Below are 109,709 nucleotides of genomic sequence, written 5' to 3' on the forward strand. Positions count from 1 at the left end.
TGTCCCTGCGGGTCGCCCCTGGCGAGGTGCTCGCCATCGTCGGCGAGTCCGGCAGCGGCAAGACGGTCACGGCCAAGACCATCCTCGGCCTGCTGCCGGAGACCGCCACGGCCTCCGGCGCCGTGATCCTGCGCAGCAAGGACGGCCAGAGCGAGGCGGACGTCATCAGCCTGAGCAAGCGGCAGCTCCGCGAGGTGCGCGGCACGGACGTGGCCATGGTGTTCCAGGAGCCGTCCACCGCGCTCAACCCGGTGTATCCGGTCGGCTGGCAGATCGCGGAGGGCCTGCGCGCCCACAGCAAGATCTCGAAGAAGGCCGCACAGGCGCAGGCGGTCGAGATCCTGCAACGGGTCGGTATCCCGGAGCCGGAGAAGCGGGTCAAGTACTACCCGCACCAGTTCTCCGGCGGCCAGAAGCAGCGCATCGTGATCGCAATGGCGCTCGTTCTGAACCCCGGTCTGATCGTGGCGGACGAGCCGACGACGGCACTGGATGTGACCGTGCAGGCCGAGATCCTCGACCTGCTTCGACGCTGCCGCGACGAGTTCGGCGCCGCCATCGTGCTCATCACGCACAACATGGGCGTCGTCGCCGACCTTGCCGACCGCGTGGCCGTGATGTACCAGGGCAAGCTGGTCGAGGAGGCGGACGCCCGCGCGCTGTTCGCCTCCCCGCAGGCGGATTACACCAAGAGGCTGCTCGCCTCCGTTCCGAAGATCGGGCAGGGACTCTCGTCCACGCAGGACAGGGCTGCGGCGCGGGGCGCCGACTGGGACGACGCTGTTCCCGTTGTGAAGGCGGAGGGGCTGCGCATCCAGTATCCCGGCAGGCTCGGTCGCCCTGGTTTCGTGGCGGTGGACGGCGTCGACTTCGAGATCCGCGCAGGCGAGGTGCTCGGCCTGGTCGGGGAGAGCGGGTCGGGCAAGACCACGATCGGCCGCGCCATCGGCGGGCTCAACCGGGTCACCGGCGGCTCGTTGCGGGTGCTCGGCCACGAGATGAACGGGGTGAAGGAGCGGCAGTTCAAGCCGGTCCGCAGCGACATCGGGTTCGTGTTCCAGGACCCGGCGTCGAGCTTCAACCCGTTGCTGACCATCGCGGACTGCGTGGCGGAGCCGCTCGTCGTGCACGGGCGCGCGTCCAGCCCGGCGGATGCGCGGGGCAGGGTGGACGACCTGCTGGAAGCCGTGCAGCTCCCCAAGAGCTACGGCGACCGGTTCCCGCACGAGCTGAGCGGCGGTCAGCGCCAGCGTGCCAGCCTCGCCAGGGCGCTCGCCCTGGAGCCGACCCTGCTGATCGCCGACGAGCCGACGTCTGCTCTCGACGTCTCCGTGCAGGCGCGCGTGCTCGAGCTCTTCGCCGAATTGCAGAGGGAGTTCGGGTTCGCCGCGCTGTTCATCAGCCACGACCTGGCCGTCGTGGACATCCTGGCCGACCGGATCGCGGTGCTGCATCGCGGGAAGCTGGTCGAGGAGGGGACGGGCGCGCAGGTGCTCGGCAACCCGCAGCAGGCGTACACCCAGCGCCTGCTCGCCTCGCTCCCCGTGCCGGATCCGATCGAACAGGCCGACCGGCGGGAAGCCCTGCGCGCTTTGCGAGCGGAGAGCGCCTAGGGTCGTTGTGTGAGTTCCAACCCCGCGATCGTCGTCAGCGACCTGTCCGTCGAATACCCAGCGCGGGGCCCGAGCGCCTCCTGCGTCGCCCTCCGCGGAATCAACGTCCGCGTGGAGACGGGGGAGGTGCTCGGCGTTCTGGGTGAGACCGGTTCAGGCAAGTCGACGTTGGCGGCGATCCTGGCCGGCCGCGGCCTTCCGCTGCGCGCCTCCGAGCCCGGTCCGCGGATCAGCGGGGGAGACGCGACCGTGCTCGGCACCTCGCTGCGCAAGGCGAAGAAGCGCGATGTCGCAGAGGTCACTTTTCACGTCGGCTATCTGGCACAGGATGCGGCGAACACCCTCGAACCCTCGCTGACCATCTCAGACAACGTGGCCCTGCCGATCTTCGAGCGCGACGAGCACTACAGCAGGCGCGCCGCCGGTGAGCGGGCTGCGACCATGCTCGACACGGTGCACCTGCCGCTCAGCGTGCTGAACAAGTACCCGTACGAGTTGAGCTCAGGGCAGCGTCAGCGCGTCGCGCTCGCCCGCGCGCTGGTGCTCGGCCCGTCCGTGCTCGTCGCCGACGAGCCGACCGCCGGCATCGACGCGACGGTGCGGGACGCTGTGATCGACCTGCTCGCCCAGCTTCGCGACCACGAGGGGTTCTCTGCCGTGCTGGTCAGCCACGATCTGTCCGTGCTCCGCAGGGCGAGCGACAACACCATCGTGCTGCAGGGCGGCCGCGTCGTCGGCTACGGGCCGATCGAGGACGTGCTGGCCGACCCGCAGCATCCCTTCGTCGACGGGCTCGCGAAGGCACTGAAACCACCGCAGCGTCGCACCGAGCGACGCCCGAGACGTTCGGAGAAGAACCGATGACCGCCGACAACACCGCTGCTCCCGCCGCCGTGCGGCAGCACAGAGCCGTCCTCGCCGTCGAGGCGGAGGCTCTGCCAGCAGACGAACGGCCGGAGCCGGGCCCCATCGCCATCATGCCGACAGAGGAGCAGACCTTCGTCGACGCCGTGCACGCCGGCGGAGGCGCGGTCGCAGAGCTCTCAGACGCGACGCGTGGCCTGGTCTGGCTGACCTACCGGGATGCGCGCGGGCTCGCGGAGACGCTGGAAACGCATCCGCAGATCGGCTGGGTGCAGTTGCCGTACGCCGGGGTCGACGCGTTCGCCGACATCCTCGCCGCCGAGGACAGGCCTGGCCTCATCTGGACGAGTGCGAAGGGCGCCTATGCGCAGCCGGTCGCCGAGCATGCCCTCGCCCTCACGCTGGCAATGCTGCGCGTCCTGCCGAAGCGCGTCGTCGCACGCTCCTGGGCCGCCGAGCAGGAGGGCCGCTCGCTGTATGGGCTGCGGGTGGTGATCGTCGGCGCCGGAGGGATCGCGCTGGAGCTGATGAAGCTGCTCGAACCGTTCGGGACGGAGATCACGATCGTCCGCCGCTCCACCGACCCCGTCGCCGGCGCGAGCCGCACCGTGACGGCCGACCGTCTGGCCGAAGTGCTTCCCGACGCCGACGTCGTGGTGATCGCCGCCGCTCTCACCGGAGGCACACGCCACCTGTTCGGTGCGCCGGAGTTCGCGGCGATGAAGGACACCGCATACCTGGTCAACATCGCTCGCGGCGGCCTTGTCGACAGCGACGCCCTCGTGGCCGCCCTCGCCTCCGGCGCGATCGCGGGCGCCGGGATCGACGTGACCGACCCAGAGCCGCTGCCGGATGGGCACCCGCTCTGGGACGAGCCCAACTGCCTCATCACGCCGCACCAGGCGGACACGCCGGAGATGACGGCGCCGCTGCTGGCCGAGCGCATCCGCCTCAATGTGCACGCGTTCCTCGAAGACGGCCGGTTCGTCGGGGTGGTCGATCCGTCGGAAGGCTACTGACGAACCATGCGTCAGCGAGCGACGCGCGCGGGCGTCCCGGCCGATTTTTGCTGGCCGCGGATTCCTTGCTAGAGTAGCTACGCTGATTCAAGCATTCCTCGATAGCTCAATTGGCAGAGCAGCCGGCTGTTAACCGGCAGGTTCTTGGTTCGAGTCCAAGTCGGGGAGCGTTGAACCCCCGAACTTCCCCGGAAGTTCGGGGGTTTCCTCGTTAACCGGAGCGCATATGTCGCGGCGGGCATACACGGCGTGCTGCCGTGTACTCCCGGGGGAGTAGCCGTGAACCTCCCTGCGGCGGTCGTCGCGTTCAGCGCCGCTCGTTAGCATGGACGGATGGCCTGGAGCGCGGATGAGCAAGCACGGCTCGCGCGCGCCGAACGCGGCTGGACCAACCGTCCCCGGCCCCCTGCTGCCCGCTGGTTCCCCGTCGTGGTCGCCGCCCTCATCCAGGTGCCCGGCCTCGTCATCGCCATCCACGACGCCAGACGGGATGCGCTCTCGCTGGCGTTCGTGCTCGTCGCCTTCGCGTCGTCCTTCGTCCTCCTCGCGGCCAGGAAGCATCCCGGTGTCGTCGTCGCGGTGATCGGGGCTCTCTGCGCGCCCGCCATCGCCGTCAGCGCCGGTCCGCCGTTCGCGGCCGTGCCGCTCGCCTTCGCCGTGGTCAGCGCCGTCGTGCGCGGGGCGCGGGTGTGGGCGTGGTGGACCCTCGCAGGGCTCGCCGTGCTCGGGCCGCTCGCGGCGTATCTGCTGAGCGTGCAGCCGACCGCGATCATCCGGCCGCTGATCGTCGCGCTCATCCTGCTGCTGCTGGTCGGCGTCGGCGAGGCGATCCGGAACCGGCGGGAGCGCTACCGCGAGCTGTCTCGGACGATCGCCGCGCGGCGGGAGTCCGCAGCGGAGGCGGAGCGGCTGCGCATCGCGAGGGAGCTGCACGACGTGCTCGCGCACTCGCTCTCTCAGATCAGCGTGCAGGCCGGTGTCGGACTGCATCTGTTCGACTCTCGGCCGGACAAGGCCAGGGAGAGCCTGGAGGCCATCAGGGCGACCAGCGGGCAAGCGCTGGAGGAGGTCAGGGGAGTGCTCGGCTTCCTGCGCTCGGAGGGCGACGGGGCCGCCAGGGCGCCGGAGCCGGACATCGACCGGATCCCTGTGCTGGTGGAGACCTACCGGCGTGCAGGGCTCGAGGTGCGGTACGAGAACACGCTCACCACCGTCCCGGCGCCGGCGATCCAGCTCGCGGTGTACCGGATCGTGCAGGAGTCGCTGACGAACATCGGCAGGCACGCGCAGGCGACGCACGTCTGGATCGCACTCGGCCAGGACGACCGCGAGTACGTCGTCTCCGTCATCGATGACGGTCGCGGCCTGCCGGACGACGACGACCTCGGCGGCGGGATGCTCGGGATGCGCGAGCGCGCCGAGCTGCTCGGTGGCAGGTTCGAGGCGGTCTCCGAGGAGGCGGGGGGAGTCACCGTGACCGCCCGCATCCCGATCAGGACGGCGGGCGCCGCGTGATCCGGGTGCTGCTGTGATCCGGGTGCTGCTGGCCGACGACCAGCACCTCGTGCGCGCCGGCTTCCGGGCACTGCTGGAGGCCGAGGACGGCATCGACGTTGTCGGCGAGGCCGCGACCGGCCGAGACGCCGTCGCCCTGGCGAAGCTGCAGCGGCCGGACGTGGTGCTCATGGACATCCGGATGCCGGACGGCGACGGGCTGTGGGCCACGGAGGAGATCGTCCGCGACCCCGAGCTGGCAGACACGCACATCGTGATCGTGACCACCTTCGAGCTCGACGAGTACGTCGCCCAGGCGATCACGGCGGGCGCGAGCGGATTCCTGGTGAAGGACACCGAGCCGGTCGACCTCATCCGGGCGGTGCGCGTCGCTGCCGCAGGGGACGCGCTGCTGTCGCCTGGCGTCACCAAACGGCTCCTCGAACGCGTGGCAGGCGGGCTGCGGCCGGCGCCGCCGAGCACGGCCCTCGACGCGCTCACCGAACGGGAGCGCGAGGTGCTCGCGCTCGTCGGCCAGGGGCTGAGCAACGGCGAGATCGGCGAACGGCTCTACCTCAGCCCGCTCACCGCGAAGACGCACGTCTCCCGCATCATGCAGAAACTGGATGCGCGCGACAGGGTGCACCTGGTGGTGCTCGCCTACGAGAGCGGGCTCGTGCAGCCGGGGTGGCAGTAGCAGGACTGCCGCGCATCGTTCGTCCCACGGGAGTACGGACATTCACTCCGCCGGGCCGATTCGCTTCAGGCCGCATCCGGCGAGGCTGATGGGGACGGTTCGCATCCGACGCGGACCGCAGTCACGATTGGAATCATCATGCTCAGCACCATCGCCGCGACCACCGTCGCCGCCCACTGGGTCGGCCCGTGGGCGGGAGGGTTCGGCTTCCTGTTCCTCCTCATCCCGCTGTTCTGGATCGCTGTCTTCGTCCTGATCTTCGTGTTCGCGGGTCGCCGCTGGCGCCGGGCCGCCGCTGCGGGCTACGGCCCTGGATACGGCCGAGGCTGGGGAGGTGCCGCCGGCTCGCGTTCGGCCGAGGCCACCCTCGCAGAGCGCTTCGCACAGGGCGACATCGACGAGGTCGAGTACCGCGCACGGCTCGAAGTGCTCCGCGCCAACCGTCCCGCCGGGCAGTAGCGCAGGCCGGACCGGCGACGGCGGCACGAAAAGCGCGGGGGCGCGCGGACGGATATGATCGTCCGGGCCGAAGACCCCCGTCACGGCCGGAAGGATTGGCCATGAACGCTCTGTCAACGGCAGACGCCAGGAGCCTCGTGCTCGTGCTCGCCATCGCCGGAGCCGCGCTCCTCGTCGCCGCCGTCGTCTTCCTCGTGCTGTGGTTGCGCTCCCGCCGTTCGCACGCGCGGCTGAGTGGCCGGCGCGAGGAGAGCGAGCGGGACCGCATCGACAGGGAACTGGAGCTGGCCGAGCAGGCCGGCCGGTTCCGCATCGTGCGCGAACTCGGCGACGTGGCCATCCAGTCGGTCTCCCGCCTGGCGTCGCAGGCAGAGGGCGTCCGCTACGCCGCCGTCTCCGATCCGGAGGCCGCGGCACGCGCAGTCCCGGCGCTGGAGACCTCCGCACGGGATGCGCTCGGCGATCTGCGGCGCATCCAGACCGTCGTCCGCGACGGCGAGAGCGCTGCGATGCCGCAGCCCAGCCTGCACTCGGCCCGCGACCTGTTCCGGGTGATGCGGGACGCCGGGCTCGACGTCACGTTCACCGAGTCCGGCGACCGCTTCGAGCTCCGACAGGGCGCGGAGCTCGCGGTGTTCCGCATCCTGCAGTCCAGCCTGGAGAACGCACTCAAGCACGGCGGTCCTGGCACAGCGGTCGCGATCGGCTTCACCTGGACGGGCGACGGACTGCAGGTCAGCGTCGACGACGACGGCATCCGCTCTGCTGCGCGCAGGATGGGGCTCGCCGGGGAGGCGGTCGACCAGGCGACGCAGTACACGATCGACGAGGACCTGCGCGCCCTCACCGAGACGTACGACGGGGCAGGGCTCACCGGGATGCGCGAACGTGCTGCGCTGTTCGGCGGGGTGCTGAACGCATCCACTGTTCCCGGCGTCGGGTTCTCTCTGTCCGTGGTGTTCCCTGCGCTGAAGTTCCACAACGGAGTGCACGGGGTCGACCTGGGGCGGTGACCGCCCGGTCGACGCGACGCCCGGCGCGCCGGCTCAGTCGTCCAGGTGGTCGCGGCCAGGCAGCCAGCTGAGCCCAGGGACGCCCCAGGAGTTCTTCTTCTGCACCTTCTTCGCCGCCTTGGCGAACGGGTGGCTCAGCCTGTCGACGTAGAGCACACCGTCCAGGTGGTCGAACTCGTGCTGGAAGATGCGCGCCAGCCAGCCGTCTGCGCGAATCTCGAACGGCGTGCCGTCGAGGTCGACGGCCTCCAGGATGACGCTCTCAGCGCGGCGGAGCGGGAACCGCTCGCCGGGGAACGACAGGCAGCCCTCCGCCTCTGCGTCCTCGTCGAGCTCGCCGATACCGGTCGGACTGATCCACAGCACCGGGTTGACGGCGACGCCGCGGTGCAGCACGTCGTCGTCGTCCGTCCAGCCGAACACGAACAAGCGGAGAGGGACGCCGACCTGCGGGCCGGCCAGACCGACGCCGGGAGCGGCGTCCATCGTCTCGAACATGTCGTCGACGAGGGTGCGCAGCGCGTCGTCGAACTCCGTGACGGGAGCGGCTGGTGCGTGCAGGACAGGGTCTCCGGTGATCCGGATGGGAAGGACGGCCATTCAGCAAGAATATCGGGGGGAAACTGGATAGGGTCGTGGGGTGGGTACGGAACTGATGGATGCGCTCGACCTGGCCTATGAGCCGAGTCAGCTCCTGGGCATCCCGATCGCGCTCATCGGCGCGTGTTTCCTCTCCATCGGGGCCCAGCTCCAGCACCACGGCGTCGCCAAGGTCGAGGCCAACACGCAGGATGCGCAGTCCGGCCTCAACCTCCGTCAGCTCGGCCTGCTGCTCGCCCGCCCGTCGTGGGTCATCGGCACGGTGCTGCTCGGTCTCGCCATCGTCTTCCAGCTCGTCAGCCTGAAGCTGTCGCCGATCATCCTGGTGCAGCCGCTCGGCGTCGTCGGGCTCGTCATCACGAGCATCCTGAACGCCAGGGTCAGCGGGGTGAAGCTCAACCACCGGTCGGTGATCGCGGTGAGCCTCTGCGTGGGCGGTGTCGGTGCGTTCGTGCTGATCGCCGCGGTGTACGCCCGCGACCGGCCCGTGACGACGCAGGCGCTCGTGGAGATCCTGATCATCCTCGCCGTCGTGCTGCTCGCCTTCGGCGCCCTGTTCTACTTCCTGCGCGCCAGGTTCAAGGCGATCATCTACATCATCGGCGCCGGTGTGCTCTACGGTTTCGTCGCGACTCTCGCCAAGGTGGTCATCGACCGCATCTCCCGGCAGGAATGGGACTGGCTGCTGGTGCTCTGCATCGTGGCGCTGCTGGCGGCCGCGATCCTGGGCGCGTACTTCGTGCAGAACGCGTACTCGTCCGGGCCTCCCGATCTGGTGATCGCGGGCCTGACGGTGGTCGACCCTCTGGTCGCGGTGACCATCGGCATCGTCATCCTCGACGAGGCCGCAGGGGCGCCCTGGTGGGCCATGGTCGGCTTCGTCCTGTCCGGCGCCGTCGCCATCTACGGCGTCTTCCAGCTCGCGAAACACCACCCGCAGGCGGCCTCCGCCGCGCCGGTCGCTGCAGCGGTTGCCGACAAAACAACGGATTCCGGCTTAGACTAGGCCGTTGAATCAGCCGGTCGGGCCCCGATCGGCGAGCGAACACCGTCGCCGGATTCACCATCCCGGCCCACTAACGTAGGGATTCACCACGTGCCCGATACGAGCGGACAGCCGAGCAGTACGCCCGCCCAGCCCCCCGTTCCGGCCAAGAAGCCGCTGACCGTCGTGATCGGGGCCGACACGTTCGCCCCCGACGTCAACGGCGCGGCGCGGTTCGCCGAGCGGCTCGCAGCAGGGCTCGTCTCCCGTGGGCACGACGTCCACATCGTCGCGCCGGCGGCCAGCCGCAAGCACGGCACCTGGGTCGAGGAGCACGAGGGCCAGAAGATGACGGCGCACCGGCTGTACAGCTGGCGCTGGTACCCGCACGACTGGCTGCGGTTCGCGATCCCGTGGCGGATCAAGCAGAACAGCGCGCGCATCCTGGACGAGGTGAAGCCGGATGTCGTGCACTTCCAGTCGCACATCGTCGTCGGCCGCGGGCTCTCCCAGGAGGCGCAGAAGCGCGGCATCCGGATCATCGGCACGAACCACTTCATGCCGGAGAACATGCTGGAGTTCACGCTCCTGCCTCGGTTCATCCAGGACTACGCGATAGGCCTGGCCTGGAAGGCGGCGCGCCGCACGTTCGGTCGTGCAGAAGCGGTCACGACCCCGACGGCGAAGGCCGCTCAGTTCCTGGAGAAGTACACCGGACTGCGCAACGTGCACGCGATCTCCTGCGGCATCGACGCCCACAACTACACGCCGGACTTCACGCCGCGCACCGGCAACCGCATCCTGTTCGTCGGGCGCGTGACGGGGGAGAAGCAGATCGACGTTCTGCTGAAGGCCGTCTCGCTGCTGCCGTCCGATCTGGATGCGCAGCTCGAGATCGTCGGAGGTGGCGACCAGCTCAAGAACCTGCAGTCCCTCGCCGAACAGCTCGGCATCGCCGACCGGGTGACGTTCACCGGCTATGTGACCGACGAGGAACTGCGCCAGGCGTACACCCGCGCAACCGTGTTCGGGATGCCGTCGATCGCCGAACTGCAGTCGATCGCGACGATGGAGGCGATGGCCTCCGCGCTGCCGGTCGTCGCGGCGAACGCGATGGCGCTCCCGCACCTCGTGCACGACGGCGAGAACGGCTACCTCTTCGAGCCAGGCAACGCACAGCACCTCGCCGACCGCCTCGAGCACGTCCTCACCCTGCCGCAGGAGGAGCTCGACGTGCTCAAGAACGCGTCGCTCCGCATCGTCGCCGCGCACGACATCCAGACGACGATCAGCACCTTCGAAAGCCTGTATCGTGGTGAGCCGGTGGCCGACCCTGTGACGGAATCGGCCCCACCAGTGCCCAGCACGGACTGAACGGGCACACGGGGCGGTAGCTCAGCTGGTTAGAGCATCGGACTCATAATCCGCCGGTCACGGGTTCAAGTCCCGTCCGCCCTACCGACGCCGGGTGCGTGGCTCAGTGCCTCAGCGCATCCGCCAGCGGCAGGAAGCGCTGAGGCCGCATCCGCGCGGTCAGCCTTTCTTGAGCTCCTCCGCGAACATCACGATGATCCCGCTCGGCCCGCGGAGGTAGCTGAGCTTGTAGACGTCCTGATACGTCGCCACGCCGCGCAGCGGGTAGCAGCCGTGCTTCGCGGCGATGGCGAGGGCGGCGTCGATGTCGTCGACCGAGAAGGCGACGCGGTGCATCCCGATCTCGTTGGGGAGCGTCGGCTCGGTCTCGATCGCATCCGGGTGGAGATACTCGAACAGTTCGAGCTGGCCGCTGCCGTCCGGGGTCTGCAGCATCGCGATCTTGGCGTGGTTGCCGTCGAGGCCGACAGCGGTGTCCGCCCACTCGCCGCTGACCGTGTCGCGGCCGAGCACGGTGAGACCGAGGTCGGTGAAGAAGGAGATGGTCGCTTCGAGGTCGCGCACGGCGATCCCCACGTTCTCGAACTTGATAGCCATGCTGCATGGTATCCAGGGCGGCCGACGGTGGTCGAGAACGACGGCACCGCCGACAGCGATGAGACCGCCGAGGGCGATGAGAACGCCGTCAGGCGAACGCGAACGACAGCGCGACTCCGACGATGATGGCGACCCCGATGTAGACCAGGTTCGGGAGCTGGAACGAGTGGTCGACGACGAACCGGCCCATCTTGGTGGTGCCGGTCTGGTCGAACGCCACCGTCGCCACCTGGCTGCCGTTGGCCGGGAGCGTGTAGATGCCCATCGTCGCCGGCCACAGGCCGACCAGAAGGGCAGCAGGCAGCCCGATCGTGATGCCGATGGGCACGATGGCGTTGGTGGCGCTCGACTGGCTGGTGGTCAGCATCGCCACCGCGAACAGGGCGATGGCGAACAGCACGGCGCCGAGGAAGGCCGACGAGCCGGACACCACAGAGCCGAGCCCATCGACGATGAGCTTCTGGTTCGCCGCGACGAACGTGTTGGCCAGCCACGCGATCCCGAACAGCGCGATGGCGCCGACCATCCCGGCAGGGAACGTGGCCTGCTTCGGCACGTCAGAGGCTTTGACCTTGCAGAGCAGGAAGATCAGCGCGGCGATGACGCCCATCGTCACCTCGATGATCACCGTCACGCTAAGCCGGAGCGGACTGCCGTCGTCGTTGGTCCCGATCACCGGGCGCAGCCCCTCGAACAGCCCGAAGAACACGATCACGCCGACCCCGACGAGGAAGATGGCCGCGGACAGCACGGCCGTGCGCGGGAGCTTCTGGTCGTGGGCGTCCTCGGTGGGCGGCTGGATCTGACCGTCGGCGAGGCGCTTCTGGAACACCGGGTCGTCCTCCAGGTTCTTGCCGTGGCGCATCATGACGAGCGCGGCCACGAAGAGCCCGGCGATGGATGCGGGCCACATGATCAGCAGGAGCCCGCCGAGATCGACGCCCTGCGGTGCGAGCAGCACCACCATCGAGGCGGTCGCCGCCGACACCGGGGAGCAGAGGATGCCGACCTGGGACGCCACAGCCGACACCGACAGGGCGCGCTCGGGGCGGATCTTCTGCTGGTACGACACGTCGTAGATCACCGGGAGCAGCGGGTAGAAGATGTTGCCGGTTCCCGCTCCGACTGTGAACAGGAACGACATGGCCGGCGCGAGGAACACCACGGAGCGTGGGCGGCGCCTGATCACCTTGGCCGCGACGGACACCATCCACTCGATGCCTCCCGCTGCCTGCATGGTCGATGCGGCGGTGATGACCGTGATGACGATGAAGACCGCATCCACCGGGGCGCTGCCCGGCGCCTCTCCGAAGCCGAAGACGAGCACGGCGACGCCGACGAGCCCCCACACGCCGAGCCCGATGCCGCTGGTGCGGGTGCCCATGTAGATCGCGGCGACCACGACCACGAGCTGCGCGACGAGCACCCACACGTTGTCGTTCACGACGACGGTCCAGCGGTGACGGGCGCAGAGCCGGTCAGGATGCGGGTGGGCAGCGGTGTCTCGACGATCTGGCCGTCGATCGCTTCGACGCGCACGGCGAGCGGTGCATCCACGGGGCTGATGGCGGTGACGAAGCCGCTGCTGTCGAAGTGCAGCGACTGGAGGTTCCCGACGGCGTACCCGGTGCTGAGCTCTCCGCTGAGCAGCGCGGCGTGGAACAGCGGCTTCCGTTGGTCCTCGGCGTCGTAGTGCGGGCAGAAGCTGCCGTGAAGGAAGCCGAGGCCCTCGGGGAGCACCCGCAGCGGCGGGCCGTAGCTGTCGGTCGTTCCGCCCTCGAACCAGCAGATGCCGCCAGCGCTGCCACCGGTGAAGACGACGTTGGACGCAGGGTCGTCCCACAGCTCCCGCAGGATCATGTCGAGGCCCTGCCGTCGCCACACGTCGAGCATGTTGGCCGTGTTGCCGCCGCCCACGTGGATCACGTCGAAACCGCGGACGAACCCGGCGAGGTCCTCGACGGCGCGATGGAACAGCGGCAGGTGGTGCGGGGCGCACCGGTCGGAATCGTAGGTGGAGTAGAAGCTCACGATGTACGCGGCATCGTCTCCGGTCGCCGTGCCGAGGAACAGCACGCGAGGCCGCTCCGTGCCGGTCAACCCCAGGATGTAGTCGTGCGTCGGATCGTTCCGCCGATCCATCATGGCCCTTCCGGCCCCCGTCGCCACCACGTGCCCCACAGCCCACCTCCGTGTCACCAGCGATACGTGTGCTCAGGCTAGCGGCGCTCTCGACGGGTTGTCGAGGAGTCGGATTCGCCGGTGGGGGACCTCATCCTGGCGGTGGATGCGCGGGGAGCGGCGCGTCAATACGGTGGGACGGTGAGTTTCGCGCAGCGTCATCCGGGCGTCGTCGCAGCACTGCTGGTGTGCGCGCACGTGGTCGTCGCGCTGGCGGTGGCCTCGTGCGTGCTGCAGCTGTCGCTCGCGGTGGGCGGGGACGGGCTGTTCGGTCTGTCCAGGGTGCGGCCGGTCCCGCAGCTCGCACTCCTCGGTGCGGTGCTCCCCGTTCCGCTGGCGGCGATTGCGGCGTTCGTGCTGGCGTTCAGCCGTGCGCGGGAGCGAGCATGGGTGGCTCCGGTCGTCGGTATGGTCGCGACGGTGCTCGTCCCGGCGATCGTGCTCACATTCCTGCACGCGCCGGAGCCGATCCGCGGCGGTTGATGGTCAGCTCCCGCCGGTCAGGTCTCGCCGATCAGCTCTCGCCCGTCAGCTCGCTCACCGGCACCGTGCACGCGTCACCCTTCCACGCCTCGACTCCCTCGCGCACCGCGAACGCCGCGATCACGAGGCCGGCCACCGCATCCGCCCAGGCCCAGCCGAACAGCGCGTTGAGGGCGAGCCCCAGGAAGACCGCGGCGGAGAGGTAGCTGCAGATCAGCGTCTGCTTCGAGTCGGCGACTGCGGAGGCCGAGCCGAGCTCTCGCCCTGTGCGACGCTCGAACCAGCTGAGCAGCGGCATCACCAGGAGGCTGACCGCTGTGAGAACCAGACCGACGGGGCTGTGCGCCGCCTCGCGCATCCCGAGCAGCGACAGGGCGCTGTCGACGGTCACATACGCGGCGAGGCCGAAGAACGAGACGGCGATCACGCGCAGCGCCGTGCGCTCACGACTCTCCGGATCGGCGGCGGAGAACTGCCAGGCGACGGCCGCAGCGGACAGCACTTCGACGACGGAGTCGAGCCCGAATCCGATCAGCGCGGCGCTCGACGCCACGGTCCCCGCCGCGATGGCGACCACGGACTCGACCACGTTGTAGCCGATCGTGACCGCGACGACCCAGCGGATGCGGCGCTGCAGCGTGCGCGTGCGCGCTGGGTCGATCGGGCGGCCAGTGGATGCGGCGGTCGCGCTCACGCCGTCGCGCCCGCTTCCACGGAGACGTCCACCGCCGCGCCGGGTCCGCAGCACAGTGGCACGTCGCAGTGCTCGTCGGCGCACGGCTCGCCGTCGTCGACCGCGAGGACCACATCCACCAGGCTCGTCAGCGCCCGCGTGAGGTGCGGGTCGGCGATCTCGTAGCGGGTCGACCTGCCGCTCGGCACCGCTACCACGATGCCGCAGCCGTGCAGGCAGGCGAGATGGTTCGAGACGTTCGAGCGGGTCAGACCGAGCTCCGTGGCGAGCGCGCCCGGATGACCAGGCTGCTCGATCAGCGCGAGCAGGATGCGGGAGCGGGTGGGGTCGGCCATCGCTCGTCCGAGGCGGTTCATCACGTCGAGGCGGGAAGAAATGGTCAGCATGCACTGACCATACAGCGGACGCTGACCATTTCGCCACCCCGGAGCGGCCGACGTCGGGCCTAGGATCCGGCGCCGCCGAGGTGCCCGAGCAACGCGTCGAGGATGGGGCGCTGGCCCTTCGTGAGCTTGCTGCGCGCGAGCTCGATCGGCGTCCAGCGCGCGTCGTCGATCTCGGGGAACGACTGGATGCGCCCCGAGCGCGGCGGCCACTCCAACTCGAACGCGTTGCTCGTGACCGTCTTCGGCGCGAACGCCTCCGCCTCGGCCGCGAACACCGCGACCTTCTTGCCGGAGGAGAGCGGGAAGTCGCCGAGCGATGCGTACGCCGTGTCCGGCGCGGGAGATCCGATCTCCTCCTCGAACTCGCGTCGGGCGGCCGCGAGCTCCCCGTCGAGGTCTGTCGCCTCGACGATGCCCTTCGGAATCGACCAGGCGCCTTCGTCCTTCCTCGCCCAGAACGGCCCACCCATGTGCGCGATCCACACCTCTACCGTCGCCCGCCGACGGTAGAGCAGGATGCCGGCACTGCGCACGCCCGGCATCAGGCGGACTTCCGTTCGAGGAGTTCGCGCAGCTCGCTGACCTGCGCAGACAGGGCTTTGATCTGGCCGCGCGTGGCGGCCCTGGTGTCGATCTCGGTCTGCGCGACGCGTTCGACGATCCAGGATGCGAGGGTCGCCGTCACGATGCCCAGCATCGCGATCCCGCCGATCATCAACCCGACGGCGACCAGTCGGCCCACCTCGGTGACCGGCGTGAAATCGCCGTAGCCGACCGTCGAGATCGTCTCGAACGCCCACCAGACCGCGCGCGCGAACGTGTTGATGTGCGCCCCGGGGGCGTGGCGTTCCGCATCCAGTGCCGCCAGCGCCGCCGTGAACACCAGCAGGGCGCCCGCACCGACCACGTACACGACCACGCGGCCTCGGAACGCGGCGCCGGCGGTGCGCTGCAGCACGGAGAGGATCGTGACGAGCCGCAGCAGGCGCAGTGGTCTCAGCATCGGCAGCACGACGATCGCCAGATCGAACAGGTGCGTGTAGAACCAGCGCCAGCGATTCGGCGCCAGCCAGAGACACACGAAGTAGTCGACGAGGAACACGCCCCAGGTGAGCCAGATGACGGTCTCGGCGACGATCAGCGACGGACCGGAGAGGTCGGCGATGACCTCCCAGGCGTACGCGACGAGGAAGAGGGCGGCCGCGCCGGTGAGCGGCCATTCGGTGATGCGGTGCCAGCGTTCGAGGGTCATGGCATCACCCTAGAACCGTGACACCGTGTGACAAGCCCGCAATCCACGGCGACTAACGTGGAGGGGTGAACAGTGGCGATGCGTGGGTCGAGGGTCCGGACGGTCAGCGGTTCTGGGGCCGTTTCGGAGCGGCCGGTCTGCTCGTCCACGACAACCGGCGCGGCATCTTGCTGCAGCACAGGGCGGACTGGAGTCATTTCGGCGGAACCTGGGGGCTGCCGGGTGGCGCGCGGCACGAGGGCGAGTCCGCTGTCGACGGCGCTCTGCGCGAGGCGGCGGAGGAAGCGTCCGTGCCAGGGTATGCGGTGGCCGTGCTGTTCACGAGCGTCCTCGACCTCGGGTTCTGGTCGTACACGACCGTCGTCGCAGAAGCCGTTCGGCCGTTCGAGGCGCTGGTGGCCGACCCGGAGAGCATCGAGCTGCGCTGGGTGGAGGTGGGCGGCGTGACGGAGTTGCCGCTGCATCCAGGGTTCGCAGCCGCGTGGCCGGAGCTGCGGGCGCGCCTGGTGGGGCTGGCAGACTGAACGCCTGATGGCGCGGTCTGAGCGTCTAAAAGCGGTCTGAGCTTCTGACGGCGGCCTGCGGGCTACCCAAGCCTCAGGAGGCGATGCGTGGCCAGAGCAACGAGCCTGCGACGTCCTGGTACCCGACGGGCATGCTGACGAACGCCGCAGCGCCGGGGTAGCTCACCTGGCCGGGATAGCGAGGTGCGCCGGGGTAGTCAGGCGTTCCGCGGAAGGGGTGGCCGGTGTCGGTGAGCAGGCGGTCGCCCACGACAGTGCCGAGGTAGTGCCCGCCCGGGGTCACCACGTCGTCGTCGTTCCAGGGGAACCAGCCGATCCAGTCTCCGTCCGGGTTGAACAGGAACCGTCCTGTGTCGTCGATCCGGTACGCGATCCAGGTGCCCTGGCTGTCGTGCAGGTATGCGGTCATCGTCGATCGCCTTTCGGGTCGGCATCGTCGTTGTGTGAAGTATCCTCACCTTCCCCGTCGCTGGCAAGACGCGTCACGGAGTGTCGCACGCCGGCCGCAGAATGGATGCGTGCACCTCGTACTCGACCGGCCGTCGCCCGGCAGCGTTCTGGCGACCAGGGTCGACGCGGGCGGTGTGGTGGTCGGCGAGGAGACCATCCAGGCCGCCGCGCTGGCCGGGTTCGTCCGTGCCGAAGAGCGGGAGAGTCCACGCTGGGCGTGGAGCGACACCCGTGCCTGGTATCCGCCGCTGCTCGCCGCAGGCGTGCGCATCGAACGCTGCGACGACCTCCAGCTGAGCCACACGATCCTCCGGATGTCGTCGCTCTCGTCCGGCTCAGCGCTCGCGACGGCTCCGCTCGGGCTGTGGGACGCCCTTCCCGCCTTCGCAGAGGAGCAGCCTGCCGCTCACACTGCGCTGTTCGATCTCGACGAGCACGACCGGCAGGATGCGGCACCGTCCGCGCTCGAGGAGTTCCTTGCGCAGCGCGCAGCGGTCGACGGCAGCACGAGCCCCGGCCGACTGCGTCTGCTGCTCGCGGCCGAGTCCGCCGGGGCGCTGATCGCCGCTGAGATGCGCTTCGCCGGACTGCCGTACAGCGCAGAACGGCATGACGCGCTGCTCACTGATCTGCTCGGTCCCCGGCCGGCCGCTGGACGGCCGGCCATGCTCGACGCCCTCGCTGCGGAGCTTCGCACCGAACTGGAGAGCCCCGACCTCAACCCGGACAGTCCGCCGGAGGTGCTGCGCGCGCTCAAACGGGCCGGCCTCATGGTGACGTCGACACGCTCGTGGGAGCTCCGCGATGTCGACCACCCGGCCATCCCTCCGCTGCTGCGATACAAGAAGCTCTCCCGCCTGCTCACCGCCAACGGCTGGACCTGGCTCGACACCTGGGTGCGCGACGGCCGGTTCCATCCCGACTACGTGCCCGGCGGCGTCGTCACCGGGCGCTGGGCGACGCGCGGCGGCGGCGCGCTGCAGCTTCCGAAGCAGGTGAGGGGAGCGGTGGTCGCCGATCCTGGCTGGAAGCTGGTGGTGGCCGACGCCGCGCAGTTGGAGCCGCGCATCCTGACCGGTCTGTCCGGTGACCAGTCGATGGCGGCGGCCGGGCGGGGGAAAGACCTGTACGAGGGCATCGTCGCGTCCGGCGCAGTGGAGGAGCGGGCCCAGGCGAAGGTAGCGATGCTCGGCGCGATGTACGGCGCGACGACGGGGGAGAGCGGCAGGCTGATGCCGCGGCTGACCAGGGCGTTCCCGCAGGCGATCCGGCTCGTCGAGGAGGCCGCGCGGGCGGGGGAGCGCGGCGAGGTGGTCACGTCGCTGCTGGGCCGCAGCTCGCCACGGCCGGGCGGCTCCTGGGCGGCCACCCAGGCGGCGGCGTCCGCGCCGGAGTCGACGGATGCGGACGAGCGACGCGCCCGCAGCCAGGCGCGCGATTGGGGCAGGTTCACGCGCAACTTCGTCGTGCAGGCGAGCGCGGCGGAGTGGGCGCTGTGCTGGATGGCCGACCTGCGCAAGCGGCTCACCGTGCTCGGCGCGGACGGACCACTGCTGGAGAGTCCCCATCTGGTGTACTTCCTGCACGACGAGGTGATCGTGCACGCCCCGGCCCAGCTCGCGCAGCAGGCGGCGGATGCGGTGGTCGCCTCGGCGGCGGCGGCCGGGCGCCTGCTGTTCGGCGGATTCCCCGTCGAGTTCCCCGTGACGGCCGCCGTGGTGGACAGCTACGCCGAGGCGAAGTGAGCCGGGCGCCGCGAGACACGGAATGAAGCTGTGTCGGAGTTGGTTGTGGTGGGTGATCTGACCGAGGATGGAGACCATGACAGACACCGCCACAGCGCCAGCAGACCCCCGCGACATCCTGGCCAGGTACCGCCATCGCCGCGAGCAGGCCGTGACGGCTCCGAAGGGCAACCTGGCGCTGGTGAACACCCAGTGGATCACCGGGGACCCGGACGCCGAAGCACAGCCGGTGTGGGGCATCCCCGGGCTGTGGGCCCCGCTTCCGAAGGGTCAGTCCGGCCTGAAGGTCGTCGCGACGGCGGCCGACGGGATCGTGGTCGACGGCACGCTCGTCGACGGCGAAGCGATCGTGCGCGGAAAGGATGACGCGGCTCCGAGCGAGATCGTGTTCAGCGACACCGTGACCGGCTTCGTGATCGCCAGCGAGGACGGCGACTACGCGCTGCGGGTCTGGGACTCCAACTCGGAGGCGATCCAGGAGTTCGGCTCGATCGACGCCTTCGACTTCAACCCGGAGTGGATCATCCAGGCGCAGTTCTCACCGATCGAGGGCGGCAAGACGGTCGGCTTCGAGCACCTGAAGGACGACGGAAGCACCCGCGAGAAGGTGATCCCCGGCGAGATCACGTTCAGTAAGGACGGCGTCGAATACAACCTCGCCGCGTTCAAGGCAGGGCGCGCCCTGCAGCTCGTCTTCGCGGACAGCACCAACGGGGAGTCGACGTACTCCGTCGGCCGGTTCCTGTTCGTGGCTCCGAACCCGGACGGCACCGTGACGCTCGACTTCAACCTCGCCGTGCTGCCGCCCTGCGCGTTCAGCTACAACTTCAACTGCCCGCTGCCGCCAGCGCAGAACCGCTTCGCGGTCCCCATCGAGGCCGGCGAGAAGAACGTCCTCAACAAGGCCGGCCAGCTCCTCCACTGACCCCCGTCCCGCCACCCCGTCCCCGAAACAATCGAGTCCGGAGTTGTTCCTATCCGCCCCCGGCGTGTCGTGTGAACAACTCCGGACTCGATTGTTTCGGGGACGGGGACGGGGACGGGGTCAGCGGGTCAGGCGGGGCGGCGGCCTCTGCGGGGGCGCTCGGGGGAGCGCGCGCGCAGCAGCGCGTTCGGATGCGCGGTGAGCGTCGAGGCGACCTCGTCGAGCCACTCGATGGCGGCGCGCGCTCCCAGTTCCGCGGCGCGGTTCGCTGCGAGGATGGCGCGCGAGTCCGCGTCATGGCTGAGCTCGCGGATGCGCTCGGAGAACGCCGCACGGTAGTCGGCGACCACCGCGGGCGCGTCGGCTCCGGAGAGGGACGCGGCGATGAGCACCTGGTCCTGCATCTCATCCCAGTCCGGGCGCGCATCCACGGGCCCCGAGGTCAGCCACTCCTCGGCCGCCGCGGCGCCGTCGGCCGTGAGGGCGTAGAGCGGGAGGCCGTCGTCCGTGGTGCCCGCTGGCTGCACGAGGCCCTGGTCGACCATCCGGTCGAGCGTCGAGTACACCTGACCGGCGTTGAGCTGGCGGCGGTGCGCCGCTCGCGCCAGGAACTCGCTCTGCAGCTGCGAGCCGTATGCTGCGCCCTGGGTGAGCAGGGCGAGGAAGCCATTCTGAACCGACATACTCGGTATGCTATTCCGTTCCGCCGCCACGCCGCAGCCAAACCGTTGCAATCTTGTGACATGCGGGGTTTCTGCGGCATAATTCACAGAAGAGACCGTTACGGTCCACAATTTCACACTCTGCCGGTGAGTACCGCCGATTGGTCGTTGGGGAAGACGCATCCAATCGAACGGAGGACATCATGGCGGCACACGCAAGTCGAGGAGTGCTCTACGTGCACTCTTCCCCTGGCGCGCTCTGCCCCCACATCGAGTGGGCGGCGGGACGCGCTATCGGTCGCGCCGTGAACTTCACCTGGGAGTCGCAGCCGGTGCTGAAGGGCGCCCAGCGCACCGAGTTCTTCTGGGAAGGCCCCCAGGGCACGGGCGCGGCCATCGCCTCCGCCCTGCGCGGCTGGGAGCACCTGCGCTTCGAGGTCACGGAGGACGCGGGGCTCGGCAGCGACGGCGGCCGATGGATGCACACCCCCGACCTCGGGATCTTCTTCGCCCAGACCGACACGGCGGGCAACATGGTCGTGCCGGAGGACAGGGTCCGCTACGCCATGGAGATCGCCGGAGCCAACGCCCGCGAGCTGCACCGCGAGCTGCGACTCGCTCTCGGACAGGCCTGGGACGACGAACTCGAGCCGTTCCGGCACGCCAGCGACGAGACCAGTGTGGTCTGGCTGCACAAGGTCGGCTGACCGAGAGGGTCCGCGACAGACTCCCGCGGCGGGCCGGCCCAGGCATCATGCGCTGCCGCCCGCACGCGGTGAAACGCGAAAGGCCCCGACCGGGGTGAACCGGTCGGGGCCTTCGTGCGTGCAGCCTCGGTCCGGATCAGACCGAGCGGAACGCGACGACGGCGTTGTGGCCGCCGAAGCCGAACGAGTTGCTGATGGCCAGCAGGTCGCCGTCGCCGAGCTTGCGCGGCGAGGTGACGACATCGAGCGGGATCTCCGGGTCCTTCTCCGTGAGGTTGATCGTCGGCGGCGCGACGCGCTCGTGCAGCGACATGACCGTGAAGAACGCCTCGATCGCGCCGGCGCCGCCCAGGAGGTGACCGGTGGATGCCTTGGTCGCCGACACGGGGATGCCCTCCAGCAGGTCGCCGAACACGCGACGCAGCGCGTTGTACTCGGCGATGTCGCCCACCGGCGTGCTCGTGGCGTGCGCGTTGATGTGCGCGACGTCGGACAGCGACGCTCCAGCGCCCTCGACCGCGGCGATCATCGCGCGAGCGGCCGCCGAACCCTCTGGGTCCGGAGCGGTGATGTGGTACGCGTCGCTGGTGACAGAGCCGCCGACGAGCTCGGCGTAGATCTTCGCGCCGCGCGCCTTGGCGTGCTCCTCGGTCTCGAGCACGAGTGCCGCGGCGCCCTCTCCGAGCACGAAGCCGTCACGCGTGACGTCGTACGGTCGGGACGCGGTCGCCGGGTCGTCGTTGCGCTTTGACAGCGCCTGCATCGCGGCGAAGGACGCGATCGGCAGGGGGTGGATGGCCGCCTCGGAGCCTCCGGCGATGACGACGTCGGCGAGGCCCTGCTGCAGGTGGTCGTATGCGTTCGCGATCGACTCCGTGGAGGACGCGCACGCCGACACGACGGTGCGGATGCCTGCACGGGCGTGCAGGTCCATGCCGATCGCTGCCCCAGGGCCGTTCGGCATGAGCATTGGGACGGTCATCGGCATGACGCGGCGCGGGCCGCGCTCTCGCAGGGTGTCCCATGCGTCGATCAGGGTCCAGACGCCGCCGATGCCGGTGGCCCAGTCCACGGCGAGCCGCTCAGGCTCGACCTCGGGGGAGCCTGCGTCGGCGTACGCCTCGCGCCCGGCGATGAGGGCGAACTGGCTCGACGGGTCGAGGCGCTTGACCTCGTGGCGTTGGAGAACGGAGGCGGCGTCGACCCTCGCCTGAGCGGCGAACGTGACGGGGAGCTCCAGCTCGGAGACCCACTCCTTCTCGATGGTGCTGGCGCCGGACTCGCCGGCGAGCAGCGCCTTCCAGCTCTCAGCAGCTGTGCCACCGAGGGGCGACGCTGCGCCCACGCCGGTGACGACGATCTTCTTGGTCATAACGGCAACTCTCCGTAGATGGAACACGGCACGCGCTCATGGCGCGGCCAACCGCGGGGGACCGGACATCGGGGGTGCCGAGCCGGTCCCGACCGCGAGGGACGTTTCTCGTGCGGGGTTAGGCCTGAGCCTTGACGATGAACTCGACGGCGTCGCCGACGGTCTTGAGGTTCTTGACCTCTTCGTCCGGGATCTTGACGTCGAACTTGTCCTCGGCGTTGACCACGATGGTCATCATCGAGATGGAGTCGATGTCCAGGTCGTCGGTGAACGACTTGCCCAGCTCGACAGTGTCGGTCGCGATGCCGGTCTCGTCGTTGATGAGCTCGGCCAGGCCGGCGAGAACTTCTTCGGTGGACAATGCCATGGTGTTTTCTCCTTGAGGGGTGTCGTTTTGACCGTTGAACAGTTTAGGGCAGCACGACGACCTGTGCGCCGAACACGAGTCCTGCGCCGAAGCCGATCTGCAGCGCAAGCCCGCCGGACAGCTCAGGATGCTCCTGCAGCAGCCGGTGGGTCGCCAACGGGATGGAGGCCGCCGAGGTGTTCCCGGTCGTCTCGATGTCACGCGCGATGGCGACGGTCTCCGGCAGTTTCAGCTGCTTGGCGAACTCGTCGACGATGCGCATGTTGGCCTGGTGGGGGATGAACGCCGCGAGCTGGTCGGGGGTGACGCCCGCCGCATCCAGTGCCTGCTTGGCAACCTTCGCCATCTCCCAGACCGCCCAGCGGAAGACCGTCTGGCCCTCCTGGCGGAGCGTCGGCCACGGCTTCTCTCCGTCGCGGAACTCCACGAGGGTGCCGTCCATTCCGACGGCGTCCGCCTTCGAGCCGTCGGAGCCCCAGATGGTCTTGGAGATGCCGGGGAACTCGCTCGGGCCGATGACGACAGCGCCTGCGCCGTCGCCGAGGAGGAACGAGATGGTGCGGTCGGTCGGGTCGACGACGTCGGACAGCTTCTCGGCGCCGACGACGAGCGCGTAGTGCGCGACCCCCGTGCGGATGAGCGCATCCGCCTGGGCGACGGCGTACGCGTATCCGGCGCACGCGGCGTTCATGTCGTACGCGGCGGCAGGGTTGGCGCCGACGCGGTCGGCGAGCACGGCGGAGAGCGACGGCGTCTGCCGTGCGTTGCTGATGGTGGCGACGATCACGAGGTCGATCAGCGCTGGGTCGACGCCGGAGGCGGCGATCGCCTCCTTCGAGGCCTCGGTGGCGAGGTCGACGGTGAGCACGTCGTGGCTGGCCCTCGTCCGCGTCACGATGCCGGTGCGCTGCCTGATCCACTCGTCCGACGAGTTGATCGGGCCGACGAGTTCGTCGTTCGGCACGACGACGTCGCCGCGTGCCGCACCGATGGACAGGATGCGCGTGTACTGCGGGCCGTGGGCCTGCTGGAGCGTCGGGTGGGTCATCTGCGTCCTCCTAGGCGGCCTGGTCGATGAGGTCGAACGCGGCGGGCAGGTCGTCCGGCGTCTTGACCGCGACGCTCGGGATGCCCTTCAGACCGCGCTTGGCGAGGCCGACGAGAGCGCCGGCGGGGGCCACCTCGACGATACCGGTGACCCCGGCGGCCTGGAACGCCTCCATGCAGAGGTCCCAGCGCACGGGGGAGGACACCTGGCCGACCAGGAGCCTCAGGAACTCGGCTCCTGAGGCGACGCGCGAGCCGTCCTTGTTGGTCCACAGCGGAAGCGTCGGGTCGTTCGTCGCCAGCGTGGACGCGAACGCCTCCAGCGCGGGGACGGCCGGCGCCATGTAGCGGGTGTGGAACGCTCCGGCGACCTGCAGCGGGATGACCCTGGCGCGGGCCGACGGGTTCTCGGAGAGCGCGGCGAGTGCATCCACTGCCCCCGCGACGACGATCTGGCCGCCGCCGTTGTAGTTGGCGGGGGAGAGGCCGAGCTCGTCCAGCTTCGCCAGCAGCTCCGTCTCGTCTGCGCCGATGACCGCGCTCATTCCGGTGGCGGTCTCGGCCGCTGCGGCTGCCATGGCGGCCCCACGCTCGCGCACGAACGCGACGGCGTCCGTCTCGCTGAGGACGCCTGCGCCCGCCGCTGCTGTCAGCTCGCCGACCGAGTGCCCAGCGATGCCGCCGATGCGGTCGCGGCGTCCGTCCGCGAACAGGGCGGAGAGCGTGAGGAGCCCGGCCGAGACGATGAGGGGCTGGGCGACGGCCGTGTCGCGGATCGTGTCCGCGTCGCTCACGGTGCCGTGCGCGACGAGGTCGATGCCGACGGCGTCGGAGATGCCGGTGAGCTGGTGGCGGAACCGCGGCTCGGTGAGCCAGGGGTCGAGGAAGCCAGGGGTTTGGGAGCCCTGCCCAGGGCACACGATGACGATCACGGGTTCCAGTCTGCCAATCTTCCGCGGTGCGGATGTGTTGAACGGATACCAAGTATCCCGGAAACCTTTGTTCCGGAGTGACAAGGATCTCAGGGGCGGCGTGGGCCGTCCGGCTCGTTGATGGAGCCGACGATCAGCGCAGCCTGCAGGATGAGCGCCTCTCTGGCGCCCGTCGCATCCCAGCCGATGACCTCTGAGACGCGCTTCAGTCGGTACCGGACGGTGTTCGGGTGCACGAACAGTTCGCGGGCCGTCGCCTCCAGCGACCGGCCGTTGTCGAGGTAGCACCAGAGCGTGGTCAGCAGCTCGGTCGAGTGCGCCTGGAGCGGACGGTAGATCCGGTTGATCAGCGTCGCGCGCGCCAGCCCGTCGCCGGCGAGGGCGCGCTCCGGCAGCAGATCGTCCGCGTGCACGGGGCGCGGGCAGTTGCGCCAGGCGCGCGCGACCGCAAATCCGGCCAGCGCTGCTTTGGCGCTCTTCGACGCATCCACCAGGCTCGGCACCTCGTGGCCGAGCACCAGGTGGCCGGCGCCGAATCCAGGCTCGAGCTGCGTCGCGATCTCCAGGAAGCTGACGACAGGGGTCGCGCCGATGGCGTCGTCCGGGGTGGATGCGCTCGGCCAGGCCCGTCCGATGACGAGCACCAGCCTGCTGCCCTGCACCCCGATCAGCACGTCAGCCGACATGTGCCGCGCCGTGCGGCGCAACTGGTCGACGTCGAGGAGCTTGGGCGCCGTGCCGACGAGCACGGAGACCTCGCCGTGGCCGTGCCAGCCCAGCGCCGCGATCCTGCTCGGCAGCTCGTCGTCGTACTCGCCGGTCAGGATGCTGTCCACCACGAGCGCTTCGAGTCGTGCGTCCCAGAGACCGCGGGCCTCCGCGGCGCGCGCGTACACGTCCGCCGCTCCGAACGCGATCTCGCGGGAGTACAGCAGGATCGCCTCGCGGAGCGCTTCTCCGCCGTTCTTGACCCTGTCCTCGACGACCTCGACGGTCACCTTGATGAGCTGCAGGGTCTGCTGCAGGCTGACGCTCCGGAGCAGCTCACGAGGAGCCGCCCCGAAGACGTCGGCCGCGATCCACGGCGTCGACCGCGGATCGTCGAACCACGAGATGAACGACGAGATGCCCGCCTGCGCCACGAGGCCCACCGCCGACCGCCTGCCAGGAGGCATGTCGCGGTACCACGGCAGGGTGTCCTCGAGGCGCTTCAGCGTGGCCGTTGCGAGCTCGCCGGAGATCTTGCGCAGCCACAGGAGGGTGTCTGCCTTCGACCTCTCCGCGGCCTTCTTCGGCACAGGAGCTGACTTCTTCTGCGCAGGATCTGGCGTGTTGGGCACGGGAGCCGACGTCAGCTCTCGCCGCCGGCGCTGCCGGTGGTCCCCGCGTTCACGTCGTGCAGCAGGTACTTCTCGATCGCCCACGCCGGAGCGTTCGGGTCGACCTGCCCGCGAGCGGCAAGCAGCTCGAGGGTGCGGACGACCATCGACGGACCGTCGATCTTGAAGAACCGGCGCGCAGCGGGCCTCGTGTCGGAGAAGCCGAAGCCGTCCGCACCGAGCGTCGCGAACTCACCGGGCACGAACTGCCGGATCTGGTCGGGAACCGCGTGCATGAAGTCGGTCACAGCGACGAACGGGCCGTCCGCATCCTGCAGCTTGCGGGTGACGTACGGCACCTGCTTCTCCTGCTGCGGGTAGAGGAAGTTGTGCTCCTCCGCCGCGAGGCCGTCGCGGCGCAGCTCCGACCACGAGGTGACGGACCAGACATCGGCCGACACGCCCCAGTCCTGCGCGAGCAGGTGCTGCGCCTCGAGCGCCCACGGAACGGAGACACCGGATGCGAGCAGCTGCGCCTTCGGGCCGGACACGTCCGACACGCTCAGGCGGTGGATGCCGCGCACGATGCCGTCGACGTCGACGCCCTCCGGCTCTGCAGGGTGGACGATCGGCTCGTTGTACACCGTGAGGTAGTACATGACGTTCGGGTCCGGGTGGTTGCCGCCGTACATCCGCTCCAGACCGCTGCGGACGATGTGGCCGATCTCGTAGCCGTACGCCGGGTCGTACGAGACGACGGCCGGGTTGGTGTTCGCGAGGACGAGCGAGTGGCCGTCGGCGTGCTGCAGACCCTCGCCGGTCAGCGTGGTTCGGCCGGCGGTGGCACCGATCATGAAGCCGCGGGCCATCTGGTCTCCTGCGGCCCAGATCGCGTCTCCGGTGCGCTGGAAGCCGAACATCGAGTAGAACACGTACACCGGGATGAGGGGCTCGCCCTGGGTGGCGTACGACGTTCCGACGTTGGTGAACGCCGCGAGAGCGCCCGCCTCGTTGATGCCGACGTGGATGATCTGGCCCTGCGGGCTCTCCTTGTACGCAAGGAGCAGCTCACGGTCGACCGAGGTGTAGTGCTGGCCGTTCGGGTTGTAGATCTTCGCGTTCGGGAAGAACGCGTCCATGCCGAAGGTGCGCGCCTCGTCCGGGATGATCGGGACGATGCGGTGACCGAAGTCCTTCGCGCGCAGCAGGTCTTTCAGCAGACGCACGAACGCCATCGTGGTGGCGATCTCCTGCGTGCCGGAGCCCTTCTTCGAGATGGCGTACGCCGAGTCGTCGGGGAGGTTGAGCTGCGTGTACTTGCTGCGCCGCTCCGGCACGTAGCCGCCGAGCGCGCGGCGACGGTCGTGCAGGTACTGGATCGCCTCGTCCTCTGGGCCGGGGTTGTAGTACGGCGGAAGGTACGGGTTCTCCTCGAGCTGCGCATCCGACACCGGGATGCGCATGGCGTCGCGGAACGTCTTCAGGTTGTCGAGCGTCATCTTCTTCATCTGGTGGGTCGCGTTGCGGCCCTCGAAGCTCGGACCGAGGCCGTAGCCCTTGATGGTCTTCGCGATGATGACGGTGGGCTGGCCCTTGTGCTCGGTGGCAGCCTTGAACGCCGCGTACACCTTGCGGTAGTCGTGGCCGCCGCGCTTGAGGCCCCAGACCTGGTCGTCCGTGTAGTCCTTGACGAGTTCCAGGGTGCGCGGGTCGCGGCCGAAGAAGTTCTCGCGCACGTATGCGCCGTTCTCCGTCTTGTACGTCTGGTAGTCGCCGTCCGGGGTCTGGTTCATCAGGTTGACCAGGGCGCCGTCCGAGTCGCGGGCGAGCAGGTCGTCCCACTCGCGGCCCCAGATCACCTTGATGACGTTCCAGCCGGCTCCGCGGAAGTAGCTCTCGAGCTCCTGGATGATCTTGCCGTTGCCGCGCACAGGGCCGTCGAGGCGCTGCAGGTTGGCATTGACCACGAAGGTCAGGTTGTCGAGCTTCTCGTTCGCTGCCACCTGGAGCTGGCCGCGGCTCTCGACCTCGTCCATCTCGCCGTCGCCGAGGAACGCCCAGACGTGCTGGTCGCTCGCATCCTTGATGCCGCGGTTGGTGAGGTACTTGTTGAGCTGCGCCTGGTAGATCGCGTTGATCGGGCCGAGGCCCATCGACACGGTCGGGAACTGCCAGAACTCCGGCATGAGGCGCGGGTGCGGGTACGACGACAGGCCGCCGCCCGCGTGCGACTTCTCCTGGCGGAAGCCGTCGAGCTGGTCGGCGCTCAGGCGGCCCTCGAGGAAGGCGCGGGCGTACGGGCCGGGGGAGGCGTGGCCCTGGAAGAAGATCTGGTCTCCTCCGCCAGGGTGGTCCTGACCGCGGAAGAAGTGGTTGAAGCCGATCTCGTAGAGCGTCGCGCTGGAGGCGTAGCTCGAGAGGTGGCCGCCGACGGCGATGCCTGGGCGCTGCGCGCGGTGCACCATGACCGCCGCGTTCCAGCGGATCCAGGCGCGGTAGCGGCGCTCGACCTCCTCGTCGCCGGGGAAGTCCGGCTCGTTCTCCGGGGAGATGGTGTTGATGTAGTCCGTGGTCGGAACCATCGGAACACCGAGCTGCAGTTCTTTGGAGCGCTTGAGCAGGCTCAGCATGATCTCACGAGCGCGCTCGTGGCCATGGGCCGCAACCAGTGCGTCGAGGGATTCCTGCCATTCGGCGGTCTCCTCCGGGTCCGAATCGATGTGATTCACCGAGTACGGGTCCTGGTCGTTTACAGTCACCCTCGACCTCTTTCTTGTGTCGGATAGATGGTAGACGGAGCTGATCGCTGTCGGGTCACAACAAGGGCGATGGCACCATCTGCCAGCCTAGCCTCACTCCGCGGCTCCCGTTGACCGCTCCATTTGACTCCACGGCAAGCGGGTCTAAGCTGTGTGCTCGTGCGTGCGCGGCATTCCGATCCGCGAGCGTCGAAAGGAAACACCATGGCTCTGGAGAACGACACCCAGGCACCCGACTTCGAACTCGTCGACCAGTACGGCCAGACGGTGAGGCTCAGCGACTTCCGCGGCACGAAGGCGGTGGCGCTGGTCTTCTTCCCGCTCGCCTTTTCCGGCACCTGCACGGGCGAGCTGTGCGCGCTGCGCGACAACCTCAATCTGTTCAAGGACCACGCTGTCGAGCTGATCGGCATCTCCGTCGACTCCAAGTACACGCTGCGCGCGTGGGCGGAGCAGGAGGGATACGACTTCACCCTCCTCGCCGACTTCTGGCCGCACGGCGAGATCTCCAAGGAGTACGGCGTGTTCCTGCAGGAGAAGGGCTTCGCCAACCGGGCGACGTTCGTGATCGACGAGTCCGGCATCATCCGGGCGTCGTTCATCACTGCCCCCGGCGAGGCGCGCTCGATCGAGGCGTACAAGGCGGCGCTGGAGCTGCTCCCGCTGCACGTCGGCTAGGCTGACGGGCTGAAGGGCCTTTAGCTCAGCTGGTAGAGCGCCACGTTTACACCGTGGATGTCGTCGGTTCGATCCCGGCAGGGCCCACACGACGCGATCGTCGGTTCGATGCGAGCCCACCCACATAGCGCAAAGCACGCGCTAGGCTCCCCGCATGCCCGACGGTCCGTATCGCTGGTTCGTGTATGCCGAGATCGCCCTCGCGGTGGTCACCTTCGTCGCTCTGTGCTTCGTGGTAGCGCCGTACGGACGGCACGGCCGCTCCGGATGGGGGCCGACCGTGCCCGCGCGGGTCGGCTGGGTCGTGATGGAGAGTCCAGCATCCATCGTCTTCCTGCTGTTCTACCTGCTCGGCGACCACCGGTTCGAGCTGGTGCCTCTGCTGTTCCTCGCGCTGTGGCAGCTCCACTACGTGCAGCGTGCCTTCGTCTACCCGTTCCTGATGCGCACCGGGTCCAGGATGCCCGTGTCCGTCGTGGGGATGGCGATCCTGTTCAACCTGCTCAACGCGTGGGTGAATGCGCGGTGGATCTCGCAGTACGGCCAGTACGCGAACAGCTGGCTCGCCGACCCTCGGTTCTGGATCGGCGTGGTCGTGTTCATCGCCGGGTTCTCGCTCAACCTCGGTTCCGACCGCATCCTGCGCAGACTGCGGGGTGCGCGATCCGGCGGGTACAGCATCCCGCGCGGTGGCGGATACCGCTGGGTGTCCAGCCCGAACTACCTGGGCGAGATGGTGGAGTGGACCGGCTGGGCGATCGCGACCTGGTCGCTCGCCGGGCTGGCGTTCGCGCTGTACACGATCGCGAACCTCGCACCGCGGGCGATGGCGAACCACCGCTGGTACCTGGAGACGTTCGACGACTATCCGCCGGAGCGAAAAGCGATCATCCCCTATCTGCTCTGACGGTGGTGCCGCGTACGCTGACCGCAGACGGGGCCGGCCGGCGGTCGCCGGCTGACGGACGAACGGAGCGGAGTGGTGGCGGAGAGCGTCGAACAGTGGTGGGCGCGCCGCCAGTGGTCGAAGGGCGAGGAGACGCCGTACCCGATCGGGCGATATCGCACGGACTGGGAGCGCTACCCCATGCTGATCCGGCAGTACCACCCCGACCTCAACCACGGCATCGTGCTCAGCCAGGTGCCGCCCGCCGCCGAGGTCTACCTGCTCTGGGAGTGCGACGCGGGGCACCGCTTCGTCGCGACCCCGGAGGAACAGCGCTCGCGTCCTGGCGGAACGCGACGGAGGTCGGCGTGGTGCCCTGCCTGCGCGGAGGGTGCGGCGCCGCGCCGCATCCGGATGCCGCAGCAGGACGACGGGATGCACGTCTGCGGCCACGCACGCGACCCCCGCAGGATCGAGCACGACCCAGGTGACGACCGCTGCTTTCTGTGCCGCAGGCTCGATGGAGAGCGACTCACCCGTGAGGAGCTGGTGACGCTGGCAGCGCCGGGATCGCGGGTGGCGGTGTCGGCGGAGAACGGCACGGCGCGGACGCACTCCTGGCAGTGCGACAGGGGGCACCCGGTCTATGAGGCGAGCATCGAGCGCATCCTGAGCGGCCGCCGCTGCCCTGTCTGCCGGCACGCGGCGGCGGGGGCGGACGCTGTCGCGGTCGGGGACGCGTTCGTGAGCAGGTGGGCGCCGACTCCGGCGTCCGCTGCGGAGCCGGCACTCAAGCAGCGGATCGCCGAACGGCTCGACGTCGATCTCGGCAACAACGCTGTGCGGGTCGCCCGGCCGTTCTTCTCGCACCTGGAGGTCTGGCCGGACATCGTGATCCCCGAGCTCAGGATCGCGATCGAGTACGACACGACGGGCAGGCACGGGCTCGAGCACGTGGGTCGCAGGGAGGCGACGGACAGGAAGAAGGACAGACTGCTGCGGGCGGCCGGCTGGGAGGTGGTGCGCATCCGGTGCGGCAAACTGCAGCCGATCGGGCCGTGGGATCTGACGGCCGGTGGGGTCAGCGCTGTGCTGGTGGACCGCATCCTGGAGCGGCTGGGGGAGATCAGGGGCGAGCTGATCGTCGGTGCGTATCGCCGGTGACGACGCGGCACGGAGAACGCCCGGAAATGCACGTAATTCCGCGGAAACTCTGCACTCGTGCAAGGTCGGTGGCCATCGCTACGCTGAACCCGTACCGGCCCGACGAACGGCCGGGGGAACCGACATTAAGGAGAGGCCGATGGCTTCGACACTCAACCCCTACCTCAACTTCCGCACCTCGGCGCGCGAGGCGATGGACTTCTATCAGTCGGTCTTCGGAGGGGACGTGCAGCGGAGCACCTTCGCCGAGTTCCAGGTCAGCACAGACCCGGAGGAGAAAGACCTCATCATGCACTCGCAGCTGACGACGCCGTCCGGCTTCACGCTGATGGTGGCCGACGTGCCGAAGCACATGGACCTGGCCGAAGGCTCGAACATCTCGGTCTCGCTGAGCGGCGACGACGAGGAGGAGCTGTCCGGATACTTCGCCAAGCTGATCGAGGGCGGCACGGTGGTCGAGCCGCTGTCGAAGGCGCCGTGGGGTGACAGCTTCGGGATGGCCGTGGACAAGTTCGGCGTCTCCTGGCTGGTGAACATCGCCGGAGCGCCCCCGCAGGGCTGAATCGAGCATGAGCCTGTCGTCGGCCTCCGGTCCCGTGGTGGTGGGGGTGTATCCCGGCCAGCCGGTCGCCGTCGTCCAGGAGGCCGCCGCATTGGCGGCGCTGCTCGACAGGCCGATGGTGTGCGCGTACGTGACGCCGGACAGCTATCTCACCGAGTGGGAGCGCGCCGACCTGCGCCGGGAGGCATCGCTGCATCCGGAGGCTGTCGCCCCGGAGGACGAGCGGCTGGCGGTCGACCTCGCCGCCGCGATCACGGCGGCGCTGGCGGACGCGTCGTCGGGCGCGTCGTCCGTGTCCGACGCGGTCGCGGGCGGTGCGCGCGCGTTGCGTGGCGGCTGGGTGCTGCGGATGCTGGCCGGCGACCCGGCGAAGGCGCTCGCCAGGCTCGCGGACGAGCAGGATGCGGCCATTGTCGTGGTGGGGACGCACCAGGCCGGTTTCGGCCACGCGGTGGAGGAGTGGCTGTCCGGGTCGGTGGCTGTGCAGCTCACGCGGGCGCAGCTGCGGTCGGTGCTCGTGGTGCCGATCGGGCACGAGTCCCGGCGCACGCCGACATTGGGGTGACGGCGGGTGTCGGGGAGCGGTCTCCGTCGTCAAGCAGGGCAAAACGCAGGGCAAGATGCAGGACAGAACAGCAGGAGAAGGGGAACACATGTCAACGCTGGAGGGGCGCGATGCGTCTGCGCTGCTGGTGATCGACGTGCAGAACGGCGTCATCGACGGCGCGTACCGCCGAGACGAGGTGGTCGGCACGATCCGTTCGCTCGTCGACAGGGCGAGGAACGAAGGAGTGCCTGTGGTCTGGATCCAGCACTCGGACGACAACATCGAGTACGGCAGCGACGCCTGGCAGTACGTCCCGGAGTTGAGCCGAGCCGACGACGAGGCACTGGTGCCGAAGCACTATGCGGACGCCTTCGAGGAGACCGCGCTGGAAGAGGTGCTCGCCTCGGCCGGCGTCGGACGGATCGTGGTGACGGGCTCGCAGACCGACGAGTGCATCCGGTCGACCATCCACGGCGGGCTGACCCGCGGCTACGACGTGTCCCTTATCGGCGACGCGCACACCACGGAAGACCTCAGTGAGTGGGGAGCGCCGACGCCGGATCTCGTCGTCGCCCACACGAACCTGTACTGGGGCAACCATCGCGCGCCCGGCCGCACGGCCGAGGTGGTCGCGGCGGCCGACGTCAGGCTCGGGTGAACGTCGACACGGCGACGCGGCCTGGGGAGCGGATCGCGTCGCGCGGCGGGGTGAGCATCCATCGCTGGTCTGAGGACGACCTCCCCGTCCTGCGCCGGGCGAACACGGCAGAGATGACGGCCTTCCTCGGCGGCCCAGAGCCAGAGGAAAAGGTGCTCGACCGGCACAAACGCTACCTGCGCTACTGGCAGAACGGCGAGGCGCGGATGTTCACGATCCGGGTGGACGATGCGGCGGAACCCGTCGGTTCGGTGGGGTACTGGGAGACCGTCTGGCACGGCGAGCCTGTGTACGAAGCCGGCTGGGGTATCGCGACCGGCTATCAGGGGCGAGGGATCGCATCCCTGGCACTGGCGGCGTGCCTGGGCGACGCAGCGACGCACGGGGACCGCCGGGCCGTCCTGGCGTTTCCACGCGTCGACAACGCGGCGTCGAACGCGCTCTGCAGGGCGGTCGGCTTCGTCTGCGCGGGAGAGGAAGGATTCGAATACCCGAAAGGGCACCCGATCCGTGTGAATGCCTGGGTGTACCAGCTGCGGGATGGCGCGGGGATCGCCGGAGGGTGAGCTGCGGTCTGCCTGCGCGTGGCTGCCCGGTCAGGGTGTGAGCGCGATGCGGCTGGTGGTGGACGTGTCCGCCCAGGCGGTGGCGACGTCGGCGAGGGGGACGGCGACCGCATCCAGCTGGAACGCGCCGGAGGCGATGGTGTCGGCCAGCGCAGGCAGTGCGTCCAGGATGTCGCGCGTCGGGACAGAGCCCTGTCCGCTGCCGACGATGCGGAGGTCGGCGGCGCGGAGAGCCGCGGACGGGATGGGGGCCGTGCGGCCGGCGACGGAGCCGATCTCGATCCACGTGAGGGGGCGCGAGCTGTCCCCGCGGGCGGTGACGAGGCCGGTGATGGCTGCTGCGGCCGGCTCGCCCCAGAGGTAGTCGAGCACCACGTCCACGTCGGCCGCCGCCTGCCCGACGGCGTCCGCGATCGCGGCAGGGTCACCGGCGATGGAGACGGTGGCTGTCGCGCCGAGGGGCGCAACGGCGGAGAGTTTCGCGTCGTCGCGTCCGGCGGCCACGATCGCGTCGGCGCCGAGGAGTCCGGCCACCTGCACCGCCAGGCTTCCTGCGCTGCCCGTGGCGCCGAGGATCAAGACGCCCTGCCCGCGTTCCAACCGAATCCGGCTGCGGAGAGCCAGCCACGACGACATCGCGGGGTTCATCGCGGCGGCCACCAGGATCGGGTCTGCGTCGTCCGGCAACAGGATGCTGCGGCGGCGGTCGATCACGGTCTGCTGCGCCATCGAGCCGAGCGTGGTGTCCGGGAGGATGAAGTACCGGAGCGCGCCGGAGGCGTCTCTCCCGACGCCGTCGATGCCGGGGATCAGTGGGAGCTCGTCCGTGCTGGTGTAGTGGCTGCCGTCCGCCTGGGAGCGCACCCGAGGGTGGAGCCCTGCAGCGAGGACGTCGACCACCAGCGCGTCATCGCCGGATGCGCGCGGGGCGGGCACCTCGGCGAACGCCGGGGCGGAATCGAACGACGAGACGACTGCAGCCTTCACGGGGACCTCCACGATATGGTTGGTAACACGAAGTATTATTAGTTCGTAACGCCAACTATGTCAAGGAGGGTCTGCTCATGGCCGACGATGCGCACCGCGAGGCGGACGATGACGCCCTGATCGACGCTCTGGTGCAGTTCTCCTACCGGGCGATGGGCGTTCTCAGCAGGATCGCCGCGGAGAACGACCTGTCGCTGACCCAGCTGCGGGTGCTCGGCATCCTGCGCGACCGCCAGCTGAGGATCACGGCGATCGCCGACTATCTCGGGCTCGAGAAGTCCACGCTGTCCGGCCTGGTGGACCGCGCGGAGAAGCGCGGGCTGGTCGAGCGGACGCCGTCCGTCAGCGACCGCAGGGCGGTGGAGGTGCGGCTCACGGCGCGCGGGCAGGAACTCGGTGCGCAGCTCACGGCGCAGCTCAGGAGGGAGCTGGCGCCGTACACCTCGACGCTCGGAGCGCCGGAGCAACGGCACGTGCGCATACTGGTGGAGCGGATGCTCGGGGCAGGTCCGCAGTAGCGCGGCTGGTCCGCAGTACTCCGGGCTGAGCGGCCCGCGAGGACGGCGTGCGGGGTGCACCCAGCGTGCTCCGGAAACTGGGGGCGGCGCATCCTGGGCGACGGTGGCAGACTGCGGGCATGGGTATCGAGGAGTGGTGGAGCGATCTGTCGGGCTTCGAGCAGCAGTGGCTCATCGCGAACAACGGTGATGCGATCCCGGACGGCATCGTCGCGTCGATCGTGGAGGCGGGAGGCTCGGTCGAGATCGTCGGAGCGGAGGACGAGGCGGACGACGTTCCTCCCGGCAGCTACCTGACCGATGAGGACGTCGACTGGATCGAGGAGGTCGCGAACGCCGAAGGCGATGAGGACCTCGACGAGGAGGACGATGACCTCGACCAAGACGACGATGACGGCGTCGACGTCGACGTCGCGCTCGACGACGGGGAGGACGCCGACCTCGGCTTCGACGACGACGAGGACCTCGACGAGGAGGAGTGAGCCGCGCGCTGCCGACCGGGACGCCAGGCGGCTTCGCTTGCGTCGCATGAGCCCAGGTGTAGTTTGCGTCGCATGACAGACACCGCCGTTCTCGATTGGCTGCTCGACTCCGATCCCGCGCTGCGCTGGCAGGTCGAGCGCGACCTGCTCGGCGCGCCCCCTGAGGTGTGGGCCGTCACCAGGGCACGCGTCGCCACGGAGGGTTTCGGCGCCCGACTGCTGGCAGAACAGGATGCGGACGGGCAGTGGGCGGGCGGGGCGTACTTCCCTGGCGACATGGAGTTCGACCATCCGGACCCGCGCGACGACGGCGGCCAGCCGTACACCGCCACCACCTGGAGTCTCAACGCTCTGCGCGAGTGGGGCGTCGACGCCGCCGTCCTTGCGGGCACCGCGGAGAAGCTCGCCGCCAACAGCCGGTGGGAGTACGAGGATCTGCCGTACTGGGGCGGCGAGGTCGACTGCTGCATCAACGGCTTCACCCTCGCGAACGGCGCGTGGCTCGGCGCGGACGTGTCCGGGCTCGCGCAGTGGTTCGTCGAGCACAGAATGGCGGACGGAGGGTGGAACTGCGAATGGGTGGATGGGTCGACCAGATCGTCGTTCCACTCCACGCTCAACAGCCTGAAAGGGCTGCTCTTCTTCGAGGGCGCGACCGGTGGCAGCGACGCGCTGCGGGCGGCGAGGCATGCAGGCGAGGAGTATCTGCTGGAGCGCCACCTCCTGCATCGCCGGTCGACGGGCGAGGTGGTTGCGCCGTGGGCGACGCGATTCGGCTACCCGTTCCGCTGGCAGTACAGCGTGCTGAACGCCGCCGACTACGCGAGGGCGGCGGCGCTGCACGACGACGCTGCCCCCGATCCACGGTTGGCAGAGGCGGTGGAGTTGATCCGGGCATCCCGAACGGCGGACGGCAGGTGGCTGCAGGAGTACCGCCACCCTGGACGGGTCTGGTTCGAGGTCGATGTGCCGCCGGGGGAGCCGTCGCCGTGGCTGACTTTCCACGCCACGCGCGTTCTGGAGTGGTGGGACGCCGCGAACGCATCGGCCGGAGTGCAGGACGCAGCGGCAGACGACGCGCAAAGGTCGGAAGCGCCAGGGGATTGACGAGCGAGCCGCGGAGGGCCACGGTGAGCGGCGAACCGGATGGCGGGTCGATCCGACAGGGGCGGACGAAGAGACCGCAAGCCCGGTGTGGCGGCGGCCGTGCGAGACCGCACGGCCGCCGTCCTCGACGCCGGTGACCGCATCCCGCGCCCGACACGAACAGAACGGCCGGCACAGCGGCCGGAAGAGAGAGGGGAGCTAGTGACCGTTCAGCTCAACAAGGATGCCCTCGCGCACGCGCGCGGCCTGCTGCACAGCGGCGACGTGGTCGCGGACGAGCGCGACGACTGGAGCGAGCACGCGCCGTCTGCGGACGACGAGAACGCGTTCATCGACAAGCACGGCATGGCCGAGTTCGCGAAGTGGCATCTCGGTGAGGACACGTCGAAGACGGAGGGCACCAAGGGGCGGTACTCGTTCCCGTACGGCGACTTCCGGAAATTGCACCGCTGCGCGGTGATCTCCGGCGAAAGCAGAGCGGGGCAGTACGACCACCCGACCATCGAGAAGGCGCTGAAGGACCTGCTGGGCGGCATCGACCGCCAGCGGGACACAGGAACAGGAGCACGACGATGAGCGACGCAGTAGAGAGAGCACACGAGACCGCCTCTGCGGAGGCGCCTGACACCGCGCAGGACGACACGGACCCGGAGACGGAGGAAGGCAAACTGCTCGACGGCCGCGAGCCGTACGACGCGGACGGCGTCGTCGAGCCAGGGCACGACGCCGCGCCTGGCGCGCCGGACGACGGCGCAGGCACAGACGACATCGCTGCGGAGCCGCTCGACGACGATCAGCTCTGACCGGGATGTTCGCCGGGTTCCAGACCGACGACATCGACGTCGGGGACAGCGTCGTCCACGTTCGGCACGCCGGTGACGGCCCGGCCGTCGTCCTCCTGCACGGGCACCCGCGCACGGGGTCGACCTGGCACAGCGTGGCCCCTTCTCTGCTCGAGCGGGGGTTCACGGTGGTGGTCCCCGATCTGCCGGGCTACGGTGCATCCACAGCCCCCGCCCCGCAGCCGGATCACGCCCGCCACTCCAAGCGGGCGACGGCGGAGCGCATCCTGGCGACGATGGATGCTCTCGGCCGCGACAGATTCGCGCTGGTCGGGCACGACAGGGGCAGCTATGTGGCGTTCCGGCTCGCCCTCGACCATCCGGAACGGGTGCCCAGGTTGGCGCTACTCGACTGCATCCCGATCGTGGAGCACCTGGAGCGCATCACCCCGGAGTTCGCCACGGCGTGGTGGCACTGGTTCTTCTTCGCCCAGCCGGGCATCCCTGAGCGGGTGATCCTGGCCGATCCGGACGCCTGGTACCACGGCGATCCCCAGCGGATGGGGCAGGAGAACCACGACGAGTGGCGGCGCGCGATGCGCACCAGCAGCGTGGTGCTGGCGATGCTGGAGGACTACAGGGCCGGGCTCACTGTCGACGTGGCGCACGAGAAGGAGGACCGCCGCGCCGGCCGGCGGATCGAGCAGCCGCTGCTGGTGCTCTGGTCGGGCCGCGACGACCTGGAGGAGCTGTTCGGCGACCCGCTCGCGATCTGGCGCGACTGGGCGGACGACGTCAGCGGCGGCCCGATCGACTCCGGGCACCACATGGCGGAGGAGCGGCCAGAGGCGCTGGCTGTCGCGCTGGGGGAGTTCCTGGACCCGCTGTTCGGTGACCCGCGGCACGACGCGTGACACTCAGCCCCTACCCAGGGAACCCGCAGGGGGATACTGTGCGGGGCGTGAAGAGCAGGAACGTGACCGCATGCATCGTGGCCGCCGCGATCGTGATCGCCGCTTTCACGGGCTGTGCGAGCGCCACGTCGTCGCTGCGGCAGGCCACCACGGACGCCCGCTCGGCCGCAGAATCGGCGCAACTGGCCCTCACGCAGCAGCGGGATGACCGAAGCTTCCTGACCACAACGCAGACAGCGTTGGGGGACTCGCTCACGGAGCTCGGGGCTGCCGAGCAATCGGCCGCGGAGGTCGCGCCGTCCAGTGCCGCCGAGACGGCGCAGCAGAAGAGCGCCCTCCGAGCGATCCGTGCGGCGACGGATGCGGTGCTCGCCGCTCAACGAGCCGTGGCCGACGACGCCGGGTCCGCCGTCCCCGCCGTCCGCACCGCCGCGACGGCGCTCACACGACTCGCCGACCGGCTCGAGCGGGCGGAGAAGGCGAAGTGAAGCGGCTGCTCGGGGTGATGCTCGGAGTGCTCACCGCCATCGGGGGCTTCCTCGACATCGGGGATCTCGTGACCAACGCCGTCGTCGGCTCCCGGTTCGGCATGTCGCTGGCGTGGGTGGTGGTCGTCGGAGTCGTCGGCATCTGCCTGTTCGCGCAGATGTCCGGGCGAGTCGCCGCTGTGAGCGGGCGAGCCACATTCGAGATCATCCGGGAACGTCTCGGACCCCGGACCGGTCTGGCCAACCTCACCGCGTCGTTCTTGATCAACCTGCTGACGCTGACGGCCGAGGTCGGCGGCATCGCGCTGTCGCTGCAGCTGGCCAGCAGCATCGAGCCGACCCTGTGGATCCCGGTGGCGGCGTTCGCGGTCTGGCTCGTGGTGTGGCGGGCGAAGTTCTCGCTCCTGGAGAACGTGACGGGGCTGCTCGGGCTGACCCTCATCGTGTTCGCGGTCGCGGTGTTCCTCCTGCACCCGAACTGGGCCGTGTTGGCCGGGCAGGCCATCGTCCCGCACGTCCCTGCCAGTGAGCACGGCGCGACGTACTGGTACTACGCGATCGCCCTGTTCGGTGCGGCGATGACCCCGTACGAGGTGTTCTTCTTCTCCAGCGGCGCCGTCGAGGAGAAATGGAAGAAGAAGGACATCGCCCAGTCGCGCATCAACGTGCTGGTCGGTTTCCCGCTCGGCGGGGTGCTGTCGCTCGCCATCGCCGCGTGCGCCACCATCGTGCTGCTGCCGCGCGGGATCGACGTGACCTCGCTCGCCCAGGTGGCGCTGCCGGTGGCGGAGGCGGGAGGCAAGCTCGCCCTCGCGTTCGTGATCGTCGGCATGGTCGCCGCAACATTCGGCGCGGCTTTGGAGACGACGCTCTCCAGCGGGTACACGCTGGCGCAGTTCTTCGGCTGGTCGTGGGGCAAGTTTCGCAGGCCGGCGCAGGCGGCGCGGTTCCACATCACGATGATCGTTGCGCTGCTGATCGGCATCGGCGTGTTGGCGACAGGGGTGGATCCGGTGGCGGTCACCGAATTCTCGGTTGTGTTCTCGGCCATCGCCCTTCCACTGACGTACCTGCCGATCCTTGTGGTCGCCAACGACAAGCAGTACATGGGGACGATGGTGAACGGAAAGGTGACCAATGCGTTCGCGATGCTCTACCTCGGCATCATCCTGGTCGCATCCATCGCCGCCATCCCCTTGATGATCGTGACGGGAATGGGCGCATGACAGACGAACTCGGGCCACCGCCGGCCTACGCCGGGCAGGTGATCGACGCGGAGCTGCACCTGCTCGACAGGCAGATCCTCGACAGGGACGACGTGCCGGTGGTCGCCGTCGACGACTTGGAGCTGACCGACGTTCCGTACGACCAGCCGATCGAACCGGGCACGCCTGCCCCAGTGATCACGGCCCTGGTGAGCGGGTCCGCCCTGTGGACCAGGATGTTCGGCGGGCGGCCTCCGCGGTCGCGGCTGCACCGCATCCCCTGGTCGGACGTGGCGAAAGTGGACGTGGTGGTGTCGCTCGGTGTGCCGGGGGAGCAGCTCGACGCGACCTGGGTGGAGCGCTGGGTTCGCGACCACATCGTCGCCCGAATCCCTGGAGGCCGCCATGATCCTGAGTGACCTGCTGCAGACGCCGGTGTTCTCCGCGGACGGGGAGCGACTAGGCCGCGTGATCGACGCACGGTTCGTGGTGGACGGCGCCCCGGGGCAGCTGCTTGCGGATGCGCGGCTCGACGGCTTCGTCGTCAGCGGCCACTCCGGGTCGTCCTTCCTCGGCTACGAGCGCAACGACGAGCGGTCGCCGTGGCTGATCGCGCGATTCCTGCGCTGGCGGCACCGCGGGGCGTTCCTGGTGCGCTGGGAGGACGTGGAGCGGCTGTCACCGACGGCGATCAAATTGCGGGAGGGCTACACGCGGTACGAGCCTGGGCTGGCAGGCGCATCGGGGAAGTGAGCGCCGGGGGCACGGGTGGATGCGGGCAGCGCGTCGCGGGTGAGCCCGTCAAACGCGTGGCGGAATCGGGAGCGGGTCACCGAACGACGGCGGGGCGGCCACGAGCTGCGCTGCCTCCTCTTTCGTCACGTGATCGGGGAAGTTGTAGCGGGCGAACCTGCCCTTCGGGTCCTCGCGGGAGACCGGCATGGCGATGTTCGATCCGAGCACCGCGGCCCCGAGTGCTGAGGCGTCCTTCGCGGTCAGAGGGCGATCCCTGGCGTCGCGCAGGAGGACGCCCGCCCGCATCCCGTGTCCGTCGCCGAGCATCAGGCTCAGCGTGCGGCGCCCGAGGGATGCGCTGACCAGCAGCCGGCATTCCACGATGTCGTGGAATGCGGCGACGTGGCGGCCGCTCCTGATGCGGCCGCCCGCAATGTCGACCCAGGTCACGGGCGCCCACAGGCGGATCGAGATCACGATCAGGGCGACGACCGCAGCGGCGATCGCGATGGCCATGAGGCTGCGCACCAGCAGGGATCCGTCGTCGGGAAGAAGCAGCGCGGTCACGAGCCAGTCGAGGAACACGAACGTCGGCAGCACGGGCGAGGCGAACGCGAGCATTGGCCACCACGGCACCCGGCCGAGTCTGGTCCAGGTGCTCTGCGTTCGGCCCGTGTCCGGGCTGCTCGTCATCTCCGCCGACCAGGATGGGCTAGGGCTTGCCTTCTTCGCTGTACGAGGTCTGGCCGTCCGTGCCGTCGCCGTCTGCGTCGTCGCGTTCTGCGCCGTCGTCCGTTCGGCGGTCGGGGTCGAGGTCGGCGATCACGTCGCCGATGATGTTCGACTCGGGCGTCTGCTCGATGGCCCCGTCGTCGTCTCCGTCGAGTCCGTCGACCAGGCCGTTGGTCTGGTCGAAGCCGGGTTCGCTCTGGTCGTCGCGTGCGTCTGTCATGCGGGCCATGCAACACCGAAACGGCCGATCGGCAAGCCCCTTGCGCAGCGCAACAGCGGGCCGCGGTCAGCGCACGGCGCCGGTCACACGCGGGTGGCCGCCAGCAGGGCGATGATCTCGGCCGTCGTGCCGGACTCTCCGATGCGCGGGAAGACGTTGCTCACCACGAAGTCGTGGACCTCGGCCTTGCCATCGGACATCGCGTCGGTGGCGAGGGCGACGTTGTAGCCGTTCTCGTGCGCGTGGCGCGCGGTCGACTCGACACCGGCGCTCGTCGCGATGCCGGCGACCACGACCTGGGTGACGCCCTCGGCCTTCAGGTACGCATCCAGGTCGGTGCCGGTGAACGCGCCCCAGGTGTTCTTGGTGACGACGTGGTCGCTCTCGGCCCTGTGCAGCTCGGCGACGAACTCCATCGCGTCGGCCGGACGCTCGCCTGTCGCGCGGCGCTGCGTCTCGGTGCGGCCTGGCGCGCCGCCGGCGACGTTGACCAGCACGACGGGAAGACCGTGGGCGCGGAAGGCGTCGGCGAGCGCACCCGCGTTCGCGAAGACCTCGGCAGTGGGATGCGCGACAGGGTATGCGCGGATCGCGTTCTGCAGGTCGACGACGATCAGGGCGGTCTTCTGGTCGAGGGTGCTGATGGTCATGCTGGAGGCCTTTCTGACGGGCTTTCGAGCCTACGCCTGTCGCGAGACCGGCCAGGCCAGCAGCGCGTCAGCCCCGTTCCGAGTCTGGCTTCCCCGGACGCGCGTTCGCGTCGTCCCTGATGTCGATGCGGGCCACCCCAGGCTCCGTCTCCTCCACCGTGATGCGCGGCTTCGCGTCGGCCTCCGTTGACTTCGGGGCCGTTGTCAACTGGTCCTCGCGCTTCTCGTCGGCGGTGAGGTCGTCGGCTGGGTCTGTCGGCATGGTGATCCTGTCGTGGTGATCGCGGTGGTCGCATCGAACGGTAGGCGGGAACGTCACAGGACGCAAGGGCGACCGGCCAGCGCCGAGAGGGGACAGCGCGTGGCCGGCAGGCTCGATCTCAGGTCGGCTTCACCTCGCCGTCCGTGGCGGAGCCGTCCGTGATGTACCCGTCGGGGAACGACACAGCCCGGTGCGCGGCAAGGGGACGCAGCCCGTCCGGCAGCGGGAACGGGACCGTGTACTCGATCAGCGTGGCGCCCATGTCGCCCCAGTCGTCCTTCTTGACACGGATCGCCTCCGTCGACACCTCGGTGATGCGCACGAGCAGCCAGCGGCCGTCGTCCAGCCGCAGCTCGAAGCGGTCGGCGAGGTAGCCGATGCCCAGGGCATCCAGGTGCTCCTCGGCGTCCAGCCAGTCGACCACCTCGGTGACGCGTCGGCCGAGCAGGTCGATGGCGACGAAACCGTCGCCGTCCTGCTCCATCCAGCCGAGCAGCTCTCCGTCTCCGCGGCGGTGTTCGATCCAGTGGGAGGGGGCGGTCATCGGTGGTCCTCTTCCTGGTCGGCGATCGCAGCAAGGATACAACCAGCGCGCCGTCAGGCCGCCGCTTCGTCCGCTTCATGACGCGCGGTGCGGAACGGCGACAGCGCGAGGAATGCCGTCGCGACGAGGAACCCGGCAACGCCGACCCACAGTGCAGGGCGGTAGCCGAGCCAGGTGGCGAGCAGGCCGCCGAGCGGTGCGCCGACCACGATCATCGCGCGGTTCGCCGACCGCATCGTGGTGTTCGTGCGGCCCTGCAGCGCATCCGGAGTGACGGCCTGGCGGTAGCCCATCTCGTTCGCGTTGCTGAGACCGAGTCCGAGGCCGTAGAAGCCTTGTCCGACGGCGAGGACGACGACCACGGCCCACGTGGTGAGCGTGCCGGGGGCGAGTGCGATCACGGTCCAGCCGACGACCATGATCAGGTTGCTGGCGATCACCGCGACACCAGCGCCCCATCGACGCCCGACGCGGAGCGACACCGAGCTTCCGAGCAGCGCGGCGACACCGGCTCCCGCGAGTGCGACGCCGAGCTGGAACGCGGACAGGTGCAGCCCGAGGAGCGCGAACGACGTGAACACCGTGCCGAGGATGCTGTTGAAGAAGAACCAGGCGTGCGATCCGATCGCCATCGGCGCGAGCATCCGGTGGCGGTACACCCAGCGGAGCCCGTCGGCGATCTCCCTCCGCAGGCCGACGCGTTGAGCGACCGGTGCGCGCGCCTCGTCGACGTTGACGCGCCAGATCGCGATGGCGGAGAACAGATACGAGGCGGCATCGACCACGAGCGCGAACGCGGCGCCGACGATGGAGACGATGGCGCCGGCGACCACCGGACCAGAGGTCTGCGCGACGGCGTCGCTCTGGTCCGTGCGCGCGTGCGCTGCCACGAGCGCCGAGCGAGGCACGATGCGCGGGACGAGCGACTGCGCCGCCGCATCCCCGATCAGCGAGAGCACGCCGACGACGGCCACGATGACGAGCAGCACAGGGATGTTCAGTGCATCGGCGATGAACAGCGCCGGGATCGCGAGCAGCACGGCAGCCCTGCCCAGGTCGCTGCCGATCAGCAGCGGTCGCCGCCGTCGACGGTCGACCAGCGCTCCGACGACGAGACCGAACAGCAGGTAGGGGAGCCAGCGGGCGGCGTTCAGCAGGCCGACGTCCACCGCCGTGCCGTGAAGCTGCGCCAGGACGAGCACCTGCAGCGCGAGAACGGTGACGTAGCTGCCGAAGCCGGAGACGGTGTACGACGCCCAGTATGCGGGGAACCCGCGAATCCGGAAGACGTCGCGCCTCCCCGGGTCCGTCATGCCGCTCCTTCGCTCGATGCTCCGTCCAGGCTAGCGCGCGTATCCGGTCGCGACCGGCGCCTCGCGAGCTGGCGCCGCTGTCAGCGCCTGCACGACGTACAGCACGCCGATCAGGAGCTGCACAGCCCTGAGTGCCACGAAACCCCAGATCCAGACCCCGATAGCGACGTCCGACGGGATGCGCGAGGCCAGCAGGTCCAGCACGGTCATCGCGGCCAGTACGAGCAGCCCCCAGCGCGCGACGCCGTGCACGACGCCGGCGCGGGCGACGAAGACGGCGGCGACGATCAGCGACGCCACCCACAGTGCCGTGAGCGACAGGTTCACCACGGCGACCAGCATCGCGAGGACGGGCCCAGCCTCCGGCGTCATCGCCGCCATGGTCGAGTACCCGGACGTGGCGATGCTCGCGACACCGAACACGATCAGCGCAGCCCTGCCTGCGACGGACGGACCCGCGATGCCCGGCTCGCCGCCGATGCCCACCGCCAGGACGACGAGCGCGGCGATCAGGATCACGGCGGACAGGGTGCCGGGCAGGGGCGTGTCTTCGAACACGTAGAGCCAGGAGGTGCCGGGGAGCTGCACGAGGAAGAGCGCCTGCGTGATCAGCGGGATCACCGAGCCCAGGACGATGCCCGTTCCGCCGACGAGCAGCGTGCGACGCGATGGGTCTGCTGCTGGTTCTGTGTGTGGCACTCGTGCATCCTCTCGTCGTGGACAGCATCCACGGTCCGGCACGGGATGCGCAAGCATCGCCGGACAACATGTGTCGAACGGGTCAGTCCGCTTGGCCGGCCTCCGGCGCCGCATCCACGAGGAGCCAGCGCCGCCCCTGGTCGTCGCGTTCGCGGCGCAGCCGCAGTGTCACGCCGACGCCTGCCGGAGGGGATGCGGCGGATGCGGGCACAGCTGCGCGGGCGGCCGCCCGCCCCAGCAGCCGCTTCGCGTCCACGCCGTGGTAACCGGCCCTGAGCAGCGCGTCCGCCAGTTCGGTGCGCGTCGCGGACAGGTGGCTCTGCCAGATCGCCAGGCAGACGAGGCTGGCGACAGCGAACAGCAGGGTGGCGGCCATGCTCAGAAAGATCGCGGTGAACGCACGCGAGGTCAGCGTGATGGGGTACAGCACGAGAGTCGTCGCTGCGGCCACGACGAACAGCCCGCCCGCGACGCAGTACCCGACGAACCAGCTCTGGGCCACCGCGCCGCGGGTGTCAGGGAGCGCGATCCCGCTGGTCGGCGGCCGGATCATGCCGTGCCACCCGTCCCATCGACGCCGTCGGTCTGGCGACGGCGCCTGCGCACCGTCACGATGACCACCACCACGGCCGCGGCGGCGATCAGCAGCAGCGCCCCGACACCGCCGGCCACCCACCACAGCAGGGGAGAGGGCGCGGCGTGCGCGTCGAGGGCGGCGTAGCCGTCGAACGACGACGGCTTCCTGGCGCGCGGCTCCCGCCCAGCGGCGATGTCCGCCTTCGTCGCGGCGAGCTCTTTGGCGGTCGGGATGCCCAGCTTCTTGTCCATCAGCGGGTTCACATCCGGGTACTGCCTGGGGTCGACACGCAGCAGGTGTCCCAGGGAGATAGGGCCGTAGCCGTATCCCATCTCGGTGTCGCGCAGCAGCGGATGGTCCGTCGCGGTCGTGTTGTGGATCATCGACTGGATGATCTGGTTGGAGGTGGCTTTCGGATACTTCTGCCACACATCCGCGAGGATGCCCGCCACGATCGGCGTAGCGATCGACGTTCCCGAACCGTCCACGGAGGCGTTCCAGTCGCCGGTCGTCCTGTCGCCGATGAGGAGGAGATCGTCGCCGGGTGCGACGACGGTCGCCTCCGGGGTGATCGCCTTCTCGTCCTTGGCGTGCTCATCGCTCTCGATGTCGCCCGTTCTGCCGTATGCGCTTCCCAGGACCACCCCGTTGAGCTTCCCTGGATACGGCCCGGTGTCGAGCTGACTGTTGGGCGCTGCGGCCAGCACGATCACGCCGTGGGCGAGCGCGTTCGTCACCGACTGGATCGCCCGGTTCGTCGCTCCGGACCATCCCACCGAGGTCGTGATGATCTTCGCGCCATCCGCCACGGCCTTGTCGATCGCGTCGCCGAACGACTTCTCACCGAGACACGGTGACCCCGACGCGTTGCCCATCCCGTAGAACCGGAGGTCGGCGTCCGGCGCGATGCCACGGATGGCGGATGCACCCTTGCCAGACCCGACGATCACGGCGGTGACGTTGGACCCGTGAAACGAAACGGCCATGTCCGTGCTGGAGGCGGGGAGCGGAGTGCCGTCCGCAGCCTCGCAGATCCCCGCGGGATCGACGGTGAGATCCGCCCCATCGAACACCGGCAGCTCCGGGTTGATGCCGCCGTCGATCACGGCGACGGTGACGCCCTTGCCCGTCCAGCCTGCGGCGTGGGCGTCGGCGACGCTGTAGTAGTCGTACCACCAGTTCGAGCCATCGGCCTGAGCGGCCGTCGGTATCGCGACGATCGCCGCAGACAGCGCGGCGGCCAGCATCCAGCGTGGTGTGTGTCTCACTATCGTCCCCCGGTCGTGTACGCGCACCGGATTCCCCTGCGGCACGCGCTGAGGAGACTACTAAGACTGGGGGCAGGAGACAAATGCTGAGGCGCCGCCAACGATGCCACTTGTTTGTATAGAATACGAACATGTTGATTCGTCTGGAAGCCGAGTCCGCTGCGTCGTTCGCCGAGCAGATCGTGGCCCAGGTGCGGCTCGGGGTGGCCAGAGGCGAGATCCGGGTGGGGGAGCGATTGCCGTCCGCTCGGGAGCTGGCCGGGTCGCTCGGGGTGAACATGCACACGGTGCTGCGCGCGTACGACGACCTGCGGGAGGCGGGGGTGATCGACCTGCGACGCGGCCGCGGAGCCGTGGTCGTCGCCGGAGATACGGCGTCGGTGCGCTCGCTGATCGAGGCGGCAGCATCCCTCGTCTCCGAGGCGGCTCGAGCAGGCATCAGCTCGAACGAGCTCTCGGTCATCATCAGGGGGATCGCGTGAGAGGACGAGGAGTCTACCGACGGATCATCGCTCTGCTGCTGAGCCTGATCCCGCTCGGCTGGTTGATCGTCACGGCCGTGACGGTCGGGCCGAGACTGGGGCAGCGGATGGCGTCGCACTGGTCGGGGTCCGCGACGCCGGACGGTTTCGCTGACCCCTGGCTGTCGTTCTGGATGTTCGCCGCGATCGTCGCCGGTCTCACCGTCGGCGCGGTGGCGCTCGTCGTCTCCTCGCGCACCTCAGCTCCCGCTCGACTCTGGGCGGGCATCGTCGTCGCTCTCGCTGGTCTCTCCGCGCTCGCGTGGACGGCGCCAGCTGAGGCAACGGCGGCGGCGGCGACGCCGGAGGAGGCCGTACTCGGCGTCCGCCTCCTTCTCCTGATCCCCGTCGCCGCGCTGGGGGCACTGGTGGCCATCGTGCTTCCATCGGCCGACCCCGCGCCGCTCGACGAGGACGATGATGCCCAGGCGCGACCGACCCCGCCGCTCCGCTCCGGTGACAGGCTCGTCTGGTCCGGAACGACCGGCAGCGTGTGGTTCGGCGCTCCAGCCATCGCCCTCGTGGCAGGCGGTGTCTGCTGCCTTGTGGTCTCCATCGCGACCGCGACGCCCGGGCTGATCGCCCCCGCGGTCATCCTGCTCCTGGTGGGATGCACGCTGCTTCTCCTGGCGCGCGTGCGCCTCTCCGTCGACGCCCGCGGCATCCGTCTGGTCTCCACGGTCTTCCTGGTTCCCCTGATCCGGGTGCGGCTGGACGATGTCGAGCGGGTGAGCGCGGAGCAGATCAGCCCACTGCGCTGGGGCGGGTGGGGATACCGCATCTCGACCAGAGGCATCGCATACGTCACCAGGCGGAGCGAGGGGCTGGTGATCACGCGGCGGCGCGGCGTCGATATCGCGATCACGATCGACGGCGCCGAACAGGCGAGCGCGGCGGCCGAGCTTCTGGTCGACCAGCGCAGGGAGAGTGCCCGCCGTACGGCGTGACGCTCAGGATGCGGCCGGTACCAGCTCTGCGAGCAGGGCCTGCACGCGCCGCTTGATCTCGTCGCGGATGGGACGGACCTCTTCTGCCGGGCGCCCGGCAGGATCGGTGAGGTCCCAGTCCTCGTAGCGCTTGCCCGGGAAGATCGGGCAGGTGTCGCCGCATCCCATCGTGATGACGACGTCGGACTCCTGGACCGCTTCGGTCGTGAGCACCTTGGGCTGCTGGCCCGCGATGTCGATGCCGTCCTCCGCCATCACCTGCACCGCGACGGGGTTGAGCTGATCTTTCGGCTCCGAGCCGGCGGAGAGCACGTCGACGCGCCCTCCGGCGAGCGCCCGCAGATAGCCTGCGGCCATCTGGGAGCGACCGGCGTTGTGGACGCAGACGAACAGGACGATGGGGGTGGAGCCGGTCACGGTGGTCTCGCCTTCCACATCCATAGCTGTCAGTCTAAGCGCGACGATTATCTGAATTTCTTCCGCGCGCTGTCGAAAGGATCGCGCGGCGTTCGTTGCAGGAGTGAGAGGGCACCCCGGCCGGGGCTGCCACGGACGAAAGGAAGCATCACGATGAGCACCACACTGACGGTCGACTTCTTCTGCACGGTCGACGGCTTCGGCATGACAGACGGCTGGCCGGGATACTGGGGCAAAGAAGGGCCGGAGCTGATCGCGGACCGCGTTGCCACCTTCGAGCGGGAGCAGGTGCTCGTCTTCGGTGCGACCACGTTCCGCCAGTTCCGGAAGTTCGTGACGATCTTCGACGAACCGTACTACGGCAGCCTCAACCGGCTGCCGAAGATCGTCTTCTCGCACACCCTCGAAGAGCCGCTCGGTTGGGAGAACTCGACGGTGCTCGCCGAGGACGCGGTGACTGCGATCGAGCGGCTGAAGCGCACCACCGACGTCCCGATGCGGTCGCACGGCAGCGTCGAACTGAACCGAGCCCTTCTCGCAGCAGGGCTCGTCGACAGGGTCGAGCTGATGATGTTCCCGGTGATCTCCGGCGACGCAGGACGCGCCGCCCTGTTCCACGGGGGCCCGGAGTTCGATCTGGACCTCGTCGAGTCGACCGTGCTCGACGGGCGCACGCTTAAGCTCGTGTACGCCCCGCACCTGCACCAGCATGGCGAGGTTCCGGAGGGTGTCGGCCCGAAGCGCAGGATCGCCGAGTAGGCGCAGGATCGCCGATGTAGGGGAGAGGACCTGATCATGCAGTACCTGGTGAATGTGATCGACGGACGCAGCAACTCGGGAACGGCCGAGGAGGGCGCAGCGATCGACGTGTTCAACGACAAGCTCCGCGCGGGCGGGCACTGGGTGTTCGCCGCGGGGCTCGCGGATCCAACGGTATCGACCGTCGTGGACGGCAGAGGCGACGAGCCGGTCTTCACCGATGGCCCGTTCGTCGAGGCGAAGGAGTGGGCGGCCGGTCTCTGGATCATCGAGGCGCCCGACCTCGACGTCGCCCTGGAGCTGATGGCAGAGGGCTCGAAAGCCTGCAACCGCCGTCTCGAAGTGCGACCGCTGCTCCAGGAGTGATCGGCAGGCGTGACGGATATCCAGGATGCGCTGACCCGCGCCCACCGCGACGAGTGGGCGCGGGTGGTGGCGACGCTCGCCAAGCGGTTCGGGAGCCTCGATACGGCTGAAGACGCGGCCGCGGACGCTTACGCAACCGCTGCGGAACGCTGGCCGCGAGATGGCGTTCCGCCCAACCCGGGCGCGTGGCTCACCACGACCGCGACCCGCAAGGCGATCGACCGCATCCGGCGGGAGAGCACCAGGGATGCGCGGCACAGAGAGGCGCTGCTCGTGTACGACATGGAATCGGAGCATGAGCAGCTCGGCGCCATCGACGACGACCGGCTGCGGCTGCTCTTCATCTGCTGCCACCCGGCGCTCGCGATGGAGGCGCGGGTGGCCCTGACGCTCCGGATGGTCGGCGGACTGAGCGTGCCGGAGATCGCCAGCGCCTTCCTGGTGCAGGACACCACGATGGGCGCCCGTATCACCCGCGCCAAGGCCAAGATCGCGGCTGCGGGCATCCCGTTCCGGGTGCCGACCGCCGCCGACCTGCCCCGTCGCGTCTCCGGCGTGCTCACCGTGCTGTTCCTGATCTTCAACGAGGGCTACCTCGCGTCCGGCTCGGAGTCGGCGCCGGTGCGCGGCGACCTCACCGGCGAGGCGATCCGTCTCACCCGGCTACTGCACGCACTGCTCCCCGACGACGGCGAGACGACAGGGATGCTCGGGCTGATGCTGCTGACCGAGGCTCGGCGCTCGGCGCGGTTGTCGTCGGCCGGTGCGCTGGTCTCTCTGCCGGAGCAGGACAGGGGCCAGTGGGACGAGACGTTGATCGCCGAGGGCCACGCGCTGGTGCGCGAACGCCTCGCCACCGGCGTCGCACCCGGTCGCTACCAGCTTCTCGCCGCGATCAACGCCGTGCACACCGACGGCGACGCACCGGACTGGGCGCAGGTGGTGGCCCTCTACGACCAGCTGGTGGGTCTCGACCCGTCGCCGATCGTCCGCCTCAACCGGGCGATAGCGGTGGGGGAGCGCGACGGCCTCGACGCCGGCCTGGCGATCATCGACACGCTCGAGCCCGAGCTGTCTGCCTACCACCCGTTTCACGCCGCCCGCGCGGACGCGTTGCGGAGACGAGGGCGCACCGCCGAGGCGCGCGACGCATACGACGCGGCGATCGCACGCGCGGACAACACAGCCGAACTCGCGTACCTCCGGCGTCGGCGCGACGAGCTCGACGCGTTGTGAAGAGAATATTGACAGGCGCCTGTCAATCGACGATCATGCCACTATGACCTCTGCTCCTGTGACTTCTGGTCCGACCCTTCATCGCATCGTCCTCTCGGCCGCGTCGCTGGCCGCCGCCGTCGCCCTGTACGGCGGGGTGCTCGGGCTCTGCGTCGAACGCCGGAGCGACGGATTCGCGTGGCTGCGCACCGCGGACGGCACCGAGCTCATGGTGCACGAGCGCCCGACAGAGTCATCGGATGCTGCGGTGGCGTTGACCTTCGCCGTGACCGGCCTCGACGCGGTCGTCGCAGACTGGGTCGGCGCCGGGGGAGCGGTGGTGGATGCACCTGCCGTCCAGCCGTGGGGCGAGCGCATGTCCGTCGTGCGCGACAGGGACGGCCACATCGTCTGCCTGGTCGAGCGACCGTGAACGTCGAGGGTGCGCACCTGACCGAACTCGTCGACGAGGTCTTCCGGCTCGCCGACGCGCTCACCAGGGCGGGCGACGACATCGTGGCGGGGGAAGGGCTGACCGCTGCGCGCTGGCTCACCCTCGGCGCCGTCGCTCACGGACCAGTGAGCGTCGCAGGGATCGCCCGTCGACGGGGGATGCGCAGGCAGTCCGCCGCCGAGGGCGTCGCCGCCCTGGAGCGAGCCGGCCTGGTGGCGCGCATCCAGGATCCTTCCGATGCCAGGGCGCCCCTCGTCGAGCTGACGGATCAGGGGAGGGCGACCCTCGAACGCATCCGCCCCCTGCGGACGGAGTGGGCAGAACGGACGGCTCGGTTTGCGGAGCCGGAGGAGCTGTCCGCGGCTCTCGAGGTGGCACGGCGATTGCGGGCGGAGCTGGAGCGGGGGCAGTGATGCGCGGCTGCTGCCCCTGGGCGGCGCTGCCGCGAGGTCGCTGGCGTTCGGAGACGCAGCGGCCGGTGTTACTGTTGCGGTCGGTCCAGGCCGCGCAGCGCGATCGTGGCCCGATCATTGAGCTCTGAACGGGGGAGAGGGAGGTAGCGCGTGCCAGTCCGCCGATCGCGTGACAGCTCCGGAGGGCCTGAAGAGACCATCCCCGCCGGCCTGTCGCGTCGCGGCTGGCTTCTGCTCGTCGCGATCACCGCCGGCATCGGTGTCGTGCTCCTGGTGGTCGGGGTCGTCGCGACGGGCATCCCGGGCAGCGGCGCACGAGCGGCTACGTCACCAACACCCGCGGCTCTCGCACCGCACACGTTCGATCCGGGCTCGGCGCCGACTCCGCTCGGCCTGCCGCCGCGTCCCACTACGACACATGTCGCCACCGTCCCTGCCGTACCCGTCGCATCCATCAGCCGCGGCGACTGCCTTCAGACCTACGACTCGAAGTGGGCGGACGGCTACCCGGTGATCGACTGCTCCCAGCAGCACATCGCACAGCTCCTGACGAAAGGCGAGCTGCCGCAGCCCGCCGGGTCGGCGTTCCCTGGCACGGCCGCACTCGACTCCCAGATCAGCGACCTCTGCGAGCCGTTCCTGAACTGGCACTGGGTCGCCATCTGGGGCGAAGACGTCCAGCTGGACCTGCGCTACCCGGACACGGATGCGACGTGGGCGACGGGCGACCGCACGTACTACTGCATCGTGTACACGTTCTCCCGCCACGAGCTCACCGGGAGCGCGCTGGCCGGTGAGTGACCCGGGCGACGGACAGCCGTCGACACGCGGCGTACACTCCGGGCCATGACCGCCGCGAAGATCATCCTCGTCCGCCACGGCGAGAGCATAGCCAACGTGGCCGCGACTGCTGCCGAGGCTGCCGGAGCGGAGGTGATCGACGTCACAGCGCGTGACGCCGACGTGCCGCTCTCCGCACTCGGCGAGCAGCAGGCCGCGGCATTGCGACCACGCCTCGACGCCGAACTCGGCGTTGACGGGTATGGTGCGCGGGTGTGGAGCTCGCCGTATCTGCGTGCGGTGAGCACGGCCCACCTGGCGCTGGGTGACCGCCCGTTCCTCACCGACGAGCGCCTCCGGGACCGCGAACTGGGCATCCTGGATGCACTCACCGCTCGCGGTGTGGATGCTCGGCTGCCCGATGAGGCAGCCCGCCGAAGGTGGCTCGGCAAGTTCTACTACCGGCCACCGGGAGGGGAGGCATGGACGGACGTGGCGCTTCGCCTGCGATCCTTCGTGTCGGAGCTCGCTGCCTCCGATGGTCGCACCGTGCTGCTGTTCACCCACGATGCGGTGGTCAGCCTGTTCCTCTATATCCTCCTCGGCTGGACGGAGGCGCAGCTGAACGACTTCCTCATCGACAGAGTGGTCGGCAATGCCACGGTGACCACGCTCGTCGCGGATGGAGCTGGCTGGCAGGTTGAGTCATTCTCGGACGACGCCCATCTGGAGGCGGCTGGTCTCCCGACCACAGAGCATCCAGGAGCAGCCCGTGTCACCGAGTAACCCTGCGCCCGTCGAAGTCGATGCCAGCCTGCTGCGCGGCTGGCCTCTTCCTGAGCCCGGCGAGTCGAAACGGTCACGCGGTGAGCTCGTGGTGGTCGGGGGAGCGGCCAGGTCGCCCGGCGCTGCGCTGCTGGCAGGGACAGCGGCCCTCCGCGTCGGCGCCGGACGGCTCACGCTGGCGATCGGGGAGTTCTCTGCCACTGCAGCGGCCGTCGCCTTTCCGGAGTGCGGGGTCGTGCCGCTGCGGGAGCGCGGTGGGCGCGGCAGGGGCAGCGGTAGCGTCCTTGGCCGGTCGATCGACTCTGCCGCCTCAGATCTGGGCTCGGCGGACGCGGTGCTGCTCGGCCCCGGCCTGGACGACATCCGGGAGACGAAGATCATGCTGCGGCGCCTGGATGGTTCCGTCGGGCGGGACGCCACGATCGTGCTCGACGCGTACGCCCTCGGCGCCCTCGCCGGGACGCCGCGCCACGGCGGAGGACGGCGCATCCTCACCCCGAACAAGGAGGAGGCTGCGGTGCTGCTCGGTCGGCCGCTGCGCGACGATCGCGCAGACATCGCGGCGATCGCCCAACGCTACCGCGCTGTGGTGACCTGCCACGGCGTCGTCGCCGATCAGGACGGCGGCGTCTATCTCATCGCCGAGGGCGGGCCGGGTCTCGGCACGTCCGGGAGCGGGGATGCGCTGGCCGGCGCCATCGCGGGTCTCTCCGCGCGCGGCTCTACGCCGATCCAGGCGGCGGTGTGGGGGACCTTCCTGCACTCGGCGGCGGGGGAGTCGCTCGCTCGCACCATTGCGCCGCTGGGGTTCCTCGCGAGCGAGATCGTCGACCGGCTGCCGTACGAGCTGGATGCGGTGGCGGGCGCGTAGCCTTCAGTCAGCCGTCCCACTCGAGAAGCGCGGGTTCCCTGGACCGTGGAGGCGGCGGGTCGCTGGGTCGACCCAGTTGCCGGAGCCGGTGGCCCGGTGCCAGCGCTTGTGGAACGCGAGATCGGTTCCCTCGGCTTCGACGACGGCGGCACCGCACAGATCACAGATGCGCAGGATGACGATGTCACCGTTCGCGGTTGTAATCGAGACGGTGTCCGCCGGGAATGCGACGCCCATCGTGTTTCTCCTCGCTCTGCAACCAATCGTCGCGGTCAGGTTCCGAGACTGCCATCAGACTAGGCGATGCGCACTGTTCAGGGGACCGGTGACGTGACGCTCGCTCCTGCGGCGGGGCGAATCGAGAGGACGCCACACAAAACGCGTTCTGACATAATGTGCATTATCAGCTGTAAGACGCGAGGCTTTCAAGCGCCGGTTCGGCCAGTCGACCGGAGTGCTTTCCGTCGACCTGGTCCGCCTAGCCTCGCTTCTCGGCCTCTCGATACGCCGTGACCAATGCCGGTGCGCCTTTCGTCCACGCTGGTCCGTGGCCGGGGATCACGAAGTCGACGTCGAGGGTGGCGAGCTTCTCGAGCGAGACGGACGATTCCGCCTGGTCGTCGGTGAACGGCGCAGGCTGCGGTCCCGCCTCGCCGGTCAGCACGCTCCGTGTCGTGAGCTCGTCACCCACGAACACCGCCCGCACCGCAGGAACGTGGATCGCGACGCTCCCGGGCGAATGACCGGGCATCGCGATGATGACCGGCGCGCCCGGCAGCTCGAGAACCTCGCCGTCCGAGACCGGCACGACCTCCTTGACAGCGGGCATACGCACACCGCCCTTGCGAATCGCGTACGCGAAGAAGCCGAGCACCGGGCCGAGCCTGCGGCGATCCTTCGGCGGCGAAGGAGGCTTCTCCCCCATCGCCCGCGCCGCATCGCCCGCACCGACATAGACCGGGATGCCGAGCTCCTCACGCAGGCGCTCGGCGAAGCCGGTGTGGTCGCTGTCCCCGTGCGTCAGGACGATGCCCTTGATGTCGGACAGCGGACGCCCCAGGGCGGCGAGCTCCTTCTTCAGGTCGTTGTAGTGGCCGGGAAGCCCCGTGTCGACGAGGGTCATTCCCTCGTCAGTCACGATGAGATGGACGGCGATGATGTCGTTGCCGATACGGCGAAGACCGGGTGCGAGTTCCATGATGGCTATGCTAGTTAGCTATGGAGAGGAGATGCAAGCATGCCGACCCCCGAGAAGACCTCGCTCGCTGCGATCGTGGCCGCGGGGCGTGAACTCATCGAGCGCAGCGGTCTGGACGGTCTCACCATGCAGGCGGTCGCCCAGCGCGTCGGAGTGCGCGCCCCATCCCTGTACAAACGGGTTCGCGATCGGCGCGAGCTGCTGGCGCTCGTCGTCGCGGCCACCCTCGACGACCTGACCGATCGCATCGCCGCGACGGGCGACGAGCCGCATCCCACCCGACGGCTCATGGCGCAGGCGGATGCTCTTCGCCTGTTCGCGCACGAGCATCCCGTGGGCTTCGGCCTCGTCTTCGCCGCCCACGGCACACCGCGGCCGGAGCCGACGGCCGTGGCGCGCAGCGCAGCCCCGCTGCTCGACGCCGTGGCTGGCCTCACCGGGCCGGAACACGCCCTGGAGGGTGCGCGTCTCGTCACGGCGTGGGCGAACGGGTTCATCACCATGGAGCTCGGCGGGATGTTCGGCCTCGGCGGCGACGTCGAGCGCGCCTGGCGATGGGGGCTCGCCCGGATCGTCGCGTCGCTCACCGCAGTCGACCCGTGATCGGCGCCGGAACGTCGATCGTTCGGGCTGGCCGCACCGCCCGCGTTCCGTCGATCCCCCGTTCGCCGCGGCGGCTGCGGCACAGAAACGCCGTCATACGCCCCTGGGCGCCGCCGCCGGAGCGATAGGGTCAGCAGCAGAGCCGCAGCATGACGCGGCACCGAAGGATCAAGGGGATCATCATGTCGACACCAGGCTCCACCTCAGCTCCGTTCCAGGAGTTCGCCCTCAACGCTGCGGACCTCACCCGCGGCGCCATCAACGGCGTGCGCGCCGCCCTCGGCATCAGCGGCGCTGTAGCGGTCATCCTCGGCGTTGTTCTGCTGTTCTGGCCGGTGAAGACGCTCGCGGTGGTCGCGTTCTTCCTCGGGATCTACTTCATCGTCGCCGGCGTCATGCGGCTGGCCATCGGCATCTTCAGCAAGGGGATCACCGGCGGCATCCGTGCGATGCACATCGTGTTCGGCGCACTGCTCGTCTTCGCCGGCATCATCGCCCTCAAGAACGTGACCGTCGCCGCCGCGACGCTCGTGATCCTCGCCATCGCGTTCGTCGGCGTCGCGTGGATCATCGAGGGCATCATGTCCATCGCGGAGGCAGGCCGGGCCGCGTCGTCCGGCTGGGCGATCACCTTCGGCGTCATCAGCATCCTGGCCGGCATCGTTGTGCTGTTCCTCCCGGCGTCGTCAGCTCTGTTCCTGTTGATCTTCGCCGCGATCGCGCTGATCGTGCTCGGCATAATCGGCATCGTCCGCGCCTTCACGTTCGGCAAGGACGTGCTCGCGGCCACGTCGGCGCCCGCCGCCGCCTGATCGGTTCACCCACAGCGAAGGGCCCCGCGCGAGCGGGGCCCTTCGTCGTTCCGTTCCGTAACGGACGGCTCCGTACCGGTCGGCTCAGCCGCGATTCTGCGCGCTCGGCAGGTGCCGCGCCCACCAGTCGAGGATCGCGTCGAAGCGCTGGGCGCGGTGGCGAGGACGCCCTCCGCGGCTCAGCTCGTGGTCCTCTCCTGGGAAGATGAGCAGCTCCGCATCCACCCCGTTGCGCTTGAGCGCAGCGTAGTAGCGCTCCGCCTGGCCGAGCGGGCAGCGCAGGTCGTTGGCCGAGTGCAGCACCAGCGTCGGGGTGCGGACGTCGCCGACCACCGCCTGCGGGCTCTGCGACCGCATCAGCTCCGGATCGGTGCCGACGTACTCGTCGCCGAAGAAGCTGCCGATGTCGCTCGTGCCGACGAACCCCTCCGGATCGAGGAAACCGCGCTCCACGATGGCTGCCGCGAAACGGTGCTCGTGCGCAATGGTCCACGCCGTGAGGTAGCCGCCGTACGACCCGCCCATGATGCCGACCCTGGAGGCGTCGAAGCTCGCGTTCTCCGCGAGCGCCCCGTCGAGGAAGTCGAGCACATCGGTCAGGTCCACGGTGCCCATCGCCTGGCGGATCACGCGCCCGTGCTCCTGGCCGTACCCGGCCGAGCCGCGCGGGTTGCACATCACGACCGCGTAGCCGGCGGCCGCGTACACCTGAGCCTCGTCGAACAGGCTGCCGGTGTACGCCGCGAACGGCCCTCCGTGGATGTTCAGCAGCACGGGATGCGGTCCATCCCCCTCCGGCGCGACCACCCAGCCGTGCACGGGATAGCCGTCCCGCGCCGTCACGGTCAGCTCCCGGATCGGGAGCACGCCTGCCGAACGCAGCTCAGCCGAGAAGTCGGTGAGCTTACGCAGTGCTCCGTCCCCGCCTGCGTCCCCGACGATGGCGACCTCGCCAGCCGTCTCCGCGTCCGCCACCGACGCCACGACCACGTCTCCGGCCACGGCGACTCCCCCGACCACGGTCGCCGGATCGGTCAGGCGGCGCAGCTCACCGCTCGACGTCACGGCCGTGAGCACGAGCGCTCCCCTGCTGCGGTCGGTCACCAGTACGGAGTCGTCCTGGTATGCCACGATGGCACTCTCGGTGAGGTCGACCGTCTCCGGGTCGGTGAGGCGCCTCGGCGCATCGCCCTGCTGGTCGATGGCGTAGAGCGCGGTGTTGCGGCCGACGAAGTCCCTGCCGCTCTCCCCCACGTCCTGCGCAGAGAAGTAGAGCACGCCGTTCAGGCCGTACGCCAGGTCGACGATGGAGAAGCTGCCGTGCTCCGACGTGACGTCGCGCGGGTCGCCCGATCCGTCAGCAGCGAGCAGGAACACGCTGGAGCGCAGGTCGTCGTCGCGGCTCTCGTGGCGGGCGGAGACGAACGCGATCGTCGCGCCGTCCGGCGAGAACGCGATGGAGCCGTCGTCCCAGTCCCCCGTCGTCACCTGCCGGGGCTCCTCGATTAGCGGGGTGGATGCGGTGGTCCCGTCGGTTTCCGGCGCCGCCTTCGGCACCGGCTCGCCCCACACGTCCGGCACAGGGACGCTGAACACGTGTGCGCGACGGTCGTTCGTGTACCCGAGGCCGTTTGCCTGATATTTCAGAGTGTGGATGTGGCGAGGCGGCTCGGCGTTCGCCTCCAGCCCGTCCACGGTGCCGTAGCGACCCTGCTCCGGCTCGCGGCTGACGAACGCCAGCGAGCGCGCATCCGGAGCCCAGGCGAACTCGGACACGCCGAGCTTCCTGTCCGTGACCTGCACTGGCTCTCCTCCCGCCGCATCCACCACGTAGAGCTGCGGGGCGGCCTTCGGAGCGGAACGCAGGAACGCGATCAGCCGTCCGTCCGGCGAGAACCGCGGAGCGGTGTCGCGGAAGCCGCGGGTGAACCGCTTGGGAGCTGCGTGCCCGGTGAGCGGCACGGTCCAGAGCTGACCGACCGTCGCGTCGGCCTCCAGCGACGGATGCGTGACCGACACAACGGCGCGCGTTCCGCCCGGATGCACGGTGGGCGTCGAGACGCCCGTCAGCAGCCCGAGGTCGGCGGCCTTCATTCGGCGACCGGCACGAAGTCGGAGACGTCGCCGACCAGGCGCGTGTGATCGGCCGGGATGGGGTCGACCACCGCCTGCGCGATCTCGGCAGCGAACTCGCTCACGTTGTAGAGCTTGCCTGCCGCCTCCTTGCGCGCGTCGATCGCGCCGGGGTTCAGCCGGTTGAGCAGGGTCGCCGTGATGGTGCCCTCGATCATGTCGCCGGAAACGACGACGAACTCGACGCCCTTCTCGGTCAGCGCCGGGATGAGCGCGCGCAGGGCGTCCTCTCCGGCGCGCTTGCTGATGGCGACGGCCTCGTACTCCGGCATCGTAGGCGTGGTGTTGATGAAGTGTGCCTGGTGGCTCGTCACGAACACGACGCGCGACCCGGCGTCGAGCAGCGGAAGCGCGGCGGTCAGCGTGTTGACCTGCGCGTCGCGGTTCAGCTGCATCGCGTAGTCCTCCGCCATGCCGGACTCCATGCCGCCTGAGGCGTTCAGCACCAGGATGTCGAGGCCGCCCCACTCGGAGCGGACGGTGTCGAACATCCCGGCGACGGACGCGGGATCGGTGAGGTCGGCGCCGACCGTGATCGCCGTGCCTCCCGCCTCCCTGATGCTGTCCGCGAGCTTGACGGCGCGGGCCTCCTTGTTGCGGAAGTTGATGACGACACTGGCACCGGCGGCGGCGAGGTACTGGGCAGTGTCTGCACCGATTCCGCGAGACGAACCGGTGATGAGCGCGCGCTTCCCTGCGAGGGAACCAGCTGCGAGAGGGTTGGACACGAAGACTCCTAGAAAGATGGGTTTCTCGTCCCTGAGACTACCAAGTGGGTTCCGCGCCGCCGGTTCGCCACCTGCTACGGTCGGAGTACGACAGTGAAGGGAGTCGCCGTGGACATCGCATCCTTCGCCTGGATCGTCTGGCTCGTCCTCATCCTCGTGTTCATCATCATCGAGATGCTGACGCTCGACTTCGTCTTCCTGATGATCGCCGTCGGAAGCGTCGGCGGTCTCGTCTCCGGCCTGGTCGGCGCGCCGTGGTGGCTGCAGCTCCTCATCGCCGCCGCGCTCTCCGTCATCCTCATCTTCTTCATCCGGCCTCCTCTCCTGCACGCGCTCAAACGCGGCGGCGATCCGGCGAAGAGCAATGTGGATGCGCTGATCGGCATGTCCGGCACCGTCGTCGACACCGTCTCGCGCACGACCGGTCAGGTCAAGCTGGCGGTCGGGGAGACCTGGACGGCGCGCCTCGCGACCGGCCTCACGTCAGGACCGCCGCAGCTGGTCCCCGGCGAGCACGTCGTCGTCGTCTCGATCGAGGGGGCGACCGCCGTCGTGGCGCCCGCCCCTGTCTCGGCGGGCGCTGACGACTTCACAGAAAGGAGCGCGTCGTGACAGACGCCAGCCAATTGGTCGTGGGAATCGTGGTGACGGTCATCATCGTCATCATCGTGGTCTTCGTCCTGGTCACCCTGTTCCGGGCGATCCGCATCATCCCGCAGGCACGCGCCGGTGTGGTGGAGCGCCTGGGCAAGTACCACAAGACCCTGAACCCAGGACTCAACGTGGTGGTGCCGTTCGTCGACAAGGTGCGGCCGCTCCTCGACATGCGGGAGCAGGTGGTGTCGTTTCCGCCGCAGCCGGTCATCACCGAGGACAACCTGGTCGTGTCGATCGACACGGTCGTCTACTTCCAGGTGACGGATGCGCGGGCCGCCACCTACGAGATCGCCAACTACCTCGGCGCGGTCGAGCAGCTCACCACCACGACGCTCCGTAACGTGGTCGGCGGCCTCAACCTCGAAGAGGCGCTCACCAGCCGAGACAACATCAACGGCCAGCTCCGCATCGTGCTCGACGAAGCCACCGGCAAGTGGGGCATCCGAGTGTCGCGCGTCGAGCTGAAGGCGATCGACCCGCCCCTCTCCATCCAGGACTCGATGGAGAAGCAGATGCGCGCAGAGCGTGACCGCCGAGCGGTCATCCTCACCGCAGAGGGCACGAAGCAGTCCGAGATCCTCAACGCGGAGGGAATGCGGCAGGCCGCCATCCTCAAGGCCGAGGGTGACGCGAAGGCCGCGGTGCTCCGAGCGGAGGGCGAGGCGAAGGCGATCACGACGGTCTTCGGCGCCATCCATCAGGGGAACCCGGACAACATGCTGCTGGCGTACCAGTACCTGCAGACGCTGCCGAAGCTGGCGGAGGGTCCGGCGAACAAGCTGTGGATCATCCCGAGCGAGCTCACGCAGGCGCTGCAGGGCATCGGGAAGGCGTTCGGAGACAAGGGGATCCCCGGCGTGCCCGGCTCCCCTGCGATCCCCGATCCTGCCGTCGCCGAAGCAGCGGAGGCCGCCCAGGCCGAAGCTGCAGCGGCCGCCGAGGACGCACATGCCGAGGTCGCCGCTGCGCTGGAGGCGGCAGCCGCCGCCGCAGCCCAGGCAGCGCCGGGCGCACCGGGCGTCGGCATCCCCGACGCCGGGATCCCCGAGGTGGACATCCCCGAGGTGGACATTCCCGACGTGCCGGACGCCAGCGCTCCGACCGCAGAGGAGCCGCCCGGAGAGCAGACTCCACCGGCGTGACGTACCTGAGCGGTCCTCTCCCCCGGATCATCGCCCACCGGGGCCTCGCCATCGAGGCCCCGGAGAACACCCTCCTTGCGTTCCTGCGCGCGCTGAACGCCGGAGCGACGCACCTCGAGACGGATGTGCACGCGAGCGCGGACGGCGTCGCCGTGATCAGCCACGACCCGGATCTGACGCGGGTAGCAGGGCGTTCCGTGCGCGTCGATCAGCTGACGATCGCCGAGCTGCGGCGCATCCAGCTGGGCGACGGCCAGACGTTCTGCTCGCTCACGGAGGCGCTCGACGCCTTCCCTCAGGCACGGTTCAACATCGACATCAAGGACACGGCGTCCGCTGCCCCGGCGGCGGCTGCGATCCTCAAGGCCAGTGCGACCGATCGCGTGCTCATCACGAGCTTCGACGAGAAGCGCAGGAGGGCAGCTGTGGATGCGCTCCCCGGCGTCGCCAGCTCCGCCTCTGTCAGCCGGTTCCTCCCCGCCATCGCGGCGGCGAAGGCCGGTTCCGTCTCCGCCGTGCGCCGCGCGCTCCGCGGTCTCGTGGCCGTGCAGGTCCCAGAGCGGCAGAGTGGCGTGCGACTCGTTTCGCGGCGCACCGTGCGCATCCTGCACGCCGCCGGGGTGGAGGTGCACGTCTGGACGGTGAACGATCCGGCGGACATGACACGCCTACTGGATCTCGGAGTCGACGGGCTGGTCACGGACCGCTGCGATGCACTGAAAGCGCTGGTCGACGCACGAATCTGACCTGAGAGGGCCCTGAGAGTACGTCCTCGACGGAAAGAGAACCCCCAGCTTGTGGGTTTATAACTGTGCAGTACGCGCGCACAGAGGAGAACCACACAATGGCAGATCGCAGTTTGCGCGGAATGAGGCTTGGCGCCCAGAGCTTACAGAGCGAAGAAGGCGTCGTGTACTCCCCGCGTTCCCGTTACATTTACCTTTGCCCCGAATGCGGTAAGGAGACCGACATGGTCTTCTCCGCCGAGGCCGATGCACCCCAGACCTGGGAGTGCAAGCACTGCGGCCACGAGGCCACCCTGCTGGTCGGCGACACCCCCGTCGAGGTCGACCGCTCGGACGTGAAGGTGCCCCGCAGCCACTGGGACATGCTGCTCGAACGTCGCACCCGCGACGAGCTCGAGGAGCTCCTGGAGGAGCGGCTCACCTACCTGCGCTCTCGCCGCGGCACCGGCGAGCACAAGATCGGCGCCTGACCGCCACGTCACGCCAGGCCGTTCTCACCTCACCGGTGAGGGCGGCCTTTTCTCTGCGCTCCGAAGGCGACGAGGAGGCCGAAGAGGCCGAGCCCGGCGACGAGGAACTCGATGCCCCGGCTGAGCAGCGTCGCGGGCGTGGTGGTCGTGCCGAGCGGCACGTCCGCGACCATGTGGCCCGGCTTGAACGGCGGGATCTCCGCGATCGTGCGCCCGCTCGGGCCGATGATCTGGCTGCTCCCGACCGTGGAGATGTTCACCAGTGAGCGGCCGGACTCGATCGCCCGCAACCTGGCGATGGCGAGCTGCTGCTCGTTCTCGTCCGTCTGCCCGAAGTCGGCGTTGTTCGTCTGGGCGAGGATGACCTGTGCGCCGCCCTGCATCATGTCGGTGAGCAGCTGGTCGTCGACGATGTCGAAGCAGATCGAGATGCCGGCGCGCATGCCGTTCACGTCGAACACGTTGTCCCTGGTGCCCGGCGTGTAGTCGCGGCCGATCAGGTCGATCAGGTCGGGCGCGAACGGCCGCCAGAACGCCCGGTCCGGCACGTACTCGCCGAACGGCACCGGATGCTTCTTGTCGTAGTAGTCGACCGCGCCCTGACCGCTCTTCCAGAGCAGCGAGGTGTTGAAGAACTTGTCGTCGCGGGCGGTGATCGTGCCGACGATGAACGGGGCGTCCATCCGCTTGCTGAGCGCATCCAGGATGGCCGCCGTCTGCGGATCGCGCGTCGGGTCCGGCTGGGCAGCTCCCTCCGGCCAGACGACCATGTCGGCCTTCTCGTCCTCGATCTTCTCCGTCTCGGCGATCTGCGAGTTGAGCACCGCATCCGGTGGCGCGTTGTCGAAGTAGCCGGCAGGGCCGTTGCCCTGCACGGCAGCGATCCTGGTCGTTCCGTGCGTCGTCGCCGGCCAGGCAGGAACGACGAGCACGACGGCGATCGCGCCCACCGCGATGGATGCACGCCACGCGCCGCGCAGGTCCACCTCCACGCACACCTGGATCAGCAGCGCGACCAGCCACACCATCACGAAGCTCAGCCCGGAGATGCCCAGCCACGCCGCCAGCGGCGCGAACGGGCTCTCCGACTGCGACTCGGCGACCCTTCCCCAGGAGAACCCGCCGTACGGCCAGTTGCCGGACACGTACTCGCGCAGCGTCCACAGGCCGCCGACGATCACCGGCAGCAGCCCGAGGCGGCCGAGTCTGGTCGGCCAGGCGCGCGGCACCCAGCGATACGCGAGAGCGATGAGCATCCCGCCCAGGCCGTAGAAGATCGCCTCCAGGGTGGACAGCGCCACCCACGGCAGCGGCCCAAGGTACAGCGCCGTCCAGGCCACGTGGAACAGGAAGAACGACTCTCCAGCCAGCCAGGCGACCAGGAAGGCGGACCCGGCGCGTCGTCCGCGCACCGCGAGCAGCACCATCGCGATGCCGACGAAGGTGAGCGGCCACCAGCTGCGGTCTGGGAATCCCGCATCCAGCACGGGCCCAGCCCCCGCCGCGAGGAGGAGTGCGAGCCAGAGGGGCAGCACGGCGCGCGGGGTGGGGGTCACGAGTGGAGAGCTTAGAGGACGCCGTTCGGCGTTCGCCGCAGAAATGCTAGGCGACGGATGAGTAAGCAACGATGCCGCGCCTGATCGAGTCGAGTGCCTGCCGTGCAGTGCGCCCGACCGGCCCCTGGGCCACGAGAGAGAGCTGATCGAGCAGGTCGATGGTCTGCTTCGTCCAGCGCACGAAGTCGCCGGCTGCCATGTCCGCCTCCTGCAGCACTGTGTTCAAGCTGGTGCCCTTCGCCCAGGCGTGCATCGCCATCGCGAGACTGGTCGACGGCGGCTCGCTGCCCGCCAGCCGGTTCTCCCTCTCCAGGTCGTCGAGACGGCTCCAGATGTCGATGGTCTTGTCCAGCGCGGGCCGGAACGCACCGCGCGGGAGGGAGCGCTCGTGCGCGAGCCCTTCGTCGCGGCGCGGCTCGAACACCAGCGCGCACGCCATCGCGGCGAGGCTCGGCGCATCCAGCTGGTTCCAGATGTTCCTGCGCAGGCACTCGGCCACGAGCAGGTCGCGTTCGCCGTAGATGCGCTTCAGGGTCCGGCCGTGCACGGTGAGGGCTGTGACGTCGTCCTCGCGGGTCAGGTAGCCGAGCTCCAGGAGCACGTCGGAGACGCGGTCGAACACCTTGGCCACTGCTCCGGTCCTCGACCGGATCTGCGCGCTCAGCGCGTCCGTCTCGCGCTTCAGCTTCCACCAGCGCTCCGCCCAGCGCGCGTGCTTCTCCCTGTCAGGGCAGCGGTGACAGGGGTGCTCCTTCATCCGCTTGCGCAGCGCGGTGAGCCTGCGCTGCCGCTTGTCGCGGTCGGCGCGGGAGGCGTGCTCCATCGACGCGCCCTTGCGCTCCAGGTCGCTCAGCTCGCGCCGGATGCCGGAGTACTCGCGGAAGTCGCCCAGATGGCACGTCATCGCCTTCTCGTAGCCGGCGAGCGACTCCTCCTGCTGGCGCACCTTGCGCGCCAGGTCGACCACGGCGCGGTCGGCCTGGAACTGCGCGAAGGACGACTCCAGGATCTCCCTGGTGCGCTCGCGTCCGAACTGGTCGATGAGGTTGACGGCCATGTTGTACGTCGGCCGGAAGCTGGAGTTGAGCGGGTAGCTGCGCCGGGAGGCGAGCGAAGCGACGGCCTGCGGGTCGAGGCCGTCCTGCCACTGGATGACCGAGTGCCCCTCCACATCGATGCCGCGGCGGCCGGCGCGGCCGGTGAGCTGGGTGTACTCCCCCGGCGTGATCGGCACGCGCGCCTCGCCGTTGAACTTCTCCAGCTTCTCCAAGACCACCGTTCGGGCCGGCATGTTGATGCCGAGCGCGAGGGTCTCCGTGGCGAACACGACCTTGACCAGCTTGCGCCGGAACAGCTCCTCCACGACCTCCTTGAATGCGGGAAGCATCCCGGCGTGGTGCGCTGCGACGCCGCGCTCCAGCCCCTCCAGCCACTCCCAGTAGCCGAGAACGGCCAGATCCTCGTCCAGCAGGGTCCTGCAGCGCTCCTCGACGATCGCCCGGATCTCGTCGCGCTCGTGCGCCTCTGTGAGCTTCACGCCGGAGCGGAGGGTCTGGCGCACGGCCTGATCGCATCCGTTGCGGCTGAAGATGAAGAAGATGGCAGGGAGCAGGTTGTGCTCGCCGAGCAGCTTGACCAGGTCGGCCCTGTCCATCCGGTAGGTGTCAGGGCGGCCGCCGCGGGAGTGGTAGCGGCCGACGTCGCGCATCTGCCTGCTGCTCAGCACACGTCCGCCGTAGCGCGCCATCTGCACCAGCTCCGGGTTCACCCGGTTGGTCGCGGCGAGGCCGGACGAGTCGAACAGGTCGATCAGCTTCGACCGCATCAGGATGTGCTGCTCCAGGGGAACGGGACGTTCCTCAGACACGATCACGTCCGTGTCGCCGCGCACCGCCTGCAGCCAGTCGCCGAACTCCTCCGCGTTCGACACCGTGGCGCTCAGCGAGACCATCCGCACCGCCTGGGGCAGGTGGATGATGACCTCCTCCCACACGGCGCCGCGGAACCGGTCGGCGAGGTAGTGCACCTCGTCCATCACCACGTATGCGAGGTCGGCGAGCAGGTCGGAGTCCGCGTAGAGCATGTTGCGCAGCACCTCGGTCGTCATCACGACGATGCGGGCGTGCGAGTTGATGTTGGTGTCTCCGGTCAGCAGGCCGACGGACTCCGGACCGTACTCCTCGACCAGCTCCTGGAACTTCTGGTTGCTGAGCGCCTTCATCGGCGCGGTGTAGAAGACCTTCGCGTTCGCCTCGCGCATCGCCAGGAACACCGCGAACTCGGCCACGATGGTCTTGCCTGCTCCGGTCGGGGCGGCCACGAGCACGCTTCTGCCAGCCTCCAGGCTCGCGCACGCCTCGCGCTGGAACGGGTCGAGGTCGAACCTGAGCCGTTCGCGGAATGCTTCGACGAGCGGTTGACGCGTGCGCGTGCGCGACGCCGCATAGCGTTCGGCCGGGGACAGCTGATCGGTCACACGCGCAAGCCTATGCCGCGCATCCCCGCTATGCGGCCAGTTCCGCCTCCAGGCGTGACGCGACCTTGGCCGCCCGCCGATCGTGCAGCCACGCAACGCCCCAGGCCGCCAGATACAGCACCACCATGGGAACGGCGAGCAGGAACATCGAGAGCACATCCGCCGCGGGAGTGGCGATGGCCGTGAACAGGGCGATCAGAATGATCGCCCAGCGCCACGACTTGATGATCGAGGATGCGCTCAGCACCCCGACGAAGTTCAGGAGCACCAGGAACACCGGGAGCACGAACGCAACCCCGACCGCCAGCGACAGCTTCAGGATGAAGTCGAAGTACGTCTTCGCGGAGATGATCGCGGAGTCGTCCGACGGCGCGAAGCTCGTGAGCAACGAGACGATGTGCGGGACGAGCAGCCAGCCGACGTATGCGCCGATGAGGAACAGCGGCACGGCGGTGAAGAAGAAGCCAAGTCCGTACTTGAGCTCTTTGCGGCTCAGAGCGGGGACGAAGAACGACCAGATCTGGTAGAGCCAGACCGGGCTGGAGATGATCACGCCGATCGTGATCGCGATCTGCATCTTCAGGTCGAACGCGCCGGTGATGCTGTCGTAGTTCAGCGTCGCGACGCGGCCCTGCTGGGTGGCGATCTGCGTGATCGGGACACGCATCGCATCCAGCAGGTAGCCGGACAGGAACCAGCCGGCGACGGCGCCGACGAGCAGCGCGATGGCAGAGCGGTAGAGGCGTTTGCGAAGCTCGACGAAATGCTCGGCGAGCGTCATCCGTCCTTCGCGGTTCTTGCCTCGCTTGGTGGAGGCCACCGACTACGGTTTCGTGTGCGTCTCAGGCGAGGCGGTGGTGCCGCCGTCAGCCGGCGTCTGCGACGAAGCGTCCGGCTTGTCGCCGTCCTTCTTCATCTCGTTGACCTCGCCCTTGAAGATGCGCATCGACTGGCCGATGCTCTTGGCGAGGGCAGGAAGCTTCGGCGCGCCGAAGAGCAGCAGGATCACTGCGAGGATGATGAGCAGGTGCCATCCGGTCAGGCCGCCGAGCATGAGTCAATCCCTTTTGATCAAGTATGTGTACCGACGTGGATCGGCATTGACCAGTAGTTTACCGCGTCTCACCCTCGCATCCCTGCGAAGTTGCCTCGCAACCGCCTTGTCCGCCCTCGCCTGCTCGCGTTCGTCGCGTAACACGGAGACATCGGCGAGCACCGCGGGGTGGAAGACGGCCTCGTTCAGGTCGTCGACGCGGCGGCTCAGCACCTCGGTCTTCTCGATCAGCGCAGACGCCTCCCTGCCGGCGGCCATGAGCTTGCGGAACAGGTGGACGGCGAAGAACGCGAGCATCCCGAGCAGGCCGAGCACCAGCACGACCCAGATCACCACCCACGACCACCACGGCATGACCCCAGCCTACCTACCGGTTGCCATCCGCCCGGTAGCGATCCGCTCCGGCGGTGGCCCAGGCCGCGACGACCGCGCGGGCCTCGGGAGGGTCGAGGACGGTGAGGACGCCGGACAGGCCGGCGACCAGCCGCTTCAGCCCGTGGAAGTGGGCCACGCGCACGCTCGTGCGCACGACACCGTCGTGCTCCTGCCTGGGCGCCCCGTCCGGGATGTAGTCCTCGACCAGCGGAACGGCGGACGCGGACACCTCGATGGTCACCAGCAGATCGTCCGGTGTTCCCTCGAACAGCGTCTCCGGCAGGGTGACGTCACCCGGGCGGTAGGTGATCGGCTCGTCCGTCGCGCGGAGGTCGTCGATGCGGTCGAGGCGGAAGGTGCGGATGGCGGTGCGCAGGTGATCCCAGCCGCGCAGATACCAGTCCTGGTCGATCGACTCGATGCGCAGCGGGTCGACGCGGCGCCGTTCCCGCTCACCGCGCGAGTTGAGGTAGTCGAAGTCGAGCTGCGTGCCGCTCGCCACCGCATCCCTGATCGTGGCGAGGGTGGCGTCGGTCGCTGAGCCGGCGACCGCGACCTGGCTCGGCGCGGCAGACGCGCCGCGCGCGAGCTTCGCCATCAGGGAGCCGATCACGTCGCGATCGGCGTTCTCCGGGAGCGCCGACAGGTACTGCAGTCCCGCGATGAGCGCGGCCGCCTCCCTGGCCGAGAAGCGCGGCGAGTCGTCGATGGCGACCTGGTGGGTGAGAACGATCTGATCGTTGTCCTCGAAGTCGTCCCAGGCGATGTCGAACAGGTCGCCCGGCTGGTACTGGTTGGTCTCGCCGGGGACGCCGGAGACGGCGATCAGTCGCACCGCATCCCGCAGCTGGGACGCGTCGACGCCGAAGTGCTCCGCCGCCTCTGCGACGCTCACCCTGTCCCTGTCCATCAGGTACGGCACGAGCGCCAGGAGGAAGGCGAGCTTGTCCTGCGCCTGCATCGGCTGCTTGCGGCGCTCAGCCACGATCGCTCCCCTCGTGGGCGGCCGCCGTGGCCACCAGGCGGTCGCGGACAGCCTGGCGCAGCACCTCGGGCGCCAGCACGAGCACCTCGGGACCGAAGCTCGCCAGCTGGTCGGCGACGATGTTGATGTCGGAGTAGTTGACCGTGAGCCGGAACGACTCTCCGTCGCCTGCGACAGGCACCGCGTCTCCGTAGCGCTTGCCGAGACGCGTCGCCGCGTCCGTGCCGGCCGTCACCTCGATGGTCGCCACGTTGTCCGCCCAGATCCGTTCGAGGTCGGCGAGGGCTTTGGCCGCGAAGTCGGAGCCGTCCGGCACGAAAGTGCGCGCCGTGACCTTGACGGGGCCGACCATCCGCGACAGCAGGAACGTGCGAGAGCCGTGCGCGTCCTGGTCGATGCCCTGCAGGTGCCAGCGGCCCTGGTGCTGCACGATGGCGAGCGGCGCGACCGTCCTGATCCTGGACGCGCTCTCCCCCGGCTTGAGGTAGGGGAACTGAACGATGGCGTTGCGTTCGAGCGCCTGGTTCAGCGGCTCGAACGCGCTCTCTCGCGCGCGCAGCCGCGGCGCGTAACCGACGATCGGGTCATTGGCCTCGACGCCGAGCGAGCGCAGCTTCATCAGGGCCCTGCGGGACTCGCCGGAGAGCGATCCCTCCTTCCAGACCGTGGCGGCCAGACCGAGCAGCGTGATCTCCTCCGGGGAGAACACCACGTCGGCAGGAAGGTCGTATGCCCCTTTGGGAATGCGATAGCGCAGGAGCTGATTGTTGCCGGAATCGCCGGGAGACTCGACCGTCTCCAGCGGCACGCCGAGTTCGCGGATATCGTCTTTGTCGCGCTCGAACTGCCGCTCGAGACTGCTGTTGTCTCCATGACCGACGTAGCGCTGACGATAGCCCTGGACCGTGGACAGGATCTCGTTCTTGGTCAGGCCCGTCTCAGTCGCGAGCAGCGCGAGCACCAGGCTGAACAGGCGCTCTTCGACCGGCACACGGGAAGGCGAGGACGAGGACGGAGGCACCCGTCCATCCTAATCGGCTACAGGACCCCGAGAACGTCGACGACCCACGCTCCGGCGGGAACGCTGGAGTCCGCCGGCATCTCGATCACGAGCTGCGAACCGACCTTCGCGCCGACCAGCTCCTTGAGCATCGCCTGCGGCAGCACCTGGTTGGCGTTGCTCTGGCCGGTCTTCATCAGCACGAGGTCCGGCGCGCCGGAGTTCCAGGTGCTGTAGACGAGGTTCTTGTTCTCCCAGCCGACCATCGTGTAGTGCAGCACGACAGAGCTGTCGCTCTTGACCGTTGCCCCGTCGCCCGCCTTGAGCGTCTCACTGCGGACCTTCGTCGGGGCCCCACCGGACGGGATGGTGATGCCGGACTGCCCGGTCGGGGCGAGCACGACGGTCGGGAAGCCGGAGACGGACGGACGCACAGCGCCGTTCGCCCTCGGCAGGAAGGAGCCGACGACGTCGATGACGGCGACGCCCGAGCTGGTGGTGCCGTCCTGCCCGCTGTCCTTCGGCGCGATGGCGATCGCCACGCGGGAGCCGACGGTGGCGCACTGCAGGCCCTTGTCGATGCCAGGGACGCCGCTCTTCCCGACCGGGATGAGGGTCGGCTGGCTCTTCGCGAAAGAGCTCTGCCCGATCGTCGAACCGGACTCGCCGTCCAGCAGCGTGTACTGGATCTCGACCATCTGGCCCTTCTGGACCTTGTCGCCCTTGCCGGTGACGAGCGTCGTCGCCTGCGAGGTCGTGGTGTCGATCGGCGTCGGGAAGCTGATCTTCGGCTTCGAACCGACCGCCCCCGTCGCCGTGATGAGGTTCGATGCTGTGCCCGACTTCAGCGCGGTGTCGCAGTTCGCGTTCGGGTCTGACGAGCATCCCGTCAGCGTGACGGCCAGCAGTCCTGCTGCTACGACGAGTGCGGTAGCTCTGCGCACGAGTCCTCTTTCGGTGCGATCGGTGGGGTTGTCGGATGACACGGAGGTCTCCGGCTCCCCATGCTAGTTGATGGTGGGGTCGTCCTCGTGCGCCGCGTCGTCCGCCGCTGCGGCCTCGGCGGTCCGCGCCTTCGACAGCTCGGCGCTCGCTGCCGCCGCCCGCACCCGCTTGCGCAGGCTCTTCGGGCTGGACTGCCGCTCGCCGAGCGCGCCTGGCGTCCAGGCCTCGACGTCGTCGTCGCTGTAGTCGCTCTTCGACGGCCGGCGCTTCAGTTCGGGCAGCACGGAACCCGGCGCAAGGCGGCGGGCGGTGATGAGGAATCCGGTGTGACCGATCATCCGGTGGTCTGGACGAACGGCGAGACCCTCGACGTGCCAGCCGCGGACCATCGTCTCGCTCGACTGCGGGTGGGTGTAGTCGCCGGAGGCGCGGATCGCTTCCGCGACCCGCGAGAGCTGCGTCACCGTGGCGATGTAGCAGAGCAGCACGCCGCCGGGCTTGAGCGCGGCCGTGACCTCGTCGAGGCACTCCCACGGCGCGAGCATGTCGAGCACGACGCGGTCGACGCTCTGCTCCTCGACGGCCTCGGGGAGCGCATCCTGCAGGTCGCCGACCGTGACGGTCCAGTTCTCCGGGTCGTGACCGAGGAAGGTCGCTGCGTTCGCTCGCGCCACGTCGGCGAACTCGTCCCTGCGCTCGAACGAGCGCAGCGTGCCTCTCGGACCGATGGCGCGCAGCAGCCAGAGCGAGAGCGCTCCGGAGCCGACGCCGGCCTCGACCACGTTCGCTCCGGGGAAGATGTCGGCGAGCGACAGGATCTGCGCCGCGTCCTTCGGGTAGATGATCGCGGCGCCGCGCGGCATCGACATCACGAAGTCGCTGAGCAGCGGGCGGAGCGCCAGGTGCTCGACGCCCACGTTGTTCGACACGACGGACCCGTCTGGCAGGCCGATGATCGCGTCGTGCTCCAGGATGCCGCGATGGGTGTGAAACACCTTGCCCGGCTCGAGCGTGATGGTGTTCAGCTTGCCCTTCGGGCCGGTGAGCTGCACGCGGTCGCCTGCGCGGAACGGGCCGCTGTTCTGCGGCTGCGGAGTGTACGGCTGCTGGCCAGCCTGCTGGTCGCTCACAGGAGCGCTCCCTTCGCTGCGACAGCGGCGATGTCGTCCGCTGTCTTGCCGGAGAGAGACTCCCACAGCGTGTGCTCTGCGCTCTCCGGGAGCGCGACGATGTGCGGAACGCCGATGGTGGCCGCTCCGGAGGCGACCGCGGAGGCGAGGCCGACCAGCGAGTCCTCGATGGCGACAGCATCCACAGGGTCGACGCCCAGCAGTTCCGCAGCGCGAAGGTACGGCTCCGGATGCGGCTTGGCCTCCGTCACCTCGTCGCCGCTGACGATCACGTCGAACGCATCGAACGGGATCTTCGCGACGATCTGCTCCGCCATCCTGCGCACCGACATGGTGACCAAGGCGGTCGGGATACCGCGCTCACGCAGGTCGGCGAGCAGCTCGCGCGCCCCTGGCCGCCACGGAACGCCGTCCGTGTCGAGCTTCTGCTGCACCCGGTTCGTGAGCCACTGCACGATCTCGTCCGCGCTGAGGTCGACGCCGTGCGCACGGAGGATCTCTGCGGAGTTCCAGAGCCCGAGGCCGACGAGCTGGAGGCCGTCCTCGTGGGTCCAGACGCCGCCGAAGGAGGAGACGAGCTCCACTTCGGAGGCCATCCAGTACGGTTCGGTGTCGACGAGGGTGCCGTCCATGTCCCAGAAAACGGCGGCCGGCGGGCTCGGAGGAGTCAGTGAGGTCACGGGCCACAAGTCTAACGGTGACCGGCGGGCCTATCCTGGATGGATGGCGTCCGCACGGTCGTCTGGAGAGGACAGAGGTACATCCACTGTGACTGACGGAAACGACTTCCTCGGCGGCCGCATCCTGGTCGTCGCCTTCGAGGGCTGGAACGACGCAGGCGAGGCAGCGAGCGGCGCCGTCAAGACCCTCAAGGACGTTCTCGACGTCGTGCCCGTCTCCGAGGTCGACCCCGAGCTGTACTTCGACTTCCAGTTCAACCGGCCGGTGGTCGCGGACGACGACGGGCACCGCCACCTCATCTGGCCGTCCGCGGTGATGTACGGCCCTGCGAACCCCGGCGCTGCAGCGGAGGATCTGGCGGGCGACCTCGCCGGAGACGCTGTGCGGGTCAGTGGCGACAACGTCGGCAACATCTACCTGCTGCTCGGCACGGAGCCGTCCCGCAGCTGGAAGAGCTTCACGGCCGAGATCCTGGATGCGGCACTCGCCGCCGACATCGGCGTGATCGTCTTCCTCGGCGCGATGCTCGCAGACGTTCCGCACACCAGGCCGATCTCCATCTTCGCGTCGAGCGAGAACGCGGCTGTGCGCGCCGAGCTGTCGATCGAGCGCTCCACCTACGAGGGCCCCGTCGGCATCCTGAGCGCCATCGCGGAGGGCGCGGAGGGCGTCGGTATCCCGACCGTCACTATCTGGGCGTCCGTCCCGCACTACGTGCACAACGCTCCGAGCCCGAAGGCGATGCTCGCGCTCATCGACAAGCTGGAAGAGCTGGTGGATGTGACCATTCCGCGCGGGACACTGGTCGACGAGGCCGCCGCCTGGGAGGCGGGGATCGACGCGCTCGCCGCAGACGACGACGAGATGGCCGCGTACATCGAGCAGCTCGAGCAGGCGCGCGACACCGTCGACTCCCCCGAGGCGAGCGGCGAGGCGATCGCGCAGGAGTTCGAGCGCTACCTCCGCCGCCGCGGAGACGGCAGAGACGGCCAGGCCGGCGGCCGCCCCGACGAGCCCTGGCGCTCCTGACGAGCCCTGGCGCTCCTGACCCTGCCGGCTCCCTCACCCACACCATCGAGTCCGGATTTGTTCAGCTCCACGCCCGGCGTGTCGGCTGAACAAGTTCGGACTCGATTCTTTAGGCGGCGAGCACCCCGGTGGAGAGCAGGACGATGAGGAGCGCTCCGAGGGCGATGCGGTAGATCACGAACGGCAGGAAGCTGCGGCGCGAGATGTAGCCCATGAAGAAGGCGATCACGACGAGCCCGACCACGAACGCGACGACGGTCGCCGCCGCGGTCTCCAGCGGGCCGAAGACCTCGACGGTGCAAGTGTTGGCCGCGGCGAGAGCCTGCGTGCACGGCTCCTTGATCGACTTGTACAGCTGGTAGAAGCCGCTGCCGAACACGGCGGGGAGCGCGAGCAGGAACGAGTACCGCGCCGCTGCCCTGCGCTGGTAGCCCATGAACAGTCCGGCCGTGATGGTGCCGCCGGAACGCGAGACGCCGGGGATGAGCGCGAGCGCCTGGGCCAGGCCGAAGATGATGCCGTGGCCCCAGGTGAGCTCCTTGAGCCTCCTGGTCTTGCTGCCGACGTAGTCGGCCACGCCGAGCAGGATGCCGAACACGATCAGCGTCGCCGCGACGATCCAGAGCGAGCGGAAGGTGGTCTCGATCGCGTCCTGGAAGAACAAGCCGAGGACGACGATCGGCACGCTGCCGATGATGACCAGCCAGCCCATCCGCGCATCCGGATCGTTGCGGGGAACCTTGCCGAACAGCGAACGGAACCACTGCCCGACGATCCGGACGATGTCCTTCCAGAAGTACAGCAGCACGGCGGCCTCTGTGCCGAGCTGGATGATCGCGGTGAACCGAGCCCCGGGGTCGCCTCCCGTGCCGAGCAGCTCCCCGACGATGCGGATGTGCGCGCTCGACGAGATCGGGAGGAACTCGGTGAGCCCCTGGACGAGACCCAGGATGAGGGCGTTGATGAATTCCATGCGGTGCTTTCGGAAGTGATGCTGAACGGCTGGCTGCGGCGGAGGCCGCGAAGGTCAGTAGCTGCGGAGGAGGTCGCGCAGGACGGACCTGCCAAACACTAGCGCGTCGAGCGGAACGCGCTCGTCGACGCCGTGGAACATCCCGGGGAAGTCCAGCTCCTTCGGAAGCTGGAGCGGCGCGAAGCCGTAGCCGGTGATGCCGAGCTTGCTGAGCGCCTTGTTGTCCGTGCCGCCGGAGAGCAGATAGGGCAGCACGGGCGCGCCAGGGTCGTGCTCGCCGATGGTGGAGACGATAGCGTCGATCAGCGGGCCGCCGAACGCCGCCTCCAGGCCGACGTCGCGGTGCATGATCCTGATCTCGATGTCGTTGCCGACGATCTCCTGCACCTGCGCGAGCACGGCGTCCTCCTCGCCGGGCAGCGTGCGGATGTCGATGAGCGCTTCCGCGGTATCCGGAATGACGTTGTGCTTGTACCCGGCGTCCAGAAGCGTCGGGTTGGTGGTGGTGCGCAGCGTGGCCAGGATGAAGCCGGCCGCCGTCCCCGTGCGCAGCACGACCTCGTCAGGACCGACCTGCTCCGGATCGATGTCCAGGATGCGCGAGACCTCCGCGAGGAGCTGCGTGGTGGTGTCGGTGAGCTGGATCGGCCACTCGCGGCGGCCGATCGCCACGACAGCCTCGGCGAGTCTGGTGATCGCGTTCTCCCGCACCAGCCGGGAGCCGTGTGCAGCGCGGCCGCGGGCTATCAGCTTGATCCAGACGAGCGACTTCTCGCCCGTCTGCATCAGGTATGCGCGCTGGCCGTCGAGGTCGATCGAGTATCCGCCGACCTCGCTGATCGCCTCGGCGGCGCCGGCGAACAGCTCGGGGTGGTTGTCGACCAGGAAGTGCGAGCCGCGACGGCCGCCGTCCTCCTCATCGGCGAAGAACGCCACGACGAGGTCGCGCTCCGGCTGCTCCCCCGCCGCCAGCAGGTCGCCGACCGCGGTGAGGATCATCGCATCCATGTTCTTCATGTCGACGGCGCCGCGACCCCAGAGCAGGCCGTCCTTGATGACGCCGCCGAAGGGGTCGACGGTCCAGTTGCGCGGGTCGGCTGGGACGACGTCCAGATGGCCGTGTACGACGAGTGCCGGCTTGGCGGCGTTCCGGCCGGGAACGCGAGCGACGACGCTGGTGCGGCCGGGGTCGGAGTCGAACATCCGTGGTTCGAGGCCCATCGCCCGCAGGCGCGCCTCGACATACTCCGCCGCGTCGGCCTCTCCGTTCGACTTCCCCTCACCGAAGTTGGTGGTGTCGAAGCGGATCAGATCGCGGGCGATGACCGCCGTTTCGTCCAGCTGCTCGTCGCTCAAGGCATCCGTCATGCGCTCAACGCTACCGGCGAGACGGGACGGTGCCAACGCAGCGAACGCGCCACGCCCGGGATGCTCGGCCGAGTCAAAGCCGCAGGTGTTTTCGTGCTAATGTCTTTCTTCGGCGGCCGGTTCGGTCGCTGGAATGAAACACCTGTCCGGGTGGCGGAAATGGCAGACGCGCTAGCTTGAGGTGCTAGTGCCCGTATAGGGCGTGGGGGTTCAAGTCCCCCCTCGGACACAGAATGAAACCCCGGTCGAAAGACCGGGGTTTCGTCGTTTGCGGCTCCGCGATTCCTCGGGGCGGTTTACTGTTGCGGCTATGCCTGACACCCCGAAATCGTCGAGCCTCCTCACCGTCGTCATCGCGTTCGGCGCGAATGTGGTCGTCGCCGTGGCGAAGACCATCGCTGCGGTGCTCACCGGGTCGGCGTCGATGGTGGCAGAAGCCGCGCACTCCTGGGCGGATGCGGGCAACGAGATCTTCCTGCTGCAGGCCGAACGCTCCTCTGTGCGCCCGCGCGACGCCGCGCATCCCGGCGGGTACGGGCGCGAAGCGTACGTGTGGTCGCTGTTCGCGGCGGTGGGGCTGTTCACCGCTGGCGCGGTGGTGTCGATCACGCACGGCGTGTCCGAACTGGGAAACGAGGAGAAGGGCGCCGACTACGGGATCGCCTACCTCGTGCTCGCCGTCTCGTTCGTCTTCGAGGGTTTCTCGTTCATCCAGTCGTACCGGCAGGCCAGGCGCGGTGCGGACGAGCGAGGCACCGGAACGCTGGCGCACGTGTTCAATACGTCGAACCCGACGCTGCGCGCGGTCTTCTTCGAGGACTCCGCTGCCCTGATCGGCCTGGTGATCGCCTTCCTCGGCCTGCTGCTGCACGAGCTGACCGGCAACGCGGTGTACGACGCGATCGGCTCGATCCTGGTCGGCGTGCTGCTGGCGGTGGTAGCGCTGGTGCTGATCGACAGGAACAGGCGATTCCTCCTCGGCGAGCAGGCGCCGGAGCGCGTGACGCAGGCGGTGCTGTCCGCTCTGCTCGCGCATCCGGAGGTCGAGACGGTCACGTACCTGCACCTGGAGTTCGTCGGCCCGGAGCGGATCTACGTGGTGGCGGCGGTCGATCTGGTCGGCAACGACCGCGAGTCCGACGTCGCCGCCGACCTCGTGGCGATCGGCGGCGCCCTCGAGGCCGACCCGCACGTCGCGGAGGCCATCCTCACCCTCTCCCGCCCCGGCGCCGCTCCCCTTCTCCTCTCCCCCGCCCCCTGATCATCGAGCCGGGAGTCATGCACGCGACACGCCGGGATCGGGCGTGCACACGTCCCGGCTCGACGATCAGGGGGCGGGATTGGGGACGGGAAGTGGCCGGAATCGGAGGAGGATGGGGGCATGAGCACGACGGGATCGCGGACGCTGCAACTGCTTGCGCTCCTGCAGACACACCGCTACTGGCCGGGGCCGGAACTCGCAGAGCGACTCGAGGTGTCCGTGCGCACGCTGCGCCGCGACGTGGACAGGCTGCGCGAGCTCGGCTACCCGGTGGATGCGAGCCGCGGGGTCGACGGCGGGTACCAGCTCGCCGCAGGCGCCTCGCTCCCGCCGCTCGTCGTCGACGACGAGGAGGCAGTCGCCCTCGCCGTCGGCCTCCGCACGGCCGCGCAGTCCGGCATCGCAGGAATCGAGGACGCCTCGGTGCGCGCCCTCGCCAAGGTCGTCCAGGTCATGCCGTCGAGGCTGCGCCGCCGCGTGGATGCGCTCCGCTCCGCCACCGTCGCCGGCGCCATCCGCCAGGGCCCGACGGTCGATGCCGAAGTGCTCACCGTGATCGCGCAGGCCTGCCGCGACGAGGAACGTATCGGCTTCGTGTACACCGCGCGGGACGGCGAGCGCACCGAGCGCAGCGTCGAACCGCACCGGCTGGTGTCGGTCGAGCGCCGCTGGTACCTGGTCGCATACGACCTCGGCCGGTTCGACTGGCGCAGCTTCCGGCTCGACCGGCTCGCAGAACCGCATCCGACCGGCCAGCGGTTCCGCCCGCGCGAGCTCCCGGCGGAGGACGCTGCTGCCTTCGTCACCGCGTCGCTGGGCGCCTCGGCGGAGACGCTCGCCATCGAAGCGATCGTGCACGCGCCCGTCGAGCTGGTCGAAAGCAGGATCGGCCGGTGGGCGACGACCGAGGCGGTGGATGCGGCGACCACGCGCATCCGGATGGCGGCGGACAGCGCGGAGTGGGCGCTGTTCGGGCTGGCAGCGGTGGATGCACGGTTCGAGATCCTCGCTCCGGCGGAGGTCGCGGAGCTGGCCAGGGTGTGGGGCGAGCGGTTCGCCGGCGCGAGCGGCGCAGCCGCCACCACCGGCACAGCCAGCACCACCGGCGCCTCCGGACAGCCCGTCACATAGACTGTCGAATCGTTATGACGACTGCCTCTTCCCCCGCCTCCCCGCCGCGCGAGCCGAGCCAGGCCGACATCCGGCGCTGGCGCCGCTACCTCGCGGACGAGCGCGCTGAGGCCGCCGTCTACCGCGACCTCGCAGGCCGCCGCACGGGCGAGGAGCGCGAGATCCTGCTCGCCCTCGCCGACGCGGAAGGCCGGCACGAGCAGCACTGGCTCACCCTCCTCGGCGACGACGTCGGCCGCCCGCTGCGCGGTGACATCCGCACCCGCGTGCTCGGCTTCCTCGCCAGGCGCTTCGGCTCCGTGTTCGTCCTCGCGCTCGCGCAGCGCGCAGAGGCGCGCTCCCCCTACAGCGACGACGCGGATGCGACGCCCCAGATGGCAGCGGACGAGCAGATCCACGAGGAGGTCGTCCGCGCACTCGCGGCGCGAGGCAGGCAGCGGCTGTCCGGCACCTTCCGCGCAGCGGTGTTCGGGGCGAACGACGGACTCGTCAGCAACCTCGCGCTCGTGCTCGGCATCAGCGCGAGCGGCGTCGCGAACCACGTTGTGCTGCTGACCGGCATCTCCGGCCTGCTCGCAGGGGCGCTGTCGATGGGCGCAGGCGAGTACGTGTCCGTGCGCTCGCAGCGCGAATTGCTGCAGGCATCCAGCCCCAACCCGGAGACCAGTTCAGCGCTCCCGAACCTCGATGTCGACGCCAACGAGCTCACCCTGGTCTACCGGGCGCGCGGGATGGCCCCCGACGAGGCGAAGGCGCACGCAGACACGGTGCTGGCTCGCCTCCACGCGCACGCGGTGGAGACGGCCCCCATCCCGGTGGTCGGCGAGGTGGTCGACGAGCACGAAGCGGTCGGCAAGGGCTGGAACGCCGCGGTGTCGAGCTTCTGCTTCTTCGCCTCCGGCGCGCTCATCCCGATCCTGCCGTACCTGTTCGGGCTGCAGGGGACGACGGCCGTGATCGTCGCCTCCGTGCTGGTCGGCATCGTCCTGCTCGGGACGGGCGCGATCGTCGGGCTGCTGTCCGGCGCTTCGCCGCTCAAGCGGGCGCTGCGGCAGCTCGCGATCGGCTACGGGGCGGCCGCAGCGACCTACCTGCTCGGCCTGCTGTTCGGCGCCACCATCGGCTAGCGCCGGTCAGGGCCGGGCCGGCTTGCGTCAGCGGCGATCCCGGTCGCGACCGCCGTCCGCGCCGTAGACGATGGCGCCGGTGATCGGGACGAGCAGGAACCAGAGCCAGCTGTACGCATAGCCCCACACCGTACTGGTCACGAAGAAGAGGATGAGGGCGACGAACGGCGCCACCGACACGATGGCGAGCCCCCAGCGGCGGTTGGCCGGCCGGGAGTACGGCTCGGATGGCGTCGCGTACGGGTCGCGCGCTGGCTGGGCAGCGGCGGCCGGCGCCGCATAAGCCGCCCCTGCTCCCCCGCCCGCGCCTGCGCCTGCGCCCGCTCCAGGGCCGTCCAGGTCCACACCACCCGGCAGGTCCGCGAACAGCGGGGCGAGGTCGCCGCGGGTCACAGCCGCCCGCGCAGACTGCACGCGCGACTGCACCTCTGCCTCGCTCAGTCGCCCCTGCGCAGCGTGCGCCTGGATCGCGGAGACGGCGCGTTCGCGCTCGTCGTTGCTGAGCCGAAGGGATGCGCCGGAAGGGTCGGTCAGGTCGGTCATGCAGCCAGTATGGCGCAGGTGCGTTCGTCGGTCGATGGTCTTACACTCGTTAATCGAACATACGTTCGAGCAAGGAGGTGAGAGAGATGACCGACATCGGCGAGGCCGTCGCGGTCTGGACGACGGACGATGGCATCCCGACCAGGCTGGTGTGGCGGGCGACCAGGTACCGCGTCACCGACACGCCGACGGTCTGGGCTGAGGTGTGCGCCTGGTGGCGTCCGTTCGGCGAGCACCGCTACGGCGTCGGCAGCCTGCCCAGGGAGATCGGCGGCTGGCGCTTCCAGGCCACGGACGAGACGGGATGCGCGCACGTGTTCGACGTGCGCCACGACGACGCCAGCCGCAGCTGGCACCTGGTGAGGATCTTCGACTGATGGCGTGCCTCCCCTCCCACCGCCCCCTCACCGCTTAGTCTCACCGGGTGAACGACGACCGCTATGGAACCGATGTGCTGGCGAGCGACTGGAAGAACGCAGGACGCAAGACCGTCCCCCAGGTCGAAGCCGTGCGCGACCTGGTGGTCGAGGATGCGGCGAGCGGCTTCTGCGGCGCCGTCACCCGTCTCGAGGGCCAGTTCGTCGAGCTGGAGGACTACTTCGGCAAGAAACGCGTCTTCCCGATCACCGGATCGTTTCTGATCGACGGAGAGCCCGTCACGCTGGTGCACGCCAAGAAAGACGGAGGCGGACGGGCGAGGACGGCGTCCGGTTCGTTCGCGGTCGACGATCAGAAAGCCAGGATCGCTCGCGCCAGCCGCATCTTCGTCGAGGGACGGCACGACGCCGAGCTGGTCGAGAAGGTCTGGGGCGACGATCTGCGGGTCGAAGGCGTCGTGGTCGAATACCTGGAGGGCGTCGACGATCTGGATGCGATCGTCCGCGAGTTCGCGCCGGATCGCTCCCGCCGCATCGGCGTTCTGGTCGACCACCTCGTGCCTGGCTCCAAGGAGAGCAGGATCGCCGACGCGGTCAAGCGCGGACCGTACGGAGCGCACGTCCTGGTGGTCGGGCACCCGTACATCGACATCTGGCAGGCCGTGAAACCGGCGAGGGTCGGGCTCGAGGCATGGCCGAGCATCCCGCGCTCGATCGAGTGGAAGAAGGGGATCTGCGCCGCGCTCGGACTCCCCCACGAGACGCAGGCAGACACCGCACGCGCCTGGAAGCGCATCCTCGGAACGGTGCGATCGTTCGCCGATCTGGAGCCGGAGCTGCTCGGCAGAGTCGAGCAGCTGATCGACTTCGTCACCGAACCGTGAGGTTGATTCGGCGTCACTGGTGTGTTTTTCGCGGGTTGGCGGCTAGGCTAACCCCAGTCGTGTGTTTTGCATGTGTTGGATAGGTGCGTCCCAAACCCGGAGCGTTGCCAGCTTTACAGGAGCAGGAGAACACGCGACGAGGCCCCGACAGTCGGGGTCGAGGAATATCGCTCCTGGAGGAGATATGGCTACTGGTACGGTCAAATGGTTCAACGCGGAAAAGGGCTTCGGCTTCATCGCTCCCGACGACGGCGGCGCTGACGTGTTCGCTCACTACTCTGCAATCGCTTCGAGCGGCTACCGCTCGCTCGAGGAGAACCAGAAGGTCGAGTTCGAGGTGACGCAGGGCCCCAAGGGCCTGCAGGCGGAGAACATCCGCCCGCTCTGACCTGAGCTTCCAACGGGGTCGCGCTTCGGCGCGGCCCCGTTTTTCGTTTTCCGGACGGCTGCACGACACCCTGCCGCTGCTGCGGCTGACACGCCGATGACACGCCGATGTGCGCGAAAATGCATTTGCCATCGTCGAACATATGTTCGAAAATGTTGGTATGCAATCCTCAGCAGCCGCCATCGCCGAACCGGTCGTCGACCGGGCGCAGGTGCACGAGCTGCAGTCGCGCATCCGGCAGATGCAGGCCACCACCCTGGAGAGCAGGCGGCTGGAGACGCATCCGGCACTCGCCCCTCTGCTGCCTGGCGGTGCGCTGAAGGCGGGAGCTGCGTACGCGGTCCGCGGGTCGACGACGCTCGTCATGGCCATGCTGGCCGGCCCCAGCGCCGCAGGAGCCTGGTGCGGGGTGGTCGGGATGCCCGACTTCGGCGCAGAGGCGGCAGGCCGGTTCGGAGTCGACCTCGACCGGCTGGTGCTCGTCCCGCACCCAGGCGACCAGTGGCTGACCGTCACGGCAGCGGTGGTGGATGTGCTGAGCGTGGTCGTCGTCTCCCCCACCAGCCGCGCCCGCGACGGCGACATCGCCAGGCTCTCCGCCCGGCTGCGGCAGCGCGAGGCCACCCTGATCGTGGTGGGCGACTGGCCGCAGGTCGAGGCGACGCTCACGGTCTCCCGCAGCGGCTGGGACGGGCTCGGCGGAGGAACGGGCTACCTGTCGTCGCGCAGGGTGACCGTCGAATCCGCTCCGCGCGGCGGCACCGGCCAGCGCCGCCGCGCTGAGCTCTGGCTCCCCGGACTCGACGAGAGCTTCCGCGCAGCAGCGGGCACCACCCGCCTGGAGGCGGTGAGCTGACATGCCGGCCGTCACCCGCGCGATCGTGCTGTGGTGCCCGGACTGGCCGGTGACCGCCGCTCTGCACGCCGGCGACCTGCCTGCGGACACCCCGCTGGCGCTCGTCGACCGCAACCTCGTGTTCGCCTGCTCCTCCTCCGCCCGCGCCGATGGCGTGAAGCGGGGACTGCGCATCCGGGAGGCCCAGTCCAGGTGCACCCAGCTGCAGGTGCTGCCGTACGACCCCGTGCTGGATGCGCGTGCCTTCGACCCTGTGCTCGCGGCGATCGAGGAGATCACCCCCGGCGTCCAGCCGGTACGTCCAGGCACCTGCGTGCTGCGCGCCCGCGGTCCAGCCCGCTACTACGGCGGAGAGGAGCAGGCGGCCGCCGAGCTGCTGCGCTGCCTGGAGGGGCTGGGCATCCCGGATGCGCGGGTCGGCATCGCCGACGGGCCGTTCGCCGCAGAGCAGGCCGCCCGCACGACCGGGGCGGAGCGGATCAGGGTGATCCCGGCCGGCGACTCCCCCGCCTTCCTCTCGCCGTTGCCGATCGCGCAGCTCGGGCAGGACGAGCTGACGCCGCTGTTCAGGAGGCTCGGCATCCACACCCTCGGCCACCTGGCCGCCCTCGGGGCGACGGATGTGCGGGAGCGGTTCGGGGAGCGCGGCGCCTGGTGCCACACCATCGCGAGCGGCCTCGACAGCACGGCGGTGGTGCCGCGCACGCCGCCGAAGCAGTTGGAGAGGGCGATCGAGTTCGAGCCGGCGCTGGACAGGGTGGATCAGGTGACGTTCGCGTTCCGCGGCACGGCGGAGACGTTCATCGGCGGGCTGACCAAGGCAGGGCTGGTGTGCACGGCGCTGCGGATCGAGGTGACGGACGAGTCCGGCCGGGTGAGCGAGCGGACCTGGCTGCACCCTCGCCTGTTCTCCGCGGCGGACGTGGTGGACAGGGTGCGCTGGCAGTTGCAGGGCTCAGGCAGCATCGAGAGCGGGCTGGGCTCGCCGATCGCGCGCGTGCTGGTGGAGCCGGAGGCGGTGGACGACATCGGGCACCACGAGGAGGGGCTGTGGGGCGGCGGGGCCGACGAGCGCATCCATCACGGGCTGTCGCGGGTGCAGAGCATCCTGGGGCACGACGCCGTGCTCACGGCCACCATCGGCGGAGGACGGGGACTGGCCGAACGGCAGGTGCTCGTGCCGTGGGGCGACAGGGCGGTGGGGGTGGCGCGCGCAGACCAGCCGTGGCCTGGCAGCCTGCCTGCGCCCGCACCGTCGACGGTGTTCGAGTCTCCGCGCGCTGTGGCCGTGCTGGGCGGCGACGGCGAGCCTGTCGGGGTGACGGGACGCGGGGTGGTGACGGCGCCGATCGCCCTGTACTCGTCGACCGGTGCCGCACGGGATGCGCGCCCCATCGACTCCTGGGCAGGCCCGTGGCCGGTGCGGGAGCGCTGGTGGGATGCGGCGGCCGCGCGCACCGCGCACCGGTTCCAGGTGGTCGACGCCGACGGCAACGCCTGGCTGCTGGTGCTGGCGGACGGCGCCTGGCTGGCGGAAGCGAGATACGACTGATGGGCTGGAACAACCCGCCCATCCCGTGGTCGGAGTTCGAGCGGCGGCTCTCCGGCAGGCGCACCAGCGAGCAGGCCGACGAGCGGCCGTCGTCGCGCAAGCGCCCCGCGTACGTCCCCGCCCCGATCCAGGAGGCGGCGGAGGAGCAGGACGGCGGCCACGTCCCGTACGCGGAGCTGCACGCGCACACCAATTTCAGCTTCCTCGACGGCGCCAGCTCGCCGGAGGAACTACTGGAGGAGGCCACCAGGCTGCGCCTGCACGGCCTCGCCGTCACCGACCACGACGGCCTGTACGGCGTCGTGCACCTGGCCGAGGCCGCCGAGGCGTACGAGCGCGTCAAGACCGTGTTCGGCGCAGAGCTGTCGCTGGAGCTGAGTCGTCCGCAGAACGGCGAAGCCGACCCGGAGGGCAGTCATCTCGTCGTGCTCGCCAGGCGGCAGGATGGCTACCACCGGCTCGCCGCCGCCATCACGGACGGCCAGCTCGCCGGTGAGGAGAAGGGACGGCCGGTCTACGACATCGATGGACTGGCGGCACGCGCATCCGGAGAGTGGATGGTGCTCACCGGCTGCCGCAAGGGCGACGTGCGGCTCGCCCTCGCCTCCGACGGCGAGCGGGCGGCGGAGCGGGAGGTCGCCCGGCTCGGCGAGCTGTTCGGCCGCGACAACGTCCTGGTCGAGCTGATCGACCACGGCAACCCCCACGACACCACGGACAACGACGCGCTCGCCCGCATCGCCGCCAGGCTCGGGATGCCCGTGGTCGCCACCAACAACGTGCACTACGCATCGCCCGCCCAGTACCCGCTCGCGTCAGCGCTCTCCGCGGTGCGCGCCCGCAGAAGCCTCGACGAGATGGACGGCTGGCTGCCGGCCTCCGATGCCGCCCACCTGCGCAGCGGCAGGGAGATGGCGGCCAGGTTCGCCCGGTATCCCGGCGCGGTGGAGCGCACCGTCGAGGTCGCGGACGACCTCGAGTTCCGGCTGCGCAGCGCCCGCCCCAAACTGCCGAAGCAGGAGGTGCCGGACGGGCACACGCCGATGAGCTGGCTGCGCGAGCTCACCTGGTGCGGCGCGGAGGAGCGCTATCCCGATCTCGCGAGCAACCAGGCCAAACGGGAGCGCATCGCCCGCGAGCTGGACGTGATCGAGGCGAAGGACTTCCCCGGCTACTTCCTCATCGTCTACGACATCGTGCGGTACGCCCGCAGCCAGGGCATCCTCTGCCAGGGCAGGGGGTCCGCCGCGAACTCCGCCGTCTGCTACCTGCTCGGGATCACCGCGGTCGACTCGATCAAGTACGCCCTGCCGTTCGAGCGGTTCCTGTCGAGCATGCGGGAGGAGGAGCCGGACATCGACGTCGACTTCGACTCCGACCGGCGCGAGGAGGTCATCCAGTACGTCTACCGGAAGTACGGCAGGCACAACGCCGCCCAGGTGGCGAACGTCATCACCTACCGGCCGAAGAACGCCGTGCGCGACATGGCGAAGGCGCTCGGGTACTCCACCGGCCAGCAGGACGGCTGGTCGAAGCAGATCGACTCCTGGGGCTCCATCCAGCCGACGGCCGACCACGACATCCCGGATGCGGTGGTCGACCTGGCGACGCAGGTGCTGAAGTTCCCGAGACACCTGGGCATCCACTCCGGCGGCATGGTGCTCACCGACCGCCCCGTCGGCGAGGTCTGCCCGATCGAGCACGCCCGCATGGAGAACCGCACCGTGCTGCAGTGGGACAAGGACGACTGCGCCTGGATGGGCCTGGTCAAGTTCGACCTGCTGGGGCTCGGGATGCTGAGCGCCATCGACTACGCCATGAAGACCATCGCGGAGTCGCTCGGTGAGCAGTGGACGCTCGACAGCATCCCAAAAGAGGAGCAGGGCGTGTACGACATGCTCTGCGTCGCCGACTCGATCGGGGTGTTCCAGGTGGAGAGCCGCGCGCAGATCGGCACACTGCCCCGTCTGCAGCCGCGCACGTTCTACGACCTGGTGATCGAGATCGCGCTCATCCGGCCAGGCCCCATCCAGGGCGGCGCCGTGCACCCGTACATCCGCAGGAAGCTCGGCCAGGAGGAGGTGACCTACCTGCATCCTGCGCTGGAGCCCGTGCTGGAACGCACGATGGGGGTGCCGCTGTTCCAGGAGCAGCTGATGCAGATGGCCGTGGCGGTCGGCGACTGCACGGCGGAGGACGCCGACCTGCTGCGCAGGGCGATGGGCTCCAAGCGCGGGCAGGAGAAGATCGGCTCGCTGCGCGACAAGCTGTACGCGGGGATGGCCGGCAACGGCATCGTCGGCGACGACGCGGACGCCATCTACGCCAAGATCGAGGCGTTCGCGAACTTCGGCTTCGCGGAGAGCCACGCGATCAGTTTCGCGCTGCTCGTCTACGTGAGCTCGTGGCTCAAGCTGCACTATCCAGGTGCGTTCCTCGCCGCCCTGCTGCGGGCGCAGCCGATGGGCTTCTACTCGCCGCGCACGCTCACCGCGGACGCCCGCAGGCACGGTGTGGTGGTGGAGCGGCCGGACATCGAGCGCTCGCAGGTGTTCCCCGTGCTCGAGCCGATGGATGCGGCAGCGGCAGGGCCGACCGGAACCGACCCGTGCCTCGCGCACGACCAGCCGGAGATCGCATCGTTCGATCGCAGCGTCCCGCTCGACCACACGCTGCACCGCAGAGACGCCGGCCACGTGGTGCGGCTGGGACTCGCCGGGGTGACGACCATCGGCGAGAAGCTGGCGGAGCGCATCGTCGCCGAACGCGCATCCGGTGGCCGATACCTGAGCCTGGGCGACCTGTCCAGGAGGGTTGGGCTGAACGTGGCGCAACTGGAGGCGCTCGCCGCGGCCGGTGCGTTCGAGAGCTTCGGGCTGAGCCGCCGCCAGGCGATCTGGGAGGCCGGTAACGCGGCACAGGAGAAGCCGGAGTACCTGGCGGGAACGTCGATCAGCGTGCAGCCCCCTCTGCTGCCGATGCTGAGCCCGGCGGAACAGCTCGCGAGCGACCTGTGGGCCACCGGCATCTCCACCGACGACCACCCCATCGGCTACCTCCGCCCGCAGTTGCGCGCCCGCGGGGTGTACGCGGCCGACGCCCTGGCGACGGCGGAGTCCGGCCGCCGCATCGAGGTCGGCGGCGTCGTCACGCACAGGCAGCGCCCCGCGACGGCGGCGGGCGTCACGTTCCTCAACCTGGAGGACGAGACCGGCCTCATCAACGTGATCTGCCCTGTCGGCGTCTGGAACCGCTACCGCCGCGTTGCCCGCGAAGCTCCCGCCATGGTGATCCGCGGGATGCTCGAACGCAGCGAGGAGGGCGTGGTCAACGTGATCGCCGACCGCCTCGAACCGCTGGACGCCGGGATGCGCACGATGTCGCGCGACTTCCGGTGACGGGTGGCCTACTCGTCCTCGAACCGCAGGTGCCGCACGCTGCGGCCGTTGCGCCGCACCAGCCGCAGCGCCTCCACACCGATCCGGATGTGCCGCTCCACGAACTGGCCCGTCACGCTGCGATCGCTGTCCGCCGTCTTCACGCCCTCGGGGATCATCGGCTGGTCGGACACCAGCAGCAGCGCACCGCACGGGATGCGGTTGGCGAAGCCTGCGGCGAAGATCGTCGCCGTCTCCATGTCCACCGCCATCACGCGCGTCTCCCGCAGCCTGGCCTTGAACGTCTCATCGTGCTCCCAGACGCGGCGGTTGGTCGTGTACACCGTGCCCGTCCAGTAGTCGTGGCCGAAGTCGCGGATCGTCGTGGACACACCGCGCTGCAACTGGAACGCCGGGAGGGCTGGTACCTCGGGCGGCAGGTAGTCGTTCGACGTGCCCTCGCCGCGGATCGCCGCGATCGGGAGCACGAGGTCGCCGAGCTGGTTCTTGCGCTTCACGCCGCCGCACTTGCCGAGGAAGAGGGCTGCCTTCGGCGTCACCGCGCTGAGCAGGTCCATCACCGTCGCGGCGTTGGGGCTGCCCATCCCGAAGTTGATGATCGTGATCCCGTCCGCCGTCGCGTTCGGCATCGGCCGGTCCGCGCCGCGCACCTCAGTGCCGTACCACTCGGCGAACCGCTGCACGTAGTCGCCGAAGTTGGTGAGCAGGATGTGCTCGCCGAAATCCTCCACGGCCGTACCCGTGTAGCGGGGCAGCCAGTTGGCGACGATGTCGCGCTTGTCCCTCAGCCCTGTCACGCCGGTCAACACGGTCTCGCTGCTCATCGCCGCCGCCCCTTCATCGCCCTGGTCATCGGTGCGCCTCTTCCGTCATGCCCATCACACCACGCCCGATGTGCCGAGCAGCGCGCCGATCGCGAACGTCACGATCAGGGCCAGCGCTCCCCCGACCACCACGCGCACCGTCGCCTTCCCGCGCGGGCTGCCACCGATGTACGCAGCGACGTATCCCGTGATCGCCAACGCCACCAGCACCACCACGAACGTGATGGGGATGCGGATGGCTGCGGGCAGCAGCAGGATCGTCAGCAGCGGCAGCAACCCGCCGATCGTGAACGCCACCGCCGACGCGAGGGCCGCGTGCCACGGACTGACCACGTCGTCCTGGTCGATCCCGAGCTCGGCGGACAGATGGGCAGCGAGCACGTCGTGCTCGGTGAGTTCGAGAGCGACCTGCCTGGCCGTCTCCGGCTTCAGGCCCTTCGCCTCGTACAACCCGGCCAGCTCGGCGAGTTCCTGCTCCGGCATCTCGGCGAGCTCCCTGCGTTCCTTGGCGATGAGCGCGTGCTCGCTGTCTCGCTGGCTGCTGACAGAGACGTACTCGCCGAGCGCCATCGAGATCGCCCCGCCGACGAGCGCTGCGATCCCCGCCGTGAGGATCGGCGCGATGTCGCCCGTCGCCCCAGCGACACCGACCACCACCGCGGCCACGGATACGATCCCGTCATTGGCGCCGAGCACCCCGGCTCTCAGCCAGTTGAGGCGCTGGGCGAGCCCTTCCCTGTGCGGCTCGCCCGCGTGCTGTCCGTCGACCTGTTGCTCGCTCATGGGCTCAGCCTAGGAAGTCGAGGGCCGCCCTGCCAGCATGCGCAGGCTCACCTCACCCGCGCATCCACCGGGTGGGCATCCGCACATCCAGGCGCGCATCCAGCCGTCGTCACGCGGCGGAGAGCGTCAGGTGTCTGAGAGTAGACTCAGAAATCTTGTGCACCATCGAAAGGCCGCGAGTGACTACTGACCTCACCACCCTCCTCGACGACGTCCTCAAGCGGAACGCCGGAGAGCCAGAATTCCACCAGGCAGCGAGGGAGGTCTTCGACTCCCTCGGCCCCGTGATCGCCAGGAACCCGCGCTACGCCGAGGCCGCCGTCCTCGAGCGGCTGTGCGAGCCGGAACGCCAGATCATCTTCCGGGTGCCGTGGACGGACGACAGCGGCCGTGTGCAGATCAACCGCGGCTTCCGCGTCGAATTCAACTCGGCGCTCGGGCCGTTCAAGGGCGGCCTGCGGTTCCACCCGACCGTCACGCTCGGCACGGTGAAGTTCCTCGGCTTCGAGCAGATCTTCAAGAACGCACTCACCGGACTCCCGATCGGCGGAGGCAAAGGCGGAAGCGATTTCGACCCCAAGGGCAAGTCGGACGCCGAGGTGATGCGGTTCTGCCAGTCCTTCATGACCGAGCTGTACCGCCACCTGGGCGAGTACACGGATGTCCCCGCCGGTGACATCGGCGTCGGCGGCCGGGAGATCGGCTACCTGTTCGGCCAGTACAAGCGGATCACCAACCGCTACGAGTCCGGCGTCCTCACCGGCAAGGGCATCGGCTGGGGCGGCTCGCTCGTGCGCACGGAGGCCACCGGGTTCGGCGCCGTCGTGTTCGCCGACCGGATGCTGTCCACCCGCGGTCGCTCGTTCGACGGCGCGCGCGTGCTCGTCTCCGGCTCGGGGAACGTCGCCATCTACGCCATCCAGAAGGTGCAGCAGCTCGGCGGCACCGTCGTCGCGTGCTCAGACTCGACCGGCGTCGTCTACGACCGCGACGGACTCGACCTCGACCTCCTGCGCGAGATCAAGGAGCAGCGCCGTGGACGCCTCAGCGACTACGCGGATGCGCGCGGCAGCGCATCCGCGTACCGCGCAGGCGGCGACATCTGGGCGCTGGCGGCGGAGACGACGATCGACGTCGCGATCCCGTGCGCCACGCAGAACGAGCTCGGCGGCGACGCGGCGAAGATCCTCGCCGACAACGGCGTCGCTGCCGTGGTCGAGGGCGCGAACATGCCGTGCACGCCGGAGGCGGTGCGTGTGCTGACGGCCGCCGGCGTGCTGTTCGCGCCCGGCAAGGCGGCGAACGCGGGCGGCGTGGCGACCTCTGCCCTCGAGATGCAGCAGAACGCCTCCAGGGATGCGTGGAGCTTCGAGTACGCGGAAGGCCGCCTCGCCGAGATCATGGTCGGCATCCACGACCGCTGCGCGGAGACCGCCGACGAGTACGGCGCCCCCGGCGACTATGTGCTCGGCGCCAACATCGCCGGCTTCACCCGCGTCGCCGACGCGATGATCGCGATGGGCGTCATCTAGCCGCGTGCTTCGCCGCACGGGCGGTCGCGCGCTGCGCGGCCGCCCGTCCGCGTTTCAGGATGCGCCGCGCACGGTCCGGCGCCGTCCGCTCGTGCGAAGCGTGCGGTCACCGCGCCCGCGACCGCACGTTCCGCACGACTCGTGCAGCACCGGATCGCGCGCGGCGCCGTCCGCTCGTGCGAAGCGTGCGGTCACCGCGCCCGCGACCGCACGTTCCGCACGACTCGTGCAGCCGCAAGCGCCCGTGTCAGCCGCGGCCGAGGCGGCGGCGCAGGTAGTCGATTCGGGACTGGAGCTGCGTCACCGACGCCTGCGCGACCGCGGGGCCGCCGCACGCGCGGCGCAGCTCGGCGTGGATGAGGCCGTGCGGCTCCCCCGTGTTCTTCGAGTACAGCCCGACCAGGCTGTTCAGCAGGCTGCGCTGCTCCTTGAGGTTGCGGTACAGCGGCGCGGGCGGATGCCCGTCCGCCGCCGGCGGACGGGAGCTGGTGCGACGCGCCTGCCGCTGCTGCCGCTGCGTCAGCAGCTCGTGCACCTGCTCCGGTTCCAGGATGCCGGGCAGCCCGATGAAGTCGTGCTCCTCGTCGCTGCCGGGCACCGCGAAGCTGCCGAACTCCTGGCCGTCGTATAGGACCCTGTCGAAGTTCGCCTCTGAGCCGAGCGCCTCGAACGAGAACTCGTCCATCAACCCCTCTGATGCGCGCTCCTGCCGGTTCGCTTCCGCCATCATGGCGTCTTCCGGGTTGAAGAAGTCGCCTTCGGCGTTCTCGTCCGTCGGCCGGTCGAGGGCGTGGTCGCGCTCCAGTTCGAGCGCGTTGGCGAGAGCCATCAGCGTCGGTACGTTCGGCAGGAACACCGACGCCGTCTCCCCGCGTCGCCTCGCACGCACGAAACGTCCGATCGCCTGCGCGAAGAACAGCGGCGTGGATGCGCTGGTCGCGTACACCCCGACCGCCAGCCGGGGAACGTCCACCCCCTCCGACACCATGCGCACCGCGACCATCCAGCGGGAGGTGCCCGCTGCGAACTCGGCGATCCTGTCGCTCGCCTCCTTCTCGTCGGAGAGCACCACTGTGACCGGCTCGCCGGAGATCTGCTGCAGCAGGTCGGCGTACGCGCGGGCGGCGTAGTGGTCGGTCGCGATGACCAGGCCGCCCGCATCCGGGATGGCGTTGCGCACCTCGGTGAGGCGGCGGTCAGCGGCGTTCAGGACCGCGGGGATCCATTCGCCGCGCGGATCGAGCGCCGTGCGCCAGGCCTGCGACGTGATGTCTTTGGTGTTGCCCTCGCCGAGCCGCGCCTCCATCTCGTCGCCTGTTTTGGTGCGCCAGCGCATGTGCCCGGCGTAGACCAGGAAGATCACCGGTCGCACGACGCCGTCTGCGAGGGCGCGGCCGTAGCCGTAGTTGTAGTCGGTGAGCGACGTGCGGATGCCCGCCTTGTCCGGCAGGTACGTCACGAACGGGATGGGAGCGGTATCGGAGCGGAACGGCGTCCCGGTGAGCGAGAGGCGCCGGGTGGCACGCTCGAACGCCTCGCGGATGCCGTCGCCCCAGCTCAGAGCGTCGCCGCCGTGGTGCACCTCGTCGAGGATCACGAGCGTGCGGTAGTTCTCCGTGATGTCTTTGTGCAGGCTCGGGCGCATCGCGACCTGCGCGTATGTGACAGCCACGCCCTTGAAGTGGCGGGCGTATCGGCCGTCCGAGTTCTTGAACTCCGGGTCGAGGTGCAGTCCGACGCGTTCTGCCGCTTCGGCCCACTGCCGCTTCAGGTGCTCGGTCGGGGCGACGACGGTGATGCGCTCGACAACTCGCCGTGCGAGCAGCTCGGTGGCGAGTCGCAGCGCGAACGTCGTCTTTCCCGCGCCGGGCGTCGCGGCGGCGAGGAAGTCGCGCGGCTCATGCTCGAAGTATGCGTCGAGCGCCTCGGCCTGCCAGGCACGCAGTTTGCCTGCTGTACCCCAGGCCGCTCTCTCCGGGAAGGAGGGCGACAGGTGTTCAGCGGCGAACGTTCCGGCGTGCGCACCAGGGCGAAGCGAGGTATCGGGTTCTGTCGGCTGTTCCACTTGGATCAAATCTACCGGCTCCCGCCGACACTCGCCCACGCGTCCCCCACCCCCGGGCGTGCCGCATCACCGGTGGCGGCGCGTTCGAGAGCGACGCTCGGCGGGAGGGCAGAATGGCTGGGTGCAGAATGAAGGTATGGCAGTCGCTCAGCATCCGTGGTCCCGCTATGTCGCACTCGGCGACTCGTTCACGGAAGGCATCGGCGATCCAGAGCCCGGCAGCCCCGGCGGTCACCGCGGCTGGGCCGATCGGGTCGCCGAGGTGCTCAGCCAGCAGACCGACGACTTCGCGTACGCCAACCTCGCTGTGCGCGGCAAGCTGATCAAGCAGATCCTGGATGAGCAGGTCGAGCCGGCTGTCGCGCTGCGGCCCGACCTCGTCACCATCTCCGCGGGCGGCAACGACGTCATCCGCCCCGGCACCGACCCGGACGCCATCGCCGCCCTGTTCGACGACGCGGTCTCACGGCTGAGCGTCGACGGGGCGACCATCGTCGTCTTCACCGGCGTCGACGTCGGCTTCTCCCCCGTGTTCCGCGGTATCCGCGGCAAGGTGGCGATCTACAACGAGAACGTGCGCGCCGTCGCCGCCAAGTACGACTGCATCGTGGCCGACCAGTGGGCGCTCACCGAGATACAGGACCAGCGGATGTGGGCGCCGGACCGCCTGCACCTGGCGCCGCTCGGCCACCACACGGTCGCGCGCATGGTGCTCGCCGCCCTCAACGTCGAGAACGACCTGCAGCCGCTGCAGCCCGAGCCGCTGCCGGAGCGCACCTGGCGCCAGGCGCGCGCGGAGGACCTGTCCTGGGCGCGCGAGTACCTCGTCCCGTGGGTGCTCCGGCGCGTCCGCCACCAGTCCTCCGGCGACCACGTCCTCCCCAAGCGCCCGGACGCGGGCCCCTTCCGCCTCCCCGAGCTCTGACCCGCCTCCCCAAGCAATCGAGGCTGGGCGAGGCGTCGGTCAGGCGCCGAGGCCGCCGGGGTGGGCGAGGCGCCAGCCGAAGCCGGGGTCCGGCACGTCGCGGGCCAGCGCGAGCTCGGCGGTCTGGGTCTTGCCGTTCAGGGTGAAGGTGACCTGACCGACCACGTCCCCCTTGCGTCCCGACTGGATGGTGCGCGTCTGCAGGTCGACCTGGATGGGCGTGTCCGACCACACGACGAAGCTCTTCGTCGAGGTGGAGACGAGGGCGGATCGCGCTCCCCAGGGGGTCGAGTACGTGCCGTACGACTGGCCGACGCTGGACGCATCCACCTGGTGGAAGCCGCCCTTCATGCTCACCAGCAGCGCCTTGACGGCTGCCCACAGGTCGTCGTGAGTCGGCGCGCCGAGCACGGCGCCGACCACGCGCACCTTGTTGCTGCCGACGCCGATCTCCGCGGAGAACAGCAGGCAGTTGCCCGCCTCGTCCGTGTTGCCCGTCTTGATGCCGTCGATGCCCTCGAAGCCGAGCAGGGTGTTCGTGTTGTCCTGCGCCCCTGCGCCCGGAAGAGTCGCCGACTTCTGCGAGACGATCGCGGACAGCACGGGGTCGGCGAGCACGAGCTTGCCGATGCCGATCAGATCCTTGGTGGTGCTGACGCTGCCAGGGTCGAGTCCGTCCGGGCTGGTGAGGTGCGTCTCGGTGAACTTCTTGCTGTCGAGCCAGGTATTCGCGGCCTTCACGAACGCGTCGGAGGAGCCGTACGCCCAGTTGGCGAGCGAGATGGCGTAGTTGTTCGCGGACGGGAGCAGCATCGCGGTGAGCGCCTGCTTCTCGGTCATCGACGTTCCTGCGACGACGGGCGCCCACGATCCGCCCTCGCTGATGACCTCGTTCCAGATGTCGACGTCCTTCTGGGTGAAGTCGATCGTCGGCCCGTCCGATCCTCCGGTGATGGGCTTCTTGTCGAGCACGACCAGCGCGGTGATCGTCTTCGTCACGCTGGCGATCGGCAGGCTCTTGTCGCTGCCGTGGTATTCGGTCGCACCGTCCACATCCGGAGCGGAGATGGCGCTCGCACCCCAGCCAGGCCAGGCGAGCTGCGCAGCGGGCTGCACGATGCTCTTCTCGTGCTGCACGACCGCCGCTGTGGCCGGCACGGGACCGAACAGCGACCCGGACAGGTACATCAGGCTCGCGAGGACGACCCCGACGAGGCTGAAGACGACGATCCGGCGACGGCGGTACACCTGGGGGGACACTCGGCGGGACTGGTCTTGCACCCGAGAATTCTATGCGGGGCTACCGAGGCGTCCCCTGAGAACGCGCCATAAGCGCGGAGAGCGCCGAGCGAGCCGAGCGCGCAACGGTCACCGCATCAGTGCCCAGAGCGCCACCGCACTCGCCGACGCGACGTTCAGCGAGTCCACTCCGTGCAGCATCGGGATGGTCACCACCGTGTCGGCGGCCGCCAGCGCCCTGCGGCTCAGTCCGTCGCCCTCCGACCCGAGCACCAGCGCCACCCGTTCCGGAGCGGCTGCGGCGTACGCGCCGAGCTCCATCGCGTCGTCCGCCAGCGCCAGCGCGGCGATCTCGAACCCGGCGTCGTGCAGGATCGGCGCCGCCTCGTCCCACTCAGGGATGCGCGTCCACGGCACCTGCAGCACCGTGCCCATGCTCACCCGCACGCTCCTGCGGTACAGCGGGTCTGCGCAACGCGGGCTCACCAGGACCGCGTCTGCGCCGAGCCCGGCGACCGAGCGGAAGATCGCCCCGACGTTGGTGTGGTCGACGATGTCCTCCAGCACCACCACGCGCCGCGCATCCCGCAGCAGCGACGCGGGCTGCGGCAGCTCTGGCCTGTGCATCGCCGCGAGGGCTCCACGGTGCAGGTGGTAGCCGGTGAGCTCCTCCAGCACGCCGCTCTCCCCCACGAACACGGGCACGTCGGGGTAGTCGGCGAGCAGCGGCTCCAGGTCGGCCAGCCACTGCTCCTGCAGCAGCACGGAACGCGGCCGGTGTCCGGCAGCCAGCGCGCGCGTGATGACCTTCGACGACTCCGCGATGTACAGCCCGCCCTCCGGCTCGCTGACGCGCCGCAAGGCGACGTCGGTGAGCCGCGAATAGTCTGCGAGCCCGTCTGCAGTCAGGTCGGTGATGCGATGGATGCGCACGGCGGAAGCCTCTCGTCATGCACCGGAGGATCGCGGTGCAGCTTACAGATTGCCAGTCGTCGGAAACATTCCGGAAAACTCGCGTGTTTAGACTGCAAGAAGCATCGACAGGAGGCGCACGTGGCAACAGTGACGACGGAGCTCCCTGCCGAGCTGGCGCGCGACCTCGACAGGACGGTTGAGCTGCTGGCAGGACGCCGGTTCGCCCTGCTCACCGGCGCAGGCGTCTCGACCGACTCCGGCATCCCCGACTACCGAGGCGAGGGCGCGCCGAAGCGCACGCCGATGACGTTCCAGCAGTTCCTCGCCGACGACACGTACCGCAAGCGCTACTGGGCAGGCAGCCATCTCGGTTACCGCCGGTTCGCCGCCGCCGCCCCGAACGACGGGCACCGCGCCATCGCAGCGCTCGAACTCGGCGGCGCTGCCAACGGCGTCGTCACGCAGAACGTCGACGGCCTGCACAAGCAGGCCGGTTCCCGCAAGGTCGTCGATCTGCACGGCGCGATGGACAGGGTGCTCTGCCTGGTCTGCGGCCAGATCTTCGCCCGCGAGGCCATCGCGGCCCGCATCGAGCAGGCCAACCCGTGGCTGGATGCGGACGGCGCGGTCGAGATCGCCCCGGACGGCGACGCGATCGTCACCGATGTGGATGCGTTCCAGGTTCCGGACTGCACCGTCTGCGGCGGCCACCTCAAGCCGGACGTGGTGTTCTTCGGCGAGTTCATCCCCGCGGAGAAGTACCGCGAGGCGAGCGCACTGGTCCGCAGCTCGGACGCGCTGCTGATCGCAGGGTCGTCCCTGGCGGTCAACTCGGGCATCCGGTTGCTGGAGGAGGCCAGGCGCCGCAAGCTCCCCATCGTGATCGTGAACAGGGGCGAGACGAAGGGCGACGGCCGCGCGACCATTAAGCTGAACGCAGGGACGACGGAGACACTCGTCGAACTCGCCGCCAGACTCACCTAGCTCCAGGCGGCCTCCGCGTCCGCGATGAAAGGACGCGTGTGACCAGAATCTCCCTCGTTCGCCACGGTCAGACCGACTGGAACCTCGCCAAACGCATCCAGGGGTCGAGCGACATCCCGCTGAACAGCACAGGCCGCGAACAGGCCGATGCCACGGGCCGCGCGCTCGCCGGAGGACGCTACGACGCCATCTACGCCAGCCCGCTGAGCCGAGCGACCGAGACGGCGAGCATCATCGCGTCGCACACCGGTCTGGATGCGCCCCTCCCCCTCCCCGAGGTCGCCGAGCGCCGCTACGGAGACGCGGAGGGCCTCACCGGAGCCGAGATCCTGGCCCGCTGGCCGGAGGGAACGCCGGTGCCAGGCCGCGAGTCGCGCGACGAGGTCGTGGAGCGCGCGCTGCCCGCCCTGCTTGCGCTGGGCGAGCAGCACCCAGGAGAGTCCGTCATCGTCGTCAGTCACGGCGGCGTGATCGGATCGCTGGTGCGCCACGTCACAGGCCACGCGCTTCCCGGCCCGGGTGAGGTCATCCCGAACGGCTCCGTGCACGAGTTCGTCTACGAAGACGGAACTCTTACCCTCGACCGCTTCAACCTGCACCCGGAAGACCGGGACCTGTTCACCGCGTCCGTGCTCTGACCCCTCTGTTCTCTGACTCCCCGTGTTCTCAGTCAGACGCGCGGACTACAGCCCATCGCACGGCGTGAGGAATTCGACCCCGGCGTTCAACACGGTCGGACCGCCGACCAGGGTGACGGTCCGGACACCGAGTCGTCCCATATCGGCCAGCACGCCGCTCGGCACGCAGCTCCCCGGCGCGAGGTACAGCGGCGACGACGTCTTTCCCGCCCAGCTGCTCGCCGCGAGCGCATCGGCATAGCCGAATCCGGTGGCGATGACAGCGGTGGATGCGGTGGGATACGTGCTCACATTGACCGCTTCCGCGGTGGCGTACCGATCCTGTCCGGCGAGGCGGTCGACCGTGTAGCCGCTCTTGGTCAGAGACAACTCCACGCCTGACGACATGACAGCCGACCCTCCGACCAACTCGACCTTCTTCGTGCCGAGGGATTTCAGCAGCGCCGCCGTGGCGGAGTCGACGGAGCTCGCCGCCCCATCGACGAGGAGCACCGGCGCGCCCTTCGATCCGGCTGCCCCACCCGCCGAGAGTGCGTCGGGGAAGTTCGCGCCGGAGGCGAGGTAGACCGTGTTCGCCGTGGAGAACGCGCCCTTCGCCACCGAGCGCGACGTGGCGAACCTGTCGTCTCCCGCTGCCCGGTTCACCGTCGCCGACGGCGCGGCCGTTCGCAGCTGGCTGAGAACGTGATCCGACACGGAGGCCGGGCCTCCGGCGACCACGATCGTCGTCGGCTTGAGGCGGGAGACCTCAGCGGCGACATCCGCTGTGAGGCCGGTCGGCGGCGTGAGCAGGAGCGGTCCGCCTCGCTTCGTGGCGGCGGGACCGGCGGCGAGGGCATCCGGGTAGTTCAGCCCGGACGCCACGTAGACCACCGGGGCCGTGCCGGGGAACGCCTTCTTCGAGACGGCAACAGACGTCGCGAAGCGGTCGCTGCCCGCCACCCGGTCGGTGGTGAGCTTCCGGAGGACGGAGATCAGGGTGTCCCCGGAGCGTGCACCCGAGACATAGGCCGTGCCCGTGGCCGGGTTCACCGCGACGTCGGCCGGGGTCGTGACGGGCAGACCGGCGACGACCTCCTTCGAGGCGGTGTCGATCGCGAACACCTCGTTGATCGTCCCGCCCTCGAACGGCTGGGAGACGGCGGCGTAGAGCGTGCCTGCGGTCGGATCGACCTCGAGCGATTCCGCCTGCGCGGGAAGCTCGATGGTCGACGATACGGCGGATGCGCCGCGCGGCACGAGAGCCAGCTCGTACGTGGTCGCCGACGGCGCCGTGCGGCGAGAGACGTACACGGTGCCCGTCGCAGGGTCGACCGTCGCCACGTCCGCGACTCCGGTCAGCGGAACCGTCTTCGTCAGCGCGTTCGTCGCCGTGCTGAACGCGTACAGCGTGGAGGCGGTCGGCGACATCGTCACGGCGTACACGATGCCCGCTGCCGCATCGACAGTGACAGCGGACGGGCCCTGCGTCGTCGACGGCAGCGGCACGGCCGTCGGTGTCACGCCTGTGCCGCCGACGGCGGAGGCGATCTGCGCCGCCGTCAGCACCAGGATGGACGGCGTCGGCGTCCCGCCGACGGATCGTGTACCGACGAGGTAAACCGAGCCCGTCGCTGTGTCGACGGCCATCCCACTGTTGCCGCTGCTGCCCACGAGGTTCACGCTGCCGAGCGGGATGGTCGCCACCTGGGTCTTCGACGTCGTCGAGAACACGGCCAGTGAAGCCGTGCCGGCGGTGGTGTCCGCAATCGTGACGTACACAAGGCCGCGCCCTGCGTCGATGTCGACGCCGTTCGGGATGTGCGGAAGCGGAAGCGTCTTGCTCACCGAGCCAGCGGCGAGGTCGAGCACCGTCAGGCTACTGGCGGTGCTGCTCGACACCAGGGCGAACATCGTGTTCGTCGCCGGGTCGATGGCCATCGTCGGGACTGTCGCCCACGGATCGGTGCCCGGCGCAGCTGGCAGCGTGTTGACGATCCGATACATCGACTGGGCGGCGTGGGCCGGCATCGCCCCGAGCATTGTCCCTGCGATCGCGGTCGCCGCCGCGATTCCGACGGACGCGGCCGTCCTGATCCACCGTTTACCCAGCATCGAATTCTCCCCCCACTCGAAAAGTGCACCTGTGCACGCCTCGCGATTATGACATCAATCCAGCTTCCGTTTCGCCCTCGCCGCGGCAGCGGTCAGCACCGTGAGAAGATGTTCAGCCGACGCATCCCAGGTGAACCGGGCCGCCTCGCGCTTCGACGCCTCCGAGCGCGCCGCCCACACGCCGTCCTCCTCCAGGTGCCGGATGCGCGCGGCCGCCTCCTCTGCGGAGTTCGGCGCGAAGAACAGGGCGGCCTCTCCCCCGATCTCGCGGAAGATCGGGATGTCGCTGACCACCACGGGCGTGCCGAGCGTCATCGACTCCACCAGGGGGATGCCGAAGCCTTCGTCGTGCGACGCCGTCACCAGGGCCGTGGCCGCGGCGATCGTCTCCGCGTACTCCTCGTCGCTCGCCCCGTTGTGGAACACGATCCGCGCATCCGGCGCAACGGCCGTCAGGCGCTCCCGCTCTGCGTCGGACACCCTGCTCATCAGGTGCAGTTCGTAGTCGGGAAGCAGGGCGGCGGCGCGCGCCAGCGTCTCGACGTTCTTGTACGGCATGAACGAGCCCATGTAGACGAGCGACTTCGACTCCGGGCTCGTCCTGCCCATCCGTACCGGATCGAGCTCCGGCATGTCTGCCGCGTTCGGCACGACGTGCACCGGACGGCGGGTGAGCCTGTGCTCGGCGATGAGCTGCTTGGTGGTCTGCGACACGGTCACCACCGCATCCGACCGGTTGAGCAGCATCCGCTGCGGCCACCAGGCCAGGTGGTAGAGCCGCCACAGCAACCGGATGGGGGCAGGCAGGTCGCGCGGTGGGGTGCGATTGCGGTAGTAGATGAGGTCGTGCACGGTGAGCACGAGCCGGTACCGGCGACCCCAGCCGCCCATGGTCTGCATCGGTGTGAACACCACGTCCGGCTTGAGCCTGTTGACCTGCCTGGCCACCCACGGCTCGCCGGCGCTGGTCGGCGAGCCGATCAGCTCCCACGGCAGATGCGGCAGCATCTCGAGCTGACGGTGGTCGCTGATGAGCATGGTGACGGCGTGGCGTTTCGCCAGCGCGGCGACGAGGCCCGCCGTGTACCGGCTGATCCCGTCGTGGCGGCCGATCCTGGTGTAGCGGCAGTCGAAGACGATCCTCATGCCAGGAAGTCCTCGATCGCTCGCGCCGCTTCGGTCGGCGTCTCGTAGTGGATCAGGTGGCCGACGTCCGGGATCACGACGAGGCGCGCATCAGGGAACAGGGTCTGCAGGCGGTACTGCGCCGACAGCGGCGTGATGTCGTCCTTCTGAGCAGCCACCAGCAAGGTGCGCTCCTGGATGCGCGCCGCGTACTCGCTGACGTCGTGCGACACGGAGGCGCGGAAGGCGTCGAGCACCACCTCGCGGTCGCTGAACGCGCTGAAGTAGCGGTCGTGCTGGTCGTGGATCCAGCGCCGGAGCGCCTTGTCCTTGGTCTTCGCCATCGTCACGCTCATCACGCGCACGATCGCACGGTTGCGCAGCAGACCGAAGCCGAGCGTTCGCGGAAGCGCTGCAGCCAGCCAGTAGTAGAAGATCGCAAGCCGCGTCATGATGCCGCGCGGTCCCTCCAGCGCCGGCTGCCCGATCGGGTTCACCAGCACCACGTCGTTCGGGTGCAGCGCATCCGGAGCCGTCGCATCGGCCAGAGCCGCCGAGACCACGATCGACCCGAAGGAGTGACCGAGCAGCACGAACCTGCCGTCGATGCCGAGCTCGCGCACGAACGCCCTGAGCCAGCGCGCGTAGCCGTCGATGTCGTGCTTCGCCTCCGTCAATGGAGTGGATGCGCCGAAGCCGGGAAGATCGGGCGAGATCATCCTCACCCCGCCGAGCTGTGCGACGACAGGCTCGAGGCCGTGATGGTCGCCGCGGAACCCGTGCACGAGCACGAGCGTCGTCTGCGCGGCGGGGTCGCCGTAGTCCCAGTAGCGGGTGGTGCCACCGAGGACGGGCACGTCTGCTGTGCGCACCGGGAGACGGCCGAGCGCGTCGGCGTACGGTGAAGCTGCGTATGGCGAGGAAGCGGTCATCGCAGACCAGTCTAGGCAGCGCGGATCACCGCATCCGGCAATGTGCTGCCAGGACTGGACAGAGCACCAGCGCGTGCACCTAGACTCGACTGGTTGTAATCGCTTGCATCGGCTTCGCGCCGGAAGGAGAACCGTGAGTTTCACTGCGCCCATCACGCTGCCCGGGCTCACCCTGGATCCGCAGTGGTATCGCCGGTCCGTCTTCTACGAAGTGATGGTGCGATCGTTCGTCGACAGCAACGGCGACGGCTCCGGCGACCTCGCCGGGCTCACCTCCAAGCTCGACTACCTGCAGTGGCTCGGGATCGACGCGCTCTGGCTCCCTCCGTTCTTCCAGTCCCCGTTGCGCGACGGCGGATACGACGTGTCCGACTTCCGCGCGATCCTGCCGGAGTTCGGCACGATCGACGAGTTCCGCGACCTCGTGACCAAGGCGCACGAGCGCAACATGCGCATCATCATCGACCTGCCGATGAACCACACGTCCGACCAGCACGAGTGGTTCCAGCAGTCCCGCTCCGACCCGGAGGGGCCGTACGGCGACTTCTACGTCTGGAACGACACCGACGAAAAGTGGCCGGACATCCGCATCATCTTCGTCGACACGGAGGACTCCAACTGGGCCTTCGACGAGGCGCGCCGCCAGTACTACTTCCACCGCTTCTTCTCGCACCAGCCCGACCTCAACTTCGAGAACCCGGCCGTGCACGATGCGATGTTCGAGATCGTGCGGTTCTGGCTCGACCTCGGCGTCGACGGCTTCCGGCTGGATGCGATCCCATACCTCTACGAGTCCGACGAGGGCAACGGTGAGGGCGAGCCGAAGACGCACGAGTTCATCAAGAAGCTCCGCGAGATGGTCGACCGCGAGTACCCCGGCCGCATGATGGTCGCCGAGGCGAACCAGTGGCCGCGCGAGGTCGCCGCATTCTTCGGCACGGAGGACGAGCCGGAGTGCCACATGGCCTTCGACTTCCCCGTCATGCCGCGCATCTTCTACGCGCTGCGCTCACAGCAGTCCGCCGAGCTCGTGCGAGTGCTGTCCGAGACCCTGGACGTTCCTGACGGCTCCGCCTGGGGCGTGTTCCTGCGCAACCACGACGAGCTCACGCTCGAGATGGTGAGCGAGGAGTACCGTCAGGCGATGTACGGCTGGTACGCATACGACCCACGGATGCGCGCCAACATCGGCATCCGCCGCCGCCTCGCGCCGCTGCTCGACAACTCACGTGCGGAGCTCGAACTCGCGCACGCGCTCCTGTTCTCCCTACCGGGCAGCCCGTTCCTCTACTACGGCGACGAGATCGGGATGGGCGACAACATCTGGCTCCCCGACCGCGACAGCTCGCGTACGCCCATGCAGTGGACGCCCGACCGCAACGCCGGGTTCTCCACCGCCGACCCCGGCAAGCTGTTCCTGCCCGTGGTCCAGTCCCTGGTCTACCACTACAACCAGGTCAACGTGGAGGCGCAGCTCGCCCAGTCGCGCTCGCTGCTGCACTGGATCCGCAACGTCATCCACGTGCGCAAGGCGCATCCGGTGTTCGGCCTCGGCACGATCCGTGTGCTGCAGACCAACCACGAGTCGGTGCTCGCGTTCGTGCGCTCCTACGAGGGCAGCGGCACGCACTTCGGCGACCAGCCGGAAGACGTGCTGTGCGTGTTCTCGTTCGCGCACAACCCGGTCTCCGTCTCGCTGGAGGCGCCTGAGTTCGCCGGCGCGACCCTCTACGACCTGTTCGGCGGTGCGGAGTTCCCGACCGTCGCCGAGGACGGCCGCTTCACGCTGACCCTGGGGACGCAGAACTTCTACTGGCTGCACATCGAGCCTCGGCACAACTGACGCGCTCGCCCGGCTGGGAGCCGGCCGGGCGCATCCGTGGTTCGCCGTGTCGGTCCCCGGGCTGACAGTGGTCGCTCATACGCTGATTCCATGAGTGAGTGGCATCAGGAATTGGGCGTCTTCGATCTGGAGACCACCGGCATCGACGTGGAGTCGGCGCGCATCGTCACGGCGCATGTCGGCCTTCTCGACCAGACCGGCACGATCGTGCAGCGACAGGACTGGCTCGTCGACCCCGGCGTCGAGATTCCCGCCGGGGCCACAGCGGTGCACGGCATCACCACCGAACACGCGCGCAGCAACGGGATGCACGCCTCAGCAGCCACCGCGCAGATCGTGGAGGCGCTTCGAGACCTGTTCAGCCGCGGCATCCCGGTCGTGGCATACAACGCGCCGTACGACTTCACGCTGCTCGACCGCGAAGCGCGTCGCCACAGCGTCGCCCCGCTCGTCTCCCCCGGCCCCATCGTCGACCCTCTCGTCATCGACAAGGCCGTGGACAAGTACCGCAGAGGCAAGCGCACGCTCGAGGTCACGGCGACCTACTACGGCGTCGACCTCACGGACGCGCACGATGCGGGCGCGGACGCCATCGCGGCCGGCCGGGTGGCGCAGGCGCTCGCCAGGGTGCACACCGAAGCCCTCGCCTTCGAGGCGGCGGAGCTGCACAGGATGCAGGTGGACTGGTGCCGCGAGCAGGCCGCCGACTTCCAGGAGTACATGCGCCGCGTGCGCGACCCGCACTTCACGACGTCCGGCGACTGGCCGCTGCGCTGAGATCCATGCATAAGTGTGTATTTCTGTCGGTTGGCTTAGAATCTGCTGACCGGTAACATAACGGGTATGAGCGATTCAGACCTCAACCCACAGCCCCTTCCGCCCCAGCAGCAGCCGCAGTACCAGCAGCCGTACCAGGGCGCCCCTGCAGCTCGCGGCTACAACACCATGGCCATTGTGGCCTTCATCCTGGCGTTCTTCGTGAACATCGTCGGCATCATCCTGGGCTTCGTCGCCCTCTCCCAGATCAAGAAGACCGGCGAGCAGGGCCGCGGCCTCGCCATCGCCGCCGTCATCATCGGCTTCGCCGAGATCGTGATCGGCATCATCTTCACGATCGCGATCGTCGCGATCATCGCCGCGAACCCGTCCACGTACACGTACTGATCCGCGTTGGCGCCGCCCGGATGCGGCGCCAACGACGAAGGCCCCGACCAGAACGGTCGGGGCCTTTATCGTTGGCAGTCTTACTTGCCGAAGTTCTTGTAACGCGAGTTGAACTTCTCGACGCGACCGGCCGAGTCCATGATGCGCTGCTTGCCCGTGTAGAACGGGTGCGACTCCGAGGAGATCTCAACGTCGATCACCGGGTAGACGGTGCCGTCTTCCCACTCGATCGTCTTCTCGCTCGTCACGGTCGAGCGCGTGAGGAACGTCGCACCCGAGGCCAGGTCGCGGAAAACCACCGGAGCGTAGTCGGGGTGGATGTCAGTCTTCATCAGGACTTCCTTGTTGCGTAGTGATTTGTCGGTCGTGCCCGTGCGTGGAAGCACAGGGCGGAAAGTATGTCGGCTGGTGGGCCAGCTATCGAGTTTAGCAGATGTTCAGTCCGCGGTGCCGCGACGCGCCCGGACGGCGTAGCGACCGTCCTGCTCGGTGAGGTCGACATCCACACCGAACGTCTCGCTGAGGCGCTCCGCGGTGATGACCTCGTCGAGGGTGCCCTGGGCGGCGACAGCGCCGTTCGCGAGCAGCAGGGCCCTGTTGAAGCCGAGGGGGATCTCCTCGACGTGATGCGTCACCATGACGATGGCGGGCGAGTCGGCGTCGCTGGCGTATCCGCCGAGCAGCTGCAACAGCTCCTCACGGCCGCCGAGGTCGAGGCTCGCCGCCGGCTCGTCGAGCAGCAGGATCTCCGGGTCCGTCATCACCGAGCGGGCGATCTGGACGCGCTTCTGCTCGCCGTCGCTCAGGCTGCCGAAGGAGCGCTCGGCCAGGTGGTCGAGGTTCCACTCGCCGAGCACGCGGCGGGCGCGACGCTCGTCGATCTCCTCGTACTCCTCGTTCCACCGGCCCGTGACCGCGTACGCCGCCGTCATCACGACGTCGAGCACTGTCTCGTTGCGCGGGATGCGCCTGGCGAGGGCGCTCGACGCAAAGCCGAGCCGCGGGCGCAGCTCGGACAGGTCGCTGTGGCCGATGGGCTCGCCGAGCACTTCCGCCTCACCGGAGGTGGGGTGCAGCGCAGCGGCGGCGATCTGCAGGAGCGTGGTCTTGCCTGCGCCGTTCGGTCCGAGGACCACCCAGCGTTCGTCTGGCTCCACCGTCCAGTTCACCGAGTCGAGAACCGTATTCCCGTCGCGGACAACGGACACATCGTGAAGCTGGAGAACGCTGGACATACCCTCTAGCCTAGCGGCGGCGTCAGGCTGTGACGGACCGGTACAGCTCCCGAGTCTGCTCCGCGATCGACTCCCAGCTGAACGCCGTCTCCGCCCGCAACCGGCCGGCGCTGCCCATCAGCGCAGCACGCTCCCCGTCGCCGACCACCTCGGTCAGCGCGGCGGCCAGGTCGGCGACGAACGCATCCGGATCGGTCGGCGTTCCTGTGCCGTCCGTCGCCTGGGCGATGGGCACGAGCCTGCCGGTGACGCCGTCCACGATCACCTCGGGGATGCCTCCTGTCGCCGTGCCGACGACGGGCAGCCCGCAGGCCATCGCCTCCAGGTTCACGATCCCGAGCGGCTCGTAGATGGACGGGCAGACGAAGACAGTGGATGCGGTCAGCGCCACCCGCAGCTCCTCCTGTGACAGCAGCCTGTCGATCCACACCACGCCGTCGCGCTCCTCCTGGAGCTGCTCGACGCCACGCGTCACCTCCGCCATGATCTCCGGCGTGTCCGGAGCCCCTGCGCAGAGGATGACCTGGACCTCTTGCGGCAGGAGCCTGGCAGCGCGCAGCAGGTACGGCAGACCCTTCTGCCTGGTGATCCTGCCGACGAAGATCACGGCAGGTCGGTCGGGGTCGATGCCGAGCGCCCGCGCGCGCTCCTGGTCGTCGAGCGGGCGCCAGCGCTCCAGGTCGATGCCGTTGTAGATCACGGTCACCTTCTCCGGGTCGAGGGCGGGGTACGCGGCGAGGATGTCGCGACGCATCCCCTCGCTCACCGCGATGACGCGGTCCGCGCCCTCGAACGCCGTCTTCTCCGCCCAGCTCGACACGCGGTATCCGCCGCCGAGCTGCTCGGCCTTCCACGGGCGCAGCGGCTCCAGGCTGTGCGCGGTGACGACGTGCGGGATGCCGTGCAGCAGTTTCGCGACGTGGCCGGCGCCGTTCGCGTACCAGGTGTGCGAGTGCACCAGGTCGGCTCCCCCGCAGTCCTGCGCCATCTGCAGGTCGACCCCGAGTGTACTGATCGCGGCATTCGCTCCAGCGAGTTCATGCGGCACGCGGTATGCGTGCACGTCCGCCTCGTCGCGCGGCTCGCCGAAACAGCGCACCTGCACCTCGGTGTCCGCGCGCAGCGCGCGCACCAGCTCGGTCACGTGGACACCGGCTCCGCCATAGATGTCCGGCGGGTATTCCCGGGTCAGAAGATCAACGCGCATGTCGTGAACGCTAGTACAGGTCGCATGTTGCCTCTACTGTGGTGGCATGGCAGGCAAGAAGATCTTCGGCATTGTTCTCGCGGGTGGCGAAGGGAAGCGGTTGATGCCGTTGACGGCCGACCGCGCGAAGCCGGCCGTTCCGTTCGGCGGACAGTACCGCCTCATCGACTTCGCGCTCTCGAACCTCATCAATTCGCAGTTGCGCCAGATCGTCGTGCTGACGCAGTACAAGTCGCACAGCCTCGACCGTCACGTCTCGCAGACCTGGCGCCTCGACGGCATGCTCAACTCGTACATCGCGTCCGTGCCTGCGCAACAGCGCCTGGGCAAGCGCTGGTTCAGTGGATCGGCCGACGCCATCCTGCAGAGCCTCAACCTGCTGCGCGACGAGAAGCCCGACATCGTGGTCGTCGTCGGAGCAGACCACGTATACCGGATGGACTTCGGCCAGATGATCGAGGCCCACATCGCCTCCGGCGCACCGGCGACCGTGGCGGCGATCCGGCAGCCGATCGGTCTCGCCGACCAGTTCGGCGTGATCGAGGTCGACCCGGAACGGGCAGACCGCATCAGCGCGTTCAGAGAAAAGCCGAGTGACCCGATCGGGCTGCCTGACTCGCCGGACGAGGTGCTCGCATCCATGGGCAACTACGTCTTCGACGCCGACGCCCTGATCGACGCCGTCGTGCGCGACGGCGACCGCCCTGACTCCAACCACGACATGGGCGGCGACATCATTCCGGACTTCGTGTCGCGCGACGAGGCCGCTGTTTACGACTTCAACCGCAACGACGTGCCGGGCTCGACCGACCGCGACCGGTACTACTGGCGGGATGTGGGAACGATCGACTCGTTCTTCGAAGCCCACCAGGACCTCATCTCCGCCCTTCCGGTGTTCAACCTGTACAACCGCGAGTGGCCGATCTTCAGCCAGGTGCTGAACTCTCCCCCGGCGAAGATCGTCCGTGACGGCCGCGGAGCGCTCGGCACGACCATCGACTCGATCGTGTCGCTCGGCTCCGTGATCTCCGGCGCACACCTGGAGCGCAGCGTCCTCGGACCGTGGGCGAAGGTGGACTCCGGCGCCAAGGTGGTCGACTCCGTCGTGTTCGAGCGCGCGGTGATCGGCGCCAACGCGTTCGTCGGCCGCGCGATCCTGGACAAGGACGTGGTGGTCGCGGAGGGCGCATCCATCGGCGTCGACCCGGAGCGCGACCGCGCACGAGGCTTCACCGTCACCGACTCCGGTCTCACCGTGGTCGGCAAGGGAGTGCACGTCGTTCCATGACCGGCAGTGACCACCGAACAGCATCCCGTTCCACCGCACCACGCAGCGCCCCGCGCTTCCTTGTCGTCCTCGACGCCGACTCGACCCTCATCCACGACGAGGTGATCGAGCTGCTGGCAGAGGAGGCAGGCGCTCGCCAGGAGGTTGCGGAGGTCACCGAGCGCGCGATGCGCGGAGAGCTCGACTTCGAGCAGAGCCTGCGCGAGCGGGTGAAGACCCTCGCCGGACTCCCCTCGTCCGTGTTCTCACGCGTCGGAGAGCGCATCACGGTCACCGATGGCGTGCCAGAGCTGATCGCGGGCGTACACGCCGCGGGCGGCGTCGTCGGCGTCGTCTCCGGCGGCTTCCACGAAACCCTCGACCCGCTCGGCGAACGCCTCGGCCTCGACCACTGGCGCGCCAACCGGCTCGAGGTCGTCGACGGCGTCCTCACCGGAGCCGTGACAGGCGGGGTCGTGGATGCGGAGGCCAAGGCCGCCGCACTCCGCGCCTGGGCGGATCAGGCGGACATCCCGCTGGCCCGGACGGTCGCGATCGGCGACGGCGCGAACGACCTGCGGATGATGGCGGTCGCCGGCCTGGCGATCGCGTTCAACGCGAAGCCGAAGGTGCGCGCCGAAGCCGACGTGGTGATCGACCGCCAGGACCTCTCCCAGGTGCTTCCCCTGCTGGGGCTGCGCGGCTGACCGCGGCGGGCTCAGTGCCCCATGCCGAGGCCGCCGTCGACGGGGATGACGGCGCCGGA

Annotated in this window: 122 protein-coding genes and 4 tRNA genes (2 of these 126 only partly in view); 70 read left to right on the plus strand and 56 right to left on the minus strand. The window is 69.3% G+C overall.

Going from position 1 to position 109,709, the window contains the following annotated elements:
* From ASE16_RS08670 to ASE16_RS08705, 8 genes are all read left to right on the plus strand, one after another.
* Positions 1-1,613 carry the 3' portion of a dipeptide ABC transporter ATP-binding protein gene (locus ASE16_RS08670; protein WP_055893682.1) on the plus strand. It extends 79 nt beyond the left edge of the window, so 1,613 of the gene's 1,692 nt are visible here — the last part of the coding sequence; its start codon lies beyond the left edge, outside the window; it ends in the stop codon at positions 1,611-1,613.
* Positions 1,614-1,622: 9 nt separating this feature from the next.
* Positions 1,623-2,477, plus strand: a complete 855-nt coding sequence (locus tag ASE16_RS08675; RefSeq protein ID WP_055893686.1) for an ATP-binding cassette domain-containing protein — start codon at positions 1,623-1,625, stop codon at positions 2,475-2,477.
* Entirely contained in the window at positions 2,474-3,496 is a 1,023-nt protein-coding gene (locus tag ASE16_RS08680; RefSeq protein ID WP_082581322.1) for a D-isomer specific 2-hydroxyacid dehydrogenase family protein, read from the plus strand. The genes ASE16_RS08675 and ASE16_RS08680 overlap by 4 nt, the downstream gene beginning before the upstream one ends.
* Positions 3,497-3,591: 95 nt before the next feature.
* Positions 3,592-3,664: transfer RNA gene (locus ASE16_RS08685), tRNA-Asn, on the plus strand.
* Positions 3,665-3,829: 165 nt separating this feature from the next.
* Positions 3,830-5,011 carry a sensor histidine kinase gene (locus ASE16_RS08690; protein ID WP_055893689.1) on the plus strand — a complete coding sequence of 394 codons (1,182 nt, stop codon included), beginning with the start codon at positions 3,830-3,832 and terminating at the stop codon, positions 5,009-5,011.
* A gap of 13 nt (positions 5,012-5,024) precedes the next feature.
* A complete protein-coding gene (locus tag ASE16_RS08695; RefSeq protein WP_055893693.1) occupies positions 5,025-5,687 on the plus strand; it encodes a response regulator in 663 nt (220 codons plus the stop codon).
* Between the two features lie 138 nt (positions 5,688-5,825).
* Positions 5,826-6,146: an SHOCT domain-containing protein gene (locus ASE16_RS08700; RefSeq protein ID WP_055893697.1), complete on the plus strand. Its 321-nt coding sequence runs from the start codon at positions 5,826-5,828 to the stop codon at positions 6,144-6,146.
* A 101-nt stretch (positions 6,147-6,247) separates the two neighbouring features.
* A complete protein-coding gene (locus tag ASE16_RS08705) occupies positions 6,248-7,159 on the plus strand; it encodes a sensor histidine kinase (protein WP_235500425.1) in 912 nt (303 codons plus the stop codon).
* Positions 7,160-7,192: 33 nt separating this feature from the next.
* On the opposite strand, the gene def is transcribed toward ASE16_RS08705, so the two are convergent.
* Positions 7,193-7,759 carry a peptide deformylase gene (def, locus tag ASE16_RS08710; protein WP_055893700.1) on the minus strand — a complete coding sequence of 189 codons (567 nt, stop codon included), beginning with the start codon at positions 7,757-7,759 and terminating at the stop codon, positions 7,193-7,195.
* Positions 7,760-7,799: 40 nt separating this feature from the next.
* On the opposite strand from def, the gene ASE16_RS08715 reads away from it, so the two are divergent.
* From ASE16_RS08715 to ASE16_RS08725, 3 genes are all read left to right on the plus strand, one after another.
* Positions 7,800-8,765: a DMT family transporter gene (locus tag ASE16_RS08715; RefSeq protein WP_055893704.1), complete on the plus strand. Its 966-nt coding sequence runs from the start codon at positions 7,800-7,802 to the stop codon at positions 8,763-8,765.
* Positions 8,766-8,855: 90 nt separating this feature from the next.
* The gene (locus ASE16_RS08720) at positions 8,856-10,118 is read left to right on the plus strand and encodes a glycosyltransferase (RefSeq protein WP_055893709.1); all 1,263 of its coding nucleotides are present in this window, start codon (positions 8,856-8,858) and stop codon (positions 10,116-10,118) included.
* Between the two features lie 10 nt (positions 10,119-10,128).
* Positions 10,129-10,202 (plus strand) — tRNA-Ile (locus tag ASE16_RS08725).
* A gap of 75 nt (positions 10,203-10,277) precedes the next feature.
* On the opposite strand, the gene ASE16_RS08730 is transcribed toward ASE16_RS08725, so the two are convergent.
* The 3 genes from ASE16_RS08730 to ASE16_RS08740 all read right to left on the minus strand — a co-directional run bounded on the left by ASE16_RS08730 (position 10,278) and on the right by ASE16_RS08740 (position 12,914).
* The gene (locus ASE16_RS08730; protein ID WP_055893714.1) at positions 10,278-10,715 is read right to left on the minus strand and encodes a VOC family protein; all 438 of its coding nucleotides are present in this window, start codon (positions 10,713-10,715) and stop codon (positions 10,278-10,280) included.
* Between the two features lie 88 nt (positions 10,716-10,803).
* Entirely contained in the window at positions 10,804-12,159 is a 1,356-nt protein-coding gene (locus ASE16_RS08735; RefSeq protein ID WP_055893718.1) for an anaerobic C4-dicarboxylate transporter family protein, read from the minus strand.
* Positions 12,156-12,914 carry a peptidase E gene (locus tag ASE16_RS08740; RefSeq protein WP_321164241.1) on the minus strand — a complete coding sequence of 253 codons (759 nt, stop codon included), beginning with the start codon at positions 12,912-12,914 and terminating at the stop codon, positions 12,156-12,158. Before ASE16_RS08740 ends, ASE16_RS08735 begins: the two co-directional genes overlap by 4 nt.
* A 63-nt stretch (positions 12,915-12,977) precedes the next feature.
* Here ASE16_RS08740 and ASE16_RS08745 point away from each other — a divergent pair, with 63 nt between their 5' ends.
* Positions 12,978-13,379 (plus strand): hypothetical protein, encoded by a 402-nt coding sequence (locus tag ASE16_RS08745; protein ID WP_055893725.1) that lies wholly within the window; start codon positions 12,978-12,980, stop codon positions 13,377-13,379.
* Positions 13,380-13,410: 31 nt separating this feature from the next.
* Here the strand turns inward: ASE16_RS08745 and ASE16_RS08750 are convergent, their stop codons facing one another.
* From ASE16_RS08750 to ASE16_RS08765, 4 genes are read right to left on the minus strand one after another with little or no spacing between them, the layout of a single operon-like run.
* On the minus strand, positions 13,411-14,073 hold the full coding sequence (locus ASE16_RS08750) for a cation diffusion facilitator family transporter (protein ID WP_055893731.1): 663 nt from the start codon (positions 14,071-14,073) through the stop codon (positions 13,411-13,413).
* Positions 14,070-14,459, minus strand: a complete 390-nt coding sequence (gene cmtR, locus ASE16_RS08755) for a Cd(II)/Pb(II)-sensing metalloregulatory transcriptional regulator CmtR (RefSeq protein WP_055893735.1) — start codon at positions 14,457-14,459, stop codon at positions 14,070-14,072. The genes ASE16_RS08750 and cmtR overlap by 4 nt, the downstream gene beginning before the upstream one ends.
* A 59-nt stretch (positions 14,460-14,518) precedes the next feature.
* Complete coding sequence (locus ASE16_RS08760) at positions 14,519-15,001, minus strand: NUDIX domain-containing protein (protein WP_055893738.1); 483 nt, start codon at positions 14,999-15,001, stop codon at positions 14,519-14,521.
* Positions 15,001-15,711: a potassium channel family protein gene (locus ASE16_RS08765; RefSeq protein ID WP_055893740.1), complete on the minus strand. Its 711-nt coding sequence runs from the start codon at positions 15,709-15,711 to the stop codon at positions 15,001-15,003. The genes ASE16_RS08760 and ASE16_RS08765 overlap by 1 nt, the downstream gene beginning before the upstream one ends.
* A 65-nt stretch (positions 15,712-15,776) precedes the next feature.
* On the opposite strand from ASE16_RS08765, the gene ASE16_RS08770 reads away from it, so the two are divergent.
* Positions 15,777-16,235, plus strand: a complete 459-nt coding sequence (locus tag ASE16_RS08770; protein WP_055893743.1) for an NUDIX domain-containing protein — start codon at positions 15,777-15,779, stop codon at positions 16,233-16,235.
* Between the two features lie 73 nt (positions 16,236-16,308).
* On the opposite strand, the gene ASE16_RS08775 is transcribed toward ASE16_RS08770, so the two are convergent.
* Positions 16,309-16,644, minus strand: coding sequence for a hypothetical protein (locus ASE16_RS08775; protein ID WP_055893746.1), 336 nt, complete (start codon positions 16,642-16,644; stop codon positions 16,309-16,311).
* 109 nt (positions 16,645-16,753) lie between these two features.
* Between ASE16_RS08775 and ASE16_RS08780 the strand changes: the two genes are divergently transcribed.
* Positions 16,754-18,430, plus strand: a complete 1,677-nt coding sequence (locus ASE16_RS08780) for a bifunctional 3'-5' exonuclease/DNA polymerase (RefSeq protein ID WP_055893749.1) — start codon at positions 16,754-16,756, stop codon at positions 18,428-18,430.
* 76 nt (positions 18,431-18,506) lie between these two features.
* A complete protein-coding gene (locus tag ASE16_RS08785) occupies positions 18,507-19,355 on the plus strand; it encodes a DUF1684 domain-containing protein (protein WP_055893753.1) in 849 nt (282 codons plus the stop codon).
* Positions 19,356-19,483: 128 nt separating this feature from the next.
* Here ASE16_RS08785 and ASE16_RS08790 read toward each other — a convergent pair whose 3' ends face one another.
* Positions 19,484-20,038, minus strand: coding sequence for a PadR family transcriptional regulator (locus ASE16_RS08790; RefSeq protein WP_055893757.1), 555 nt, complete (start codon positions 20,036-20,038; stop codon positions 19,484-19,486).
* Between the two features lie 182 nt (positions 20,039-20,220).
* Here ASE16_RS08790 and ASE16_RS08795 point away from each other — a divergent pair, with 182 nt between their 5' ends.
* The gene (locus tag ASE16_RS08795) at positions 20,221-20,724 is read left to right on the plus strand and encodes a DUF3145 domain-containing protein (protein WP_055893761.1); all 504 of its coding nucleotides are present in this window, start codon (positions 20,221-20,223) and stop codon (positions 20,722-20,724) included.
* A 136-nt stretch (positions 20,725-20,860) separates the two neighbouring features.
* Here ASE16_RS08795 and ASE16_RS08800 read toward each other — a convergent pair whose 3' ends face one another.
* The 6 genes from ASE16_RS08800 to aceE all read right to left on the minus strand — a co-directional run bounded on the left by ASE16_RS08800 (position 20,861) and on the right by aceE (position 28,520).
* Positions 20,861-22,096: a beta-ketoacyl-[acyl-carrier-protein] synthase family protein gene (locus ASE16_RS08800; protein ID WP_055893764.1), complete on the minus strand. Its 1,236-nt coding sequence runs from the start codon at positions 22,094-22,096 to the stop codon at positions 20,861-20,863.
* 118 nt (positions 22,097-22,214) lie between these two features.
* On the minus strand, positions 22,215-22,463 hold the full coding sequence (locus ASE16_RS08805; RefSeq protein ID WP_055893767.1) for an acyl carrier protein: 249 nt from the start codon (positions 22,461-22,463) through the stop codon (positions 22,215-22,217).
* A 43-nt stretch (positions 22,464-22,506) separates the two neighbouring features.
* Positions 22,507-23,511 carry a beta-ketoacyl-ACP synthase III gene (locus tag ASE16_RS08810; protein ID WP_055893770.1) on the minus strand — a complete coding sequence of 335 codons (1,005 nt, stop codon included), beginning with the start codon at positions 23,509-23,511 and terminating at the stop codon, positions 22,507-22,509.
* A gap of 10 nt (positions 23,512-23,521) precedes the next feature.
* Positions 23,522-24,442 (minus strand): ACP S-malonyltransferase, encoded by a 921-nt coding sequence (locus tag ASE16_RS08815; RefSeq protein WP_055893773.1) that lies wholly within the window; start codon positions 24,440-24,442, stop codon positions 23,522-23,524.
* 89 nt (positions 24,443-24,531) lie between these two features.
* Complete coding sequence (locus ASE16_RS08820; protein ID WP_055893777.1) at positions 24,532-25,740, minus strand: PucR family transcriptional regulator; 1,209 nt, start codon at positions 25,738-25,740, stop codon at positions 24,532-24,534.
* A 53-nt stretch (positions 25,741-25,793) separates the two neighbouring features.
* On the minus strand, positions 25,794-28,520 hold the full coding sequence (gene aceE, locus ASE16_RS08825; protein ID WP_055893781.1) for a pyruvate dehydrogenase (acetyl-transferring), homodimeric type: 2,727 nt from the start codon (positions 28,518-28,520) through the stop codon (positions 25,794-25,796).
* Positions 28,521-28,724: 204 nt separating this feature from the next.
* Here aceE and ASE16_RS08830 point away from each other — a divergent pair, with 204 nt between their 5' ends.
* The 8 genes from ASE16_RS08830 to ASE16_RS08865 all read left to right on the plus strand — a co-directional run bounded on the left by ASE16_RS08830 (position 28,725) and on the right by ASE16_RS08865 (position 33,581).
* Entirely contained in the window at positions 28,725-29,198 is a 474-nt protein-coding gene (locus ASE16_RS08830; protein WP_055893786.1) for a peroxiredoxin, read from the plus strand.
* Positions 29,199-29,212: 14 nt separating this feature from the next.
* Positions 29,213-29,285, plus strand: a tRNA-Val gene (locus tag ASE16_RS08835).
* Between the two features lie 67 nt (positions 29,286-29,352).
* Complete coding sequence (locus ASE16_RS08840) at positions 29,353-30,105, plus strand: DUF1295 domain-containing protein (protein ID WP_055893789.1); 753 nt, start codon at positions 29,353-29,355, stop codon at positions 30,103-30,105.
* 75 nt (positions 30,106-30,180) lie between these two features.
* The gene (locus ASE16_RS08845; RefSeq protein ID WP_055894464.1) at positions 30,181-31,248 is read left to right on the plus strand and encodes a zinc-ribbon domain-containing protein; all 1,068 of its coding nucleotides are present in this window, start codon (positions 30,181-30,183) and stop codon (positions 31,246-31,248) included.
* Positions 31,249-31,387: 139 nt separating this feature from the next.
* Positions 31,388-31,810, plus strand: coding sequence for a VOC family protein (locus ASE16_RS08850; RefSeq protein WP_055893792.1), 423 nt, complete (start codon positions 31,388-31,390; stop codon positions 31,808-31,810).
* Positions 31,811-31,817: 7 nt separating this feature from the next.
* Positions 31,818-32,375 carry a universal stress protein gene (locus ASE16_RS08855; protein ID WP_055893795.1) on the plus strand — a complete coding sequence of 186 codons (558 nt, stop codon included), beginning with the start codon at positions 31,818-31,820 and terminating at the stop codon, positions 32,373-32,375.
* Positions 32,376-32,463: 88 nt separating this feature from the next.
* Complete coding sequence (locus ASE16_RS08860; protein ID WP_055893800.1) at positions 32,464-33,015, plus strand: isochorismatase family protein; 552 nt, start codon at positions 32,464-32,466, stop codon at positions 33,013-33,015.
* Positions 33,012-33,581 (plus strand): GNAT family N-acetyltransferase, encoded by a 570-nt coding sequence (locus tag ASE16_RS08865; protein WP_235500427.1) that lies wholly within the window; start codon positions 33,012-33,014, stop codon positions 33,579-33,581. Before ASE16_RS08860 ends, ASE16_RS08865 begins: the two co-directional genes overlap by 4 nt.
* Before the next feature lie 30 nt (positions 33,582-33,611).
* Here the strand turns inward: ASE16_RS08865 and ASE16_RS08870 are convergent, their stop codons facing one another.
* A complete protein-coding gene (locus tag ASE16_RS08870; protein ID WP_055894469.1) occupies positions 33,612-34,568 on the minus strand; it encodes a quinone oxidoreductase family protein in 957 nt (318 codons plus the stop codon).
* 77 nt (positions 34,569-34,645) lie between these two features.
* On the opposite strand from ASE16_RS08870, the gene ASE16_RS08875 reads away from it, so the two are divergent.
* From ASE16_RS08875 to ASE16_RS08920, 10 genes are all read left to right on the plus strand, one after another.
* Positions 34,646-35,086, plus strand: coding sequence for a MarR family winged helix-turn-helix transcriptional regulator (locus ASE16_RS08875; RefSeq protein WP_055893803.1), 441 nt, complete (start codon positions 34,646-34,648; stop codon positions 35,084-35,086).
* Between the two features lie 119 nt (positions 35,087-35,205).
* Positions 35,206-35,568: a hypothetical protein gene (locus ASE16_RS19975; protein ID WP_200949592.1), complete on the plus strand. Its 363-nt coding sequence runs from the start codon at positions 35,206-35,208 to the stop codon at positions 35,566-35,568.
* Positions 35,569-35,640: 72 nt separating this feature from the next.
* A complete protein-coding gene (locus ASE16_RS08885) occupies positions 35,641-36,675 on the plus strand; it encodes a hypothetical protein (protein ID WP_055893810.1) in 1,035 nt (344 codons plus the stop codon).
* Positions 36,676-36,876: 201 nt separating this feature from the next.
* Positions 36,877-37,251 carry a hypothetical protein gene (locus ASE16_RS08890; RefSeq protein WP_055893812.1) on the plus strand — a complete coding sequence of 125 codons (375 nt, stop codon included), beginning with the start codon at positions 36,877-36,879 and terminating at the stop codon, positions 37,249-37,251.
* Entirely contained in the window at positions 37,248-37,478 is a 231-nt protein-coding gene (locus ASE16_RS08895) for a hypothetical protein (RefSeq protein ID WP_055893813.1), read from the plus strand. The genes ASE16_RS08890 and ASE16_RS08895 overlap by 4 nt, the downstream gene beginning before the upstream one ends.
* A gap of 5 nt (positions 37,479-37,483) precedes the next feature.
* Complete coding sequence (locus ASE16_RS08900) at positions 37,484-38,371, plus strand: alpha/beta fold hydrolase (protein ID WP_055893814.1); 888 nt, start codon at positions 37,484-37,486, stop codon at positions 38,369-38,371.
* Positions 38,372-38,418: 47 nt separating this feature from the next.
* Complete coding sequence (locus tag ASE16_RS08905) at positions 38,419-38,859, plus strand: hypothetical protein (RefSeq protein ID WP_055893815.1); 441 nt, start codon at positions 38,419-38,421, stop codon at positions 38,857-38,859.
* A complete protein-coding gene (locus tag ASE16_RS08910) occupies positions 38,856-40,085 on the plus strand; it encodes an Nramp family divalent metal transporter (protein WP_055893816.1) in 1,230 nt (409 codons plus the stop codon). The genes ASE16_RS08905 and ASE16_RS08910 overlap by 4 nt, the downstream gene beginning before the upstream one ends.
* Positions 40,082-40,483 (plus strand): hypothetical protein, encoded by a 402-nt coding sequence (locus tag ASE16_RS08915; RefSeq protein WP_055893818.1) that lies wholly within the window; start codon positions 40,082-40,084, stop codon positions 40,481-40,483. The genes ASE16_RS08910 and ASE16_RS08915 overlap by 4 nt, the downstream gene beginning before the upstream one ends.
* Positions 40,470-40,817 (plus strand): PRC-barrel domain-containing protein, encoded by a 348-nt coding sequence (locus ASE16_RS08920; protein ID WP_055893820.1) that lies wholly within the window; start codon positions 40,470-40,472, stop codon positions 40,815-40,817. The genes ASE16_RS08915 and ASE16_RS08920 overlap by 14 nt, the downstream gene beginning before the upstream one ends.
* 48 nt (positions 40,818-40,865) lie before the next feature.
* Here ASE16_RS08920 and ASE16_RS08925 read toward each other — a convergent pair whose 3' ends face one another.
* The 9 genes from ASE16_RS08925 to ASE16_RS08965 all read right to left on the minus strand — a co-directional run bounded on the left by ASE16_RS08925 (position 40,866) and on the right by ASE16_RS08965 (position 47,064).
* A complete protein-coding gene (locus tag ASE16_RS08925; RefSeq protein WP_157480225.1) occupies positions 40,866-41,492 on the minus strand; it encodes a hypothetical protein in 627 nt (208 codons plus the stop codon).
* 19 nt (positions 41,493-41,511) lie between these two features.
* Positions 41,512-41,751: a hypothetical protein gene (locus ASE16_RS08930; RefSeq protein ID WP_082581368.1), complete on the minus strand. Its 240-nt coding sequence runs from the start codon at positions 41,749-41,751 to the stop codon at positions 41,512-41,514.
* 83 nt (positions 41,752-41,834) lie between these two features.
* Complete coding sequence (locus ASE16_RS08935) at positions 41,835-42,401, minus strand: isochorismatase family protein (RefSeq protein ID WP_055893826.1); 567 nt, start codon at positions 42,399-42,401, stop codon at positions 41,835-41,837.
* 67 nt (positions 42,402-42,468) lie between these two features.
* Entirely contained in the window at positions 42,469-42,663 is a 195-nt protein-coding gene (locus tag ASE16_RS08940; protein WP_055893829.1) for a hypothetical protein, read from the minus strand.
* Positions 42,664-42,781: 118 nt separating this feature from the next.
* Positions 42,782-43,207 carry a hypothetical protein gene (locus ASE16_RS08945; protein WP_235500428.1) on the minus strand — a complete coding sequence of 142 codons (426 nt, stop codon included), beginning with the start codon at positions 43,205-43,207 and terminating at the stop codon, positions 42,782-42,784.
* Positions 43,208-43,260: 53 nt separating this feature from the next.
* Positions 43,261-44,520 carry an MFS transporter gene (locus ASE16_RS08950; protein ID WP_055893831.1) on the minus strand — a complete coding sequence of 420 codons (1,260 nt, stop codon included), beginning with the start codon at positions 44,518-44,520 and terminating at the stop codon, positions 43,261-43,263.
* Positions 44,521-44,550: 30 nt separating this feature from the next.
* A complete protein-coding gene (locus ASE16_RS08955) occupies positions 44,551-45,219 on the minus strand; it encodes a hypothetical protein (RefSeq protein ID WP_055893833.1) in 669 nt (222 codons plus the stop codon).
* Positions 45,220-45,301: 82 nt separating this feature from the next.
* Positions 45,302-45,772, minus strand: coding sequence for a hypothetical protein (locus ASE16_RS08960; protein ID WP_055893835.1), 471 nt, complete (start codon positions 45,770-45,772; stop codon positions 45,302-45,304).
* Positions 45,769-47,064 (minus strand): S8 family peptidase, encoded by a 1,296-nt coding sequence (locus tag ASE16_RS08965; protein ID WP_157480227.1) that lies wholly within the window; start codon positions 47,062-47,064, stop codon positions 45,769-45,771. The genes ASE16_RS08960 and ASE16_RS08965 overlap by 4 nt, the downstream gene beginning before the upstream one ends.
* A 131-nt stretch (positions 47,065-47,195) precedes the next feature.
* Between ASE16_RS08965 and ASE16_RS08970 the strand changes: the two genes are divergently transcribed.
* Together ASE16_RS08970 and ASE16_RS08975 are read left to right on the plus strand one after the other, a co-directional pair.
* On the plus strand, positions 47,196-47,546 hold the full coding sequence (locus tag ASE16_RS08970; protein WP_055893839.1) for a GntR family transcriptional regulator: 351 nt from the start codon (positions 47,196-47,198) through the stop codon (positions 47,544-47,546).
* Positions 47,543-48,532, plus strand: coding sequence for a DUF1648 domain-containing protein (locus tag ASE16_RS08975; protein WP_055893841.1), 990 nt, complete (start codon positions 47,543-47,545; stop codon positions 48,530-48,532). The genes ASE16_RS08970 and ASE16_RS08975 overlap by 4 nt, the downstream gene beginning before the upstream one ends.
* Positions 48,533-48,535: 3 nt before the next feature.
* Here the strand turns inward: ASE16_RS08975 and ASE16_RS08980 are convergent, their stop codons facing one another.
* Positions 48,536-48,973 carry an arsenate reductase ArsC gene (locus ASE16_RS08980; RefSeq protein ID WP_055893843.1) on the minus strand — a complete coding sequence of 146 codons (438 nt, stop codon included), beginning with the start codon at positions 48,971-48,973 and terminating at the stop codon, positions 48,536-48,538.
* Positions 48,974-49,102: 129 nt separating this feature from the next.
* Between ASE16_RS08980 and ASE16_RS08985 the strand changes: the two genes are divergently transcribed.
* The 8 genes from ASE16_RS08985 (at position 49,103) to ASE16_RS09020 (ending at position 54,593) form a co-directional block, all read left to right on the plus strand.
* Positions 49,103-49,708 (plus strand): dihydrofolate reductase family protein, encoded by a 606-nt coding sequence (locus ASE16_RS08985; protein ID WP_055893845.1) that lies wholly within the window; start codon positions 49,103-49,105, stop codon positions 49,706-49,708.
* A gap of 36 nt (positions 49,709-49,744) precedes the next feature.
* The gene (locus ASE16_RS08990; RefSeq protein ID WP_055893847.1) at positions 49,745-50,074 is read left to right on the plus strand and encodes a YciI family protein; all 330 of its coding nucleotides are present in this window, start codon (positions 49,745-49,747) and stop codon (positions 50,072-50,074) included.
* A gap of 9 nt (positions 50,075-50,083) precedes the next feature.
* Positions 50,084-51,310, plus strand: a complete 1,227-nt coding sequence (locus ASE16_RS08995) for an RNA polymerase sigma factor (protein WP_055893850.1) — start codon at positions 50,084-50,086, stop codon at positions 51,308-51,310.
* A 43-nt stretch (positions 51,311-51,353) separates the two neighbouring features.
* Positions 51,354-51,722 (plus strand): VOC family protein, encoded by a 369-nt coding sequence (locus ASE16_RS09000; RefSeq protein WP_055893852.1) that lies wholly within the window; start codon positions 51,354-51,356, stop codon positions 51,720-51,722.
* Positions 51,719-52,156, plus strand: a complete 438-nt coding sequence (locus ASE16_RS09005; RefSeq protein WP_055893854.1) for a MarR family winged helix-turn-helix transcriptional regulator — start codon at positions 51,719-51,721, stop codon at positions 52,154-52,156. Before ASE16_RS09000 ends, ASE16_RS09005 begins: the two co-directional genes overlap by 4 nt.
* A 150-nt stretch (positions 52,157-52,306) precedes the next feature.
* A complete protein-coding gene (locus ASE16_RS09010) occupies positions 52,307-52,957 on the plus strand; it encodes a hypothetical protein (RefSeq protein WP_055893856.1) in 651 nt (216 codons plus the stop codon).
* Between the two features lie 45 nt (positions 52,958-53,002).
* Positions 53,003-53,722, plus strand: coding sequence for a histidine phosphatase family protein (locus tag ASE16_RS09015; protein WP_055893858.1), 720 nt, complete (start codon positions 53,003-53,005; stop codon positions 53,720-53,722).
* The gene (locus ASE16_RS09020; protein ID WP_055893860.1) at positions 53,709-54,593 is read left to right on the plus strand and encodes an NAD(P)H-hydrate dehydratase; all 885 of its coding nucleotides are present in this window, start codon (positions 53,709-53,711) and stop codon (positions 54,591-54,593) included. The genes ASE16_RS09015 and ASE16_RS09020 overlap by 14 nt, the downstream gene beginning before the upstream one ends.
* A 3-nt stretch (positions 54,594-54,596) precedes the next feature.
* On the opposite strand, the gene ASE16_RS09025 is transcribed toward ASE16_RS09020, so the two are convergent.
* Together ASE16_RS09025 and ASE16_RS09030 are read right to left on the minus strand one after the other, a co-directional pair.
* The gene (locus ASE16_RS09025) at positions 54,597-54,830 is read right to left on the minus strand and encodes a hypothetical protein (RefSeq protein ID WP_055893862.1); all 234 of its coding nucleotides are present in this window, start codon (positions 54,828-54,830) and stop codon (positions 54,597-54,599) included.
* A gap of 241 nt (positions 54,831-55,071) precedes the next feature.
* Complete coding sequence (locus ASE16_RS09030) at positions 55,072-55,791, minus strand: MBL fold metallo-hydrolase (RefSeq protein ID WP_055893864.1); 720 nt, start codon at positions 55,789-55,791, stop codon at positions 55,072-55,074.
* Positions 55,792-55,830: 39 nt separating this feature from the next.
* Here ASE16_RS09030 and ASE16_RS09035 point away from each other — a divergent pair, with 39 nt between their 5' ends.
* Complete coding sequence (locus ASE16_RS09035) at positions 55,831-56,394, plus strand: TetR/AcrR family transcriptional regulator (protein ID WP_055893867.1); 564 nt, start codon at positions 55,831-55,833, stop codon at positions 56,392-56,394.
* A gap of 182 nt (positions 56,395-56,576) precedes the next feature.
* Entirely contained in the window at positions 56,577-57,206 is a 630-nt protein-coding gene (locus ASE16_RS09040) for an HdeD family acid-resistance protein (RefSeq protein WP_055893869.1), read from the plus strand.
* Positions 57,207-57,290: 84 nt separating this feature from the next.
* Here the strand turns inward: ASE16_RS09040 and ASE16_RS09045 are convergent, their stop codons facing one another.
* Both ASE16_RS09045 and ASE16_RS09050 read right to left on the minus strand, forming a co-directional pair.
* Positions 57,291-59,300: a S9 family peptidase gene (locus ASE16_RS09045; protein ID WP_055893870.1), complete on the minus strand. Its 2,010-nt coding sequence runs from the start codon at positions 59,298-59,300 to the stop codon at positions 57,291-57,293.
* Positions 59,297-60,067 (minus strand): SDR family oxidoreductase, encoded by a 771-nt coding sequence (locus tag ASE16_RS09050; protein WP_055893872.1) that lies wholly within the window; start codon positions 60,065-60,067, stop codon positions 59,297-59,299. Before ASE16_RS09050 ends, ASE16_RS09045 begins: the two co-directional genes overlap by 4 nt.
* Before the next feature lie 108 nt (positions 60,068-60,175).
* Here ASE16_RS09050 and ASE16_RS09055 point away from each other — a divergent pair, with 108 nt between their 5' ends.
* From ASE16_RS09055 to ASE16_RS09070, 4 genes are all read left to right on the plus strand, one after another.
* Positions 60,176-60,679 (plus strand): NfeD family protein, encoded by a 504-nt coding sequence (locus tag ASE16_RS09055; protein ID WP_055893874.1) that lies wholly within the window; start codon positions 60,176-60,178, stop codon positions 60,677-60,679.
* Between the two features lie 26 nt (positions 60,680-60,705).
* The gene (locus tag ASE16_RS09060; RefSeq protein ID WP_414843029.1) at positions 60,706-61,866 is read left to right on the plus strand and encodes an SPFH domain-containing protein; all 1,161 of its coding nucleotides are present in this window, start codon (positions 60,706-60,708) and stop codon (positions 61,864-61,866) included.
* Positions 61,863-62,612, plus strand: coding sequence for a glycerophosphodiester phosphodiesterase family protein (locus ASE16_RS09065; protein WP_055893876.1), 750 nt, complete (start codon positions 61,863-61,865; stop codon positions 62,610-62,612). Before ASE16_RS09060 ends, ASE16_RS09065 begins: the two co-directional genes overlap by 4 nt.
* Positions 62,613-62,710: 98 nt before the next feature.
* Positions 62,711-63,082 carry an RNA polymerase-binding protein RbpA gene (locus ASE16_RS09070; protein WP_055894472.1) on the plus strand — a complete coding sequence of 124 codons (372 nt, stop codon included), beginning with the start codon at positions 62,711-62,713 and terminating at the stop codon, positions 63,080-63,082.
* Between the two features lie 29 nt (positions 63,083-63,111).
* Here the strand turns inward: ASE16_RS09070 and lnt are convergent, their stop codons facing one another.
* From lnt to ASE16_RS09120, 10 genes are all read right to left on the minus strand, one after another.
* On the minus strand, positions 63,112-64,638 hold the full coding sequence (gene lnt / locus ASE16_RS09075; protein WP_055893878.1) for an apolipoprotein N-acyltransferase: 1,527 nt from the start codon (positions 64,636-64,638) through the stop codon (positions 63,112-63,114).
* 46 nt (positions 64,639-64,684) lie between these two features.
* Complete coding sequence (locus tag ASE16_RS09080) at positions 64,685-67,114, minus strand: DEAD/DEAH box helicase (RefSeq protein WP_055893879.1); 2,430 nt, start codon at positions 67,112-67,114, stop codon at positions 64,685-64,687.
* Positions 67,115-67,142: 28 nt separating this feature from the next.
* On the minus strand, positions 67,143-67,895 hold the full coding sequence (tatC, locus tag ASE16_RS09085; RefSeq protein ID WP_055894475.1) for a twin-arginine translocase subunit TatC: 753 nt from the start codon (positions 67,893-67,895) through the stop codon (positions 67,143-67,145).
* 42 nt (positions 67,896-67,937) lie between these two features.
* The gene (gene tatA / locus ASE16_RS09090; RefSeq protein ID WP_055893882.1) at positions 67,938-68,168 is read right to left on the minus strand and encodes a Sec-independent protein translocase subunit TatA; all 231 of its coding nucleotides are present in this window, start codon (positions 68,166-68,168) and stop codon (positions 67,938-67,940) included.
* A 3-nt stretch (positions 68,169-68,171) separates the two neighbouring features.
* Positions 68,172-68,522, minus strand: a complete 351-nt coding sequence (locus ASE16_RS09095; RefSeq protein ID WP_055893883.1) for a hypothetical protein — start codon at positions 68,520-68,522, stop codon at positions 68,172-68,174.
* Positions 68,523-68,535: 13 nt separating this feature from the next.
* Entirely contained in the window at positions 68,536-69,528 is a 993-nt protein-coding gene (locus tag ASE16_RS09100; protein WP_055893885.1) for a helix-turn-helix transcriptional regulator, read from the minus strand.
* Entirely contained in the window at positions 69,521-70,549 is a 1,029-nt protein-coding gene (locus ASE16_RS09105) for a helix-turn-helix transcriptional regulator (RefSeq protein ID WP_055893887.1), read from the minus strand. Before ASE16_RS09105 ends, ASE16_RS09100 begins: the two co-directional genes overlap by 8 nt.
* A gap of 17 nt (positions 70,550-70,566) precedes the next feature.
* Positions 70,567-71,472 carry an FKBP-type peptidyl-prolyl cis-trans isomerase gene (locus tag ASE16_RS09110; RefSeq protein ID WP_055894478.1) on the minus strand — a complete coding sequence of 302 codons (906 nt, stop codon included), beginning with the start codon at positions 71,470-71,472 and terminating at the stop codon, positions 70,567-70,569.
* 63 nt (positions 71,473-71,535) lie between these two features.
* Positions 71,536-72,603: a tRNA (adenine-N1)-methyltransferase gene (locus ASE16_RS09115; protein ID WP_055893888.1), complete on the minus strand. Its 1,068-nt coding sequence runs from the start codon at positions 72,601-72,603 to the stop codon at positions 71,536-71,538.
* Positions 72,600-73,283 (minus strand): HAD family hydrolase, encoded by a 684-nt coding sequence (locus ASE16_RS09120; RefSeq protein WP_268765802.1) that lies wholly within the window; start codon positions 73,281-73,283, stop codon positions 72,600-72,602. The genes ASE16_RS09115 and ASE16_RS09120 overlap by 4 nt, the downstream gene beginning before the upstream one ends.
* A gap of 88 nt (positions 73,284-73,371) precedes the next feature.
* On the opposite strand from ASE16_RS09120, the gene ASE16_RS09125 reads away from it, so the two are divergent.
* Positions 73,372-74,313, plus strand: a complete 942-nt coding sequence (locus tag ASE16_RS09125; protein ID WP_055893892.1) for a proteasome assembly chaperone family protein — start codon at positions 73,372-73,374, stop codon at positions 74,311-74,313.
* A 109-nt stretch (positions 74,314-74,422) separates the two neighbouring features.
* Here the strand turns inward: ASE16_RS09125 and ASE16_RS09130 are convergent, their stop codons facing one another.
* Positions 74,423-75,286, minus strand: coding sequence for an undecaprenyl-diphosphate phosphatase (locus ASE16_RS09130; protein WP_055893893.1), 864 nt, complete (start codon positions 75,284-75,286; stop codon positions 74,423-74,425).
* A gap of 54 nt (positions 75,287-75,340) precedes the next feature.
* Positions 75,341-76,654, minus strand: a complete 1,314-nt coding sequence (locus ASE16_RS09135; RefSeq protein ID WP_055893895.1) for a M20/M25/M40 family metallo-hydrolase — start codon at positions 76,652-76,654, stop codon at positions 75,341-75,343.
* Positions 76,655-76,798: 144 nt separating this feature from the next.
* Here ASE16_RS09135 and ASE16_RS09140 point away from each other — a divergent pair.
* The 4 genes from ASE16_RS09140 to ASE16_RS09155 all read left to right on the plus strand — a co-directional run bounded on the left by ASE16_RS09140 (position 76,799) and on the right by ASE16_RS09155 (position 80,173).
* Positions 76,799-76,883, plus strand: a tRNA-Leu gene (locus tag ASE16_RS09140).
* An 81-nt stretch (positions 76,884-76,964) separates the two neighbouring features.
* A complete protein-coding gene (locus ASE16_RS09145) occupies positions 76,965-77,915 on the plus strand; it encodes a cation diffusion facilitator family transporter (protein ID WP_055893897.1) in 951 nt (316 codons plus the stop codon).
* 120 nt (positions 77,916-78,035) lie between these two features.
* Positions 78,036-79,046, plus strand: coding sequence for a helix-turn-helix transcriptional regulator (locus ASE16_RS09150; RefSeq protein WP_055893899.1), 1,011 nt, complete (start codon positions 78,036-78,038; stop codon positions 79,044-79,046).
* Positions 79,047-79,060: 14 nt separating this feature from the next.
* A complete protein-coding gene (locus tag ASE16_RS09155) occupies positions 79,061-80,173 on the plus strand; it encodes a VIT1/CCC1 transporter family protein (protein WP_055893901.1) in 1,113 nt (370 codons plus the stop codon).
* A 27-nt stretch (positions 80,174-80,200) separates the two neighbouring features.
* Here ASE16_RS09155 and ASE16_RS09160 read toward each other — a convergent pair whose 3' ends face one another.
* Positions 80,201-80,716 carry a DUF1707 domain-containing protein gene (locus ASE16_RS09160; RefSeq protein WP_055893903.1) on the minus strand — a complete coding sequence of 172 codons (516 nt, stop codon included), beginning with the start codon at positions 80,714-80,716 and terminating at the stop codon, positions 80,201-80,203.
* An 86-nt stretch (positions 80,717-80,802) separates the two neighbouring features.
* On the opposite strand from ASE16_RS09160, the gene ASE16_RS09165 reads away from it, so the two are divergent.
* From ASE16_RS09165 to ASE16_RS09190, 6 genes are all read left to right on the plus strand, one after another.
* Positions 80,803-81,093 (plus strand): DUF6504 family protein, encoded by a 291-nt coding sequence (locus ASE16_RS09165; protein WP_055893905.1) that lies wholly within the window; start codon positions 80,803-80,805, stop codon positions 81,091-81,093.
* A 47-nt stretch (positions 81,094-81,140) separates the two neighbouring features.
* Complete coding sequence (locus tag ASE16_RS09170; RefSeq protein WP_055893907.1) at positions 81,141-81,977, plus strand: DUF3097 domain-containing protein; 837 nt, start codon at positions 81,141-81,143, stop codon at positions 81,975-81,977.
* Positions 81,978-82,161: 184 nt separating this feature from the next.
* Positions 82,162-82,365 (plus strand): cold-shock protein, encoded by a 204-nt coding sequence (locus ASE16_RS09175; protein WP_055893908.1) that lies wholly within the window; start codon positions 82,162-82,164, stop codon positions 82,363-82,365.
* A gap of 160 nt (positions 82,366-82,525) precedes the next feature.
* Complete coding sequence (locus tag ASE16_RS09180; protein ID WP_055893910.1) at positions 82,526-83,221, plus strand: hypothetical protein; 696 nt, start codon at positions 82,526-82,528, stop codon at positions 83,219-83,221.
* A 1-nt stretch (position 83,222) separates the two neighbouring features.
* Complete coding sequence (locus ASE16_RS09185; protein WP_055893912.1) at positions 83,223-84,773, plus strand: DNA polymerase Y family protein; 1,551 nt, start codon at positions 83,223-83,225, stop codon at positions 84,771-84,773.
* On the plus strand, positions 84,773-88,171 hold the full coding sequence (locus ASE16_RS09190; protein WP_055893914.1) for an error-prone DNA polymerase: 3,399 nt from the start codon (positions 84,773-84,775) through the stop codon (positions 88,169-88,171). Before ASE16_RS09185 ends, ASE16_RS09190 begins: the two co-directional genes overlap by 1 nt.
* 8 nt (positions 88,172-88,179) lie before the next feature.
* On the opposite strand, the gene ASE16_RS09195 is transcribed toward ASE16_RS09190, so the two are convergent.
* Positions 88,180-88,995, minus strand: a complete 816-nt coding sequence (locus tag ASE16_RS09195) for an AMP nucleosidase (protein ID WP_055893916.1) — start codon at positions 88,993-88,995, stop codon at positions 88,180-88,182.
* Between the two features lie 54 nt (positions 88,996-89,049).
* The gene (locus ASE16_RS09200; protein WP_055893918.1) at positions 89,050-89,778 is read right to left on the minus strand and encodes a VIT family protein; all 729 of its coding nucleotides are present in this window, start codon (positions 89,776-89,778) and stop codon (positions 89,050-89,052) included.
* A gap of 179 nt (positions 89,779-89,957) precedes the next feature.
* Here ASE16_RS09200 and gdhA point away from each other — a divergent pair, with 179 nt between their 5' ends.
* Positions 89,958-91,310, plus strand: coding sequence for an NADP-specific glutamate dehydrogenase (gene gdhA, locus ASE16_RS09205; RefSeq protein WP_055893921.1), 1,353 nt, complete (start codon positions 89,958-89,960; stop codon positions 91,308-91,310).
* A 247-nt stretch (positions 91,311-91,557) separates the two neighbouring features.
* Here the strand turns inward: gdhA and ASE16_RS09210 are convergent, their stop codons facing one another.
* Positions 91,558-93,375 carry a DEAD/DEAH box helicase gene (locus ASE16_RS09210; protein WP_055893923.1) on the minus strand — a complete coding sequence of 606 codons (1,818 nt, stop codon included), beginning with the start codon at positions 93,373-93,375 and terminating at the stop codon, positions 91,558-91,560.
* 136 nt (positions 93,376-93,511) lie between these two features.
* Between ASE16_RS09210 and ASE16_RS09215 the strand changes: the two genes are divergently transcribed.
* On the plus strand, positions 93,512-94,300 hold the full coding sequence (locus ASE16_RS09215; RefSeq protein WP_055893925.1) for an SGNH/GDSL hydrolase family protein: 789 nt from the start codon (positions 93,512-93,514) through the stop codon (positions 94,298-94,300).
* A 39-nt stretch (positions 94,301-94,339) separates the two neighbouring features.
* Here ASE16_RS09215 and ASE16_RS09220 read toward each other — a convergent pair whose 3' ends face one another.
* Complete coding sequence (locus ASE16_RS09220; protein WP_235500429.1) at positions 94,340-95,581, minus strand: D-alanyl-D-alanine carboxypeptidase family protein; 1,242 nt, start codon at positions 95,579-95,581, stop codon at positions 94,340-94,342.
* Between the two features lie 87 nt (positions 95,582-95,668).
* Positions 95,669-96,472 carry a TrmH family RNA methyltransferase gene (locus tag ASE16_RS09225; protein ID WP_055893930.1) on the minus strand — a complete coding sequence of 268 codons (804 nt, stop codon included), beginning with the start codon at positions 96,470-96,472 and terminating at the stop codon, positions 95,669-95,671.
* Positions 96,473-96,592: 120 nt separating this feature from the next.
* On the opposite strand from ASE16_RS09225, the gene ASE16_RS09230 reads away from it, so the two are divergent.
* A complete protein-coding gene (locus ASE16_RS09230) occupies positions 96,593-97,438 on the plus strand; it encodes a Sir2 family NAD-dependent protein deacetylase (protein WP_055893932.1) in 846 nt (281 codons plus the stop codon).
* A 38-nt stretch (positions 97,439-97,476) separates the two neighbouring features.
* A complete protein-coding gene (locus ASE16_RS09235; protein WP_055893934.1) occupies positions 97,477-98,076 on the plus strand; it encodes a histidine phosphatase family protein in 600 nt (199 codons plus the stop codon).
* A gap of 45 nt (positions 98,077-98,121) precedes the next feature.
* Here ASE16_RS09235 and ASE16_RS09240 read toward each other — a convergent pair whose 3' ends face one another.
* The 3 genes from ASE16_RS09240 to ASE16_RS09250 are packed head-to-tail and all read right to left on the minus strand — an operon-like array spanning position 98,122 to position 102,227.
* Entirely contained in the window at positions 98,122-100,170 is a 2,049-nt protein-coding gene (locus ASE16_RS09240) for a cell wall-binding repeat-containing protein (protein ID WP_055893937.1), read from the minus strand.
* A 54-nt stretch (positions 100,171-100,224) separates the two neighbouring features.
* Complete coding sequence (locus tag ASE16_RS09245) at positions 100,225-101,316, minus strand: glycosyltransferase family 4 protein (protein ID WP_055893939.1); 1,092 nt, start codon at positions 101,314-101,316, stop codon at positions 100,225-100,227.
* Positions 101,313-102,227 carry an alpha/beta fold hydrolase gene (locus ASE16_RS09250; RefSeq protein ID WP_055893942.1) on the minus strand — a complete coding sequence of 305 codons (915 nt, stop codon included), beginning with the start codon at positions 102,225-102,227 and terminating at the stop codon, positions 101,313-101,315. Before ASE16_RS09250 ends, ASE16_RS09245 begins: the two co-directional genes overlap by 4 nt.
* 133 nt (positions 102,228-102,360) lie before the next feature.
* On the opposite strand from ASE16_RS09250, the gene treS reads away from it, so the two are divergent.
* The 3 genes from treS to ASE16_RS09265 all read left to right on the plus strand — a co-directional run bounded on the left by treS (position 102,361) and on the right by ASE16_RS09265 (position 105,234).
* Positions 102,361-104,070 (plus strand): maltose alpha-D-glucosyltransferase, encoded by a 1,710-nt coding sequence (gene treS / locus ASE16_RS09255; protein WP_055893944.1) that lies wholly within the window; start codon positions 102,361-102,363, stop codon positions 104,068-104,070.
* A gap of 90 nt (positions 104,071-104,160) precedes the next feature.
* Positions 104,161-104,847 carry a 3'-5' exonuclease gene (locus ASE16_RS09260; protein WP_055893946.1) on the plus strand — a complete coding sequence of 229 codons (687 nt, stop codon included), beginning with the start codon at positions 104,161-104,163 and terminating at the stop codon, positions 104,845-104,847.
* Positions 104,848-104,913: 66 nt separating this feature from the next.
* Positions 104,914-105,234, plus strand: coding sequence for a DUF4190 domain-containing protein (locus ASE16_RS09265; RefSeq protein ID WP_055893948.1), 321 nt, complete (start codon positions 104,914-104,916; stop codon positions 105,232-105,234).
* Positions 105,235-105,314: 80 nt separating this feature from the next.
* On the opposite strand, the gene ASE16_RS09270 is transcribed toward ASE16_RS09265, so the two are convergent.
* From ASE16_RS09270 to glgA, 3 genes are all read right to left on the minus strand, one after another.
* The gene (locus ASE16_RS09270) at positions 105,315-105,566 is read right to left on the minus strand and encodes a type B 50S ribosomal protein L31 (RefSeq protein WP_055893950.1); all 252 of its coding nucleotides are present in this window, start codon (positions 105,564-105,566) and stop codon (positions 105,315-105,317) included.
* A 105-nt stretch (positions 105,567-105,671) separates the two neighbouring features.
* Positions 105,672-106,469 (minus strand): ABC transporter ATP-binding protein, encoded by a 798-nt coding sequence (locus tag ASE16_RS09275; protein ID WP_055893952.1) that lies wholly within the window; start codon positions 106,467-106,469, stop codon positions 105,672-105,674.
* A gap of 22 nt (positions 106,470-106,491) precedes the next feature.
* Positions 106,492-107,676: a glycogen synthase gene (glgA, locus tag ASE16_RS09280; protein WP_055893955.1), complete on the minus strand. Its 1,185-nt coding sequence runs from the start codon at positions 107,674-107,676 to the stop codon at positions 106,492-106,494.
* Between the two features lie 46 nt (positions 107,677-107,722).
* Here glgA and glgC point away from each other — a divergent pair, with 46 nt between their 5' ends.
* Entirely contained in the window at positions 107,723-108,964 is a 1,242-nt protein-coding gene (glgC, locus tag ASE16_RS09285; RefSeq protein WP_055893958.1) for a glucose-1-phosphate adenylyltransferase, read from the plus strand.
* Entirely contained in the window at positions 108,961-109,650 is a 690-nt protein-coding gene (gene serB, locus ASE16_RS09290) for a phosphoserine phosphatase SerB (RefSeq protein ID WP_055893960.1), read from the plus strand. Before glgC ends, serB begins: the two co-directional genes overlap by 4 nt.
* Before the next feature lie 11 nt (positions 109,651-109,661).
* Here serB and fabG read toward each other — a convergent pair whose 3' ends face one another.
* Positions 109,662-109,709, minus strand: the 3' portion of a protein-coding gene (fabG, locus tag ASE16_RS09295) for a 3-oxoacyl-ACP reductase FabG (protein WP_055893962.1). It continues 663 nt past the right edge of the window; only the last 48 of its 711 coding nucleotides appear in the window; its start codon lies off the right edge, out of view — the gene reads right to left on this strand; it ends in the stop codon at positions 109,662-109,664.

It is taken from the genome of Leifsonia sp. Root227 (assembly GCF_001428745.1).
Lineage (GTDB): Bacteria > Actinomycetota > Actinomycetes > Actinomycetales > Microbacteriaceae > Leifsonia.

What these genes read in the sequence shown, in the direction of transcription:
- ASE16_RS08680 (WP_082581322.1), top strand. Translation starts at nt 2,474, where the DNA reads ATGACCGCCGACAACACCGCTGCTCCCGCCGCCGTGCGGCAGCACAGA.
- ASE16_RS08690 (WP_055893689.1), top strand. Translation starts at nt 3,830, where the DNA reads ATGGCCTGGAGCGCGGATGAGCAAGCACGGCTCGCGCGCGCCGAACGC.
- ASE16_RS08700 (WP_055893697.1), top strand. Translation starts at nt 5,826, where the DNA reads ATGCTCAGCACCATCGCCGCGACCACCGTCGCCGCCCACTGGGTCGGC.
- ASE16_RS08705 (WP_235500425.1), top strand. Translation starts at nt 6,248, where the DNA reads ATGAACGCTCTGTCAACGGCAGACGCCAGGAGCCTCGTGCTCGTGCTC.
- def (WP_055893700.1), bottom strand. Translation starts at nt 7,759, where the DNA reads ATGGCCGTCCTTCCCATCCGGATCACCGGAGACCCTGTCCTGCACGCA.
- ASE16_RS08730 (WP_055893714.1), bottom strand. Translation starts at nt 10,715, where the DNA reads ATGGCTATCAAGTTCGAGAACGTGGGGATCGCCGTGCGCGACCTCGAA.
- cmtR (WP_055893735.1), bottom strand. Translation starts at nt 14,459, where the DNA reads ATGCTGACCATTTCTTCCCGCCTCGACGTGATGAACCGCCTCGGACGA.
- ASE16_RS08760 (WP_055893738.1), bottom strand. Translation starts at nt 15,001, where the DNA reads ATGCCGGGCGTGCGCAGTGCCGGCATCCTGCTCTACCGTCGGCGGGCG.
- ASE16_RS08765 (WP_055893740.1), bottom strand. Translation starts at nt 15,711, where the DNA reads ATGACCCTCGAACGCTGGCACCGCATCACCGAATGGCCGCTCACCGGC.
- ASE16_RS08775 (WP_055893746.1), bottom strand. Translation starts at nt 16,644, where the DNA reads ATGACCGCATACCTGCACGACAGCCAGGGCACCTGGATCGCGTACCGG.
- ASE16_RS08785 (WP_055893753.1), top strand. Translation starts at nt 18,507, where the DNA reads ATGACAGACACCGCCACAGCGCCAGCAGACCCCCGCGACATCCTGGCC.
- ASE16_RS08790 (WP_055893757.1), bottom strand. Translation starts at nt 20,038, where the DNA reads ATGTCGGTTCAGAATGGCTTCCTCGCCCTGCTCACCCAGGGCGCAGCA.
- ASE16_RS08795 (WP_055893761.1), top strand. Translation starts at nt 20,221, where the DNA reads ATGGCGGCACACGCAAGTCGAGGAGTGCTCTACGTGCACTCTTCCCCT.
- ASE16_RS08800 (WP_055893764.1), bottom strand. Translation starts at nt 22,096, where the DNA reads ATGACCAAGAAGATCGTCGTCACCGGCGTGGGCGCAGCGTCGCCCCTC.
- ASE16_RS08805 (WP_055893767.1), bottom strand. Translation starts at nt 22,463, where the DNA reads ATGGCATTGTCCACCGAAGAAGTTCTCGCCGGCCTGGCCGAGCTCATC.
- ASE16_RS08810 (WP_055893770.1), bottom strand. Translation starts at nt 23,511, where the DNA reads ATGACCCACCCGACGCTCCAGCAGGCCCACGGCCCGCAGTACACGCGC.
- ASE16_RS08830 (WP_055893786.1), top strand. Translation starts at nt 28,725, where the DNA reads ATGGCTCTGGAGAACGACACCCAGGCACCCGACTTCGAACTCGTCGAC.
- ASE16_RS08840 (WP_055893789.1), top strand. Translation starts at nt 29,353, where the DNA reads ATGCCCGACGGTCCGTATCGCTGGTTCGTGTATGCCGAGATCGCCCTC.
- ASE16_RS08850 (WP_055893792.1), top strand. Translation starts at nt 31,388, where the DNA reads ATGGCTTCGACACTCAACCCCTACCTCAACTTCCGCACCTCGGCGCGC.
- ASE16_RS08855 (WP_055893795.1), top strand. Translation starts at nt 31,818, where the DNA reads ATGAGCCTGTCGTCGGCCTCCGGTCCCGTGGTGGTGGGGGTGTATCCC.
- ASE16_RS08860 (WP_055893800.1), top strand. Translation starts at nt 32,464, where the DNA reads ATGTCAACGCTGGAGGGGCGCGATGCGTCTGCGCTGCTGGTGATCGAC.
- ASE16_RS08875 (WP_055893803.1), top strand. Translation starts at nt 34,646, where the DNA reads ATGGCCGACGATGCGCACCGCGAGGCGGACGATGACGCCCTGATCGAC.
- ASE16_RS19975 (WP_200949592.1), top strand. Translation starts at nt 35,206, where the DNA reads ATGGGTATCGAGGAGTGGTGGAGCGATCTGTCGGGCTTCGAGCAGCAG.
- ASE16_RS08885 (WP_055893810.1), top strand. Translation starts at nt 35,641, where the DNA reads ATGACAGACACCGCCGTTCTCGATTGGCTGCTCGACTCCGATCCCGCG.
- ASE16_RS08895 (WP_055893813.1), top strand. Translation starts at nt 37,248, where the DNA reads ATGAGCGACGCAGTAGAGAGAGCACACGAGACCGCCTCTGCGGAGGCG.
- ASE16_RS08900 (WP_055893814.1), top strand. Translation starts at nt 37,484, where the DNA reads ATGTTCGCCGGGTTCCAGACCGACGACATCGACGTCGGGGACAGCGTC.
- ASE16_RS08915 (WP_055893818.1), top strand. Translation starts at nt 40,082, where the DNA reads ATGACAGACGAACTCGGGCCACCGCCGGCCTACGCCGGGCAGGTGATC.
- ASE16_RS08920 (WP_055893820.1), top strand. Translation starts at nt 40,470, where the DNA reads ATGATCCTGAGTGACCTGCTGCAGACGCCGGTGTTCTCCGCGGACGGG.
- ASE16_RS08925 (WP_157480225.1), bottom strand. Translation starts at nt 41,492, where the DNA reads ATGACGAGCAGCCCGGACACGGGCCGAACGCAGAGCACCTGGACCAGA.
- ASE16_RS08930 (WP_082581368.1), bottom strand. Translation starts at nt 41,751, where the DNA reads ATGACAGACGCACGCGACGACCAGAGCGAACCCGGCTTCGACCAGACC.
- ASE16_RS08935 (WP_055893826.1), bottom strand. Translation starts at nt 42,401, where the DNA reads ATGACCATCAGCACCCTCGACCAGAAGACCGCCCTGATCGTCGTCGAC.
- ASE16_RS08940 (WP_055893829.1), bottom strand. Translation starts at nt 42,663, where the DNA reads ATGCCGACAGACCCAGCCGACGACCTCACCGCCGACGAGAAGCGCGAG.
- ASE16_RS08945 (WP_235500428.1), bottom strand. Translation starts at nt 43,207, where the DNA reads ATGACCGCCCCCTCCCACTGGATCGAACACCGCCGCGGAGACGGAGAG.
- ASE16_RS08950 (WP_055893831.1), bottom strand. Translation starts at nt 44,520, where the DNA reads ATGACGGACCCGGGGAGGCGCGACGTCTTCCGGATTCGCGGGTTCCCC.
- ASE16_RS08960 (WP_055893835.1), bottom strand. Translation starts at nt 45,772, where the DNA reads ATGATCCGGCCGCCGACCAGCGGGATCGCGCTCCCTGACACCCGCGGC.
- ASE16_RS08970 (WP_055893839.1), top strand. Translation starts at nt 47,196, where the DNA reads ATGTTGATTCGTCTGGAAGCCGAGTCCGCTGCGTCGTTCGCCGAGCAG.
- ASE16_RS08980 (WP_055893843.1), bottom strand. Translation starts at nt 48,973, where the DNA reads ATGGATGTGGAAGGCGAGACCACCGTGACCGGCTCCACCCCCATCGTC.
- ASE16_RS08985 (WP_055893845.1), top strand. Translation starts at nt 49,103, where the DNA reads ATGAGCACCACACTGACGGTCGACTTCTTCTGCACGGTCGACGGCTTC.
- ASE16_RS08990 (WP_055893847.1), top strand. Translation starts at nt 49,745, where the DNA reads ATGCAGTACCTGGTGAATGTGATCGACGGACGCAGCAACTCGGGAACG.
- ASE16_RS09000 (WP_055893852.1), top strand. Translation starts at nt 51,354, where the DNA reads ATGACCTCTGCTCCTGTGACTTCTGGTCCGACCCTTCATCGCATCGTC.
- ASE16_RS09015 (WP_055893858.1), top strand. Translation starts at nt 53,003, where the DNA reads ATGACCGCCGCGAAGATCATCCTCGTCCGCCACGGCGAGAGCATAGCC.
- ASE16_RS09025 (WP_055893862.1), bottom strand. Translation starts at nt 54,830, where the DNA reads ATGGGCGTCGCATTCCCGGCGGACACCGTCTCGATTACAACCGCGAAC.
- ASE16_RS09030 (WP_055893864.1), bottom strand. Translation starts at nt 55,791, where the DNA reads ATGGAACTCGCACCCGGTCTTCGCCGTATCGGCAACGACATCATCGCC.
- ASE16_RS09035 (WP_055893867.1), top strand. Translation starts at nt 55,831, where the DNA reads ATGCCGACCCCCGAGAAGACCTCGCTCGCTGCGATCGTGGCCGCGGGG.
- ASE16_RS09040 (WP_055893869.1), top strand. Translation starts at nt 56,577, where the DNA reads ATGTCGACACCAGGCTCCACCTCAGCTCCGTTCCAGGAGTTCGCCCTC.
- ASE16_RS09045 (WP_055893870.1), bottom strand. Translation starts at nt 59,300, where the DNA reads ATGAAGGCCGCCGACCTCGGGCTGCTGACGGGCGTCTCGACGCCCACC.
- ASE16_RS09070 (WP_055894472.1), top strand. Translation starts at nt 62,711, where the DNA reads ATGGCAGATCGCAGTTTGCGCGGAATGAGGCTTGGCGCCCAGAGCTTA.
- tatC (WP_055894475.1), bottom strand. Translation starts at nt 67,895, where the DNA reads ATGACGCTCGCCGAGCATTTCGTCGAGCTTCGCAAACGCCTCTACCGC.
- tatA (WP_055893882.1), bottom strand. Translation starts at nt 68,168, where the DNA reads ATGCTCGGCGGCCTGACCGGATGGCACCTGCTCATCATCCTCGCAGTG.
- ASE16_RS09095 (WP_055893883.1), bottom strand. Translation starts at nt 68,522, where the DNA reads ATGCCGTGGTGGTCGTGGGTGGTGATCTGGGTCGTGCTGGTGCTCGGC.
- ASE16_RS09130 (WP_055893893.1), bottom strand. Translation starts at nt 75,286, where the DNA reads ATGGAATTCATCAACGCCCTCATCCTGGGTCTCGTCCAGGGGCTCACC.
- ASE16_RS09135 (WP_055893895.1), bottom strand. Translation starts at nt 76,654, where the DNA reads ATGACGGATGCCTTGAGCGACGAGCAGCTGGACGAAACGGCGGTCATC.
- ASE16_RS09145 (WP_055893897.1), top strand. Translation starts at nt 76,965, where the DNA reads ATGCCTGACACCCCGAAATCGTCGAGCCTCCTCACCGTCGTCATCGCG.
- ASE16_RS09150 (WP_055893899.1), top strand. Translation starts at nt 78,036, where the DNA reads ATGAGCACGACGGGATCGCGGACGCTGCAACTGCTTGCGCTCCTGCAG.
- ASE16_RS09155 (WP_055893901.1), top strand. Translation starts at nt 79,061, where the DNA reads ATGACGACTGCCTCTTCCCCCGCCTCCCCGCCGCGCGAGCCGAGCCAG.
- ASE16_RS09160 (WP_055893903.1), bottom strand. Translation starts at nt 80,716, where the DNA reads ATGACCGACCTGACCGACCCTTCCGGCGCATCCCTTCGGCTCAGCAAC.
- ASE16_RS09165 (WP_055893905.1), top strand. Translation starts at nt 80,803, where the DNA reads ATGACCGACATCGGCGAGGCCGTCGCGGTCTGGACGACGGACGATGGC.
- ASE16_RS09175 (WP_055893908.1), top strand. Translation starts at nt 82,162, where the DNA reads ATGGCTACTGGTACGGTCAAATGGTTCAACGCGGAAAAGGGCTTCGGC.
- ASE16_RS09180 (WP_055893910.1), top strand. Translation starts at nt 82,526, where the DNA reads ATGCAATCCTCAGCAGCCGCCATCGCCGAACCGGTCGTCGACCGGGCG.
- ASE16_RS09185 (WP_055893912.1), top strand. Translation starts at nt 83,223, where the DNA reads ATGCCGGCCGTCACCCGCGCGATCGTGCTGTGGTGCCCGGACTGGCCG.
- ASE16_RS09190 (WP_055893914.1), top strand. Translation starts at nt 84,773, where the DNA reads ATGGGCTGGAACAACCCGCCCATCCCGTGGTCGGAGTTCGAGCGGCGG.
- ASE16_RS09195 (WP_055893916.1), bottom strand. Translation starts at nt 88,995, where the DNA reads ATGAGCAGCGAGACCGTGTTGACCGGCGTGACAGGGCTGAGGGACAAG.
- ASE16_RS09200 (WP_055893918.1), bottom strand. Translation starts at nt 89,778, where the DNA reads ATGAGCGAGCAACAGGTCGACGGACAGCACGCGGGCGAGCCGCACAGG.
- ASE16_RS09215 (WP_055893925.1), top strand. Translation starts at nt 93,512, where the DNA reads ATGGCAGTCGCTCAGCATCCGTGGTCCCGCTATGTCGCACTCGGCGAC.
- ASE16_RS09240 (WP_055893937.1), bottom strand. Translation starts at nt 100,170, where the DNA reads ATGCTGGGTAAACGGTGGATCAGGACGGCCGCGTCCGTCGGAATCGCG.
- ASE16_RS09245 (WP_055893939.1), bottom strand. Translation starts at nt 101,316, where the DNA reads ATGAGGATCGTCTTCGACTGCCGCTACACCAGGATCGGCCGCCACGAC.
- ASE16_RS09250 (WP_055893942.1), bottom strand. Translation starts at nt 102,227, where the DNA reads ATGACCGCTTCCTCGCCATACGCAGCTTCACCGTACGCCGACGCGCTC.
- ASE16_RS09260 (WP_055893946.1), top strand. Translation starts at nt 104,161, where the DNA reads ATGAGTGAGTGGCATCAGGAATTGGGCGTCTTCGATCTGGAGACCACC.
- ASE16_RS09265 (WP_055893948.1), top strand. Translation starts at nt 104,914, where the DNA reads ATGAGCGATTCAGACCTCAACCCACAGCCCCTTCCGCCCCAGCAGCAG.
- ASE16_RS09270 (WP_055893950.1), bottom strand. Translation starts at nt 105,566, where the DNA reads ATGAAGACTGACATCCACCCCGACTACGCTCCGGTGGTTTTCCGCGAC.
- ASE16_RS09275 (WP_055893952.1), bottom strand. Translation starts at nt 106,469, where the DNA reads ATGTCCAGCGTTCTCCAGCTTCACGATGTGTCCGTTGTCCGCGACGGG.
- glgA (WP_055893955.1), bottom strand. Translation starts at nt 107,676, where the DNA reads ATGCGCGTTGATCTTCTGACCCGGGAATACCCGCCGGACATCTATGGC.
- glgC (WP_055893958.1), top strand. Translation starts at nt 107,723, where the DNA reads ATGGCAGGCAAGAAGATCTTCGGCATTGTTCTCGCGGGTGGCGAAGGG.
- serB (WP_055893960.1), top strand. Translation starts at nt 108,961, where the DNA reads ATGACCGGCAGTGACCACCGAACAGCATCCCGTTCCACCGCACCACGC.